80 protein-coding genes and 1 tRNA gene (2 of these 81 running past the window's edge) are annotated in these 115,343 nt (G+C 63.1%); 63 read left to right on the top strand and 18 right to left on the bottom strand.

The window, feature by feature from the left end:
• On the bottom strand, window positions 1-881 hold the 5' portion of the coding sequence (locus AC0MRV_RS18530; protein ID WP_472766002.1) for an aspartate-semialdehyde dehydrogenase. Its footprint begins 187 nt before the window's first position; 881 of the gene's 1,068 nt are visible here — the first part of the coding sequence; the start codon lies at window positions 879-881; its stop codon lies off the left edge, out of view.
• On the opposite strand from AC0MRV_RS18530, the gene AC0MRV_RS18525 reads away from it, so the two are divergent.
• A complete protein-coding gene (locus AC0MRV_RS18525) occupies window positions 880-1,392 on the top strand; it encodes a L,D-transpeptidase family protein (RefSeq protein WP_472766001.1) in 513 nt (170 codons plus the stop codon). The two genes, AC0MRV_RS18530 and AC0MRV_RS18525, sit on opposite strands and share 2 nt — an antisense overlap.
• Window positions 1,393-1,410: 18 nt before the next feature.
• Here AC0MRV_RS18525 and AC0MRV_RS18520 read toward each other — a convergent pair whose 3' ends face one another.
• From AC0MRV_RS18520 to AC0MRV_RS18510, 3 genes are all read right to left on the bottom strand, one after another.
• Window positions 1,411-2,067 carry a hypothetical protein gene (locus AC0MRV_RS18520; RefSeq protein ID WP_472766000.1) on the bottom strand — a complete coding sequence of 219 codons (657 nt, stop codon included), beginning with the start codon at window positions 2,065-2,067 and terminating at the stop codon, window positions 1,411-1,413.
• A 19-nt stretch (window positions 2,068-2,086) separates the two neighbouring features.
• On the bottom strand, window positions 2,087-2,554 hold the full coding sequence (locus AC0MRV_RS18515; protein ID WP_472765999.1) for a hypothetical protein: 468 nt from the start codon (window positions 2,552-2,554) through the stop codon (window positions 2,087-2,089).
• Between the two features lie 93 nt (window positions 2,555-2,647).
• A complete protein-coding gene (locus AC0MRV_RS18510) occupies window positions 2,648-4,915 on the bottom strand; it encodes a heavy metal translocating P-type ATPase (protein WP_472765998.1) in 2,268 nt (755 codons plus the stop codon).
• A gap of 81 nt (window positions 4,916-4,996) precedes the next feature.
• Between AC0MRV_RS18510 and AC0MRV_RS18505 the strand changes: the two genes are divergently transcribed.
• The 4 genes from AC0MRV_RS18505 to AC0MRV_RS18490 all read left to right on the top strand — a co-directional run bounded on the left by AC0MRV_RS18505 (window position 4,997) and on the right by AC0MRV_RS18490 (window position 9,581).
• The gene (locus AC0MRV_RS18505; protein WP_472765997.1) at window positions 4,997-7,090 is read left to right on the top strand and encodes an ATP-dependent DNA helicase; all 2,094 of its coding nucleotides are present in this window, start codon (window positions 4,997-4,999) and stop codon (window positions 7,088-7,090) included.
• A 73-nt stretch (window positions 7,091-7,163) separates the two neighbouring features.
• Entirely contained in the window at window positions 7,164-7,895 is a 732-nt protein-coding gene (locus AC0MRV_RS18500) for a PP2C family protein-serine/threonine phosphatase (protein WP_472765996.1), read from the top strand.
• A gap of 33 nt (window positions 7,896-7,928) precedes the next feature.
• Window positions 7,929-8,249: a tetratricopeptide repeat protein gene (locus AC0MRV_RS18495; RefSeq protein ID WP_472765995.1), complete on the top strand. Its 321-nt coding sequence runs from the start codon at window positions 7,929-7,931 to the stop codon at window positions 8,247-8,249.
• A gap of 57 nt (window positions 8,250-8,306) precedes the next feature.
• Window positions 8,307-9,581: a glycosyltransferase gene (locus AC0MRV_RS18490; RefSeq protein WP_472765994.1), complete on the top strand. Its 1,275-nt coding sequence runs from the start codon at window positions 8,307-8,309 to the stop codon at window positions 9,579-9,581.
• A gap of 18 nt (window positions 9,582-9,599) precedes the next feature.
• Here the strand turns inward: AC0MRV_RS18490 and AC0MRV_RS18485 are convergent.
• From AC0MRV_RS18485 to AC0MRV_RS18465, 5 genes are all read right to left on the bottom strand, one after another.
• Window positions 9,600-9,673 (bottom strand) — tRNA-Gly (locus AC0MRV_RS18485).
• Window positions 9,674-9,738: 65 nt separating this feature from the next.
• Window positions 9,739-10,338, bottom strand: a complete 600-nt coding sequence (gene recR / locus AC0MRV_RS18480; RefSeq protein ID WP_472765993.1) for a recombination mediator RecR — start codon at window positions 10,336-10,338, stop codon at window positions 9,739-9,741.
• Window positions 10,339-10,430: 92 nt separating this feature from the next.
• Window positions 10,431-10,739, bottom strand: a complete 309-nt coding sequence (locus tag AC0MRV_RS18475; RefSeq protein ID WP_472765992.1) for a YbaB/EbfC family nucleoid-associated protein — start codon at window positions 10,737-10,739, stop codon at window positions 10,431-10,433.
• 227 nt (window positions 10,740-10,966) lie between these two features.
• On the bottom strand, window positions 10,967-12,076 hold the full coding sequence (locus tag AC0MRV_RS18470; RefSeq protein ID WP_472765991.1) for an acyltransferase family protein: 1,110 nt from the start codon (window positions 12,074-12,076) through the stop codon (window positions 10,967-10,969).
• Window positions 12,069-12,968 (bottom strand): NAD-dependent epimerase/dehydratase family protein, encoded by a 900-nt coding sequence (locus AC0MRV_RS18465; RefSeq protein WP_472765990.1) that lies wholly within the window; start codon window positions 12,966-12,968, stop codon window positions 12,069-12,071. Before AC0MRV_RS18465 ends, AC0MRV_RS18470 begins: the two co-directional genes overlap by 8 nt.
• Before the next feature lie 19 nt (window positions 12,969-12,987).
• Between AC0MRV_RS18465 and AC0MRV_RS18460 the strand changes: the two genes are divergently transcribed.
• The 21 genes from AC0MRV_RS18460 (at window position 12,988) to AC0MRV_RS18360 (ending at window position 36,451) form a co-directional block, all read left to right on the top strand.
• The gene (locus AC0MRV_RS18460; protein WP_472765989.1) at window positions 12,988-13,542 is read left to right on the top strand and encodes a DJ-1 family glyoxalase III; all 555 of its coding nucleotides are present in this window, start codon (window positions 12,988-12,990) and stop codon (window positions 13,540-13,542) included.
• A 494-nt stretch (window positions 13,543-14,036) separates the two neighbouring features.
• Window positions 14,037-14,795 carry a glycosyltransferase family 4 protein gene (locus AC0MRV_RS18455; protein WP_472765988.1) on the top strand — a complete coding sequence of 253 codons (759 nt, stop codon included), beginning with the start codon at window positions 14,037-14,039 and terminating at the stop codon, window positions 14,793-14,795.
• Window positions 14,792-15,625 (top strand): ABC transporter permease, encoded by an 834-nt coding sequence (locus tag AC0MRV_RS18450; RefSeq protein ID WP_472765987.1) that lies wholly within the window; start codon window positions 14,792-14,794, stop codon window positions 15,623-15,625. The genes AC0MRV_RS18455 and AC0MRV_RS18450 overlap by 4 nt, the downstream gene beginning before the upstream one ends.
• 43 nt (window positions 15,626-15,668) lie before the next feature.
• Window positions 15,669-16,898 carry an ABC transporter ATP-binding protein gene (locus AC0MRV_RS18445; RefSeq protein WP_472765986.1) on the top strand — a complete coding sequence of 410 codons (1,230 nt, stop codon included), beginning with the start codon at window positions 15,669-15,671 and terminating at the stop codon, window positions 16,896-16,898.
• A gap of 29 nt (window positions 16,899-16,927) precedes the next feature.
• Window positions 16,928-17,614, top strand: coding sequence for a class I SAM-dependent methyltransferase (locus AC0MRV_RS18440; protein ID WP_472765985.1), 687 nt, complete (start codon window positions 16,928-16,930; stop codon window positions 17,612-17,614).
• Window positions 17,611-18,636, top strand: coding sequence for a hypothetical protein (locus tag AC0MRV_RS18435; protein ID WP_472765984.1), 1,026 nt, complete (start codon window positions 17,611-17,613; stop codon window positions 18,634-18,636). The genes AC0MRV_RS18440 and AC0MRV_RS18435 overlap by 4 nt, the downstream gene beginning before the upstream one ends.
• A 91-nt stretch (window positions 18,637-18,727) precedes the next feature.
• Window positions 18,728-19,831, top strand: coding sequence for a hypothetical protein (locus AC0MRV_RS18430; protein ID WP_472765983.1), 1,104 nt, complete (start codon window positions 18,728-18,730; stop codon window positions 19,829-19,831).
• A 621-nt stretch (window positions 19,832-20,452) separates the two neighbouring features.
• The gene (locus AC0MRV_RS18425; protein WP_472765982.1) at window positions 20,453-20,884 is read left to right on the top strand and encodes a hypothetical protein; all 432 of its coding nucleotides are present in this window, start codon (window positions 20,453-20,455) and stop codon (window positions 20,882-20,884) included.
• A gap of 30 nt (window positions 20,885-20,914) precedes the next feature.
• On the top strand, window positions 20,915-21,889 hold the full coding sequence (locus AC0MRV_RS18420) for a glycosyltransferase family 2 protein (protein ID WP_472765981.1): 975 nt from the start codon (window positions 20,915-20,917) through the stop codon (window positions 21,887-21,889).
• Window positions 21,862-23,118: a glycosyltransferase gene (locus tag AC0MRV_RS18415; protein ID WP_472765980.1), complete on the top strand. Its 1,257-nt coding sequence runs from the start codon at window positions 21,862-21,864 to the stop codon at window positions 23,116-23,118. Before AC0MRV_RS18420 ends, AC0MRV_RS18415 begins: the two co-directional genes overlap by 28 nt.
• Before the next feature lie 3 nt (window positions 23,119-23,121).
• Window positions 23,122-24,159, top strand: a complete 1,038-nt coding sequence (locus AC0MRV_RS18410) for a glycosyltransferase (RefSeq protein ID WP_472765979.1) — start codon at window positions 23,122-23,124, stop codon at window positions 24,157-24,159.
• 47 nt (window positions 24,160-24,206) lie between these two features.
• Entirely contained in the window at window positions 24,207-25,511 is a 1,305-nt protein-coding gene (locus AC0MRV_RS18405) for a glycosyltransferase family protein (protein ID WP_472765978.1), read from the top strand.
• Window positions 25,496-27,124 carry a hypothetical protein gene (locus AC0MRV_RS18400; protein WP_472765977.1) on the top strand — a complete coding sequence of 543 codons (1,629 nt, stop codon included), beginning with the start codon at window positions 25,496-25,498 and terminating at the stop codon, window positions 27,122-27,124. Before AC0MRV_RS18405 ends, AC0MRV_RS18400 begins: the two co-directional genes overlap by 16 nt.
• A 3-nt stretch (window positions 27,125-27,127) precedes the next feature.
• On the top strand, window positions 27,128-28,279 hold the full coding sequence (locus tag AC0MRV_RS18395; RefSeq protein ID WP_472765976.1) for a glycosyltransferase family 4 protein: 1,152 nt from the start codon (window positions 27,128-27,130) through the stop codon (window positions 28,277-28,279).
• Window positions 28,280-28,370: 91 nt separating this feature from the next.
• Window positions 28,371-29,762, top strand: a complete 1,392-nt coding sequence (locus tag AC0MRV_RS18390; RefSeq protein WP_472765975.1) for an O-antigen ligase family protein — start codon at window positions 28,371-28,373, stop codon at window positions 29,760-29,762.
• 47 nt (window positions 29,763-29,809) lie between these two features.
• On the top strand, window positions 29,810-30,367 hold the full coding sequence (locus tag AC0MRV_RS18385; RefSeq protein ID WP_472765974.1) for an LbetaH domain-containing protein: 558 nt from the start codon (window positions 29,810-29,812) through the stop codon (window positions 30,365-30,367).
• Window positions 30,313-31,488, top strand: coding sequence for a glycosyltransferase (locus tag AC0MRV_RS18380; RefSeq protein ID WP_472765973.1), 1,176 nt, complete (start codon window positions 30,313-30,315; stop codon window positions 31,486-31,488). Before AC0MRV_RS18385 ends, AC0MRV_RS18380 begins: the two co-directional genes overlap by 55 nt.
• A 1-nt stretch (window position 31,489) precedes the next feature.
• On the top strand, window positions 31,490-32,380 hold the full coding sequence (locus AC0MRV_RS18375) for a glycosyltransferase family 2 protein (protein ID WP_472765972.1): 891 nt from the start codon (window positions 31,490-31,492) through the stop codon (window positions 32,378-32,380).
• Window positions 32,377-33,609, top strand: a complete 1,233-nt coding sequence (locus AC0MRV_RS18370) for a glycosyltransferase family 4 protein (protein ID WP_472765971.1) — start codon at window positions 32,377-32,379, stop codon at window positions 33,607-33,609. Before AC0MRV_RS18375 ends, AC0MRV_RS18370 begins: the two co-directional genes overlap by 4 nt.
• Window positions 33,606-35,021: an exopolysaccharide biosynthesis polyprenyl glycosylphosphotransferase gene (locus AC0MRV_RS18365; protein WP_472765970.1), complete on the top strand. Its 1,416-nt coding sequence runs from the start codon at window positions 33,606-33,608 to the stop codon at window positions 35,019-35,021. Before AC0MRV_RS18370 ends, AC0MRV_RS18365 begins: the two co-directional genes overlap by 4 nt.
• 35 nt (window positions 35,022-35,056) lie before the next feature.
• Window positions 35,057-36,451, top strand: a complete 1,395-nt coding sequence (locus AC0MRV_RS18360; protein ID WP_472765969.1) for a dihydrolipoyl dehydrogenase family protein — start codon at window positions 35,057-35,059, stop codon at window positions 36,449-36,451.
• 7 nt (window positions 36,452-36,458) lie between these two features.
• Here AC0MRV_RS18360 and AC0MRV_RS18355 read toward each other — a convergent pair whose 3' ends face one another.
• From AC0MRV_RS18355 to hisA, 3 genes are all read right to left on the bottom strand, one after another.
• Window positions 36,459-37,664, bottom strand: coding sequence for a hypothetical protein (locus AC0MRV_RS18355; RefSeq protein ID WP_472765968.1), 1,206 nt, complete (start codon window positions 37,662-37,664; stop codon window positions 36,459-36,461).
• Window positions 37,665-37,836: 172 nt separating this feature from the next.
• The gene (locus tag AC0MRV_RS18350) at window positions 37,837-39,156 is read right to left on the bottom strand and encodes a hypothetical protein (protein WP_472765967.1); all 1,320 of its coding nucleotides are present in this window, start codon (window positions 39,154-39,156) and stop codon (window positions 37,837-37,839) included.
• Between the two features lie 33 nt (window positions 39,157-39,189).
• Window positions 39,190-39,915, bottom strand: a complete 726-nt coding sequence (gene hisA / locus AC0MRV_RS18345) for a 1-(5-phosphoribosyl)-5-[(5-phosphoribosylamino)methylideneamino]imidazole-4-carboxamide isomerase (RefSeq protein ID WP_472765966.1) — start codon at window positions 39,913-39,915, stop codon at window positions 39,190-39,192.
• A 66-nt stretch (window positions 39,916-39,981) separates the two neighbouring features.
• Between hisA and AC0MRV_RS18340 the strand changes: the two genes are divergently transcribed.
• Window positions 39,982-41,052 (top strand): M42 family metallopeptidase, encoded by a 1,071-nt coding sequence (locus AC0MRV_RS18340; RefSeq protein ID WP_472765965.1) that lies wholly within the window; start codon window positions 39,982-39,984, stop codon window positions 41,050-41,052.
• A 9-nt stretch (window positions 41,053-41,061) separates the two neighbouring features.
• On the opposite strand, the gene AC0MRV_RS18335 is transcribed toward AC0MRV_RS18340, so the two are convergent.
• Genes AC0MRV_RS18335 through AC0MRV_RS18320 form a run of 4 tightly spaced genes read right to left on the bottom strand, consistent with a single transcriptional unit; the run spans window position 41,062 to window position 45,585 of the window.
• Window positions 41,062-41,763, bottom strand: a complete 702-nt coding sequence (locus AC0MRV_RS18335) for an ABC transporter ATP-binding protein (protein ID WP_472765964.1) — start codon at window positions 41,761-41,763, stop codon at window positions 41,062-41,064.
• Window positions 41,760-43,013: an ABC transporter permease gene (locus AC0MRV_RS18330; RefSeq protein WP_472765963.1), complete on the bottom strand. Its 1,254-nt coding sequence runs from the start codon at window positions 43,011-43,013 to the stop codon at window positions 41,760-41,762. Before AC0MRV_RS18330 ends, AC0MRV_RS18335 begins: the two co-directional genes overlap by 4 nt.
• 8 nt (window positions 43,014-43,021) lie before the next feature.
• Window positions 43,022-44,119 carry an efflux RND transporter periplasmic adaptor subunit gene (locus AC0MRV_RS18325; protein ID WP_472765962.1) on the bottom strand — a complete coding sequence of 366 codons (1,098 nt, stop codon included), beginning with the start codon at window positions 44,117-44,119 and terminating at the stop codon, window positions 43,022-43,024.
• Entirely contained in the window at window positions 44,116-45,585 is a 1,470-nt protein-coding gene (locus AC0MRV_RS18320) for a TolC family protein (RefSeq protein ID WP_472765961.1), read from the bottom strand. Before AC0MRV_RS18320 ends, AC0MRV_RS18325 begins: the two co-directional genes overlap by 4 nt.
• Between AC0MRV_RS18320 and AC0MRV_RS18315 the strand changes: the two genes are divergently transcribed.
• From AC0MRV_RS18315 to AC0MRV_RS18220, 20 genes are all read left to right on the top strand, one after another.
• Window positions 45,540-46,502: an ABC transporter permease gene (locus AC0MRV_RS18315; protein WP_472765960.1), complete on the top strand. Its 963-nt coding sequence runs from the start codon at window positions 45,540-45,542 to the stop codon at window positions 46,500-46,502. The two genes, AC0MRV_RS18320 and AC0MRV_RS18315, sit on opposite strands and share 46 nt — an antisense overlap.
• 43 nt (window positions 46,503-46,545) lie before the next feature.
• Window positions 46,546-48,543 carry an NAD(+) synthase gene (locus AC0MRV_RS18310; RefSeq protein ID WP_472765959.1) on the top strand — a complete coding sequence of 666 codons (1,998 nt, stop codon included), beginning with the start codon at window positions 46,546-46,548 and terminating at the stop codon, window positions 48,541-48,543.
• Window positions 48,544-48,578: 35 nt separating this feature from the next.
• Window positions 48,579-49,571: an NAD-dependent epimerase/dehydratase family protein gene (locus tag AC0MRV_RS18305; protein WP_472765958.1), complete on the top strand. Its 993-nt coding sequence runs from the start codon at window positions 48,579-48,581 to the stop codon at window positions 49,569-49,571.
• Window positions 49,572-49,740: 169 nt separating this feature from the next.
• Window positions 49,741-51,162 carry an ABC transporter ATP-binding protein gene (locus AC0MRV_RS18300; RefSeq protein ID WP_472765957.1) on the top strand — a complete coding sequence of 474 codons (1,422 nt, stop codon included), beginning with the start codon at window positions 49,741-49,743 and terminating at the stop codon, window positions 51,160-51,162.
• On the top strand, window positions 51,159-51,923 hold the full coding sequence (locus AC0MRV_RS18295) for a hypothetical protein (protein WP_472765956.1): 765 nt from the start codon (window positions 51,159-51,161) through the stop codon (window positions 51,921-51,923). Before AC0MRV_RS18300 ends, AC0MRV_RS18295 begins: the two co-directional genes overlap by 4 nt.
• A 10-nt stretch (window positions 51,924-51,933) precedes the next feature.
• Window positions 51,934-53,685 carry a glycosyltransferase family 2 protein gene (locus tag AC0MRV_RS18290; RefSeq protein ID WP_472765955.1) on the top strand — a complete coding sequence of 584 codons (1,752 nt, stop codon included), beginning with the start codon at window positions 51,934-51,936 and terminating at the stop codon, window positions 53,683-53,685.
• A 24-nt stretch (window positions 53,686-53,709) separates the two neighbouring features.
• Window positions 53,710-54,963: a glycosyltransferase gene (locus AC0MRV_RS18285; protein ID WP_472765954.1), complete on the top strand. Its 1,254-nt coding sequence runs from the start codon at window positions 53,710-53,712 to the stop codon at window positions 54,961-54,963.
• A 39-nt stretch (window positions 54,964-55,002) separates the two neighbouring features.
• Entirely contained in the window at window positions 55,003-57,861 is a 2,859-nt protein-coding gene (locus AC0MRV_RS18280; protein WP_472765953.1) for a glycosyltransferase family 39 protein, read from the top strand.
• Complete coding sequence (locus AC0MRV_RS18275) at window positions 57,858-58,994, top strand: acyltransferase family protein (RefSeq protein ID WP_472765952.1); 1,137 nt, start codon at window positions 57,858-57,860, stop codon at window positions 58,992-58,994. The genes AC0MRV_RS18280 and AC0MRV_RS18275 overlap by 4 nt, the downstream gene beginning before the upstream one ends.
• Before the next feature lie 111 nt (window positions 58,995-59,105).
• On the top strand, window positions 59,106-60,062 hold the full coding sequence (locus AC0MRV_RS18270) for a glycosyltransferase (RefSeq protein WP_472765951.1): 957 nt from the start codon (window positions 59,106-59,108) through the stop codon (window positions 60,060-60,062).
• 15 nt (window positions 60,063-60,077) lie between these two features.
• On the top strand, window positions 60,078-60,665 hold the full coding sequence (locus AC0MRV_RS18265; RefSeq protein ID WP_472765950.1) for a class I SAM-dependent methyltransferase: 588 nt from the start codon (window positions 60,078-60,080) through the stop codon (window positions 60,663-60,665).
• 57 nt (window positions 60,666-60,722) lie between these two features.
• Window positions 60,723-61,676: a glycosyltransferase family 2 protein gene (locus tag AC0MRV_RS18260; protein WP_472765949.1), complete on the top strand. Its 954-nt coding sequence runs from the start codon at window positions 60,723-60,725 to the stop codon at window positions 61,674-61,676.
• A gap of 88 nt (window positions 61,677-61,764) precedes the next feature.
• Entirely contained in the window at window positions 61,765-62,400 is a 636-nt protein-coding gene (locus AC0MRV_RS18255) for a GNAT family N-acetyltransferase (protein ID WP_472765948.1), read from the top strand.
• A gap of 8 nt (window positions 62,401-62,408) precedes the next feature.
• Window positions 62,409-63,545 carry a dTDP-4-amino-4,6-dideoxygalactose transaminase gene (gene rffA / locus AC0MRV_RS18250; protein ID WP_472765947.1) on the top strand — a complete coding sequence of 379 codons (1,137 nt, stop codon included), beginning with the start codon at window positions 62,409-62,411 and terminating at the stop codon, window positions 63,543-63,545.
• Between the two features lie 134 nt (window positions 63,546-63,679).
• A complete protein-coding gene (locus tag AC0MRV_RS18245) occupies window positions 63,680-64,831 on the top strand; it encodes a glycosyltransferase family 2 protein (protein ID WP_472765946.1) in 1,152 nt (383 codons plus the stop codon).
• Window positions 64,832-64,836: 5 nt separating this feature from the next.
• A complete protein-coding gene (locus tag AC0MRV_RS18240; RefSeq protein ID WP_472765945.1) occupies window positions 64,837-66,003 on the top strand; it encodes a UDP-galactopyranose/dTDP-fucopyranose mutase family protein in 1,167 nt (388 codons plus the stop codon).
• 2 nt (window positions 66,004-66,005) lie between these two features.
• Window positions 66,006-66,707, top strand: a complete 702-nt coding sequence (locus AC0MRV_RS18235; RefSeq protein WP_472765944.1) for a glycosyltransferase family 2 protein — start codon at window positions 66,006-66,008, stop codon at window positions 66,705-66,707.
• A 28-nt stretch (window positions 66,708-66,735) separates the two neighbouring features.
• Window positions 66,736-67,431, top strand: coding sequence for a hypothetical protein (locus AC0MRV_RS18230; protein WP_472765943.1), 696 nt, complete (start codon window positions 66,736-66,738; stop codon window positions 67,429-67,431).
• Complete coding sequence (locus AC0MRV_RS18225; RefSeq protein WP_472765942.1) at window positions 67,428-69,428, top strand: glycosyltransferase; 2,001 nt, start codon at window positions 67,428-67,430, stop codon at window positions 69,426-69,428. Before AC0MRV_RS18230 ends, AC0MRV_RS18225 begins: the two co-directional genes overlap by 4 nt.
• A gap of 6 nt (window positions 69,429-69,434) precedes the next feature.
• On the top strand, window positions 69,435-70,874 hold the full coding sequence (locus tag AC0MRV_RS18220) for a glycosyltransferase (protein ID WP_472765941.1): 1,440 nt from the start codon (window positions 69,435-69,437) through the stop codon (window positions 70,872-70,874).
• A 6-nt stretch (window positions 70,875-70,880) separates the two neighbouring features.
• Here the strand turns inward: AC0MRV_RS18220 and AC0MRV_RS18215 are convergent, their stop codons facing one another.
• Window positions 70,881-72,950, bottom strand: a complete 2,070-nt coding sequence (locus AC0MRV_RS18215) for an ArnT family glycosyltransferase (RefSeq protein WP_472765940.1) — start codon at window positions 72,948-72,950, stop codon at window positions 70,881-70,883.
• Window positions 72,951-72,954: 4 nt separating this feature from the next.
• The gene (locus tag AC0MRV_RS18210; protein ID WP_472765939.1) at window positions 72,955-75,084 is read right to left on the bottom strand and encodes an ArnT family glycosyltransferase; all 2,130 of its coding nucleotides are present in this window, start codon (window positions 75,082-75,084) and stop codon (window positions 72,955-72,957) included.
• 202 nt (window positions 75,085-75,286) lie between these two features.
• Here AC0MRV_RS18210 and AC0MRV_RS18205 point away from each other — a divergent pair, with 202 nt between their 5' ends.
• The 16 genes from AC0MRV_RS18205 to AC0MRV_RS18130 form a co-directional block, all read left to right on the top strand.
• The gene (locus AC0MRV_RS18205; RefSeq protein WP_472765938.1) at window positions 75,287-79,264 is read left to right on the top strand and encodes a glycosyltransferase; all 3,978 of its coding nucleotides are present in this window, start codon (window positions 75,287-75,289) and stop codon (window positions 79,262-79,264) included.
• 33 nt (window positions 79,265-79,297) lie between these two features.
• Window positions 79,298-81,322 (top strand): hypothetical protein, encoded by a 2,025-nt coding sequence (locus AC0MRV_RS18200; RefSeq protein WP_472765937.1) that lies wholly within the window; start codon window positions 79,298-79,300, stop codon window positions 81,320-81,322.
• 48 nt (window positions 81,323-81,370) lie between these two features.
• On the top strand, window positions 81,371-85,417 hold the full coding sequence (locus AC0MRV_RS18195; protein WP_472765936.1) for a glycosyltransferase: 4,047 nt from the start codon (window positions 81,371-81,373) through the stop codon (window positions 85,415-85,417).
• Window positions 85,418-85,471: 54 nt separating this feature from the next.
• On the top strand, window positions 85,472-88,288 hold the full coding sequence (locus AC0MRV_RS18190) for an ArnT family glycosyltransferase (RefSeq protein WP_472765935.1): 2,817 nt from the start codon (window positions 85,472-85,474) through the stop codon (window positions 88,286-88,288).
• On the top strand, window positions 88,285-91,464 hold the full coding sequence (locus AC0MRV_RS18185; RefSeq protein ID WP_472765934.1) for an ArnT family glycosyltransferase: 3,180 nt from the start codon (window positions 88,285-88,287) through the stop codon (window positions 91,462-91,464). Before AC0MRV_RS18190 ends, AC0MRV_RS18185 begins: the two co-directional genes overlap by 4 nt.
• An 89-nt stretch (window positions 91,465-91,553) precedes the next feature.
• A complete protein-coding gene (locus AC0MRV_RS18180; RefSeq protein ID WP_472765933.1) occupies window positions 91,554-93,965 on the top strand; it encodes an ArnT family glycosyltransferase in 2,412 nt (803 codons plus the stop codon).
• Window positions 93,966-93,994: 29 nt separating this feature from the next.
• Window positions 93,995-96,397: a hypothetical protein gene (locus AC0MRV_RS18175; protein WP_472765932.1), complete on the top strand. Its 2,403-nt coding sequence runs from the start codon at window positions 93,995-93,997 to the stop codon at window positions 96,395-96,397.
• Between the two features lie 5 nt (window positions 96,398-96,402).
• On the top strand, window positions 96,403-98,628 hold the full coding sequence (locus tag AC0MRV_RS18170; RefSeq protein WP_472765931.1) for a hypothetical protein: 2,226 nt from the start codon (window positions 96,403-96,405) through the stop codon (window positions 98,626-98,628).
• Window positions 98,625-99,794, top strand: a complete 1,170-nt coding sequence (locus tag AC0MRV_RS18165; RefSeq protein ID WP_472765930.1) for a glycosyltransferase family 2 protein — start codon at window positions 98,625-98,627, stop codon at window positions 99,792-99,794. The genes AC0MRV_RS18170 and AC0MRV_RS18165 overlap by 4 nt, the downstream gene beginning before the upstream one ends.
• Entirely contained in the window at window positions 99,791-101,986 is a 2,196-nt protein-coding gene (locus tag AC0MRV_RS18160; RefSeq protein WP_472765929.1) for a hypothetical protein, read from the top strand. The genes AC0MRV_RS18165 and AC0MRV_RS18160 overlap by 4 nt, the downstream gene beginning before the upstream one ends.
• Window positions 101,983-104,064, top strand: coding sequence for an ArnT family glycosyltransferase (locus tag AC0MRV_RS18155; protein ID WP_472765928.1), 2,082 nt, complete (start codon window positions 101,983-101,985; stop codon window positions 104,062-104,064). The genes AC0MRV_RS18160 and AC0MRV_RS18155 overlap by 4 nt, the downstream gene beginning before the upstream one ends.
• Before the next feature lie 41 nt (window positions 104,065-104,105).
• Complete coding sequence (locus tag AC0MRV_RS18150; RefSeq protein ID WP_472765927.1) at window positions 104,106-107,129, top strand: hypothetical protein; 3,024 nt, start codon at window positions 104,106-104,108, stop codon at window positions 107,127-107,129.
• Between the two features lie 66 nt (window positions 107,130-107,195).
• Window positions 107,196-109,226 carry a glycosyltransferase gene (locus AC0MRV_RS18145; RefSeq protein ID WP_472765926.1) on the top strand — a complete coding sequence of 677 codons (2,031 nt, stop codon included), beginning with the start codon at window positions 107,196-107,198 and terminating at the stop codon, window positions 109,224-109,226.
• Entirely contained in the window at window positions 109,223-110,356 is a 1,134-nt protein-coding gene (locus AC0MRV_RS18140; protein ID WP_472765925.1) for a glycosyltransferase family 4 protein, read from the top strand. The genes AC0MRV_RS18145 and AC0MRV_RS18140 overlap by 4 nt, the downstream gene beginning before the upstream one ends.
• 59 nt (window positions 110,357-110,415) lie before the next feature.
• Window positions 110,416-114,195: a glycosyltransferase gene (locus AC0MRV_RS18135; protein ID WP_472765924.1), complete on the top strand. Its 3,780-nt coding sequence runs from the start codon at window positions 110,416-110,418 to the stop codon at window positions 114,193-114,195.
• Window positions 114,196-114,218: 23 nt separating this feature from the next.
• Window positions 114,219-115,343, top strand: partial view of a hypothetical protein gene (locus tag AC0MRV_RS18130; protein ID WP_472765923.1) — the 5' portion only. Its footprint extends 684 nt past the window's final position; the window shows 1,125 of its 1,809 coding nt (coding positions 1-1,125); the start codon lies at window positions 114,219-114,221; its stop codon lies off the right edge, out of view.

Genomic DNA, 115,343 nt, shown 5'->3' with positions numbered 1-115,343 from the left:
GTCGGAAACTTCCGCTCGCTCGGTTCATCGACAAGTTCCGCGCCCGGGAAGGCGGCAATGGCCGCGCGGGCCTTGGCCAGATCGACCGGACGTTCAAATTCCGCGCATACCGAAATCGAGTGGGCACGCTCCACCGGCACGCGGACGCAGGTGGCTGAAACCTTGAGGTCGGGCAGGCCCATGATTTTGCGGGACTCCTGCGCCATCTTCGTCTCCTCGCCCGTGTAACCGTCCTCGCCAAACGTATCCACTTGGGGGATGCAATTGTAGGCGATCTGGTAAGGCGCGTAGACCTTCTTTTTGACCGGATCGCCATGCACCAGGGCCAGGAGTTGGTTTTCCAACTCCTTCACCGCTTCGGCACCTGAACCGGAAACCGACTGATAGGTCGAAACAATGATCCGCTTCACGCCAAAGGCCTGATGCAGCGGCCAGAGCCCCATCAGCATCACCGCGGTCGAGCAGTTGGGATTGGCAATGATGCCTTGGTGCGAAGTGAGGCCCTCGGGATTGATCTCCGGGATCACCAACGGAACGTCATCGCGCATGCGCAGAGCCGAGCTCTTGTCGATCACGAGGCAACCGGCCGCCACGGCGTCATCCGCCAAGGCACGCGTCACCCCGCCGCCGGCAGCGAAAAAGGCCACATCGACATCGGCGAATACACCGGGTTTGGCCTCCTCGATGACGATCTTCTGTTCCCCGACCTGCAAGGTCTTGCCGGCCGAACGGGCCGAGGCAAAGAGTCGCAAACGCGACAGGGGGAAGTTTCGCTCGTGCATTAGCCGCACCAGCTCTTGACCGACGGCACCTGAGGCACCGACGATTCCGACTACGTAGCTCTGATTATTCAAGATGGAGTCTCCTTGGGAACTAGCCATGCAAAGTGCCGACGCCCTCGGCATCAAGCCCGCAGAACGTTTGCTTCACGTGAGCATTAACGACCAAACGCTGTGCCTCTACCAGGGGCCGGAGCTGGTGAAAACCTACGTCGTTTCGACCAGTCTCCGGCCGCCTTCCAATCAACGGGACTCCCTGGGCACGCCGTGCGGTCTGCATGCGATCGCGGAGCGAATCGGTGCGGGCCAGCCGCCCGGCATGGTGTTCAAGGGCCGCGTTGCCACCGGTCATCATTACCAGGAACTCAGTGCGGCCGAAAACGAGGCCAACCTCATCACGGCGCGCATTTTGTGGCTGCGAGGTCTCGAACCCGGCACCAATCAAGGTGGCAACGTCGATTCCTACGAACGCTACATCTACATCCACGGCACCAATCACGAGGACCGCATCGGACGTCCGGCCAGCGGCGGTTGCGTGCAGCTGCGGAACCTGGAAATGGTCGAGCTCTACGAACGGGTGCGCGCCGGGGATTGGGTGAACATCGTCAAGTAGGAAGCCGCGACCGGCACACTACCGGGAATCGTCCTCACGTCGTTCATACCAAGCGCCCTCACGGCGCACCTCGGATTCAGCCCGTTTGATCGTTTCTTTCTCGGTTTGGTTGGTCAGCGAAACATACGCGCCCCGCTCACCGTGCACGATTTTCACGAAATCGCCTTCCTGGAAATAGCCGTGCTTGGCGTCTTGGGTGACGGTGACGACCTTCCCTTCCTCCAGGCGGATAAGGATCTCCTGCCCCTTCTGTCGGGTCATGATCTCCTCGATTTTCCCGCCAGCCACGGCACCGACAACGGTGGCGCCGGCGGTCTTCACCAGCGCGCCGGTCGTGGCACGTTTCGGCACCGTGGCGGCGGCGCCGACAAGCCCCCCGCCCAAGGCGCCTGCTCCCGTGCGTCGTCCATCTATGATCACCGGGGCTGACTGCACGACTCGACCGAATTCAACTTTCTTGGCCCCCCGGCCATCCCACCCCTCGGCGATGGCGCCCTGCGCGACGGAGTTGGAAACGGGCGCGACCTCGGCCACCAGCGGCGGTGGATTGTGTGCCGAAGGGGACGACGAGGCACCGGTGCTCTCGCAACCGGCGGCGAACAGGATGCTGATGCCCAAACAAACAAACGGCAACCAGTCCGAGCGCGCCTGCGCGACGGTGGAGTAAGGTTTCATGGTCCGATGGACTCGTGTCTTAAAGCGCCAGCCGCACCGACGCTTCGCCGTTGTGACTGTGGTTGACCTGGACCCGATCGCCCTCGCGGTAGAGACCGTCATCAGCTTCCTGAATGATCACGACCGTGCTTCCGCTATCGAGCACGATGGTCAGCTCCTGACCTTGCTTTCGCGTGGCGACTTCCTCGATCGCTTGCCCAGCCACCGCCCCCACGACTGCGGCCGCGGCCTGCACGACGTAATCGCCCGTCCCAGCGCCGCCGCCGGGGAAGGCCGCTGCGCCGCCGACCGCCGCACCACCCGACAAACCGAGCAGCGTCTTTTCTCCATCGATCACCACGGGCCTCACCTGAACGACTCGGCCGAGGTCCACATTGTGCATCACGCCTACCTGAGAGCGGGCAACCGTGCGAGATTTCGAGGGAAACGTGCACCCGGCCGACAGAACAAGGGTCAGGCACGCCAGGCTCACTGCGATCTGTTTCATGGGTTTCCTTTGGGTAAGAAAAGCTATCGGTTGAGTGGCCAGCTCAGCGCTTTTGTTCCGCTTTCAGCCCCCAAAGACAAGACCCGATCGGGCCTAGCCCGAATTTCGACCGAATAGTAGTCGCAGCGAATTGAGGCAAACCACCACGGTGCTGCCCTCGTGGGCGGCGACGCCCACGCCCAGCGGCACGACCCCGATGATCGACGCCAGGGCCATCAACACGACCACGGTCAATGAAATCGCCAGGTTCTGTCGGATCACGGCCTTGGCCCGCCGACTCAAGCGCAGCGCCGAGAGCACGTTTTCAATGCGGTCCTCCATCAGGATCACCTCAGCCTGTTCGAGGGCCGCGTCGCTTCCCCTCGCGCCCATCGCGACGCTCACGTCAGCCGCGGCCAGACTTGGGGCGTCATTCACCCCATCCCCCACCATCGCGACCCGCCGGCCGTTGGCCTTCAACTCGCCAATGGCCGCGACCTTGTCCTCGGGCGAAAGCCCGGCGCGGGTTTCGGTGATACCGAGCTGGGCAGCGACTTGTTCGGCCGTCTGCCGACGGTCTCCCGTCAGCATGACCGACTTCAGCCCGAGGCGATGCAGCTTGGCCAAAACCTCGGCCGACTGCTCCCGAATCTCGTCCCGCAACAACACCCGCCCGACCAGCGTATCGCTGATCACCCACACCTCCGCCAGTTCCGGCGCCGCCGGCGGCAGGTCCCCCGCCCACTTTGCCAGCGGCCCCGTATCCAAAAGTTCGCGACGCCCCAGCAGCACCTTGCTGTCACCCAGCCGCCCCCGCACACCCTGTCCGGTGATCGAACTGAATTCCGCGACCTCGCGCTCCGCGACACCGCGCGCCCGGGCGTCCCGCACGATGGCGCGGGCAATCGGATGCTGGGAATTGGCCTCCAACGCCAACGCCAACTCCATCACCTCCTGCTCCCTGCCAGCCGGCAGACTTTCGTAGCCCACCACCGTAAGTTCACCGGTCGTGAGCGTTCCCGTCTTATCCAGTGCGATCGTCTGCACTTCCGCCAGTTTCTCAATCGCGGCGCCGCCGCGAAACAGCACGCCGTGACGGGCCCCCCACGCGATCGCCGCGAGCACGGCCGACGGAATCGAGAGCACCAGCGCACAAGGGCTCATCACCACGAGCAGGGTCATCGCCCGGTAAAACGCCGAGGTGACGTCCGGGGTATTGACGAAGGCATTGAGCCCGAATCCGAGCCACCACACCAGGAACATCACCGCACAGATGCCGAGGACCAACAAGGTGTAGGTGCCGCCAAATTTGTCGGTGAATCGCTCGCTCGGCGCCCGCAGCTTCTGCGCGGTCTGAATGAGCCGAATGATCTTCTGTAAGGTGCTCTCGGCGGGAAGTCGCTCGACTTCAAACACCACCGCCCCCCACAGGTTCAGGGTGCCGCTGAAGACCGCATCTCCCGTCGACTTGTCGACCGGCACCGATTCACCGGTCAGCGTCGATTCATCGCTCGCGCTCTGGCCCGAAACCACGCGACCGTCGGCGGGATAGGCGCCACCAGGCTTCACCCGCACGCGATCGCCAATCACCAGGGACTCGACCGGAACGTCGGTTTCTTTGCCTTGCGCGTCCACCCGGAGGGCATGCTTCGGCGCACTTTTCAGCAACGCGTCCACCTCACGGTGCGTGCGATCCATCGCAAAGGCTTCCATCGCCCCCGACGCCGAGAAGAGGAACAACAACAGCACCGCTTCCTCCCAAGCGCCGATCGCGACGGCTCCCACTGCGACCGCGAGCATGAGAAAATGGATGTCCAATTTTCGGCGCCGAAGGTTCTCCCACGAGTCCACCGCCGCGTCCCAGCCCCCGGCCACCAGCGCGATTCCTGCCAAGATCAAAACCACCGGCGCCGGTATCGCCCCCGATTGCTCGCTCAACCAAGCCGCCAAGCCGAAGACGCCACAAGCCGCCGCCAAGCCGCCCAACACCCGCCAGTCGTGGTCGTCGTGATCGTGCTCCCCGTGATCATGATCGTGGTCGGGCGCTTCGCTTTCATCCGGCCACGCAAACTCCCGCCAGGTCCAAAACTTGGGCGCCGTCGCGCAAGTGGGCGCCGACATTTCCGTGCGCCCCGCCTCGGTCTGCCAGTGATATGCCGCGGGCAAGGCCGACGCCGACCTACCTTCCCCCCACCGCTGCTCCAGCGCCTCCATCACCGCCCGCAAATTTTCCTGCAGGACCGCCTCGTCGACGCCACCCAGCGTCGCCACCGCGACCTTGCGCGCCTCCCGATCCACTCGCACGGCCTCCACTCCCGGAGTCGATTGCAAAAACGTGACCAGCGCCTGTGCCCATCCCGGTGACTGCTCGTCTTGCTTCATGCTGCACAGCCTCCGGAATTTCCGCGACCGGGCAAATCACAATTGCAGCGCGGCGCCGCGCCGCCGAGCCTCCGCCGGTCCATGATCGGCCTCTCGGAATACGACGATACCCTGCCCCCTCCGCCGCCCCCCTCCAAGGCGCCGGACTTGGTGCCGTATTTGTTCTCCGAGGACGGGGTCCTGACCTCCGCGTTGGAACTCGAACATCGTCCGCAACAGGACGCGATGGCCCGCGCCGTCGCCGCCGCCCAGTCCGCCGACGATTCCCTGCTCTTCGAAGCCGGCACCGGCGTGGGCAAGTCCCTCGCCTACCTCCTGCCCGGCATCATGCAAGCGGTGGACCAACAGCGCCAACTCATCGTCTCCACCCACACCATCGCGCTGCAGGAGCAGCTCGATAAAAAGGACCTGCCCCTCTGCCGCCGAGTGTTTTCAAGTGACGAGAAGCTGGAGCCCTACGCCGACTTCAAATCCGCCGTGCTGGTCGGCAAAGGCAACTACCTGTGCACCACCCGCCTCGCCAGCGCCCTGCGCGACAAACAGGAACTCTTTGCCACGGCCGAACACAGCGAGCTGCAACGTATCGCCGTCTGGGCCGGCTCATCCGAGACCGGCCTCCGCCACGAGCTCACCCCACCGCCTTCCCCCGACGTCTGGGAAATGGTCAACGCGGACTCCTCGTCGTGCTCGCGCAAATACTGCGACCACGAAGCCTGCTTTTACCAACGAGCGCGCGCACGTCTGCGTTCGGCTCACGTCATCATCGTCAACCACTCCCTGCTCTTCACCCACATCGCCGCCGGCGCCGGCGAAAACGGTGGCTCCCGCGGGGTGCTTTTCCCCGACGATTTCGTCGTGCTGGACGAGGCCCACACCGTGCCGGCCGTGGCCACCGATCACTGTGGACTGCACCTGAGCTCCTACGGGACCGACCGGATGCTCAAGCAGCTCTACAACCCTCGGACGCGCAAAGGGGTCCTCGTCAAACATGGTGGTCCCGCCGACCGTCAGCTCGTGGAGGACGCGCTCGAGGCCGCAACCCAGTTCTTCGCGTTCCTGCACGACAAGCTGTTGTTGAAGCAATCCATCGTGCGAGTCCGCGAGGAAGGGTTTGCCGAACCTTGGTTGGAGGGGCCGCTGGGGGCCTTGCACCGCTCCGTGCGAAAGCGAGCCGACGCGCTCGATGACGGTCGCGAACGCGACATCCTGCTCGAGCATGCGCGCCGGATCGGCACCTACCAAACCAGCCTGCGCCGCTTCCTCTCCGTCGCTGACGCCGACCAACATGTTTACTGGATCGAGCGCTCCGGCCGCCGCCGCACCATCATCACGCTCCGCACCGCCCCGATCGACATCGCGCCCTTTCTGCGCGAGGAGCTCTTCGGTTGCGGCACCTCGGTGGTCTGCACCAGCGCGACCCTCGCCCTCGCCGGTCGACTTGACCCGATAAAAAAGCGCATCGGCGCCGATGAGGTTCCCGGCGCGATCGAGCATTCGCCCTTCGACTTTGCCCGCAATTTTCGCGCCTTCGTCGCCACCGACATTCCGCTGCCGACCCGCGACCAGGCCCGACTCGCTCTCGATGTGCTGGCCGATTACATTGCCTACTGCGTGCAACGAGTCGCCGGTGGTTCGCTCGTCCTCTTCACCAGCTACGCCGACCTCCGGCATGTCGCCGAGGTGCTGGAGCCAATCCTCGCACAGGCCGGGCGTCCGCTCCTGTGTCAGGGCGCGGAACTCTCCCGCACCGCCTTAGCCGAACGCATGCGCGAGTCCGGCAAGGCCGTGTTGTTGGGCACTGATAGTTTCTGGACGGGCATCGACATTCCCGGGGCAGCCCTTTCGCAGGTCATCATCACCCGGCTGCCCTTTGAAGTGCCCACCCATCCCGTGCTGGAGGCGCGCACCGAATGGATCCGCGACCGCGGCGGCAATCCCTTCAACGAACTGACCTTGCCGGAGGCGCTCATGAAGTTTCGCCAAGGCGTCGGCCGCCTCATTCGTTCCGCGACCGATCGCGGGGTCGTGACCCTGCTGGATTCGCGCATCGTGCACAAACCCTACGGCCGTTGGTTCATGGAGTGCCTGCCTCAGAAGGACCTCACGCGAATGAATCGCGAAAACCGGGATCACCAGTTCCTGCCCTTTGCACCGGACCCCGACAACATTCGGTAAAAACGGTCTTCAAGTCCGGTCGCCCCGCTAACTCGACTTGCCCCACTGCGGCAAACATCCACGATGCGCCTCCGTGTCGGACAAGCCCTCCATCACCCTGCGCACCGCCGCCATCACTGATATCGGGCGGGTTCGCCGCCAAAACGAAGACCGCTTTCTCCGCCGGGATGACGTTGGATTCTACGCTGTCGCCGACGGCATCGGCGGCCTCCCCGGTGGAGCGGCAGCCGCCCAAGCCTGCATCGAAGCGCTCGACGAACAAACCCCCGCGGTCGCGGAGGTGAACGAGTCGAGCGACCTGATTCCCCTCATTCACGCGGCCAATCGCCGGGTCGTAAAACTCGCCCAGCGCGTGAGCCCGCAACTGGGCATGGGCACAACGCTCATTTGCACCGTCGTTCGCGGCGACCAACTGCACCTCGCGCACGTGGGCGATTCGCGTTGTTACCTGATTCGCGACGGCGCCACCCAGCTCCTGACGACGGATCATTCCCTCGCCAACGACCTGGCTCGATCGGGGGCGTCCACCCCAGCCGGTTACGACGACTACCAACTCGGCGCGCTCACCCGCTGCATTGGCCAACCCGACGATCCCGAAATCGATGTTGCCGAGCAAACCCTGCGCCCCGGCGACCTCGTGTTGCTCGCCTCCGACGGAATTTCCCGGGTGATCCCCGACGCAGAACTCCCGGAGCTACTCGGCGGCGAGGCCGCTCTCGCCGAACGACTGGCTGGGCTGATTGAGCTCGTGCACGAGCGCGGCGCGCCCGACAACGCCACCGCCGTGCTGCTGGTCGTCGATTGACTCCTCGGCGCGTCGCGGCCCAGCTTCCCGTGCATGTCCGCCGCCGACCGCATTGCCCGCTTTCAAACGCTCGTGGCGCAGCAGCCACACAACGTGATGTTCCGCTTCAGCCTCGCGCAGGCGATCGAGTCCGGTGACAGCCCGGCCGACGCCATTCCGCACTACCGCGCCTGCGCCGACGCCAAAGCGGATTGGATGATGCCCCGTATCCAACTCGGCAAACTGCTCCTCCAAACCGGTGACACTGCGGCCGCGCGTCCCGTCCTCCAAGCGGCACTCGAATTGGCCATCGCGCAGGATCACGAAGACCCGGCAATGGAACTGCAGCGGATCCTCGCAAAACTCGGCACGTAACCAAAAAGTAACGACGCCCGACTCGCGCCGGCCGTTCGCTTCCGCCAACCGTGGCCCATGCGGGTCATCCTTACCTCACACGGATCGACGGGAGACATCTACCCGGTCATCGCGCTGGCGGTCGCTTTGCAGCATGCGGGGCATCACGTTCGCTTCGCGACGATTCCCCACTACCAAACCGACGTGGAAGCGGCCGGCATCACCTTCCTCCCACTCTGCCCGGACTGGGAACAGGCAGACCTCAGTTATTGGATGGGACGCCTGCAGAAGATCCGCACCCCCATCTACCAGTTGCGCGAGCTCTACGTCGGCGCCCACAAATACATTCCGGAGATGATTCGGCGCATGGATGCGGCGATGGGAGACACTGACCTGCTCGTTTCATCCTACCTGTTCCCGATGAACAAAGGCATCGCCGATCGACACGGGGTGCCCTTCGCCACGCTCGCTTTTGCGCCCCACGTGATTCCGTCGCCCGATTACCCCCCGGAGAACATTCCGTCCCCCCACTGGCTCGGCCGCCGACTGCGACGCGCCTGGAACGCCTGGTTGTGGAAATCGGCCAACGCGATTGTCGATCGTGTCATCAACCGCACCGTCGCACCGTCGCTGCGCGCGGCCGGTCTGCCCAAAGTGCGTAACTTCTTTTCCAAGCCGGCGGATCGCGTGCTCGTCACCCTGCCGGACGCGCTCTTCCGCCCTGCCGGCGCAAAGATCGACCCACGGTTTCGGTTCACGGGCTATTGCCGTTGGCAGGCGCCCGAAGATCCGGCGCTCGACGCGGAAATTCGCGCGTTCACCGGCGGGGAGCCCGTGCCCATCCTGACCTTTGGCAGCATGGTTTACGAACATGCCGGCGCGTTCATGGAACGCTTCGTGCGACATTGGCCGGCGGACCGAAAAATCATCGTGCAACGCGGCTGGGCGCAGTTCCCGCGACTCGGTGATGAGTCGCATATCAAGGTCATCGGCAAAGTGTCGCACGACCAACTCTTCCGCCACGCCAGCGCCATCATCCACCATGGCGGCGCCGGCACGACTGCGAGTGTCTTGCACGCCGGCAAACCGCAGCTCGTCGTGCCTCACATCGGCGACCAGACCTTCTTCGGCCTGGAAATGGAACGCCTCGGGGTCGGCCAGCGCCTCGGCAAAACCTGGTGGCCGGAGAACCTGCACCATGCGCTGGACAAATTGCTGGCAGATCCCAATCGACGCGCTCGCGCGGAATCGCTGGCCGAACAACTGCGCGCCGAGGACGGGCCAGCGCAGGCCATCGCCGAAATGGAACAGTTCGTCGCCGATCACCACCACGCCGCGGTGTCATCCCGCTGAGCCATTTCACGTGCCGCGTGGTGCGCCGAGAGGGAATCGAACCCTCCTCTCAAGCTTGGGAAGCTCGCATTCTACCGATGAACTACCGGCGCAATGCACGTGAAGCTGAGGCGAACTTGTAGTGCCTGACAGTGCGCCCGCAATCCCGAACTCACGCTCAGGAGTAGGAACGTCGACCTTCCAGCGCGCTCTTTAACGTAACCGAATCCGCATACAAAACGCCGCCCCCACTGGGCAGGCCAAAACCGATGCGGCTGACCGCGATTTCACGATCTTCCGGGATTAATTCGTCGGTGAGGTAATGACAGGTCGCCTCGCCTTCGACGTCGTTGGACAAGGCGAGAATGAGCTCCCGGACTTCACCCGCCTCCATGCGTTGTCTCAACCCGGCGATGTTCAACTGCTCCGGGCCGACCCCATGAATTGGGGACAGTTTGCCGTGCAACACATGGTAGCCACCGCGATAGGCGCCACTGCGCTCCAGCGCGATGAGGTCAGGCACCTGCTCGACCACACAAAGAACGCCGTGGTCACGCGAATCGTCGGCACAAACCTCGCAGCACTCGCTCTCGGCGAGGTTGCCGCAACGCTCGCAGCGTCGAACCGCGCCGGCCGCCGCCTGCAATGCTTCCACCAATTCCGGTAAACGCTCGGGTTTTTCCAACAGCAGGTGCAAGGCCACCCGCTCGGCGGAACGGTAGCCCAAACCGGGCAGCTTCTTCAGCAACTGCTGCAGGTTCTCGAGCGCGGGAGTCATGGGATTTTCGAATTCTGATTTCGGATTTTCGATTCTTCACGCCGGCGGCAAACCGCCCCAATCCAAAATCGAGACTCCAAAATCGAAAATCCTTACATGAACCCGGGCATCTGGAAGCCGGCGGTCGCCGCCTGCATCTGCTCCTCGTTGTAGGTCTTGGCCTGCGCCGCCGCATCCTGCACCGCGGCGAGCACCGTCTCATTCACCAGCGAGGCTTCTTCCTTCAGCAACTCCGGGTCGATTTCCAGCGCGAGGAACTTGCCCATGCCATTGATCTTGATCTTCACGGCACCGCCACCACTGGTGACGTCGAGTTCCTTGGCTTCAAGCGCGGCCTGGGTGGCCTCGACCTGACGCTGCATTTTCTGGGCTTGTTTGAGAAGTTTACCGACACCGGCCATGTTTGGAGAGGGGTTTGGGTTGAAAGTTGAAGGTTAAGTCAAAGTGAACCGCTATGCCTCGGGATCGCGCAGCGTTCTTCAAGCCTCAAGTCGAGCATTGGGTCTCGCCTCGCAAGAATTCAACACCGCGAACCTCCAGAATTCGTCCGTCGTGAGACGACCGGTCGAAGAAACGACCCTGGTTCGGGGATGCTCGCCAAGTCTCAATTCAAAGCGACCACCGCCGCTCACTCATCCACACCTCGACGCGCTCCCGACGGTTGAGACTCAACGCGCTTCGAGAGGTTAAATGTCCGGGCATATCGATGGGACGGAATCTCCAACCATCGGTAACAAAACCAAGCAATCAAGGTCGAAAGGCCCATCGCCAGAATCATTGCCAAGGCGTAGTGCCAACTTTTATGAGCGAATCGTTCTGCAAGATTCATCACCCGTCCACCGATCGCGGTGTGCACGAGGTAGAGTGAAAATGAAACATTCCCCACCCACACGATCGGTCGCGCCCATTTTCGATCACCTGGGACCCACATCAGAATCACCAACGTGAGAAGCGCTGTCGCCGCCGAAAGGACCGGTAATGTGTGCCAGAATTCAACCGAACCACTCGTTTGTAGCCAACCGAGTGTAGACTGGACCAAAAGGCCGAGCAAAACGAATGAACTGAACCCGCGTTGAGAAATCAATGCGTGAAAGCGGGCATACCACGCGAGCCCGAAGCCAAAGATCACGCCCTGACTCAGCAGAAAATCTGGCGAACGAGAAAGCAACGGCGCGACAAACCACAGCACCAAAACGACCATGCGCCACACTACCTTTCGGTGGATCAGGAGCGGCATCGACAACGCGACCGCGAGATAATACTGGGCTTCCAATGCAAGGGTCCACGCCACGAGGTTGAGCCAAGGCTCGTCAAACACGTCGGCGGTCAGCGTCAGGTTCGCCCAAATCACTCCCCAGGAAAACGTCGGTTCGGTGCCTTTGAAACCAGGTGCCATCGCCGATAAATACCACAATGCCACCACGCCCAAGGTTGTCACCAAATAGGTCGGATAGAGCCGAAAAAACCGCCGCTGACCGAACCGAAGCAAATTGCGTCCGGTAAACGCCACGCGTTGAAGGGACAGCGGAATAGCGAACCCGGAGACGACGAAAAAAGCGTAGACGCCCAGGTAACCCATTTTGAACGCCTCGTTTACGATCTCGGGTGCCAAACCATTGTCTCGACGAAAATGATACACGCAGACAGCCGTGGCCGCGAGACCGCGCAGAACATCCAGAATCTCAAGCCGCACGTGATCGCCGGCGGCCTGCACGGTGGTGGGCGACTTCTCAATCATTTAGAATCCGGGCATAGCCGTCCCTGAAAGTGGGGAATGCCGGGCGCCACCCCAACTCGGCTTTCAGTTTCCAATTGGAGATGACTCGGTCTGGGGTCTGCGCCCGTCTGCCGGGGGCGCTTACACCGCTGAACTCCGGCATCGCGCATCCGAGTTGCTGAGCGAGAAAGGTCACCACCTCTGCTTTCAAAGCTCGTCCATCATCAGCGACATTAAACACCTTGCCGGCCGCATTCGCCCGAAAGCGCCACGTTAGCAGCACGGCCTGCACGATGTCGTCGAGATGCACGAGATTGAGGTGGAAATCGCCGCGGCCCGCGACCACGGCGGCGCCGTCGCGAAGTTGATCCAACAGGTAGTGTCGCCCCGGTCCGTAGATTCCCGCCAGGCGCAGCACGGTCGATGCCGCTGGCCAGTCCGCCACCATCGCTTCCGCCGCCCGCAAAACCTCCGTCCGCTCGTCCGTGGCCACCGTCGCCATGGACTCATCCACCACCGCGCCTCCATCCGCATCGTAAACGGAGGTGCTGCTGGTGTAGACCAAATGCGCGGTGACGGCTCGAGTGAACGCCCATGCTCGTAGCGAGGCCATCCCGGCTTCGTAGCTGTGCCGGTAACCCTCCACCCCGCCGCCACCGGAACTAATGGAAAATAGAATGCCGTCGTAGTCGGTCGAAATCTGGCCGTGCCAGTCGCGCCCGGCGATATCCGCTGCCCATCCGCGCCCTCCCATCGCCTCAAACGCGCGCAATCGAGCCTCGGATCGCGTGAGCACATCCACACTGGCGCCAAGCTTAAGCAAAGCTTGCACCACGGCGCCGCCCACGTAGCCCGGTCCGCAGACTAGAAAACGTTTCGCGGCGAAAAAACCATCGGCAAGATCAGGCGACATGGCTTAGCTGATCCGCACCATGGCCACCGTTCTCACCATTTTGCCAGAGGGTTTTGAAGAGATTGAAGCGATCACCCCGATCGACCTTTGGCGCCGGGCCGGGCTGAGCGTAAAAACGGCTGCGCTCGGCTCGCATGCCAAGGTAACCGGTCGCAGCGGCATCACGGTTGTTGCAGACATGATCCTCGGTGCCGTGCCGCCGGAGCGCACCTTCGACCTGCTCTTTTTGCCGGGCGGCCCGGGCGTGTGCCGGCTGCGAGCTTCACCGGAGGTGCGCGATCTCGTCGGCCGTCAAGTCGCCGCCGATCGCCGGATCGCGGCCATCTGCGCGGCTCCGCTCGTGCTGCACGACTGTGGACTGCTGGGAGGTCGGCGCTACACCGCCCACCCCAGCACCGAGACGGAGTTGACGGCCATTATTGCCGAGAAGGACGTCGTGGTGGACGGGCGGATCACCACGTCGCGCGGCGCAGGCACGGCCCTCACCTTTGGGTTGAACCTCATCCAACAACTGGTCGGCGAGGCGAAGGCGGAGGAAATCAGGTTAAGTATTTGTGCAAAAAGTCTTTCTTAAGGTTCGCGCATCGGGTCCGAACGTTTCAACAATCCGGCTCTATCGTCTAGGGGATTTCCCCCTATACGCCACGGGTCTGACGCATGGTCCGCTCCACCACATCGTTTGATTCTGTCACCCCGCCGGGAAGTGACCGGGCGAAGCCGTCGTTGGAGACCAGGCAGTTTCACCCGAGTCGTTGGGTTGTGCTGGCACCGGAGATCTTTCGGCACCAAGGCGGAATCTCCCGGGTGTCGCGACACTACCTGCAGGTTGTCAGCGAGCTATCCGATCCGGTGCCCTTGGACCTGATCGTGTTGAACGACGCGGAGGCTCCTGCGAACGAATTGGCCAGGTATGCCGCGACCCACGCCCGACTCCACCTGTGCAATCGCTCCAAGTGGGCGTGCTGGAAAGCGGTTTGGCGAGCCACGCAGACCCCTGGAGCACACGTGGTTTGCACTCAGGTCTACCTCTCACCTCTCCTCTGGATCGCCCGCAAGCTGGGGCGCTCGTTGAGCTACGAAATCCTGCTGCACGGCGTCGAGGTATGGAAGCCGCTTTCGTGGTCCCTGCAGATGGCACTGCAAGGAGCGCGTCACGTCTTCAGCGTCAGTCGGTATACCAAGGACTACGTCGGCTCTCGCTACCCGAAAATCGGCGCCAAGATCATCGTCCTCCCCAACGCCCTCGACCCGCAGTTCGCCGCCACGTTGCTTGAGCAGAACAACGAGCCCAACCAATCGCCCACGATACTCGCGGTGTCGCGCATGGCGGCGCACGACGTGACCAAAGGCATCGACCACCTCATTGAGGCCATGCCGGCCATTCGCCGCGCCATCCCGGACGCTACTTTGCGAATCGTCGGCGATGGAGCCGATCGGGCGCGGCTGGAATCGCTTGCCCGGCTAAACGAAGCTTCGGCCAGCATCTCGTTTCTGGGTGCGGTCGACGACACACGTTTACAGGAGGATATCCAGGAGTGTCGGGTCTTTGCATTGCCCAGCGCCAAGGAAGGGTTCGGTCTGGTTTATCTCGAAGCCATGGCCTCAGGTCGCCCCTGCATCGTCGCGCAGGCTGGCGGTGCCCCGGAGGTGATTGACGAACACTCAGGTATCGCCGTGCCATACGGGGACGTTGCTGAATTGGCGAACGCCACGATCAGAGCACTGACCACGATTTGGAACCCCGCTCGCATCAAAGCGCGCGCGCAACATTTCTCCTACGCCGCGTTCGCCGAACGCTGGCGCAAACTCGTTTTGAATTCCGCGTGAGCTCCCCCGACCCAACCGCAACCATTGTCATCGAGGCCGGCCGATCCGAGCGCCACTACTGGAAAGACTTGTGGCGCTACCGTGAGCTGCTCGGCTTCCTCGCGTGGCGCGACATCAAAGTCCGCTACAAACAAGCCGTATTGGGAGCTGCGTGGGCCCTCATTCAACCCGCCATCACTACCGCAATTTTCACCCTGGTCTTTGGGCGCTTGGCGGGCATGCCCTCCGGCGGCGTGCCCTACCCCATTCTCGTGCTTTCGGGCCTGATCGCATGGCAATTGTTCTCCGCAGCGCTGACGGGCTCCAGTGGAAGTCTGGTATCCAACTCGAACTTGATTTCGAAAATCTACTTCCCCCGCATAATCGTGCCGTTGTCGACTCTCGGGGTCGCCCTGATCGACTTCTGTATCGTGTTGGGATTGTTTGTAGTCGTAGGGGCTTGGTTCGGAATTTACCCGTCGTGGCATTGGTTGGCGCTGCCTGTTTTTGTTGCTTTGGCTTTGGCCACAGCATTCGGAGCCGGATTGTGGCTTACGGCACTAACGGTCAAATTCCGGGACTTTCGCTTCATCGTTCCGTTCCTCGTGCAGATTGGGTTGTTTCTCTCACCAGTCGGGTTCCGGACCGACTATTTCCCGACTTGGCAACCACTGCTGAGCTTTAATCCGATGACTGGAATCATCGGAGGATTTCGCTGGTGCCTTTTGAACGGCAACCAATCGCTCGACGCCATGAGTCTGGTAAACGGACTGATGGTCATCGTTTTCCTCAATTTGCTGGGGCTTTGGTATTTTCGTAAAACCGAAAAGAGCTTTGCGGACATCATTTGACGTTCGCCCGGTTTCGGCGCCCCCACTTGCGCTTCGTTCCTAGATGCCTGCCCATTCCGCCATCATCGTCGAAAATCTAAGTAAGCGATACGTGATCGCTCACCAAAGGCCATCCGACACGCTTCGTGACGCTTTGTCTGCCGGCGTCCGCGGACTCTGGAAATCGTGGCGCGGGGGCAAGACGGCGAAGGAGGACTTCTGGGCTTTACGTGGGGTGAATTTCGAAGTTAACCGAGGGGAAGTGGTCGGCATCATTGGACGCAATGGCGCAGGTAAATCCACCTTGCTCAAAGTGCTTTCACGCATCACCGACCCCACCTTGGGTCGGATTACACTCAACGGCCGGATTGCCTCGCTGCTTGAGGTAGGAACCGGGTTTCATCCCGAGTTAAGCGGCCGAGAAAACATCTTTCTCAACGGCGCCATACTCGGCATGGGCAAGTTGGAAATTCAGCGGAAATTTGACGAGATCGTGTCGTTCGCGGAAGTGGAGCGTTTCCTCGACACGCCAGTAAAACGCTACTCGAGCGGAATGTATGTGCGCCTGGCTTTTGCCGTGGCGGCCCATCTTGAACCGGAAATTCTGATCATCGACGAAGTCCTGGCGGTGGGTGACGCCGTGTTTCAAAAGAAGTGCCTGAACAAGATTCGTGACATTGTTCGCTCCACCGACCGTTCAGTTTTGTTCGTCAGCCACAACCTGCAAACCGTGCAAAAGCTCTGCACTCACGGAGTGGTTTTGAACGCCGGACAATCGGCCGGGAAACGGCCTATTCGCGAGGCTCTTGCGACCTACCTTGAGCTGCAGCGTGCAGCCAACATTGAGCTGAATCAACCTGGCGCCACCCAGCGACTGACAATCAGTGGCGCGCGCATGCTGGCGGCCGATGAGTCTCGATTGGAGACGGGCGCAACGCAGGAACTGGAACTGAGCGTCGTGTCCCCGGACCAATTGAGCTTCATCCGGCTGACCATTGCCTTCAATAATTCCGACGGAGTCCGGGTATTTGCGCTGGACTCCGCGTCCCGCGGTGAGCTCTTGGAACTCAAGCCCGGACTCAATCGCGTCCGCGTTTCCTTCACCTGCCCGCATCTTTTTCGAGACACCTATTCGCTTGATGTCGGCTGCTACTCTCGCGACGGAGGCACCTTGCAGGAGGCCTTCGCCGTCAACTATTTCGGCGCGGTCGACACCTCCGGCAACGAGCATACACCGTCACGTGGTTTTGGTATTGTCCGCGTCGACTCAACTTGGACCGGAGCGCCCGGGTAGCCGCCAGACTTGTTCCTCAACTCACCACCATGAACGACACGCCGCTTAAAGGATACGAACATAAGGAGCAGGACTATTTTGAAAACGAACGCCGCGAACTTTTCCCGTTCCTGCCCGCGCAATTTGAACACGTTCTTGATGTGGGCTGCGGCGGCGGTCGCTTCGGTCAACTGCTCAAGGAACAACAAGCTTGCCAAGTCTGGGGGGTCGAGCCGGATGAACGGGCGGCCCGTTTGGCGCAAAGCAGACTAGATCGGGTTATGGTCGATCTGTTCTCCCGCGAGTTGGAGCTCCCCCAAGCCACCTTCGACCTGATCTGCTTCAATGACGTGCTCGAGCACATGGCGATCCCCGAAGATGCCCTCAACTACGCCGGCACCCTGTTGAAACCGGGCGGGAGCATCCTCTCCTCGGTTCCCAATTTTCGCCAATTTAACAACCTTTGGGAGCTAATTGTGCACGGCCAGGCCACTTATAAAAAATCTGGTATTATGGACAAAACGCACCTGCGCATCTTCACCTTCAAATCCTTCCGCGCGCTGTTTGAAGAAAACGGTTTCGAGGTACAGCAAATCGGCGGCGTAACCACCCGTTACACCCGCCGCCTCTTTCACGTCTTCAACCTCCTCGCGCTCGGTCAGATTTCGGACATGCGCTGGTTGCAGGTCGTGGTGCGGGCACAGCGTCCCGCCTGCGCTCTTCGCTCTCACCCATGATCGCCGCTTTCACCGTCTGCACCAACAGCTACCTTCCTCAGGCCGCAGTTTTGGCTGAGTCTGTAGCCCGACATGCGCCGGATTGGACGTTTTATGTCGGCTTGGTCGATACACCGGATCCCGATCAAGTGCGGAGCCTGCCTGACAACCTTCGGCTTCTGCCGGCAAAGGATCTCGGGCTTCCAAATCTCGAGCCTCTGGCGCTGCGCTACAACGTCATAGAGCTTTGCACCGCGTTGAAACCGGCGTTCTGCCGAACACTCTTCGAGCATCACCCAGAGGTGGAACAACTTCACTACCTCGATCCCGACACCTGCCTATATTCCAATCCCACAGTCTTGGAGCAAGGCCTTCGAGAAGCGGCTGTGTTGCTCACGCCGCACCACCTCACGCCGATTCCATTGGACGGGAAGATGCCGGGCGAAAACTTGGCCCTTAACCACGGCATCTACAATCTCGGCTACCTGGGATTGTGTCGAGGCGACACGGCTTCGCAACTGTTGCGATGGTGGGAAGAGCGGATGCAGGAGCACTGCCGCATCGACCTCCTGCAGGGATTCTTCGTGGATCAACTTTGGTTCAACTACGTTCCGCTGTATTTTGAGGGCACGCATATCCTCCGCCACCCGGGCGTGAATGTCGCATTCTGGAACCTGCACGAACGCACACTACTGCCGGGGAATCCCCCCGTGATTCGAACAGCAAACGCGGAGGTTCCCCTGATCATGTTTCATTTTAGCGGCTTCTCTCCTGCCAAGCCGGATCAAATCACCCGCGTGGCGACGCGAAACGGAGTGCATGACCAACGAGCCTTGGGCCCCCTTCTCGAAACCTATTCCCGGCAGGTCCTGGCCAACGGTTACGCCGAACGAAGAGGAATCGAGTCCACCTACTGCAAAATGCGGCGGGAGGATCAAGCAACCCGCCAGAAGGCGTATCGCCGCAGTCACCCTTTCCGCACGATCTTCCGAAAACTGAAGTCGCTGATTCCGCCAGCGATTCGAGACGTTCTGCGCGGCTAAGTCCATGCAGTCACCAAGACCGCTTGTTGTTCTGGTTTCGGAGATTCCGCCCGTCGACACCCAGGCCAGCTCGGTAGTCCTTTTCCGCCACTTGCTCGCCTTGGAACTGGCTGGCTTCGATATCGGTGTCGTCTGCCCGGAAAACCGAATTGACCCCGCCCAAGTACCGGCGACCTGGGAGCTGATCCCGATCCCTCCGCGCCGCTGGTATTATCCACCTTATCGTCCGGCGGAACCGTTTCGCCGGATGCGCTGGCTCTTGCTGGACCGCGAGGTCAGGCCCCGGTTGAAGATGCGACCTCCGCACGCCATCATTGGGTTGCTTGTCTCGGAGTATCTCGTGGGTTACGCGGCCTGGCTCAGTGATCGCTGTAACTGTCCGCTGTTCTATTTCTACCATGACCGCGGCGAGCTTCTGCACCATTACTGCAACCCCGCCGGAGCCGCACGACTGCGACGTCAAAACCTTCGCGCCCTGCACTCCCGCAACCTTCGGCGCGTCTGGACCGTGACGCCGGAATTGATCTACGATGAACCTGCTCTGCGCGAAAAGTTCAGGACGGTCTACCCCCTGCCGCAACGGATCCCGCAGGCTGCCCCCCCGGCCTGGCGGCCGGAATTTTCGGCCCATCCAGTTATTGGATACGCAGGCTCCCTCTACAACGAGGTGCTGGCGCCCATTCGCGTTGTGGCCCACGAGCTCGAAGCAACCGGAGGTCGACTGCACATTTTCACCCACCAGACGGACAACGCCCACAGCTTGGAGAAAGAGTTTCCGGGAGTCGTCCTCTACCGCGGCACTGTGAAAGGCACCGTCGAGTTAGCGGAATGCCTGCGCGATGAAGCCTCAGCGTTTCTGGTGGCATTTCCGGACAAGGTGGAGGACATGCCGTGGAGCGTCGGCTGCTTCCCCAGCAAATTCACCCAACTCGTCCAAATCGGACTGCCGGGAATGGTGCTGGCACCGGCGAAAAGCACTATTGGTCGGTGGTGCGAATCCCGCGACTGGCGGCTCTACGCCACCGTGTCTACGAGGGAAAACGTGGCCGAGCTGTTGGCTCGCCTACGGGAACCGGCTCAATGGACTCAGGCCGCACAGCAATCGCAACGATACGCCCAGGAGGACTTCAATCCCTCCGCCCTCGAATCTCTAGTTAACGACGATGTCAAAATGCTCGGCCGGACACCGCAGTGATCGAATTTTCGATTACGCCTTGTCGACTAACTCCAACAAATTCTTACCGAGACTGAGCCCGACGCGATCCGTTATATTCGTATGAAAAATTCCGGCTCTATCCCCACCGTAGCGTCTTGGCGTTTGCGCCTGAGCGCGGTAAAATCCGTGCTTTACCGCAGACCCCAGAGAGAGCTGTTGCGGCTCTTGCGATGGGGACCTCAGGCTTACTTCCGACTCCCGGCATGGCAGCAAAGTATGGCGGCGGCAGTTTTTACCCTGCCCGCGCCAAAGGTTGATCCGAAGGCGGCACCAGTTGAACTCTGGTTTCTCACTGGCGGAAAATTTTGGTATCAGACCGCGTTTTGCGCATGGACCTTTTCGCACTGCTCCCAGCGACGGATTACTCTCCAATTAGTCGATGATGGCACGCTCAGCTCCTCCAACGAGTCCGAGCTCCGAAGGCTGTTCCCCGCGGGATCTACTGTCCGCAAGTCCGACATTACCCGCACTTTGGCGCAACAGCTGCCCCCGAAAAGATTCCCGGTATTGCACCAACGCTGGGACGATTATATTAACATCCGTAAGCTTACGGACATCCACTTGGCGACGAAGGGTCGGAAGTTGGTGCTAGACTCAGACATGTTATTCTTCGCTCGTCCCGATGCCTTACTAGACTGGATTGATAGCGATAATCCGCTCCCTCTGTTGATGACCGATTACGAAGAGAACTACGGCTATTCCCGGCCGCTATTGCGCGAACTTTGTGGAGAGGAGCCTCCCCGGCAACTGAATGTCGGCTTATGCGGTTTGCGCAGTGAGGATCTCGATTGGCCGGAGCTTGAACATTGGTGCCGAGAGCTGTTCGCGCGCGAAGGCACAAGCTATTACCTAGAGCAGGCTCTCGTCGCCATGCTTGCCGCCCGCAAAGGCGCCGAAGTGTTGCCGGCGACTGACTACATCACCTACCCCACCCGATCGCAGACTTTAAATCGGGTGGGCGTGATGCAGCACTACGTGGCCGACAGCAAACCGTGGTATTTTCAGACTGCATGGCGTCTGGCCATTACTTGAACGAGGTATCGTCGTGCTACTCTTCAACAGGTGAGTAACTCACCAAAAGTCACCGTCTGTATCCCTTGCTACAATGCCGCCGCCTATGTTGGCGCGGCGTTGGACTCTGTTCTCGCACAGACCTGGCCCAATCTGGAGATCATCGTTGTCAACGACGGCTCCACCGACGACAGCGATGCCGTGCTGGCACCTTACGCGGCACGCGGCGTCAAGGTCCTCCCGGAAACACTCGGCAGTGCCACCCGTGCTCGCAACCGGGCTGCGGCGGCCGCCACCGGGGACTTCATCAAATTCTTCGATGCCGATGATCTTATGTCACCGGAAATGATCGCCAGCCAAGTGAAGCGACTGGGCGCATCAACCGACAGGGTGGCCAGCGCGCAGTGGGGGCGATTCCAAGGTTCCCGACCGGAAACGCTACAACTCAACCCTGAGTCGGTGTGGCGAGACATGGCCGGGACCGATTGGTTGGTGGAGGCTTGGCACCACGGCGAACCGATGATGCAACCAGGAATCTTTCTGCTTCCCCGCGCTCTGTGGGAGACCGTCGGTCCATGGAACGAAGAGCTGACCCTGATTGACGATTTTGAATTTTTCTCCCGGGTGCTCGCCAACGCGGAGCAAGTGCTTTTCTGCCCCGAGGCCACCCTGCTCTATCGATCTGGCATCCATGGCAGTCTCTCCGGCCGCCGCTCTCGCACCGCCGTTGAATCCGCCTTCAACGCGCTGCAACAGGGAACCCATTCTTTGCTTGCGCGCCGCGACGATGCGGCGAGTCGGCGGTCCGCGGCCAATATTTTGCAGGGCTTCATTTATACCTACTACCCGGAGCACCCCGACCTGTGCCGCGAAATGGAGCGGCAAATTGAAAAACTCGGCGGCAGCGATCTGCCCCCATCCGGCCCACCCCGCTTCAAGAAACTGGCCAAATTCACCGGGTGGAGGATCGCGCGCCGAATCCAGCGGCTGACGGATCGATGGCGCCATCCCGCGGCCGTCGCCTAGTTTATTCGCCCATGGCCCGCGTTGCCATCTACATTGCCCGCCATCTTTGCACCGCACCCCGAGCGCGGAAGGAGGCAGACGCGCTCGCGGCGGCCGGTCATGACGTGACGGTGAATGGGCAATGGTGGGATCCGCACCTGATCGAACGCGATAGCGCGTTGATGCAGAATCGCTCCTGGTGCTTCCGCCCCTTCGCCGATCATCGGCCGGGCTCCGGGATGCGAGCTCTCCGGTGGTGGTTCTATCGACTGCAGTGCCGTGCGGCGCGCGAACTGTTTCTTCGCACCCGCGCGAAGTTTTCCCCACTGTTGGGCTACGGCGTGCCCGCGCTCCTTCGCCACGCGCGAAAAGAGCGCGCGGATCTCACGATTGCTCATGCCGAAGGATCGCTCTGGGCCATCAACAAACTGCGGGCGGAGGGCCACCGGGTCGGGGTGGATTTTGAGGATTGGTTCTCGCAGGACCTTCCCGCAGACAAACGTCGCCATCGTCCCGTCGCGTGGCTGGAAGAATTGGAGGCCGCCGCCTTGCGAACGTGCGTCTATCTGACCGCGCCCTCCCACGCGGTCGCGAACGCCATGCAACGCGCCTATGGTGGTTCAGCTCCATCGGTGATCTACAACACGATCAGCTCCGAACCCCGCGTGACGTCACCTCGCGAAACAGGACCGGCGCGCCTGCACTGGTTTTCCCAGACCATCGGTCCCGGACGTGGTCTGGAGAATCTGTTTTCGGCCCTGCCGGACGTATCCGGTGGTTGGACACTGCACCTTCGCGGGGAAGATCCTCAGCGCCATGGTCAGCACCTGCTTTCGACTCTCCCCGAGGGCCTTCGCGATCGCGTTGAGTTTCTGCCCACCGTCAGCTCAGGTGAATTGACCGAGTCCACCGCCAGATTCGATGTCGGTCTTGCGCTCGAACCATCCACTTCGCGCAACAACGACCTGACCGTTTCCAACAAGCTGTTCCAATATCTGCACTCCGGCCTGGCCATCATCGCCAGTGCCACCACCGGTCACCGTGAGATTCTGGAGCAAGTGCCCGAGGCCGGATTAGTTGTGCCAATCAATGACCCGTCTGCACTGGCCACCGCAATCAACCGTCTCATCAGCGACGCGACTCAACTTGAAAATGCGCGTTCCGCCGCGCTTGCCGCCGCCAAAGACTTCGATCAATCCCGTCAACTCGAGCGCTACGCCGCGCTCGCCGCTCGGGCTCTCGCTGCATAGCTGATGCGTATCTTGCTCACAGCCGATGCCGAACTGCCGGTTCCTCCCCGGCTTTATGGTGGCATCGAACGAATCATCGCTTCGCTGGTGAAGGAATTCCGCCGCCGCGGCCACCAAGTGGCCCTCGTCGCCCATCGCGAATCCACCGTGCCGAACGATGCCTTTTTCCCTTGGCCGACCCTTTCCAGCACTCGAGCAGTGGACCATTGGAGGAATGGTCTGGCACTGCGGAAAGCCGTCAGCGCATTCCAACCCGACGTCGTGCACAGTTTCTCCCGTTTGCTGTGGCTGCTGCCCCTACTCCCCAGTTCCGTGCCTCGCATCATGAGTTACCAAAGAGCCCCGACCGGACGCACGGTTGCGTGGTCGGATCGTCTGCACGGACGGCGGTTGCATTTCACCGGCTGCAGCGAACACATCGCCGCACAAGGACGCAGGAGTCGCGGCGAATGGAGCGCCATCCCGAACTTCATTGACCCAGAAAAATTCACGTTCGAGCCCACGGTCGCTGCCGATGCGCCGTTCGTGTTCTTAAGTCGCATTGAGCGCATTAAAGGCACGCACAATGCAATTGCCATTGCCCGCGCATCTGGCCGGCGATTGCTGATCGCAGGCAATCGCGTAACATCCCCCGAGGGGGAGAAATATTGGTGCGAGCAAGTCGCCCCGCATCTCGACTCTTCGGATATTGAATACGTCGGGCCGGTCGACGACGCCCAGAAAAACTCCCTGCTGGGTCAGGCCGCGGCAATGGTCGTTCCGATTGAATGGGACGAACCTTTTGGCATCGTCTTCGCCGAGTCACTGGCCTGCGGCACCCCGGTGATCAGCACCCGACGAGGCTCCGTGCCAGAGATCGTGCGCGACGGCGTCACGGGGTTGATACTCGACGATGTTTCGCAAGCCGCGGACCTTTCGCCACACCTACCGCGACTCGATCGGGCCGCCTGCAGAAATGATGCGGAGTCGCGTTTTGGCCTCGAAGTTTGCGCCGATCGCTACCTCGAGCTGTATGAGTCAATGCTGCGCGGCGAAGAGTAGGCCGACCACTGTGTGATGTTCCATCCGACACCAGACGCGAACCGACCATGCATCGATTGATCATCGTATCACCGCACTTCCCGCCGACAAATGCGCCCGACCATCAACGAGTGCGTTTGTCTCTACCCTACCTGCGTGAAGCGGATTGGGATCCATTGGTCATTGCGGTCGAACCCGACCAGGTGGCGGCGCCCCAGGATCCATTTCTCACCGCGGCGCTGCCGCCGGACATTCCGGTTCGGCGGGTGAAAGCGATGGGACTGGCTTTGAGCCGTGTGCCCGGACTCGGCACCTTGGGGTATCGCTGCCGTGGAGCCATACGCCGGGCCTTGTCCGAGAGCATTGTTGGTTCCGGCCAGGGCACTACCGTTTACTTCAGTTCCACCCAGTTTCCTGTCCATGCCCTCATCCCAGAGCTGCGTCGCCGACATCCCCGACTCTGCATCGCGATGGATTACCAGGATCCTTGGGTAAACCCCTACTACCGCGAGCATCCTGAAATCACGCCTCCGGGCGGCCGGCTGAAGTTCAGATTGGTGCAATCCATTGCCCGACGCACCGAACCCCGCGTGCTGGCGAACGTCGATGGAATCACCACGGTTTCTCCGGCGTATCGAACTCAATTGCTGGAGCGATACCCATGGTTCGAGTCCACCCCTTGGCTGGAACTCCCGTTTGGCGGCGCGGCAGCGGATTTCGATGCCTTGGCGCAACATGGTCCCAGCCAGTCCCACTTTGATCCCAACGATGGCCTGATTCACTGGGTCTATGTTGGCCGTGGAGGACGCGACTTGGCCTTGTCCGCTCGCGGGCTGTTCAGGGCGGTGGGCGAAGCCCGCAAAACGTCGGAAACCATGCGCCGCGTAAGGCTGCATTTCCTCGGCACCGACTATGCCCCACCGGCGCGGGCGCGATGCACGCTGAAGCCTTTGGCAGACGCCGAAGGCGTCGGTGAATGGGTGCACGAACACCCGCAACGCCTACCCTACGGCGAAGCTTTGCGATGTTTGACCGATGCGCACGCAATTGTGGTGCCAGGTTCAACCGACCCGGCCTACTCTGCCTCGAAATTGTATCCGTGCATTCTGGCGAAGAAACCGTTGCTGGCGCTCTTCCACACCCACAGTCCGGCGCATAACGTGTTGCGCCACTGCAAATGTGGCTTCGCAATCGGCTTTGATCAGGAAACTCCCGTCTCCGCGATCGCGGCCTCCGTGCGTGATCGATGGATCGACTCTGGCGGCTACGCTACCACTCCCCTTACCGACTGGGAGGCCTTCGCGGACTACACCGATCGCAACATGGCCCGACGGCTATCACGTTTTCTCTCCGATTCATGCGCCCGCAACTGACGCCCACTCACTCCCCGCCGGGCTCCAACATCGCAAACCTCAGCGGAGGGGACATCGGCCGCGGATTTCAACGCTATGCCATCCAATCGCGTTCGGTTCTTCTGACCCTCGTCTTTCTCACCGTATGTTGGGTACTCTACCAACACGGGCACAATGCGATGGCCTTGCTGAAAATCATCACCGGCGGACTCGCGATCGCATTGGTATGGATGCGAGGCCGCCGCCCCGGAATTCCCATCGTCCTGGTGCTGTCACTACAACTGGTGATCGTCTATGCGCTGCCGATCATGTCGGAAAACGAAGCGATCCGCGAGGCGAGTCCGGCACAAATATCAAGTGCGGCCACGGAAATCCTGGTTTATGGATTGATGGTCGCCGTAGGCTGGTCCGTGGGTATCAACCGTCCGGATACGCGCCATCATGAAGCTTGGAATTTCCGGATGATCGAGGGCCGTGACTCGTCCAAGGTGGTCCGCCTCAGTTTCACGCTGCTGCTCGGTTCGATTACCTACGAATCCATGTTGTCGGCCGGAGCGCTGGATTGGTTGTTCCAAGCGCTGCCCACCGGCGTGAGCTCCGTCACCAACATGGCCTCAAAGGCCCTCACCTTGGGAGGTGGCTTGCTGGGGGGATTTACGGTCAGTAGCGGCACCATGCATGTTTCTCAACGGGTCGGGTTCTGGATTCTGTTTTGGTTGCAGTTCGCGCTCCTAATCTCCGGTTTCCTGCTCTCATCCGCCACGGGGTTGATGTGTGCGACATGCTTGGGCTGCCTGATCGGACGTCAGCGCCCACCCGTCCGACTCATCGTGGCGCTTGGGTTGGTTTGTTCGTTCTTCAATCTCACGAAGTTCGAGATGCGCGAAGCTTACTGGGATCCGACTACGAATGTAGCTCAGCAATCACTGAACGACCTGCCCGATCGTTTCCTAGAATGGAGCACGCGCAGTTATCAGGCGATCCTCTTCCCGGAAGAGCATCGACGCGAGCGTGAAAAGGAAGGTCAGCAGCTCTCCGATCGTGTAAACAACCTGTCTATTCTCATGTTCGTGGACGATGCGGTGCAAAATCGCGGCTTCAGGTTATTGGGCGGTGAAACGTATTCGATGGTGCCCAAGTTGCTGATCCCCCGCCTCTTTTGGCCCAACAAGCCCCGCGCGCACGCCGGGCAGGAACTGCTTAATGTGCATTTCGCCCGTCAGACGCTGGAGCAAACCTTCAAAACTTACATTGCGTGGGGTTTGCTGGCAGAGGCCTACGGGAACTTTGGTCCCATCTGGGGAGCGGTGCTGCTGGGGATCGTTTCGGGTTATCTCCTTGGACGCGTTGAGGCAGCCTCCCGCGTTTACGCGCTGAAAACCCTCCAAGCCTTCCTCATCCTAGCCTTCACGGTTCAAGTCGGCACTTCGTTCGAAATGGTCGCGAGTGTCTTCGTTACCTCCACCTTCCAGTTGTTGTTCGCTGTCACTGTCGCGTCCTATTTGCTCATTGACCGCCGAACCGTGGTGACCGGTGAACCGGCGGCAATCGGCAGCCACGATATCGAAGCCCCCCAGAATGTGCCTTCGGATGAGCCGACGTATCCGGATCCCCCCCCTCCCCGGAGTCGATAAACCATGCGCCTCGCGATCGTTTCGTCGCATCCCACGCAGTATTACGCGCCTTGGTTTTCCCACCTCACGCAGCGAGCTGGCTTGTCGCTGCGCGTGTTCTACCTCTGGGACTTCGGCATCATGGAGCAAACCGACCCCAAATTTGCACGCAAGGTGCAGTGGGATATCGATATATTGGCAGGCTATGAAAGCGAGTTTGTTCCCAATGTTGCTAAGGACCCCGGCACCCATCGCTTCAGCGGTCTGCGCAACCCCACTCTGACAAGCCGGCTGCGCGCCTGGTCACCCGATGCCGTGCTGGTTTTTGGCTACGGCTGGCGCTCCCTCATGGAGCTCGCCTGGCGCTGGAAAGGCGCGCCGCTGATTCTGCGCGGTGACACCCATTTGCTGGGACGCCAGCGCCCCGGTCACATGCGGGCGCTGGTGCTGCGGCTGCTGTTCAACCGCTTTCGCGCCTTTGCCTGCGTCGGTGTCGCCAATCGTGCGTTCTACCGGGCACACGGGGTGCCCGCGAATCGACTCTTTGCGGTGCCTCATTGCATCGACAACGCCCGCTTTGCCGCGGCCACGGCTGAGGACGCCGCAGCCTGGCGTGAACATCACAACTTTGACCCGAATCGTCCGCTGTTTCTCTTTGTCGGGAAATTCGAGGCGAAGAAGCGACCCGACCTCCTCGTCGACGCGTTCCGACGCGCCGAACTGACCGACGCGCAACTGGGCTTTCTCGGCGATGGTGCAATAAAGCCGGCGCTGGAGGCCGCGGCGGCTCAATCGCAGGGACAAGTCAAGGTCCTGCCGTTTCACAATCAAAGTGAAATGCCGGGAGCCCTGCGCGCAGCCGACTGTGTTGTGCTTCCAAGTCAGGGCCCCGGTGAAACGTGGGGTTTGATCGTGAACGAGGCCATGGCCTGTGGAACCCCCGCCCTGGTGAGTGACCATGTCGGATGTGCCGCCGACCTGATTATCCCGGATCAAACCGGCTGGCAGTTTAGCGCCGGCGACGTCGCTGCGCTGACTCAGACGCTACGCCAAGCTCACGCCACGTTGGCGGTTCGTCGCGCCGAAATTCGCCGGCGTACCGCCGAGCACATTCAGGCCTATAGTTACGACGTGGCCGGCGCCGCGCTCACCACGATGCTGGCCAAATTGGTCTGACCTGCCATGCGCTCCCGGGCATGACCTCTCGTTCTCCTGTTTCTGTTTCTTGAGCCCGGAAATCCACTCCCCGCCAACGCCCCAAATCGGAATGCTGGAACGTCTCACGTTTTGGCAACTGGCGATCTTTCATGTGGTGGTCGCCTGGGTGTTGGGTGGCGCCACCAACCAACTGTGGCTGCCGATGGTGCTTTGGGGATTGGTGGGCGGAGGTGCGCTTACGATTTGGGGCGTGGTTCGCCGGCGTAATCTCGGCCGCCCGTTGCAGTGGCCTTTGTGGTGGGCGCTGCCGGCGGTTCTTTTGGCAACCTGGGTTTTGGTGAGCAGCTTCAATCCCAGTTTCACCGTTATCAATTTCTACGAGCAACTGGTCTACCGCCCCACCGAACCGATTGCCTGGCTGCCCAGTTCAGCCGTGCCGACGGAAACCCGCCACGAGCTACTGCTCATGTTCGCGATCTTTCTCTCCGCGTTCAATCTGGCCCTCAACCTGGAACGCCGCGAACCGATCAAGACGTTGTTCATGGTCATCGGGCTGAATGCCATGTTAATTGCCGTCGTCGGAACGCTGCAGAAGCTGAGCAACGCTGAGGGAATTCTCTGGTTCTTCGACTCCCCCAACCCTCAGTTCTTCGGCACCTTCATTTATCACAATCATTGGGGCGCCTATGCTTTGATGATCACCGCGGTGCTGGTTGGCCTTTCCCTTTGGTTCCTCGAGGAAAGAGCCCCACGCGGTTTCACCCACTCGCCCGGAATGCTCACCTTCGTCGGCGCGGTGTTGGTCCTCGTGGCCATTCCAGTGAGCTCTTCGCGCTCCTGCACCGCGCTGGCGGTGATGTTCCTGCTATTCGCCGCAGCGCATTTCGCCTGGCGCCTGCGCCGCCAAAAACGACTCACCTGGCAAGCCTCCATGTCACTGGTGACCCTGACGACCGCGGTGCTCTTCGCCGGCTTCTTTGTAGCCGAGCGCGTCATTCTGCAGCGCTTGCGTGCTACGCATGAACAGTTCGTTCTGGCCCCTCCTGACAAGCGTTACCTTAAAGGACGCGAGATCGTCTATTCCGACACCTTGCGCATGATCGCGGATAAACCGATCGCCGGTTGGGGACTGCAGAGTTTCTACCTGGTGCACAAACGATACTCCACCGTGCCGCGCGGCGACGACGGCAAGGCGCAAGTCTACGAAGCCACTCACTCCGATTGGCTGCAGACGGCCGCGGAGACCGGCCTGTTCGGCCTGGCGCTGGCACTCGCATCGTTCCTGACCCCTCAGGTTTGGGTTCGTCGCCGGCTGCACTCCGATCAAGTTGCGGTCTTCGCTCGCGTCGGGTGCGTGCTCGTGCTCGGCTTGGCGTTGGTCGAGTTTCCCCTGCAGAATCCGGCCGTGTGTTTGTTGTTCGCCACGTGTCTCTTCGGTGGTTCCCGCATCGCTCTCCTCAGTCCCGTCCACCGGCGCCGCCGCAGTAGTTCAACTGCCTAAAGCCGTTATTCCCCAACCCACACTGCCCGGTCTGCTACCGCGCCATCATGAAGCTCCTCGGTCAACATAGCCCTTCCCCGTGGTCGACTCGTGAAAAAATCCGGCGCGCGTTGTGGGTGGTGGTATCCCGCACGGTTTGGCGGTGGTCCCCGGTTTCGTGGAACTGGTGGCGCAATGGCTGGCTGCGTTTGTTTGGCGCCACCATCGCTGACCGCCCGGATGCACCGGCCTGCGTATGGCCCGACGTTGATATCTATCACCCATGGAAGCTTACGCTCGGGGCGGCCTCGCTGATCGGGACTGGCTGCCGCATTTACAACCTTGCGCCGGTCATCCTTGAGGACGGCGCAAACCTGAGCCGCCATGTTCACGCCTGCGCGGGTGGGCATGATCTGACGCAATGGCAGATGCCCTTGGTCACCGCCCCCATCGTGATTCGGCGCAATGCTTGGGTCGGCACCGATTGTTATCTCGCCGCCGGCGTGACGATTGGTGAGCTCGCCGTTATCGGTGCGCGGTCGGTTGTCACCAAAGACCAGCCCGCGGAAATGTGCTGTTGGGGAAATCCCTGCCGCCCGATCAAACCACGACCGCCACTCGCTTGAGAGTCTGTCACACGATCACGAGTATCGAATCGCGCTTCGGCGGACCCGCGCGATCGGTGCCGAGCTTGGCAGTCGCCCAACAATCACTCGGCGTCGAGGTCGGGGTTTTCACCCTCGGGTATGATGCCACCGGCACCAACGCCGCAGGAGTCAAACCAGCGCCAATCGAGGTGTTCGACCGCGGTTGGCCTATGCTCACGGGACGCGGATCGGGACTGCGACGGGCACTCAACGCCACGGCCGTCGACGCCGTTCACCATCACGGGCTGTGGCATCGCACCCTGCATTACGCTCATCGAAAGGCGCGACGCGACCGGGTCCCGCTGATCGTATCGCCCCGCGGCATGTTGATGCCTTGGGCGCTTGCCCACCACGGCGGGCGCAAGCGTCTGGCCGCCGCGCTTTTTCATCCCGGCGCCTTGGCCAGCGCTTCTGGCTGGCACGCGACGAGTGAGGCGGAGGCCGAGGCGATTCGAGCCGCCGGTTACCCCCAGCCGATCTGCATCGCGCCCAATGGCGTCACCCTTCCGTCGCTCGAAGATCTGGCGCGCGCTCACGGCCACTGGGAACGGTCGGTTCCCGCGACGGAAGGTCGTCGAGTGGCGCTGTTCTATTCGCGCTTTCATCGTAAAAAACGCGTCCTGGAACTCATCGACCTTTGGATGCAAATCGGACCGCCCGACTGGGCCTTGATCCTGGTCGGGATTCCGGAGGAGTATTCGGTCGCGGAGCTTGAGCAACGTATTCGCGAACGGGGCGCCGCCGCGCAGATTTCGGTTCGCGACGGCACCCACGCTCCGGCGCCCTACGCGATGGCTGAGCTTTTTCTGCTGCCAACCCACTCCGAAAATTTCGGCATGGTGGTTGCCGAGGCGCTCGCTCACGGCGTGCCGGCATTGGTCACGGATCAAATGCCCTGGTCTGACCTCGCTGAGCGCGGCGCCGGCTGGAGTGAGCCCTGGGGGGCTCCGTTCCGATCGCGCCTGGAGGAATGCCTGCGGCTGCCACCAGATCAACTGCGAGCGATGGGCCAGCGGGGCGCGCATTGGATGAACGAATCCTTTTCGTGGTCGGCTGCGGCTCGCAAACTGATCGACTTTTACCACTCGCTCATTCGCTGACATGGCCACGCCCGTCGACTCTCCCCTGCCCCTTTCGGTGCTGATTCCGGCCCGCAACGAAAAAGCCAATCTCCGCGACTGCATCACATCCTGCGCGGCGGCCGACGAAATCATCGTCGTCGACAGTGGCTCGACCGATGGCACGCCCGACATCGCCCGCGAACTCGGCGCCAAAGTGATCGACTTCGCATGGAACGGTCGGCTGCCGAAAAAGAAAAATTGGGCCTTGGCCAACATCACCTGGAAGCACGAGTGGGTTTTCATCCTCGATGCCGACGAACGCTTCACGTCGGAGTTGGTGGAGGAACTGCGGGCCTTGCTGGCGGCGCCTTCAACCGAAGTCGCAGGCTACTACGTCAATCGTCGTTTCTGGTTTCTCGACGGGTGGCTCAAGCACTGCGGCTACTACCCGAGTTGGAACCTGCGTTTTTTCCGGCATGCGCTTGGTCGCTATGAGCAGTTCACCGGCGTGGAGGATACCGGCTCAGGTGACAACGAGGTCCACGAACACGTGCAACTGCAAGGTAAGGCTGGCTACCTGAAGGGAGAACTCGATCACTACGCGTTCCCGACCATCGACATCTGGGTCGAGAAGCACAACCGCTACTCCAGCTGGGAGGCGCAGCTCGATCTTTCCGCCGCCGCCCGCGCGGAGAGCACCACGGGCAGGCTCAAGTCCGATATCGCGCTGAAACGGGTCTTGCGTCGCATCAGCCGCCGCCTGCCGTTTCGCCCGACGTTGCGTTTTGTCTACCACTACCTGTTACGACGCGGATTTCTCGACGGCTATCGGGGCTGGGTCTTTTGCCGCCTGCTCGCGTTCTACGAATTCCTCGGTGTGGCCAAGGCGGCCGAATATCGTCGAACGCACAACGCTTCACCGCAGCCGTGAGCCGCTTGCTTTTTATCAATCGCTTTTACCGGCCCAGCAGCACCGCCACTTCGCAGCTGCTGACCGACATGGCGGAATACCTCGCTGCGCAAGGTCAGTCGGTGAGCGTGCTCACGTCGCGCCTCAGCGATGATACGCCACCGGAAAGCGTTGAGAACGGGGTTCGGCTGCTGCGAGTTCGCGGCACGCATCTCGGCAACTCCGGCAGTGTGGTGGCGCACGCGGTGGATCTGCTGACCTTCGCCATCGTGGCCGTATGGAAAGCCCTGCGCACCGCCCAACGGGGCGACGCCGTCATCATCATGACCGATCCGCCCTTGCTGGGCATTCTTCTGCAACCCGTGCTCCGACTTCGCGGTGCCAGCGTGATTCATTGGATTCAGGACATCTACCCCGAAGTGATTCAGCGCGTGAGCGGCAGCCGCGCCGCACAATGGTTGGCCTGGCCGCGCGATCTTATGTGGCGCAACGCCGACGCGTGCATCACACTCGGCGAAGACATGGCGAACCTGGTTCGAGCTGCCGCCGTGCCGCCCTCCCGTATTCATTTGCTGCCCAATTGGGCGCCCGACGGTGTGGAATGTCGTTCGGCCGCGGAAGCCGCAGCACTCCGTCAGGAGTGGAATCTCGAGGACAAATTCGTGCTGCTCTATTTTGGCAACTTCGGGCGAGTCCACGCACTGCATCAGATTCTCGGTCTGGCTGAAACGCTGCGCGACGACTCGCGCGTTGCGTTTTGTCTCGTCGGCCCGGGCCCCCAAAAGGCGGCGATGGAGGCGGAGGCAAAGCGACGCGGGCTGACCCACCTGCGCTTCTTTCCGGCCCAACCACGCGAACGCCGCAGCGATGTGCTCGCACTCGGCGATGCTCACTTGGTGACCCTCAAAGCCGGGTGTGAGGATGTTGTCTTCCCGAGCAAGCTCTACGGGATTTGTGCCGCGGGTCGGCCCGTCGTTTTCATCGGTCCGGCGCAATGCGAATTCGCCAAGCTCATCCGCGCGCGGGAACTTGGTCTGACCGGCCACGAAGCCCAGCTGGATGCGCTGGCCACTGAAATTTGTGAGTGGGTTGAATCGCCTGACCTCGCCACTCGGCACGCCGAAGCGGCGGCTGCGTTCTACCGGACCGAGGGAAATGCCCGCACGGCCGCCGGACGAATGTTGCAAATTCTACGCGAGATCGGCGCAATTCCTGTTTCGGCGGAAGAGACTCCCGCATCTTCGAAATGACAATCCATCGCGGCCACCTCGCCCTTCTGCTCGCGCTCGACACCTTTGTGGTGTTCGCGACCTTCAACGTGCTGGGCCAGTTGCGCGGTATCTTGGGCAACGGCGACTGGCTGTTCTCACCTTTGCTGACTCCGTGGCTGTTCACGCTCATCGGATTGTTTCTCATCGACGGGTATCGTTCGCGAACCGAGATGATGAGCGCCGACTACACGTCGCAGCATTTTGTCGCGGTGGGCTTCGCACTTTTGGCCACCTTGCTCGTGTCCTACGTGGTCATCACCGCGGGTTCACGCCTCGAGGACTCCCGCTTGGTCATCGCGCTCGGCTTTTTTTGCGTCGCCTTTCTAACCCTGAGTTACCGTCGCTCGATCCATCGATTGCTCAAAAATGAGCGATCGGACCGGGCCGTGCTTTTTCTCGGCGATCAGGTATCCTGCGAAACCTTCCGCGCCGCCTGTGAGGAGAATGACTTCGCTCAAAAAGTCATCTATGCTTACACCAGCGACGCCACGCCCCCGCCCTTTCGCAGCTCAGCTTCCGCCGACACGTCCACACTGCGAATGTATCGCGCCGTGATCGATGAGATTCGATCCGGACAGATTAATGTGGAGGCCGTCGTGCTCAAGGAAACCACGAGTTCCATCCCTCCTGGCTTGGCCGACGAGCTCACCGAGCTGTATTTCACCGGCGTTCCGACCTTCACGCTGGAGCTCTTTTACGAAACCTATTGGCGGAAGATTCCGCTTTATCGCATCAACTACGTTTGGCTTTTCCAGAAGGGTTTCGAAATTGCCCGAAACCCGGTCTTCGAGCGTTTGAAGCGGATGGCGGATGTCTCCTCATCCTTGCTGGGGCTCACCCTCGCCGCGCCCCTGCTCCTCGTTGCCGCGATTGCCATCAAGCTATCTGATCGAGGGCCGGTTTTCTTCCGCCAAAATCGAATCGGCCGAAATAGAGTTCCGTTTCCGATGCTCAAGCTTCGGACCATGCGTGTTTCGTCACCACCCAACTCTGCGCCCCGGGAATCGACTCCCTCCGATTCCCGCTACACCCAGAAGAACGACCCTCGCATCACCGCGGTCGGCCGTTTCCTGCGCAAGACCCGGATCGACGAAATCCCCCAGTTGTGGAACGTGCTTTGCGGCGAGATGAGCCTCATCGGTCCCCGCGCGGAATGGGACGAGCTGGTGGCGGACTACGAAACCCAGATCCCTTGCTACCATTTTCGCCACTTGGTGCGCCCGGGCATCACCGGCTGGGCCCAGATCAACTATTCTTACGGAGCAAGCATCGACGATACGCTGCGCAAACTCGAATACGACCTCTACTACATCCGGCACTTTTCGTTCGTGATGGACGCCGCCATCGTCCTGCGGACGATTCACCTCATGGTGTTCGGCAAAGGGCGCTGATTTGCGAATAACGTTTTCTCCGTCCCCTTAACTTTATGGCTCGTCCACTGAATTTTGATTTCATCGCCATCGGCGGTGGTTCCGCCGGTTTTAACGCCGCCCGCGTCGCGGCGGATCAGGGGAAAAAAGTCGCCATCGTCGACGGGGCGCCCGAACTCGGCGGACTTTGCATCCTACGCGGCTGCATGCCGTCGAAGACCCTGCTCTATTCGACCGAAGTGCTGCATCTCGCGCAGCATGGAAAATCCTTTGGACTCAAGATCCCTTCGGCCACCGTCGACATGCGTAAGCTCCACGCTCGCAAGCGCTCCATCATCGGGGAGTTCGCCGAGTATCGGCAAAAGGCGATGAGCAAACCTCGCTACCGGGTCTTCCGCTCCCACGCCAAATTCGTCGATCCCCATACGGTCGCACTGACCGATGGCACGGTCCTCAAAGGCAAGCACTTCATCATCGGGACGGGTTCAAAGGTCGCCGTGCCCCCGGTTCCCGGACTCGCTGATACTCCATTTTGGACCAGTGACGACGTGCTCGAACTCGACCACGTTCCACCCAGCGTCATCGTGCTCGGCGGTGGCATCGTGGCGTGCGAACTCAGTCAGTTCCTTCGCCGCATCGGTTCGCGAGTGGTGCTCATTCAACGCAGTGCCAATATTCTCAAAGACCACTCGCCCGCCGCGTCCGACGTGGTGCAACAAGCCTTCCGCGACGAAGGCATCGATTTACACACCGACACCAAGATCGAGTTGATCAAGCCCACCAACGACGGTGTCAGCGTGACGTTCCTCAGCAGCGGCAAGCGTATCACCCGCAAGGCTAAGCACCTCTTCAACGCACTCGGTCGCAGCCCAAACACGGTCGGACTCGACCTGGATCGAGCCGGGGTAAAGTTGACCAAAGCCGGGCGAATTCAGACCAACCGCTGGCAGCAAACCACCCAGCCGCATATCTATGCCGGTGGCGATGTTTGTGGACCGCACGACATTGTGCACTTGGCCGTAGCGCAGGGTGAACTCGCCGCGCGTCACGCCAACGGTCAGAAGGGGCTGAAACCCATCAACCACGACCTCTTGCTCAATGTCGTGTTCACCGATCCGCCCATCGCGTCGATCGGGTTACAGGAATCGCAACTCCAGGAATCCGGCACACCGTATTTGGTCGCCGACTACCCCTTTGATGATCACGGCAAGTCGATCCTCATGGAGGCCAAGCGCGGCTACGTTAAGGTTATCGCCGAACCGAAAAAGGGCCGCATTCTCGGCGCGGAAATTGTTGGTCCGCAAGCGGGCGAACTCATCCACTGCTTTAGCGGTCCGCTCGCCATGAATGCCACGGTTTTTGATCTGCTCAAAGCACCGTGGTATCATCCGACCTTGGCGGAAATCTTGACGTATCCGCTGGAAGAGATCGCTGATCAATTCGCTCCCTGAGCAACCATCAATAGTGGTAGGACAGTAACGCCGCGAACCCGAGTCCGGCCCCTGCCAGCATTCGCAGGGCTAGGCTTACTCCTGCCTGTATGTGCGAACGAACGAATAAGATTAAGAACGGCGTCGCCATACCAACGTATCGACTCGAGAACAGGTGGACAACTGCAGCGCATGCGCCGCAAAGAAGCAATAACCCGAGCGCAGCACAAGAAGACTGAGTAGCCGGTTTTTCAGCAATTCCGCCTAAAAGGACGCTGACACAACCACCACCAATAAATACGAATACAATGTTTACCACCATTGCCACATATTCCGCCGTGCGCCCTTCCAACAGGACAGACTGGACTGACTTCATTGGAAGAAACTGCTCGTGAAACAAAATACCGTTTAATACGATACTTCCGACGCCAAAAACGAAGGTTCGAAGAGGCGCTTTGAGAAACATACCAGGGGCCAATATTAGAATAAATATCCCAAGATAACAGAAGGCGGAAAAAGCATGACCAAACTCCAAGCCACCGCCGACGTAACCAAGAAGAGGCGGAACGACCCCGCCCCATATATAGAATAACACCATTAAGGGGGCAACCCCTAGGAGGCAGCTCCACCCAACCCACATCCAATTTCGCCTAGTGATAGCGCGCCAAGCAAGCGCCGGAAGTGCTGCAAGGTATGTTTGGCGACCCAATAGCATAACTATGATTCCTATTACCAAAACACCAGAAGCTATGCAGATAGGTCGGATATTCTCCTCCTGGCGCAGGCGCTCCGTTGCCCAAATACCAAGAACAAGCCCCACCATCGCCGGTATTTCGGTGAGAGCCATTCCTGCCACTACCCAAGTAACAGGCAAACCCATTAAACACCAAGCTTTCCAATCCGGCTCCCCGTTTATTCTAAATAGATCCCCGATTAAGTATACAATGCCTAGTAACAAAAGTGGATTAACAATCCTAAACCATGGAGCAGGCAGATGCCCTTGCCCGAGCGATATCGTATTATGAAGATAGGCATGAAGTGGGCCAGTTGGACCAAGTTGATTTCCCAAATACCACTCTAACATAGTGGCCCTTTTCGCCAACTGGTCGGCAAGCCCAATATACGCCGGCTCATCATAGACCAAATCCCGCCTACTGGTAAGGACAACGACAACCAGTGTTGCAAAAGCGCACCACCCAAAAAACTGAGGGGTCAACAACCGATATTTACCCATAGCAATAATCCTTTCTTGAGCCCACTAAAGACTCCATTAGGGTCGGCAACGTAATTGCAACAAATTCTGCCCGCCCGAGCGTTTTGGAACTATTGCCGAGACACAGCACAACCAAAACAATTACGCAATATTAGTTAATAGCAATATTATTTAACAATTCTTAATAAACCACTCAAATCGACCCACTACTAATAACGGACTTCGCCCGCGCCGAGCTGCGCCACCACCAAACGAGCAAGGTTGGAAACATGATCGGCACCACGTGCCGCTCGTAGGCAAAGCCGACTACGTGAAAGCCGGAGTAAAGAAAAAGGAAACCGAGGTAAAAGCCCGCCACCCCCACGAGTTGCGGCGCGCTGCGCCAACGCCACAGGTCAACCATTGATCGAACGATGGTCCACCACAGCAACAGGCGGAACGCCACCATCCAGACCTGCTGCAGGTTTTTCATCGCTCCCCGTTCGCCGCTACCGTCACGGGACGCTCCGTTCGGCCGCACATCGGCATAAAAAACCCAAGCCTTCGTCAGACAGAGCTGCGCAAACTCAAGTTTGTTTTCCCGAATAAAGTCCTTGGCTCGTTCTTTGAAATACCGGTCGTGGTCCCACTCGTCGACCAGCGGTCGATCCGCCGCCACCGCGCCTTCGTAGTCCAAGACATCGAGACTGTATTGTGGGTATAGTTCAGCCGTCTGAGGATTGTTGCCTTTGAAGAGATTCCAACCAGCCCACGAGGAACCGATCGTAAATTTGCCAGAGTGGATTTGGTTGAACGCAGCCAATCCGGCCATCCCGGCCAAAACCAATATCAGTGAAACCGCCATGGCCTTACCATTGCGGTGGATGATCCAAATCAACACTGGTGCCGCCATCGCCCAAAAGGGCATCGAATTTTTGAGGAAAAGGAGCGTCACCAAAATAAACCCGGTCGCGATGCCTGCTCGAATGGTGGACCACCAAACTCGATCCAAAAACAATACCATGGAAAACAGCAGTCCGAGCGGAACCGCCAAGTAAGCCTCTTCCACCGACAGCTCGAAAAATACCACGGCCCACCTGGGCATTGCGAGAAGCAGCACGGTCCCCGCGAACCAACGCGTCCAAGGCACCGTTCCTCGATGCGCCGTCAGAAATAACAATAGGAACAACATTCCGCCCAAGGGGATGCTTTTGACCCAAAGCACTCTGCCCTGATCATCACCGCAGAGCATTCCGCCCATTTTGAGGCTGTAGGGAATGAGCGGCAGTCGATGGGCAGAGAAACAGAGCCCGGGATAGTGAACATCACAAACGCGGTAAGCCCCATCCTCGTCCAGCGCCTGCAATAATACGCCGTAGCCAAAGCCCAATCGATGAAGCGATGCCCCATTCCGACCATAAGCCCGATTGAACAAGCTCGTGCCGATCACCACGTAGGCCAGCACCGCCAGCGCGATCACCCAGCCGAAGCGAGGCTTACCCCATCCAAGATGCTCACGCAGCTTTTCCATCACGGTGATCAGGTGGCAGCTTCAGGATCATTCCGGCTAACCGACAATTGCGAGTAGATCGCCCAACTCCACCCGCTTTTCATAAAGGGCTTTGCCCACGATGACGCCGCCCAGATTCGGGCGGCGTTTTTCGATTTCAGTCAAACCGATCACATCATCACGGCGGCTGACGCCGCCGCTGGCGATGATGGTCGCCGACACGGCGTTGGCCATTTCCTCCTGCGCCGCGAAATTCGGGCCGGTTAGCATGCCATCGGTGCCGATGTCGGTGTAGATGATCGTCCGCACACCGATCTGGTCCATTTGCTGAGCCAGTTCAATCGCCCCGGTGCCGGTGGTATCCACCCATCCCTTGACCGCGACCTTGCCGTCCTTCGCGTCGATGCCGACCGCGATCTTTTCACCGAAGGCCTGCACCATCTCGGCCACAAACTCCGGACTCTCGGCCGCCTTGGTTCCGATCACCACGCGGCTTACGCCAATCGCCAGGGCCCGCTCGATGGTTTCTCGATCGCGCATACCTCCCCCAAGCTGCACCCGCATGCCTGTCTCCACCACGGCCTGCACCCGCGCCAAGTTCTGGGGGGATCCCGCGAACGCTCCATCCAGGTCGACGACGTGCACCCAGGGGCTGCCCGTGGCTTGGAACTCCTTGGCCACATCGGCCGGGTTGGCTGCGTAAACCGTTTCCTGGTCGGCGCGTCCTTGCAGCAACCGCACCGCGCGGCCGCCTTTGATGTCGATGGCTGGATAAATGATCATCGGGATTTTTGATTTTGGATTTTCGATTTTCGATTTCAGGCTCGGCCAAAAGCAACCGTTCGTTTCATGCCAAAATCATACTCTCCCCCTGCGTTTCTCACCGAACTCCTCGCGGCCCGCGCGCCCTCCGGTGACGAATTCGAAACCCAAGCGGTATTCGATCGCCATGTGCAGCCCGCCGCCGACGTCTATGAGAAAGACGCCCTGGGCAACCGCGTGGCCACGCTCAACCCGAAAGGCGACCCGACGCTCATGCTGGCCGGCCACCTCGACGAGCTGGGCCTGCTGATCACCTACATCAACAACGACGGCTTCCTCTACTTCAGCACCATCGGTGGCCACGACCGCATCATGATTCCGGGTCGCCGCGTGATCATCCGCACCGCCAACGGTCCGGTCCGCGGTGTCACCGGCAAGCGCGCCATCCATCTGATGAATCCGGAGGATCGCAAGAAGGTGCCAGAGATTCACGAAATGTGGATCGATATCGGCGCCAAGAACAAGAAGGAGGCGATGAAGCGCGTCAGCGTCGGCGATAGCGCCACCTACGACCACGAATTCGAACTGCTGAACGGCACCATCGGCACCGCGCGCGCCTTTGACAATAAGGTGGGCGCCTACGTCGTCGGCGAGACCCTCATTCGGCTCGCCAAAGCCAAGAAGTCACCCGCCGCCCGCGTCGTCGCCGTCGGCACCTCGCAGGAGGAGATCGGGGTGCGCGGGGCCACGACCTCCAGCTACGCGGTCAACCCGCACATCGCGATCGCGGTCGATGTCGGTCACGCCACCGATCATCCCGACTGTGACAACCGCAAATTTGGTGAAATCAAACTCGGCGGCGGCCCGATGCTCTGCCGCGGACCGAACATCAACCCATTGGTGTTTCAACGCCTCGTCGACGCCGCCAAGAAGGCGAAGATCGACTATCAACTCGAGGCCGACCCGCGCCCCACTGGCACCGATGCCCGCGCAATCCAAATGGCACGCGGCGGCGTGGCCACGGGCCTCGTTTCGATCCCGCTGCGCTACATGCACACCCCCAGCGAAATGGTGGACCTCGCCGACGTGGAGGCCTGCGTGAAGCTGCTCGTCGCGTTCGCCCAAGCGCTCAAGCCGGGCGACTACCTGCATTGGTAGGCTGACAGATCAGCTGGCGACGAATTCTCCGTCCCGCATCGGACGGATGAAGTCGCAGCGCTGCGCGATCTCCGGATTGTGCGTCACCAGCACGATCGCCTGACCGTTCTCTTTCGCGAGACGGGTCAGAAGATTGAAAACAAGGTCCGAGTTCTTCTGGTCCAGGTTGCCGGTCGGCTCGTCGGCCAGGATGACGGAGGGTTCGTTGGCCAGTGCCCGCGCGACCGCGACCCGCTGCTGTTCGCCACCGGATAGCTGCGTGCCCAGACGATGCGTCTTGTCCCCCAGGCCAACGGACTCCAGGAGCGACCTGGCCTTCGCCTCCATCTCGGGCTGACTGAGGCGGCCCTGCTTGCGCATGGGCATCATGACGTTCTCCAAGGCGGAGAACTCGAGCATCAGAAAATGAAACTGGAACACGAAACCGAGGTGGCGATTACGGGCGGCCGTGCGCGACTCGTCGCTGCTGTTCGACATGAGCTCGCCCGCCAGCCAAATCTTGCCCCCGTCAGGTTGGTCCAACAGGCCGAGCTGATAGAGCAGCGTCGATTTGCCGCAACCTGAAGGTCCAACGATCGCGTAGACGTGACCGCGCTTGGCCTCGAAGGACACGCCTTTCAACACGTGCACCCGCCCCTCGTCCTCGCCGAGGTAGCGGTGCAAACCTTCGCAACGAATCACAACGTCGTCGGTCACGGTATTGTCGCTCATTGCGCGGTCCCCCGAATGACATCGCCCGGCTCAAGCCGCGCGGCGCGGCGAGCCGGAATCAAACTGGCGACCATCACCATCACAACCGCGGTCACCACGGCGTAGAGGTAGTGCCACCACGACCAAGCGACGATGAAGGTATCCGTTGCGAAAATACCTGTGATGCGCACACGCACATTGGAAATCGCATACGTGCCGCCCGCCCCCAAGGCGCAGCCCAGAATGGTGCCGATCACGAGCACGATGACCGCCTGCCAGATGAAGATTTGCAGGACGTCCTCCCGCGTGTAGCCCATGGAACGCAGAATCGCGATGTCCTTGGTCTTCTCCATCACGATCATCGCGAGGGTATTGAACATCGCCAACCCGGCGATGAGGGTGAATACCGAAACCGTGATGCCGGAGGAAATGCGCAGCGCGCGAAACACCTCCAGCCAGGTCTTCTCCCGCTCCTGCCAACTTGTCGCACTGTGCTTGAGCGTTTCCTGCATCAACAGCGCGTCGGCCGGTGCCCGGTTGGGCTCGATCAGCCCGACCTGCAGGAAGGAAGCGCCGTTGGTTTTTTTGAGCAGCGACCGCGCCTCGGAGAGGTGCATGTAGATGCGTTCCTTGTCGATGTCGGCGACACCGGTTTCGTAGATCGCACACACGGTGTAGCGACGATTCTGCTCCCGGGTTTGCAGGGACACGGAGTCCCCAATCTCAAGCCGAAGACGCGTGGCCAATACGCTGCCAATCATGATGCCCAGCGGCGAAACCCGGTAGACCCCCACGTCGCCGCGCACGATCTGGTGCTCGAGGTCGGAAACGGCGATGTGATCGTCCAGCTCGATGCCGTAAACCTTGGCACTCTCATCCTTGAAAGAGCTCTCCGCCGTGATCGAGCCGGTCACGACCTGAGAAATCGCGGCCACGTTGCCGAAGGGGCGCAGCGCTTTGATCAGCAAATCCGGCTCATCGATGCCTTCGATGTATTTCCGGTTCTTCTCGTTGGAGATGAGCATGCTCGACTCGCCGCTCTCAGTGCCGCCGGCGAACATGACGCCCATGGTGTCCTGCATCTTGTCGGCGATGCGAATGGCGCCGTTGGTGCCGAGAATCGTGCGGATAAAGAATTTCTCGAAGCCACTCGTGGTCGCCTGCGTGATGACGAACAATCCGACGCCCAACACGATGCAGGCGAGGCTCATCAGCATGGCCCGCTTTTTGGCGGTCAGGAACCGAAGCGCGATGCGGAAATTGGGCGACATGATCGCGATTAACCGCGCTCTTCCACGTTCACTCGATCGCCATCGCGATAGAGGTCGATTTCCTCGGTGATGACCAAGTCCCCCGGCTCCAAGCCGGAAAGGATTTCCACTTCGTTGAGACTCTCGTAGCCGGGTTCAACTTGGCGCACCTCCACCACTCCATTGTTCACCACCATCACTTTGTCGCCGATCAACGCGCGGCGCGGGATGAGCGTGGTGTTGTTACGCTCCGCGGTGACGATACTCACCTCACCGGTCAGGCCCGGCACGAGACGTTCCAACTCGATGTCCACGTCGAGGTGAACGATGTAGCGCTGGGTCTCGGCGTCGGCGGCCGGCAGAACCTTCGAAACCGTCGCGCTGAACTGCTGGCTGCCGTAACCCAACAAGCGAACAGAGGCCCGCTGCCCCAGCGCGATGTTGGAAAAGTTTTCCTCACTGATGCGGGCCTCCACCGTGCGGCTCTTCGATATGAGCAGCGCGATCGGCGAACTGGAACCGATGAGATCACCCGGTCGGGCATACACCTCGGACACCACACACTCGAATGGGGCCGTGATGCGCATCTTGGCCAATTCGCGCCGGCGTTGGGCGAGGTTGTTGCGGTAGTTGGCCAGCTGCAGCTCGTTGTTCACCTCCTCGAGTTTAAGCTTCTGCTCGATCTGCTGCACGCCGCGCTCCTGTTTGCGATACTCAGACTCGGACATGTTTCCGCTGCGCCGTAGGCGCTCGGATTGGGCCAGGTTCTCCTTGGCCGTTTCCAACTCCAGCGCGATCGATGAGCCCACCTCAATCTTGGCCTTGGCCGCCTCGTATTCGCCCTGAATGCGCTCAATCTCCAGTTCGAGATCGCTGGGATCGATCTGCACCAGAAAGTCGCCTTCGGCAAAAGCCTTGCCGGGATCCAGTTCGGATTCCACCACGCGACCGCCGACCTCGGACTTCAAGTCCATGTCGAACTCGGCCAGCACCGTCACGCTGCCAGGCACGGATTGCAGTGCCCGCCCCTGCCAAGCGGCGCGAACGATCGCGGTCGGGCGATTGAGAAAGATCGCCGCGGCAACAGCCGCCGCCACGATCAGGACGAGCGCAAGAAGCTTCTTCATAGGCGATGGGACGGGATCAGGTCGACCGCCGGATCTGCCTCGATGATCCCTAAAAAGTTAAACAAGGCCTCCCAATAAACGTAGCGGGCCAACATCGCCGAACGCTCCCGATCGGCCATGCCGAGCTTGGCCTGCGCCAGATCGTTTTCGGACGCTTCGCCGCGATCGAACTGACCTTGCATGTATTTGAAGTGGTTTTGGGCATTGACCAGTTCCTGGTCGCCGACCTCTGCCTCGATCGCGCGATACTTAAGCTGACGGGCAAAACTTTCCGCGTCGGCGATGATGTTTTCGCGTCGCATTTCAAACGCCTTCTCACCGGCCCGCAGCCGGTTAAGACCAGCCCGCACCCAACCGCGCTTCGCAAAGCCATCGAACAGGGTCCAGGAAACGCTCAGACCACCGAAGATGGATTGATACTCGTAACGCTGGGCGATGTTGGCGGTGTAGCTCTGTTCGTCTTGGGAGATGCCCGCCATGAGCCCAAATTTTGGCCGCAGGCTCACCTTGCTGTTCTGCAGGTCGTTTCGTTTGGTCTTCAGGTCGAGTTCGAGAATATTGAGCTCCGAGTTCCAAGCCCCCGGATCCTCGCTGAACCGAGCCAGCAACGACGCCAAAAAGCGCGCGTCGCTTTCCGGAGTGACTTTGGGGAACTCGTCGGCGATTTCATCATCGGATATCGACTCGACCCCGACCATCCGGGCAAACACGCCCTTGGTGTAGAGCAACTGCTCTTCGTGGTAGGCCGTGCCTGCCAAATTGCGCTTATACTTCAGACGCACGTCCTGCAGGGTCGCCTCGGAGATTGTGTTCAGCTCCCGCTTCTCGATTGCCTGCTCGAGCTCCTCTTCCATCAGGGTCATGCTGAAACGATGACGGACGGCCATCTGCTTGAGCAGAATCAGCTCCAGATACTTTTTCCGGACCTCAATGGCCATGGTGACGAAAGCCTGCTTGGTGCGGCCGTCTTCCATTTCCCGGCGCAGTTTGGCGTTCTCAATATTGCGTGAGATGATGCCCCACTGGAACAAGGGTTGGGTCATTTGCGCACGGTAGTAGATCTTGTTCGCGGACTGCGGAGCAGCGAAGTCCGCCCGGTCTTCCCGTGCCTTCAAAATGTCACCAAACATGCCCAAATTCGGCAGGCGAGCGGCCTTGGCGGCGATAAGTTCGCCATCGGAAGCGGCTTCATCGAAGCTGCGCAAGATCATCCGCGGTGAACGATCTGCTGCGATTTCGATGAATCGTTTCAGGTCCGGAAGCGTATCCTCCGGCAGATTGAGTTCCGACTGGGCCTGCAGGCCGGTTACAATCAGGACCGCGCCCCACAGGACACGGGAGAAAAAGCGCCGGGCAAAACGGCTGGGTGTGAACAACATTGAAATGGGTCTGGGTTTCAAACGATCGCCTCGAGAGCACGGTGAATCCGAACTGGCACAACGCCATACCAGCAACTCGTCACGCAAGCTCATTCTCCGGTATGACAAGCCCCCGCCGTCCACCAACCATCGGCAAATTGAGCTTTACTCACCATGGCGCCTGCTGGTTCGTCTTCGAGTCGATGTCTGCCACGCCGCTCGCGCCAACTAAACAGGTTTCCCGCCTCTGGGCTTCCCGCGATTTGCTGTGGCAGTTCACCCAGCGTTCGATCGAGCTGCGACATCGTGGCAGCCACCTGGGGCTCGCCTGGTCCTTCATCCAGCCCTTGCTGATGCTCGGGCTCTACGTGGTGGTCTTTGGCTTCATCTTCGACGGCAGCTTCGGCGTGCTGCCGGACGAAACCGCGGTGGATTACGCGTTGGGTATCTTTCTTGGGCTCACCCTCTTTCATTTTGTCGCCGAAAACTTCGCCCTGGCCCCCAACATCATCGTGGGAAACCCCAATTTTGTGAAAAAGGTGGTCTTCCCGCTGGGTGTGCTTCCCGCCGCTTCCGTCGCCACCGCCGCATTCCACATGATGATCAGCCTCGGACTGGTCCTGGCAGGCGTGCTGATTTTTGGTCACGGCCTGGCCTGGAGCGGACTCTGGCTGCCGATCATTCTTATTCCGTTAGGGTTCATGACGCTTGGAGTGACCTACGCCATCGCCGCGATCGGGGTCTTTTGGCGCGACCTGCAGCAACTGACCCAGTTCGCGATGCTGGCCCTCATGTATGCCAGCGCGATTTTTTTCCCCGCCTCAAAGGTCCCGCCATCAATCTGGATTTTCCTGCGTTTCAATCCCCTTCTGCTGGCGATCGAACTGTCCCGTGACGCCTTGCTGTGGCACCGGCCGATCAACCTCCATCACTTGATCTACCTTTGGGTCTCAGGTGTGCTGGTCTTCCTGCTTGGCCGTTGGATTTTCGCCCGCTTGCGCCCAGCCTTCGCTGACGTTCTATAAAGCTGTCTTCCGCGTCCCCCCCGCCCGCAGAACTTCTTCGCATTTGAACGCCCCCGAACAGCACGGCTTCCTTCGTCTCGCCACCATCGCGCCTGAGCTGCGTGTCGGTGACACGACGTTCAACACCGCCGAACACCTGCGCTGCCTCACCCAGGCGGTCCGTTCCGGCGCCCGCGTCGCCCTGTTTCCCGAACTCAGCCTCACCGGCTACACCTGTGGCGACCTCTTCGCCCAAGACATCCTGCTCTCCGCCGCCAAGGAGGCCCTCCAGCACTTGGCCGCGGCGACCGCCGATCTTCCCATCCACGCGCTCGTCGGCCTTCCCCTGGTCATTGACGACCGGCTCTACAACTGCGCCGCCCTGATCGGCGAAGGGGCCGTTCTCGGCATCGTGCCGAAATCTTTCCTCCCCACGACGCACGAATATTACGAGGAGCGGTGGTTCACGAGCGCAACCAGGCTCACTGCCGTGGCGGTCGAACTCGAGGGCGGCCTTGTCCCGGTCGGCACCGATCTGTTGTTCAACGACGCCGGGCACCGGCTGACTCTCGGAGTCGAAATCTGCGAAGACCTTTGGACCGCCAACCCGCCCAGCGGCAACCTGTGCCTGGCCGGCGCCAACCTGATTCTCAACCCCTCCGCGAGCGATGAACTGTTGGGCAAGGCGCCCTACCGCCGCGACTTGGTCAGACAACAATCGGCCCGCTGCCTCGCCGCCTACGCCTACGCCAGCTCAGGCCCCGGCGAATCATCGACCGATGTCGTCTTCTCCGGCCACTGCCTCATCGCCGAAAACGGCGCCCTCCTGGCCGAGAGCGCGCGCTTCCGCTTCGCCGCGCAGATCACCTGCGCCGACATCGACCTGCAACGCCTCGGCCATGAGCGCCTAACCAACAGCAGCTACTCGGCCGGCGCTCCGTCCGAACCGACCGAACGTGTGCCCATCGCGCTCTCGACCAAGGCTCCGCCCAAGTCGGCGGCGCCGCTGGGTTCCCTGCGTCCGAACCCGGCCCACCCCTTTGTTCCGAGCGACCCCGCCATCCGGGCGGCGACCTGCCACGAGATTTTCTCCATTCAATCCACCGGCTTGGCCAAACGCCTGCGCCACACCGGATCCAAGAAGGTCGTGATCGGCATCTCCGGCGGCCTCGATTCGACCCTCGCGCTGCTGGTCACCGTGCATGCGTTCGATCTACTGGGTCTGGACCGATCCGGCATCATCGCGCCGACCATGCCCGGTTTCGGCACCACCAAGCGCACCCGCGGCAACGCCGAGCAGCTGGTCGCGCAACTTGGCGCCACCCTGCGCGTCATCCCCATCGGTCCCGCCGTCAAACAACACTTCGCCGACATCGGCCATGACCCCGCGCGCCACGACGTCACCTACGAAAACGCCCAGGCCCGTGAGCGCACTCAGATCCTGATGGACGTCGCCAATCAAGTCGGCGGTTTCGTGGTTGGCACCGGTGACTTGTCGGAGTCGGCCCTCGGCTGGTGCACCTTCAATGGCGATCACATGTCGATGTATCACGTGAACGCCGGCGTCCCCAAGACCCTCGTGCGCTACCTCATCGACTGGGCGGCCGACGAACAATTTTCCGGCGCCACCACCGCGGTGCTGCACGACATCGCCGCGACGCCGATCAGCCCTGAACTGCTGCCCAAGGGCGCCAACGATGAGATTCTCCAGCAAACCGAAGACGTCGTGGGGCCTTACGAGCTGCATGACTTCTTCCTCTTCCACATCGTGCGACACGGCTGCCGGCCGGCAAAGATCGCCCATCTGGCCGCGCTTGCATTCGGCGACCAATACCCACGCACGACCATCCTCAAGTGGCTCGAGGTGTTCGTGCGTCGCTTCTTCGCCCAGCAGTTCAAACGCTCGGCCATGCCCGACGGCCCCAAAGTCGGTTCGGTCGCGCTCTCCCCGCGGGGCGATTGGCGCATGCCCAGCGACGCCTCGAGTGCGACATGGCTGGCCGAAATCGCCGCGCTGCGGCCTCCCCATGCTAAAACTCCGCGCCGGAAGCCGCGCCGTTGACGTATCCCAGGAAGCACCCGTCAACTCCCTACCCGATGAAGGATGATCTGATCGTAGTATGCGGCGCCGGCGGATTCATCGGCGGGCACCTGGTCGGCGATCTCGTGCGGCGCGGACACACCCGTATCCGAGCGGTGGATATAAAACCGCTCGACCAGTGGTTTCAGGTCTTCGAAGAAGCCGAGAACCAGGTCTTTGACCTGCGCAAACCCGAGCCCTGCCTGCAGGCCTTGGCCGGCGCCAAGTGGGTCTACAACCTGGCATCCGACATGGGCGGCATGGGGTATATCGAACACCACAAGGGCCTCTGCATGCTCTCCGTCTTGATCAACACCCATCTGTTGATGGCTGCCCGCGAACAAGGCGTGGAGCGCTTTTTCTACGCCTCGTCCGCCTGCGTGTATGCCGAGGGCAAACAACATGACCCCGCGCTCACCGGCCTCAAGGAAGACGACGCCTACCCCGCCATGCCGGAGGACGGATACGGTTGGGAGAAACTGTTCTCCGAGCGACTTTGCCGACATTTCAGGGAAGACTTTGGTCTCACGACGCGAGTCGCCCGCTTTCACAATGTCTACGGTCCGCACGGCGCCTTCACCGGTGGCCGCGAAAAAGCCCCGGCCGCCATCTGCCGCAAGGTCGTGGAAGCCAAGCTGTCGGGCCGGCACGAGATCGAGATCTGGGGCACCGGCGAGCAGACTCGCTCCTTCATGTATATCGACGACTGCCTGCACGGCACCCAAGCCATCATGCGCAGCGACGACATCACGTTCCCCATTAACCTGGGCAGCGAGGAGAAGGTCTCGATCAACCAACTCGTGGACATCGTCGAGGAAATCGCCGGCATCACCCTGCGTCGTCGCTACAACCGCGATGCGCCGCAAGGCGTGAACGGCCGTAATTCTGACAACACCCTCATTCGCAAGATGCTCGGTTGGGAACCCTCCACGGCGCTCAAGACCGGCATGGCGCACACCTATGCCTGGATTCACGATCAGGTGGTCGCCGGTTCCTCCCCGCGCGAATGACCTCGGGCGCGCCCCAACCTGGCAAGCTGCCTGGCTCCCAATCGGGTGGTCAGCCCGAGCCTAAAAAAGCTTTACTCTCCCGGGCAGCTCCAAGTTGTTGCTCCGTTCCGCATGTCACGCCTCCATCTCATCGTCCGACCACCTGCCGCGGGTGCCTGAGCTGATCGCCATGGAGAAAACATCCGTCATCGAAGCCATCGACGTTTCCAAACGTTACCGGATCTGGGAGACGCCGGCGGCGCGTCTGAAATGGTCGGCCCTCCAGACGCTGCGCAAGACCGCGCCGACCGACAGTTGGTGGGACCAACGGCTGTCCAAGACCTGCGCGAGCTACTACCGCGATTTTTATGCCCTGCAGAATGTTTCCCTCACCGTAAAACCAGGCGAAAGCGTGGGGATCATGGGGCGCAACGGGTCCGGGAAATCCACCCTCCTGCAGATCATCGCCGGCACCCTTCGTCCCACCGAGGGGCACGCCCAAACCCGCGGCCGCATCGGCGCGCTCCTCGAGCTGGGCAGCGGGTTCAACCCCGAGTTCACCGGCCGGGAAAACGTCTACCTGAACGCCGCCCTGCTCGGCCTCTCCCGGGAGGAAACCCACGAAAAATTCGCGCAAATCGAAAGCTTCGCCGACATCGGCGACTTCATCGACCAACCCGTCAAAACCTACAGCAGCGGCATGGTGGTTCGACTCGGGTTTTCGGTGCAAACCGTGATCGAACCCGAGGTGCTCATCGTCGATGAGGCCCTCGCCGTGGGTGACGAGTCCTTCCAACGCAAGTGCTTCCGCCGCTTGTTGGATCTTAAGGACCGTGGCATGAGCTTGCTCTTTGTTTCCCACGCCGCGCCCCAGGTCATCGAACTTTGCGATCGGGCGCTGCTGCTCGTGAATGGCAAGGTTTCGTGCGAGGGCGAACCCAAGCAGGTCGTCAACGAGTATCACCGCCAAATTTATGGTGCCGAAGCCGCCGACGGCCGTCGGCCTTCGAAGATTCCGAGCCGTCAGAAGAGCGCCCCCGCCACCGGCAACTGGCAAGCGACCGTCTTGAACCGCGAGGCGCGATCGGATGAATCGCATGAGGCCGCGTTCCCCAAGAACTCCGCCATTCATTCCTACCCGGCTGTCGGCGCGCGTTTGTCGCTGCCTTGGATCGAGAACAGCGCGGGCGAGGTGGTGAATCACCTGACCCGCGGACAAACCTACCACTACAACTACGTGGCGGAGTTTGAGACCGACCTCAGCGGCGTCCGCTTTGGCGCAATGATCAAGACGACCACGGGTTTGGAGCTCGCCGGCATGACTTCCCATCGTGCCACCGAGCGCATCGCCCAGGTCGCCGCCGGCACCCGCTGCCGGGTCCGCTTCACCTTCGAGTGCCAACTCCTGCCCGGCGCCTATTTCATCAACGCGGGTTTGCTCGCGGTCGATGGCGAGGGAAAGGAATACTTCGCCCACCGCCTGGTCGATGCCTGTATGTTCCGCGTGATCTACGAACCCGACCTGCCGGTCAACGGCACCATCGACCTGCTCAACCGGGTCGAGATCGACTTTAATCCGGCGGACACCACCCCGCCTCCAGTTTTCCCGTGAAAATTTCGGTCTACTACTGCTTCCCCCGATCCGGCGGGACGCTGCTCAATCAGTGTTTGTTATGCCACCCGGACAACCTCGTGCTCAGCGAGGTAAATCCGGCCGGTTCGGTCATGGCCCCGCTCCGCCAAGCCACCGAGTGGTTTGGGCTGCCTTTGGCCGATGCGTCCGAAGAGGACAATCCCTCCGACTACGCGGAAGCAGTCACGCAGATACACCAAACCGCGCTCGAAACAGGTCGCCGGCTCATCATTCGCGACTGGACCGGTGCCAACTTCCTCGACGGCCTCTCCCCTTGGCTGGGTCGCGCGAGTGGCCAGCTGGAGCAACGACTCTATCTCGAACGCCTCGGCTTCACTCTGCGGGAATGTGCCTTCGTCCGCCGCAGCCACGCGACCTACCGCTCGCTGGTGAAACATATTCCCGAGTGCGCCGAACTCAGCGTGGAGCAATTTGTCGACGTCTATCGGGCCTTCCTGGCGCAGATCCAAACCATGCCGCGATTCACCCTCGAAAACTTCACCGCCAACCCAGCCAAAGAGCTGGCCGCGATCTGTGAAAAACTCGACGCCGCCCAACCCGGGCCGGATTTCGCCACGAATTTCGCCCAGGTGAAGGAAGTAAACGGCAACAACACCCTCGCCCGCCCCCCGGAATCCGCCAGCTGGCAGCAGATCGAAAAAATCGCCTCCACGCCGCCCGCCGAGGCCCCCGCGCCATTCGCCGAGCTCGACGAGCTGGCTGGCTTTACCCGTAGTTAAGGTTCCGTTGATGACACCTGTTCCCTCGCAAGAAGATCCCCTTTGGTCGGTGGTGCGCGCCCGCGACTCCGCGCTGCGCCAAACCCGCGCGACCTACCACGCCCGTTGTCAGGAACTGGAAGCCGCTCTGGCCCAGACCAAAAAATTCCTCCGCGAGGTCGAGGCCGACCGCGACGAGGCGGCGAACCAGCTCAAAGAGTTCTGCGTCAAAATGGAGACCTACCAGAAGACCTTGGACTCCAACCAGGATCGAATCGAGGAGGTCTGGAGCTTGGTGCACGAAGCCCGCGCCGAGTCCGCCAAACTGCGCGACCGGCTCGCGACCGAGGTCACCGACCAACTCGAGGCCATGACCCGGGGCGATGTCGCCGCCTATGCTTCTCATCTGCATCGGGTCCTGGTGCCGGTCTATCGCCCCAGCCTGCTCCGCACGATCGTGCAACTGACCCTGCAGGGCACCGTTGTTCACGTCTTTGATGCCCCAGAACAACTGGCCAATGGCAGCGATGCTTCCGTGCGCTTTCACACCACCTCGGCGTGGAGCCACCTCTCCGGCCTCGAATCCTGGTTTAACGAAGCGGCCTACTTGGAGCGCTTTCCCGATGTCGCCGGGGTCGTGCGCGACGGCGGCCTGCGCAGCGGTTGGGACCACTACCTGCAATTTGGTCGCGCCGAGCACCGCCACCTCGGCGATCGCTTCGACGCCGGCATCGCGGACTACGACGCGGTCGTCCTCGATCACGCGGATGCCGACGAAGTCCTGCGTCTGCTGCGCGGCCGCCTGCAACCCTACCACCAGATCCTTGTCCGCAATGCCCCACCGGACGATGAGCGCTGGCAACAGGCTGAGTGCCGCCCGCGTGCTCTCAGCCAGGGTGAGAGCCTGCTGCTGCATCGTCCCGCCACGGCCTGGACCGATGTGCCGCGCCCGACCTACCGCCGACGCACCTTCGACAACTGGCCGCGGCGCCGCCACGACGACCTCTACCCCGCCACCATGCCCGGCGGCGGCGAATGGCCCAAGATTTCCATCATCACCGTCAGCTTCAACCAGGAGCCCTACCTCGAGGCGACGCTGCGTTCGGTGCTGGATCAGGGGTATCCCAATCTCGAATACATCGTCGTGGATGGTGGCTCCACCGACGGCTCCGTTGACCTCATCAGGCGCTACGAGGACCGCCTGGCCTGGTGGGTGAGCGAAAAAGACCGGGGCCAGTCGCACGCCCTCAACAAGGGTTTCGCCCGCGCCACTGGCGAAATCGTCACGTGGTTGAACAGTGACGACCGGCTCGCCCCCGGCAGCCTGTTCACCGTCGCGCTTTCATTCCGTCACCACAATACCGACATGGTGATCGGTCGCTGCGCCCGTTTGCGCGATCATGAGCTGCTCGCCGAACACATTCACCAGTGTTCCCTGCCTTGCGGCAAGATCGTCGAACTGCCGCTCGCCCAATTGCTCGACCTCGACGGCGCGTGGATGAAGGGCAAGTTCTTCCACCAACCGGAGGTGTTCTACACCCGCGAACTCTTCGATCGCGCCGGTGGCGAGCTGAAGGAAGACCTCTACTTCAGCATGGACTACGACCTGTGGGTGCGCATGGCCCGGGTCGGCGCCAAAGCGCTGAGTATCCCGGAGATCACCACCCTCTTTCGTTTGCACGCCGCCCAAAAAACCGGCGGCGATGATTTCCCCTTTCTTCCTGAACTTCGTCAGGTTCACGCTCGCCACCGCGAGGAGTGCCTCGACCTGCGCTTGATCTGAGCGCCGCCGTATCACGATCAATCCATGGCCGATCACTCCGCCACTTCCGCTTCGTCCTCAACCCGCCGCCGGGTTCTTTTTCTCAACGACCTGGGTTTCCACTACGGCGCCGGCATCGCGCAGGCGCGCCAGATCCAATCCCTGTTGGAACTGGGCTGGGAAGTTGGCGCCCTTGCCTGGGAGCCCGGCCATCTCGGCCTCGACCAGATGCTCACCCGTCCCAGTGAGGCGGATACCTGGCTCGGCATGCTGCGGGCCAGCCGTCCGCACCACCCGGGGCGGCGTGACCCGGAGACCGTGATCGCGGGTCTGCTGACCGACATCGGTCGCTTCAACCCCGATGTGGTCATCGCCGGCAATCTCCATTCCGCCCGCTGGCCACTGCAACTGCTGGTGGCAATCCGCCAACTTGGTATTCGCGTGGTCGCCTACATGCACGACGGCTATCTTTTCACCGGCCGCTGCCCCTATCCCGGCGATTGTGAACTCTTTCTCACCGGCTGCGACCACCGCTGCCCCACCGCCACCGAATACCCCAGTCTGGAACCGGAACAAATCGCCCCGGAATGGCGCCTGCGCCGCGACATTTTCGCGCCGGCCGCCGGCATCGAGGTGGCCGCCAACAGCCATTGGACCCGTGATCAATTTCGTCGCGCCATCCCGCGCCACCATTCCTGCGAAACGGTCTACCTCGGCGCCGATGAACGCGTGTTCTGTCCCGGTGACAAAGCCGCCGCGCGCGCCGCCCTGCAGATTCCCGATGACCGCCCGGTCGTGCTGTGCGCCGCCGTCAACTTTCAGGAGAAACGCAAAGGCACCGCCCATCTCGAGCGCGTCATCCAGGCCCTCAAGGAGGACGTGCGCTTCATCGCGATCGGCCATAATACCAACCGTTTCCCGGATCTCCTGGGCATGGGCTACCACACCGACCAAAGCCACTTGGCGCGGATCTACCAGGCCGCCGATCTCTACCTCGGCACCGCCCGCGAGGAGGCCTTTGGGCAGACCATCCTGGAAGCGCAATTATGCGCCCGACCGGTCGTCGCGTTCGATGTCGGGGGAGTGCGCGAAATCGTCGAACATCAAAGAACAGGTCGCCTGATTCCGCTCGATGACGACACCACCATGATTCAACAGGTGCGTGAGCTGCTCGCCGATCAGTCCGCCCTCACTGAACTCGGCGCGGCGGGACGCGAATTGAACGCCAGTCGATTCAGCATCGCAGCCCAAGCCGCCGGTTGGGAACAATACCTGCAGCGCGTTCCCGCCTCTCCCTAACCCTGTCCTCCGCTTTTCTCGCCCTCGTTTCAGCCCACCATGGCGGCCCTCGTTGTCCACTTTCTCCTCCTGGCCTTCCTGAGCCACCAAAGTGCGCAGCGATTTACGCGGGGGCGCGGCGACGCGCTCGTGGTGGCCATTGTGCTGGCATGGTCCAACATCGTGCTGACCTCGCTGCTCCTCTCCACGGTGGAGCTGCTGGGGCAACCGGGATGGTTCTTCCGCACCTCGGTGCTTATTGGCTTGGTCGGATGGTGGTGCGCCAATCGGTGGGTGAACCCGCCGGTTGAACCAACGGCCCCCACCGCGGCGGATAAGATCAATAAGCCCCTCCTCGTTTTCGTGCTCACCACGCTGGGTGTCATCCTCGGCGCGAGCGTATGGATCTCCGTCGTCTATCCGCCGAACAATTACGACTCACTCACCTATCACCTGCCCCGGGTCCTCTACTACATCGGGCAGGACTCCCTCCAGCACTTCGATACGGGCAACCCGCGCCAAACGTATTTTCCGTTCAACTACAATCTGCTCCAATTGGCCTGTCTGGTCTACGGCTCGGGCTGGAAAGTCGTCACGCTGGTCAACGTGCTCAGCTGGATCTCGGCCGGCCTCATGGTGCACCGCATCAGCCGTCATTGTGGGCTGAACTTCAACACCTCGCTGGTCGCCGCGTGGGTCGCGCTGATCTCCACGCAGGTGCTGGCTCAGGCCTCGTCGACCACCAATGACCTGCCCACCGCGACCGCCTTGCTCGCCACCATTCTGTGTGGCCAACGTTGGCTGAAAACCCGTGCCGGCACCGACGCGCTGCTCGCCGGCATCGCCGGCGGGCTGACCATCGGCACCAAGCTGACGGTCGTCTTCTTCGGGCCCGCCGCCGTCGTCCTGATCGCGCTGGGCTTGTTTAGGCAGGCACAAGCGGAGCGCGGCATGCGCGGCTTCGGGCCTTTGCTGGTCCAATGGATCCTGCCGGTCGCATGCGCCCTCGTGCTGGCGCTGCCCTTCGTCGTCTTCAATCTCACCGCCACGGGCGAATGGATGACGACCCGCTACGACTTCACCTTGAACCGCCCCTTTTCCTGGGGAGCCGCGTGGCAAACCGGCGAGGCCTACACCCTCCAGTTTTTCCTCGAGCCGCTGCATCGCTTCACCTGGAACCCGGAGGTCACCGGCCGCCTCAACGATTGGGCGTCCAGTCACCTGTTCGCGAATTGGAACAGCACCTTCGCGTTTTCCCCGCTTTACGTTTTTCCGCCGGACCTGAACGAGGACCACGTCTGGTTTGGCTACACCGGTCCGCTCATTGTGCTTTGCGCCCTGTGGGTCTTCCTGCGCGACTGGCGTCTGCGCCAACCGGTCTCGTGGCTGGCGCTTCTTGGGCTGGGGTGGTTCATCGCCTATTTCCTGCTCAACAAGTGGTCGCTCTACATCCAGCGCTACTTCGTTCCGCCCGTGCTGGTGATGGCGCCGTGTGTGGCCGCCGCCCTAGCGGCGGCGGGTCGCGGTGGATTCATCCAACGGTGGGCGGTGCGCACGCCGTTCATCCTTACCATCCTGTGCACCCTCTGGTTCGGCGGGCACTACTTGGTGAAGAACACCAACCGCCCCCTCGAACCCTTGTTGGCCGGCGACAACCCGAAGCCGCCCTATCCGGCCCTGCCCATCGAACTGGTCCGCGCGCTCCGCGACCAGACCGACGTCAACATCGACACCTACGGCGGTAATGAGCGGATCTTCCTGCTGATGAACATCGGCCACCGTGCCCGCTTCACCGCTCATGAGGAGATCGACCCCGCCAAATACAACGTGCTCTCCCATTGGGGTTTCGTGCGCTACAACCTCTACGCGAACATCGCCTCGTTCTCGTCCTATCAAATCATCGATTTTCCCAATAAACCGACTGCTGGGGTCGCCCCGCTCGGCACCTTTGGCCACGGCACCGAAGCCTGGGACTACTGGGGATTGCCTCCGCATGCCAACGAGACCCCGGCGGACGACCGCAACCGGAAGGTCCAGTTCACCATTTTCCATTCCGCGACCGAACCGGATCGCTACGCCGAGTCCCGCCTGAAAGTCGTCGGCCTGAACCCCGCCGATCACGCCCGGCTCGACGTCTTCATTCGACGCCCCGACGACTCGCGGGAATTCCTCCAATCCTTCACCGCCACCGGCTTCAAACCCGGCTCGATTACCGGTGAATTCACCGGCCTGGTGCTCGAGCTTCGCGACGAAGCCTCCAACGAGTTGATTTCCTCCGCCGTGCTGCCCTACGGCACCTTGCAAGCGATGCCGGACACCCGTCCCCTGCCCTCGGCCAACGCCTTGTTTGTTTCGGACTGCATTCAGCCCGGCAAACGCCTGCCGGTCGAGGTCGACGGACTCGCGTCTCTCGAGGGTCCCTACGATGAATGGAGCCTGCCCCAGTTCCGCTGGGCCAAGAAACCGGTCGTGCGCTTGGAGATTCCGCCCACGCGGGACCTCAAGACCCTGCGCGTCACGCTGGGCATTCGCCTGCAGGTGCGTCTGGATGCCGCGCTTGGCGTGTATCACAACGGCACGCTGGTCGACCGGGTGGTGCTCCACGGCCACCACGAGTGGTTTGATCGGGTGGTCGACATCCCGGCCGCCGACGGCACCAATGTGATCGAGTTGCGGGACATCCCGCCCTTCGAGGTTGTGGATACCGACGCCTACCTCGCGCAACACCCGGAGGTCGCGGACGAGCTGCGCGGCCGCGAAGGCTCACTGGAAGACGCCGTGAAGGAGCATTTCGAAACGGTGGGCCGGGCCCAGGGCTGGGAACTGCCCATGAAGGTCGGACCTTTCCAACCCGACCCGCCCGTGGAGTCGCTCTACTTCATTTTCCGCACGCTGCAAATCGAAGGGCTGACCGAATGACCGCCCCGCTTCCCGCTGCCCCCAAACCGCGTAACAGCTACGTCGATACATGGCGCGGGCTGGCCATCCTCGGCGTGGTCTGTGTGCACTTCGGTGGCAGTTTTGCCAACGGCAGCCACGCTTGGAACCCGGTATTCTACACCGGCCTGGCGCTCAACCAGGTGTTTAGCTTTGCGGTGCCCTTGTTCGTGTTTCTCGCCGGTTTGCTGGCCGGCTGGAGCCGCCGCCAGACCAGCCTTGCCCGCTACTATGGCGGGCGCGCGAAACGGATCGTGGTGCCCTACCTCTTCGCCAGTGTGGTGGCCTTCTTCGCGATGAACCATTACCAAGCCTGGCAGAGGCTGTCGCCCGAGGACTCGCCGGTGGAATGGATTCTCGTTCGCGTCCTGTGGTTCGGCATCGAGCCCACCTTCTACTTTATCCCGCTGATCCTGCAGCTCTACCTCCTGCAACCGCTCCTCAAAGCGCTGCCGACCGCGGCTGCGCGGCTCCCGGGGGGCAAATTCTCGGCCCCTCAAGTCACGGTCGCGCTCCTGTTCGCGTTCCTCGCGCTTCACCTCTACCTCGGGATCCAGTGCTACCGTGGCGCGCTGAATTACTACGTTTGGGGCCGCCCCTTCAGCGCCTTCTGGCTCTTCTACTTTTTCGCCGGACTCCACTTTCAAACCATCACCGCAACGCTGAGCCGCGCCTTCTGGCGGCGTTGCCTGATCGGCGCCACCGTGATCGCTGCGCTGAGCATCGCCCTCTCCTACGCCCGATTGATCGATCCGGCGGTGGTCGGCGAAGCCTTCAATCGCAGCGATGTGGACCTGGCCTACGCGCGACCGATCATTCTCCTCTATGATCTCGCTGCGGTGACCGCGGTCGCGGCCGGAGTCGCGCTGGGCTTCCAGTCCTCGGCCCGACTGCTCCCGCGGTTCGGCCAGGCGTCCCTCTCGATCTACCTGTGGCACATCATGCTGCTGTATTGGGGCGCTTGGCGTTTTCCCGATGTCATGCGCTCCTGTCGCGAAGTGCCCGAACTTCTGGTCCTGTTCCCCCTCGCCGCCTGCCTCATCATCTCCACGGCCGCCGGGGGAGGGACTCGTCTAATCGGCTTGGTTTTTCGACGGAACGCCCCGACTCCCTGAAGGCTCCCTTCCTGACGACCGGGCAACCAAGTCTGGACACGGGAATCCTCGGCGATACTTCGTTTCCCTTTGCGAATTTACGTTCCCGGTCCGCGGGGACGACCGCGATCCATGACCGATTCATCCTCCAAACCCAAACCCCGCGTCGCGGTTACCATTCCCTGCTATCAGGAAGAGCGGACCATTGCGCAGGTGGTGTCGGCCTTTCGGCACGAGCTTCCGGACGCCGAAATCCTCGTCTTCGACAACAACTGCACCGACCGCACCGCCGAGGTTGCCCGCGAGGCTGGAGCCCGCGTCATCCGCGAGCACAAGCAAGGCAAGGGGCACGTGGTCGCGACGATTTTCGAGCAGGTCGACGCCGACATCATCGTGATGATCGACGGCGACGGCACCTACGACGCCACCGCCGTCCACGCCCTTCTGCAACCGATCTTCGACGGCGACGCCGACATGACCGTCGCCGCGCGTCTCGAGACCTATGGCGACAAGGCCTTTCGCAAGTTTCACGTCGCGGGCAATCAGCTCGTCTGCTGGATCATCAACAAGATTTTCGAGGCCGAAATCTCCGATATTTTTTCCGGCTACCGCGCTTTCACCCGCGAATGCGCGCGCACCATCCCGATCACTTCGCGCGGCTTCGATGTGGAAACCGAGCTCACGGTCCAGACCCTCTACCGCGGCCTCGTGGTCAAAGAGATCAGCGCTCCCTACGGCGAACGCCCCTCCGGTAGTTTTTCCAAGCTGAACACCATCCCCGACGGCATTCGCGTGATGCTTCGCCTGTTCCTCTTGTTGCGGTCCTACAAGCCCCTGACCTTGTTTGGCGGTCTTGCCGTGATCCTCGGGGTGATCGCGGTCGCTTTTGGCATCCTGCCCGTGGTCGATTTGGTCTCGGAGCGGCCCTTCGACCGCATTGGCGCCGCGCTCATTTCTTCCTCCGCGTTCGTGTTGGCCTTTGGCAGCCTGTCCTTGGGACTGATCCTGAGCTCGGTGAACCAACGCTTGCTGGAACTGGAGCGGGTCACGGTCAAACGCATGAAGGCCGCGCGCGCGTCCTCCAACTGACCTTGGCGGGATACCATGGCCGGAACCAAGGATTTCAATCTGCTGGACCTTGTCATCTGCCGATGGCGGTCCCGCATCGTCGCCCGTCACATCGACGCCGGTAGCAAGCTACTCGACTTCGGCTGCGGCCATCAGGCCCTCTTTCTGCGCTCGGTCGCCGATCGCCTCACGCAGGGCGTCGGTCTGGACTACGACGCCGAGCCCCAGCAGATCGGCGCAAACCTGGAGATTCGCAACGAGCGTTTCGTCGACCGGCTGCAGTTTGAAACCGCTTCGCTCGATTGCGTGACCATGCTCGCAGTCCTGGAGCACATCCCGCTCGACGAAATCGACGTCCTGATCGCCGAGATTCGTCGCGTGCTGAAACCCGGCGGCCGCTTGCTGCTCACCACGCCAACGCCCCGGTCTCAACCCGTGTTGGAGTTCTTGGCGTTCAAACTCCATATCATCTCCGAGCCGGAGATCGCCGATCACAAACACTACTACTCCCAAGCCGACATCGCTGCCCTGGCCGAGCGCAATCAGCTTCGATTTGGCGTGTTCCAGACCTTTCAGGCCGGTCTCAATTGCTTCGCGCTGCTGGAGAAACCCCGTGACGCGTAGCGCGCCTTCTGGTTAAGAACCCACCGCGCCCGTCGCCATCTCTCAGCCCGACTTTCCATGTCCTCAATCTCTCCCGAGCTTTCCCCCGGAATCTCCGTTGTGATCCCGGTCTATCGAAGCGCGCGGATTTTACCGGACCTGATCGCGCAGCTTGTTCCCGTGATCTCCACCAACGGACGGTCGTTTGAGGTCATCCTCGTGAACGACGGAAGTCCGGATGACAGCTGGGCCGTGATTTCCGACCTCACGGCCAAGCATCCTGGTGTCCGCGGCATCAACCTCATGCGTAACTATGGCCAACACAACGCCCTGTTGGCGGGTGTGCGCGCCGCGCGCTACGACCTTACACTCACCATGGACGACGACCTCCAGCACCCGCCGGAGGAAATCCCCCACCTGCTAGCCGCCCTGCAGGGAGACTTGGACGTGGTCTACGGCTATCCTCAAAAACAAACGCACGGCATCATCCGCGATCTGGCCTCCCTGGTCACCAAGCTCACCCTGCAGAAGGCCATGGGCGCCGACACCGCTTCGATGATCAGTGCCTTCCGCCTTTTTCGCACCCGCGTGCGCGAGGGCTTCGCCGACTACAACCACCCGTTTGTGAACCTCGATGTGCTGCTCACCTGGGGCACAGCCCGCTTCAAGGCCATTCAGGTCCGTCACGCGCCCCGCGCGGAAGGCACCTCGACCTACACCCTGGGCAAACTGCTCAACCACACCTCCAATATGCTGACGGGCTTCTCGGTGCTGCCGCTCCAAGCTGCCAGCGTCATCGGGTTCACCTTCACCCTGTTCGGTTTGGCCGTGTTGGCCTTCGTCGTCGGTCGTTACCTGATCTCCGGCACCAGTGTGCCCGGCTTCCCCTTTCTCGCCTCTGTTATCGCGATCTTCTCCGGCGCCCAACTCTTCGCCCTCGGCGTGATGGGAGAATACTTGGCCCGCATGCATTTCCGTAGCATGAACAAACCGGCCTACACCGTCCGCGAGGACTCCGTCACAGATGCCTGACCACCAACCAACCGCCAAGAGATGGTCGACCCTGGCGTGGGACTCGGAGTTTTTTGGTTTTGGTATTGGTCGCATTCAAGCCACGGACGTGTCCTCGGCGGCCCTCGCGGAGATTTGCGATGAGGCCCGGGCCGCCGGTCTGCGATGCCTTTATTGGCTGGTCCCCGGAGCCGCCACTTCTCAGCAGCGACTCGCGACGGCACAGGGTTTTGAATTTGTCGATTTACGGCTCGAGCTCGCTCGCGATTTGGCGGTGCCCCCCCATCGCACGTCGACCGAGGTCCGAACCGCCGACACCACCGACAGCCCCGCGCTTCGCGAGCTTTTTGCCGCAACGTCGTTCGATACCCGCTTTTCCCGCGATACCCGTTTCCCGGCGGAGAAAGCCACCGAGCTCTACCAACGGTGGATCGCACGCGACCTAGCGGAACACACGGTGTTGGTCGCGACCGGGCCGACCTCAACGGTCCTCCTCGGCGCGATCAGCCTGCAGTGCGACGAGGACCGCACGGGCCACATCGGTTTGTTGGCCGTAGCCCCCACCGCCGCCGGACGCGGTGTGGGCCAAGACTTGGTTTCGGCGGCCTTGCACCATTTCGCCGAACAATCCTGCCCGCAGGCGCGAGTCGTGACGCAAGGCACGAACGTCGCGGCTCAGCGCGTGTATCAAAAAGCTGGATTCCGCACCGCGTCTGCCGACCTTTGGTTTCACCATTGGCTCTGAGCCCTACCATGGAAGACCGCATTCCCTTTAATCGCTGCGCGCCCCTCGGTCGCGAACTTGAATACACCTCCGCCGCCTTGGCCAGCGGACAGGTCGCCGGCGACCAGACCTATTCCCGTCGCTGCGAAGCCTGGTTGCAGTCGGCCCTGGGCGTCCCCCGTGCGCTCGTCACCACGTCCTGCACGCACGCGCTCGAAATGGCCGCGTTGCTGTTGGAAATCCAGCCCGGTGACGAAGTCATTGTGCCGAGTTTCACCTTTGTCTCGACCGCCAACGCCTTCGTGCTGCGTGGAGCCAAACCGGTGTTTGCCGACATCCGCCCTGATACGCTCAATCTCGACGAGTCCCAGTTGCCCGCTCTGGTCACCGCGCGCACCAGGGCCATCGTGCCGGTGCACTACGCGGGCGTTGCCTGCGAAATGGACACCATCAACGACCTCGCCCGGCAACACGGCATCGCGGTGGTCGAAGACAATGCCCACGGCCTGTTCGGCCGCTACCGCGGACGCTGGCTTGGCACCTTGGGCGCTCTCGCCACGCAGAGTTTCCATGAGACCAAGAACTATTCGTGCGGCGAAGGCGGCGCCTTGCTCATCAACGACCTCCGCCTGAGCGAGCGCGCCGAGGTCCTGCGCGAAAAGGGCACCGACCGGTCGAAATTCTTTCGCGGACAGGTCGATAAATATTCGTGGGTCGACCTGGGCAGTAGCTACGTGATGAGCGACTTGTTGGGGGCGTTTCTTTTCGGCCAACTGGAATGTCGGGAGCAGATTCAGCAGCGCCGACGCCACATCTGGGAGCGTTACCATCGGGAACTGGCCGACTGGTGCGCCCGGCTCGGTGCGACCCGCCCGACGGTGCCAGCTCACTGCGACCCCGCCTGGCACATGTATCACGTGCTCATGCCCGATCTGGAAACGCGCACCCGCCTCATCGCATTCTTGAAAGAGCGCGGGGTCCTGGCCGTGTTTCATTACCTGCCCCTGCACCTGTCCACCTACGCCCGTGAACGTTGGGGTGGCCGCGCGGGCGATTGCCCGGTCACCGAGAATGTCAGCGACCGACTCATTCGCTTTCCAATGTTCAACACCCTCGACGATGCGACCCAGGACCGGGTTATCGCGGCGATTCTGGATTTTGCCTAAGCCAGCTCCGGAGATTGACTGCGCCCGACCACAGTTCGCCGGTTCAACACCACCTCGATGCCCCCACTTCGTGGCAGGGCTTGCCGCGACGAACCTCCATCCGCGGCTGGGCCTTCCTGCGGGATGGACGTCCTTTGCAAGCAATCCGCGCCTGGATCGGCGATGCCACCGTGTCGGGGAACCTTGGATACCATCGTCCGGATGTAACCGCCGCCTTCCCGCAGGCTCCGGGGAAGAACTGCGGCTTTCAAATCGACATCGCACCTCCACGCGGCCGTTTCACGCTACGACTTGAGGCCCAATCGCCCGACGGCATTTGGCATGCCTTCTTCGCAACGACAGCAGACGGCAAGTGGTGGCGACGTCCCTACCTCCTGGGGGCGGACTCACCCGCGGAACTGCTCGCCGGCCAATTGGCCCTGCAGCCCCAACACCCGCCCCGGCCACTGCAACCCGAGTCGTTTCCAAGCCTCGGCGACAGATCCAACCTGCCGGAACTCGATCTGGTCACGCCCAGCTTCAATCAATCCACTTTTCTTCCCGCCACCCTTGCCAGTGTCCGCACTTCATCCCCCGCCGGAGTGCGCCATCACGTGCGCGACGGTGCGTCGACCGACGGCAGCGTCGCCGTGCTGGAACAACACGGCGCGGACCTCCACCACTGGGTCAGTGAGCCGGACGAAGGTCAGGCCGACGCCATCGCCAAGGGCTTTGCTCAGACCTCGGGGCGACCCGACGATCTGATGGCGTGGCTCAACGCCGATGACGTCCTTCTCCCCGGGTCGTTGGACTTCGTCCGCGGTTACTTCGCCAGCCACCCGAACGTCGACGTCATCTATGGCAATCGCGTTTTGATTGATCGCGATGGCCAGGAAGTCGGCCGTTGGCACCTGCCGCCTCACGACCCCGAGGTTCTGCAACTCTACGATTTTGTGCCGCAAGAGACGCTCTTTTGGCGCCGACGAATCTGGGATACGGTTGGCGGCATCGACCGTTCCCTTCAGTTCGCGATCGATTGGGACCTGCTGCTGCGCTTCCAGGCCGCCGGCGCCCGGATGGTGCATCTTCCCCGTTTCCTTGGCGGCTTTCGGCTGCACTCCACGCAAAAATCAGCCTCCCTGATTGGCACGACCGGTCAGGCGGAACTGGATCATCTGCGCCGACGAACCTTCGGACGTGACTTGTCGCCCGATGAGCTGATCCAATCGCCGGTTCTCAACCGTTATCTTCGCCGCAGCGCCCGCCGCACCCTCGCCGCCCGCTTCGGCTTTCGTCCGTCGATCTAGTGCTCATGTCCCAACCTCGTTTCCTCATCGTTGGTGCCGGCTTCTCCGGTGCGGTCATCGCCCGTGAGCTGGCCGCGCGCGCGAATGCGCAGGTGGATGTCATCGACAGCCGCGAGCACCTCGGCGGCAACTGCCATACGGCCCGCGACGACGCAACCGGGGTCATGGTGCATGTCTACGGTCCCCACATTTTCAATACCCGCCGGCAGGACGTGTGGGACTACGTCAACCAGTTCGCCTCTTTCGGTCCCTACGTGAATCGGGTCAAGGCCCACACCCCGCGCGGCGTGTATTCGCTGCCGATCAATCTCCTCACCATCAACCAGTTCTTCGGTCGCAGCTTCAGCCCCGCCGAAGCCCGCGCCCATCTCGCCTCGCTGGGCGACCACTCCATCACCGAGCCACGCAACTTCGAGGAGCAGGCCCTCAAGTTTCTCGGCCGCGAACTCTACGAAAACTTCTTCCACGGCTACACCGTCAAACAATGGGGTTGCGACCCGAAGGAGTTGCCCGCGTCGATTCTCAAACGCCTCCCGGTCCGTTTTAACTACGACGACGGCTACTTCGACTGCTTGTATCAAGGGATTCCCTACGACGGCTACACCGCGCTCATCGAACGCATCTTCGACGCCCCCGGGATCACCCTGCGTCTCGGCGAGACCTTTGAGCCGACCATGGCCACCGGCTACGACCACGTCTTCTACACCGGCCCCCTCGATGCCTACTTCGGCCACCGTCATGGCCGGCTCGGCTACCGCACCGTCACCTTTGAGCGCTTCGAAGCCGAAGGGGATTATCAGGGCAACGCCGTCATCAACTACACCTCCGCCGAGGTGCCCTTCTCCCGCATCCACGAGCACAAACACTTCACGCCGTGGGAGAGCCACGAGCGGACCGTCGCCTTCCGCGAATACTCCAAAGAGACCGAGCCGACCGACATCCCCTACTATCCGAAACGCCTTGCGCCGGACCTCGCCCTCCTGCGGACCTACGTCGACCTGGCCGACGCGGAGACCCGCGTTTCCTTCGCCGGACGCCTCGGCACCTACCGCTACCTCAACATGGACCAGGTCATCGGTGAATCCCTTGACTTTGCCGGTCGCTGCGTCGCCGCCCTCGCCGCCCGCCAAGCGCTGCCCCGGTTCTCCGCGGCCCCTTTGCCCCCCAGCTGATCATGCCCGAACTCGCCCTCGTCATTCCCATTTACAACGAGTCCGCCAACATCGGCGCACTGCTGGCCGAGTGGGAGAACGCTTTGTCAGCCGCCGGTGTCGACTACCGCTTCATTGCCCTCAATGACGGCTCAACGGACAACACCGCCGAGGTGCTCGCCACCGCCGCCCGCGCACTCGGCGATCGCATCGAGGTCATCAACAAGACCAACAGCGGCCATGGTCGCACCTGTCGTTTTGGCTATGATCACGCCATTGCCGCCGGCTACCCGTGGATTCTCCAGATCGATTCCGACGGCCAGTGCGACCCGGTCTATTTCGCCGCCATGTGGAACGCCCGCCACGACGCCGACTGCGTCTTCGGTCTGCGCGTGACCCGCGACGACGGTCTGGCCCGCGCCCTCATTTCGCGCGGCGTGCGCCTCTCCACCTTCCTGCTCACCGGCCGCGACCTGCGCGACGCCAACGTGCCCTACCGACTCATGCGCCGCGAAGTGCTTGAGCGCGCTCTGCGCCGCGTGCCGCCGGACTTCGATATCCACAACGTCGCCCTCACCCTCGCCCTCAAACGCGATCCCGCGGTGCGCTGGCACTACGAACCCATCCGTTTCCGGGATCGCCAAGGCGGGACCAACAGCATCAATGTTCCCAAGATCTTCAAGATGGGTTGGAACATGCTGCGCGCCCTGCGCGGGGTGAGCTGACCCCGCCCCGCCGACCGCTCGATCGACCATGGCTGAACCCACTTCCTCGCAGACCGATCTCGAAACCCTGCGCCGCGAAATCGTCGCCGCAGAGCTGCAAATCCTCGAGCTCAACGATCGCCTCGCAGCCAAGGACACCGATCGCGCCGACGCCGTTGCGCTGCTCGGTCAGGCCGAGTTGGTGCTGGAGGAGAAGATCGGCTACATCATGACTCTCGATCAGGCGCTCAATACCCGCATCCGCGAACTTGAGCAGGAGTGTGATCGCAAATCCGCCGAAATCGACCGCCGCGGCGAGGCCATCCAATCCGCCCAAGCCACCGACGAACGCAACCGCACCGAGCGTGACGCCATCATCAAAGACCTCAGCGAACGCCTTGAGGCGGCCAATCAGGAGATCAATCGCGCCCACGAACTCGCGCGTGGCTTTGCGGAAAAGGCCAATCTGCACGAGCAGTCCCTCGGCACCACCACGCAGGAACTGGCAACAACCCGGAGTCGCCTGACCGACACGGAGTCGCAACTGGCCACGCGCGACGCCGAACTGGCTGATGCGCGCCAACGCATCGAGACCCTTTCCACCGACCTCAACGCCACCACGGCCCGCCTTTCCTCCGCCGAGGAAACCCTCGCCGCCGAACGCGGTCGCCTGCACGCCATCTTTCACTCCACCCTCTGGCGCTGGGGTCGTCCTTGGCGCGCCCTCTTCGGCCCCAAGGTATGAACGCCGCCGCGCCCGAGATCGCCCACGGGCTGGAGACGCCCTACCCGCTGCAGCCCTGCCAAAACTACTTCCGCCTCGAGGGATGGGCCTTGCTGCGCGGTGGCTCGGTCCCCACCCGCGTCCGTGTGCGCTGCAACGGCGCAACCCATGCCCCGACCGCGACCCCGCCACGCGCCGACGTGGCCGCGCTGTATCCGGAAGATGAATTCGCCGGTCAAAGCGGCTTCCAGTTCGTGATTTACCTGCCCTTCGGCAATCACCCCGCCGTGCTCGAGGCCGCCTTCACCGACAGCGACACCTGGCATCCGGTGCGCCGCGTGATGGTTCCGGTGAGCTCACACCCCTTGATGGGCGCGTTCGAACCGGCCGGCACGGACGGCCTCATCACGGAAACCCTGCGGCCGTCCGGCTGGGTTTGGCATCCCGAATTCAAACTCGACCGGGTTGAACTGTTGTTTGGCGACATGGCCTTACCCGTTGAGTTCGGGCTCGAACGTCCTGACGTGGCGAGCCGCTTCCCCGATCAACCCGCCGCCCTCCGCTCGGGTTTCATCCTCGCGGAGAACCTGCCTCGCGGCCGCGGTCCGATTCGCCTGCAGGTGAAGACCGCCTGTGGCCGCACCTACTTCCTCGACCCCGAACTCGAAGCCAAACTCCCGACCGGCACCTACGCGCCGCCGCGTCCACCGCGCGACATGTGGGAACTGCCACCGACCGCGCGACCGGCCGATTTCACCCCGCCGCCGATCCCGGCAAACCCGGCGCCGACCGGCCCGCACAACATTCTCTTCGTCCTCTACGGGGACTTCACCTCCAACAGTGCGGCCCATGTCGCCGCCTTTGCCAATGGGCTCATCGGTCGCGGCTACGACTGCATTGTGGCCGTGCCGGAACACGCCGAAACCATCGGCGCCCTGACGCAGGCCCGGTTTCTGGCCGTCGAGTATGCCGATCTGGGCGATCTCGCCGGATACTACCGCGATGGTCGCGGCCCCGCCGTCGTGCATGCCTGGACGACCCGGGAACGCGTGCGCCATTTTTGCGAAGAGGCCCGCCGCCGTTTTCAGACTGAACTCGTGTTTCACCTGGAGGACAACGAACGTGAGCTGCTCGCGAACCATTTGCAGGTCCCCTACGACTCGCTCGACGAGATTCCCTCCGAAGACCTGGACGCCCGGGTGCCCCTGGACCTGACCCACCCGCGCCGGGCGAGCGAAGTGCTGCAATCCGCCCGCGGGGTCACGGTCATCATTGATCGCCTCGCCGAGTTTGTGCCGGCCGGCATCCCTACCATCGAGCTGTGGCCGGCGGCAGACACGCCCTTTCAGCCGCTGCCCCGCAACCTCTCGCTGCGGCGGCAGCTCGGCATCGCCGATGACGAGCTCGCCGTCTTCTACCATGGCAACGCCCATGCCTCCAACGCCGCCGAAATGGTGGAGCTCTACGCAGCCGTGCTGCGGCTGAACCAGACTGGAGTCAAAACCTGGCTGGTGCGCGCCGGCCGTGACGAACCTGCGTTCGCCAAACGGGTTTCGCCGGAAATGGACGCACATCTGATCAAGCTGGGTTTCATCAAACACCGCCGCGTGCCCCACTTCATGAGCCTGGCCGATGCGTTCGTGCAGCCCGGCGCCGCGGGCGCCTTCAACGACTACCGTTTCCCTTCCAAACTGCCGGAGTTCTTCGCCATCGGGCGGCCGGTGATTCTGCCTCGCACCAACCTCGGTCACCACCTGGTCGACGACCGCGACGCGCTGGTTCTCGACCAAGCCGACGCCTCGTCCATCGCTGCCGCCCTGCGTCGCTTGCACGATAATCCGGCCCAGGCCGCGACTCTCGGTCAGGGTGCCGTCACGTATTCAGAAAATCATTTCGATTGGTCGGCGACGGTCGCGCGACTCGAAACTTTCCTCCTGGCTCAAACCCAACTTCAGCCGCCTGGTGATGCGCGCCTCCAAGCCGCGCGCAACGTCACGGCAGCGCTGACTTCGCCCTGACCCCCCATGCCGCGGCACGACTCCGAACCCGCTTCCAACCACCCCTTCGGGGCCAAAGCCCAACCGCTTTCCCGGCACGCCCGGGCCTACCGAAAGCTGCTGGCTCGCTACCTTGGCCTGATTATTCCAGAGGACAGCAGTGTGCTCGAAATCGGCTGCGGGTCCGGCGAACTGCTCAAACACATCCACTGCCGCCGCAAACTTGGCGTCGATTCCTCGCCCCGTCAGATCGAACTCGCCCGCGAGAACACCAGTGACGTCGAGTTTCAGGTCGCCGACGGTAACGAGCTCACCCTCAGCGAGAATTTCGACTACATTATTCTTTCCGACACGCTGAACTACGTGACGGATGTCCAATCGCTGTTGTCGCGTATCCGGGAGAACAGCACACCCGCGACCCGCCTGGTCATCACCCTGCCCAACACGCTCTGGCGGCCGCTCTTCGGCCTCGCCAGCAAACTGGGTTGGCGCGCCCCCCATCCCGCCAGCAGCTGGCTCTCCGACCGCGATGTCCACAACCTGCTTACCCTCGCCGATTGGGACCCGGTCAAAACGCAATCGCGGGTGCTGTTCCCCTACGCCGGGGGGGGCGTGGAGCGATGGATCAACCGCTGGCTCGCCCCCTTGGCCCCGTGGTTTTGTCTGACCCAATTCATTCTGGCTCGCCCGGTCCACCACCATGCGCTGGCCGGCCAAGCGGTGCAGTCGCCGGTCGATCAACCCGAGGAAACGACCGTTTCCATCGTCGTGCCCGCGCGCAACGAAGCCGGCAACATTGAGGCGGCCATCACGCGCACCCCCCCGATGGGCAAATGGACCGAGTTCATTTTTGTCGAGGGCGGTTCGTCCGATCACACCTGGGAGGAGATCCAACGGGTGCAGGCCGCCTACCCCCTCGTTCGCATCAAGGCGCTGCAGCAAAGCGGCAAAGGCAAGGGCAACGCCGTGCGCGAAGGTTTCGCCCAGGCGGAGGGCGACCTGCTCATGATTCTCGACACCGACCTGACCATGCCGCCGGAGGAACTGCCGAAGTATTTCCGCGCGATCACCCAGGGACATTGCGAATTCGCCAACGGTTGCCGCCTGGTGTATCCAATGGACAAGCACGCCATGCAGTTCTTGAACATGATCGCGAACAAAACCTTCGGCGTGCTGTTCTCGTGGCTGCTCGGCCAATCCGTCAAAGACACGCTGTGCGGCACCAAGGTTTTGCGGCGCACGGCCTACGCGCGCATCGCCGCCAACCGCTCCTACTTCGGTGACTTCGATCCCTTCGGCGACTTTGACCTGTTGTTCGGCGCCGACCGACTGGGGCTGAAGATCCGGGACATTCCCATCCGCTACCGCGATCGCACCTACGGCTCGACCAACATCAGCCGTTGGCGACACGGCTGGTTACTGCTGCGCATGGTGTGGTTTGCCGCGCGTAAGCTGAAGTTCGTCTGAGGCGTCTCATTCGAACTCGAACGAACTCAGCCACAGCTGGTCATACGCCTTGTTGTCGCCAGGCCCGGCCAGCAGGCGAAATACAATCGTGTCCGGGCAGTCCTCCGGCAGGGTGAGCTTCACGTTGCGCCAAGCCTGATCGCCCTGCGGGGAGAACCACTCGAAATGCAGTGAGTCGACGATGCGGTTTGCCTTCACCGTTTCAACCAGCGCGCAGACCCCGTCGAAGTCGCGTTGCTGGTAGGAGTCGGGGTTCACCCGTATGCCAAATGAGAGCGTGCGTGCCCCGGCCGGAACCTTGAAAAACAGCTCCGAGACCGAGTGAACCAGCAGGTTGTCTTTTCCTTCGTAACCAACGGTGTGGTAACCGAACGGGAAAACGCCGTAGGCCGCGTCGATGCCCAGCAACGCCTTCACCCGTTCGCCGTCCTCCGTGCCCGCGATCGGGCGTCGTTGATCCGCCGGGATCAACCGAAACGATTTGTCGAGACCGGCACCATTGATGTCGAGCAAGCGCACGCGCTTGCGCAAAGCTTCAAACTGATCGATGCGCGCGTAGATGTGCGCGTCCGCCCCCCACAGAAACAGCGGGATCGGCCACAGGTTGAGCTGGTCGATCCGCTCCGTGGTCCATTGCCCTTGCACCCGGGATTCGCCCATCACCACCAACAGCGGCACGTTCTCGTCGCTCAGCAGCTCGACGCTCGCTCTAACGCGGTCGGGGTGGAAAAACATCTCCGAGTCCGGGATCGTGAGCATCCGCCGTTTCGCGAAGAACGGCATCGACGAGCCCCAGCTCGGCGAATGCACCACGATCACGTCATCGGGGGCCGTCAGCTCCCGCAGCATCCGCGTCAAGCCGTAGTCACCGGTGGCGACGGCGGTCTGCGTTTCCAGCAAGCCGGACCGATAGCTTTGGTGCTGGGCGAAACCCACTCCGGCCAGGAGCACCGTCGCCGGCAATACGGAGGTCCACAACGACGATCGCCGGTCCCAAACTTCCGCCGCGACCACGCCCAGCAGTCCGCCGGCGAACGCCCCATTGGCGTAAAAGTAGTAGTCGTGGAAGTAATACAGGTTGAAGAACACCAAGGGTCCGCCCACCAGCGCCAACAGACCAAGTCCAGCCATCCGCCGGGTCCGGCCGGTAAACAGCGATCCGAGCACCCCGATCCCGAGTATCCACAGCGGAAAGACCCCTGACGCGAGATGACCAGCCAGCTGCTTCCACTGGGTCCAGTCACCGCGTGCCTGCCAGGTGCCGAAGTTGAACTCCCGCAATTCGCGCGAAATGAGAAAGTTCGCGACCGGGTTCTGTTCCTTGAGGGAGTCCGCAAACGCGACCCAGGCAAAACCCAGGACCAGCAACGGCACACCGACGCCGAGCGCCTGCACCAACAAGCGCCGCCAATCACCACGACGGTGGCGCAGCCAGCCCCAGGCATCCATCAGGAACAACGCCGCCCACGGCAGGCAAAAGACCGCCCAAGTGGTGCCTTTCACCAACACCGCCAAAGCACCGAAGACCAGGGCTCCCAGCAGCGACATAGCGTCGCCCAACCGACGGTAGCGCAGGACAGACCAAAGGAACCAAGCTCCCAGCGCCCAGGCGGTCGACTCGATCATCACCGTGCGGGAATAAAAAACGTAAACCGGGGCCAAAAGGATCGGCACCAACAGCACCGCACTCGCCGAACGCGAGTAACCGGCCGAACGCGCGAGTAACCACCAGGCCGGCAACCCCAACAGGAATCCGAGCATGGCGGTGAAACGTCCGGCCTCGATGATCTCCGTCCCGGTCAGGTTGGCCATTTTGGCGACCAGCCACTGGTAAAAGGGAAACTCCATGGGAATCGACCACGGTTTGCCCAGGACCGGGGTTTCGTAGGCCAACTTGAATCCTTGGTCCTGCATCACCTGCGCGGTGAGCGCGGTTTGGCTCTGGCGAAACTCGTGTCCCAACATCGCCGGACTACTCCAGTTCACCCCTGCCCAGTAGAGCATCCATGCGAGCGCGAGTATGAGCACCGCCCACCCCGCTCCTCGTTTCACCTTTTGCTGCTGTTCGGAATTCATCGTGTTAGTTTTGGAGCGTGACCCGACATTCCGTGAGGTAGGCCCAGTCAAACGACAAGGTGGGGCCCGGGCGCGTCGAGAGCACCAGGTGTTCGTCCTCCGCCAAAGCGAAGGTCTGACTGGTGTGCTGCTGACCGCGGTCAGCCGGATTTGCGCGCGGATCCAGAAAACGGGACCACACCAGACGACGATCAGCCTCGTTCCCGTTCCGTTCCGCCCAGAGCGCAAACTCCACGCCGTCCGTTTTGTCCGCGTGGGAGACGTCCCGATTCCACGAGGGATCGGTAAGGCCGAAACTCAACTCGACGGTTCCGTGGCTTCCCCCGGGCACGTTCAGCCAGAGGTCTCCTTCCGGATGCAGGCTCACCGCCCGCGCGCCGTCGACCGGGTAGCCGTTGTAACCGAACTTGATGCGGTATTGCCGCACGCCCGGTGTCACCATCGGGAATGCCACCCGCGACGCTCCCGGCGACAGGCGATAGGTGCGCAGGTGTTGTTCGGCGACAGAATCGTATTTCTCCGTGAGCACCACGTCGTTGTAGCTCGAAACCGCCAACGCCGCCCGCACCCGCTCGTAGTGCCGCGGCGGCAGGTAAACGTCGGCATCGCGGTGACGAAATGCCGGCGTCTCGATCAGTCCCAACCGTTCGATCAAGAAGTCGCGGGTGAACGGGTTTTCCCGTGCGCGGCCGGATATCACCACGGCCGCAAGGTCATCGTCCGCCAAGTCGCCGATTGCCCCGTCCAGATAGTCGTAGTCGGCATCCAGGCCGTTGCGCACCATCAGCGCGCGGTGCTTGGAGTAGTAGGCCAGTGAGGCATCCCAATCATGCCCCAGCACCATGATCACGCTCTCCGCCGGCAGCTGATCGCGCAGCGCTTCCGCCAAACCGGATCCACCGTTGCTCTGCACCTGCTGCATGGGGAAATACGTCTTGGTGTAGGCCCGCGCCATGCCGACACAGGGCACCAGCGCGACCAACGCGCGCACCACCAGCGGCCCACGCCCGTGCTCCCAGACGCCAACGACCACAAATCCAAAGGCGAAGGTCAGGAACGCGACCCCGGCATAAAAATAATAGTCCTGGAACGCGTAGGCGTAGGGAAAAGCAAGTTGACCAAACATCCAGACACCTGCCGCCAACAGGATGAGGCCCTGATCTCGGCGGCGGCGGCAAAATACCAACCCCAGCGCCAGGGTGCCGATCACGACCGCCGGCGAAGCGATCGACTCGGACCAGCGCGCGAACAACTCCCGCCAGGTTTCCGGCTCGAAGCGAGAGCCCAGTGTGAAGGTCCCAAAATTCCCCACCGACAGATTCTTGGAGGTAAAAATGTAACCGGAACGGTGGGCCTCCTTGATCGCATCCGTGAACCCGATCCACCACTTCAACGCGCCCAGTGGCACCACCGCCGCCGTGAGTCCCCAGGCGATGGTCGCCCCCACCTCCCGTCCCAGCCCGTGCGCCCGCCAGCTGCGCCACAGGCACCACGCACCGTAGAGGGCGGCCGGAAAAAGCCACACCGCGAAGACCAGGCTCTTGATCAACGCCCCGAGGGTTCCCGTCACCAGCACCACGCCAAGCCAGGTGAACTTGCGCGTATCCATCATGCGCACAAAGGCCGCCAGGAACCACGCCGAGAAGGACATCGCCATCGGATCGATCAGAAACGATCGGGAGTAGAAAATCAGCGCCGGACAGAACAAGGTGACCGCCAGCAGCACCCACCGCCGCGCCGCACTGACGCCGAAGGACCCGAGCAGCAGCCAGAAGGCGGGCAAGGCCAGATAGAAGCTGGCCAAAGACACACCTCGCGCCGCCTCAAACAACTTCAGATCCAGGGTCCGCTTCACCAGCACGACCACCCATTGGTAGAACGGGTATTCGAGCGGAAAGGCCCACGGTTTACCCAAAACCGGCGTCTCATAGTAGATGCCGAAGTTGTTCTGCTTATCGATGTATTCGGAAATCAACGCCGTCTGCGCCTGGCGAAACTCGTGTCCGATCAGAAAGCCCCACTCGAAATTGTGGGTCGCGAAACCAAAGTGCGCGGCCAGCACCAGGACAAAAAGGGCGAAGGTCCAACGGGAAGAGAGTGACGACGTGGGTGCGGGCGATTCGTTGGCAGCCATGGGGCGAGGCGCTCTAGAGCAAGGAAACCGCGCGGCCTGTCAACAGAGGCGTCCGACGGGACCGGGCAATCGCACTCGCGCCACGCCGCGACCACCCGCATTTCGATTTCCGCCATTCACTGGCAAAAGAATTCCATCGACCGGCCCGGACGCAAAACCGCGCTTGTCTGCCTTCCCTACGGGCGCTTCATTCGACGGTTTCATGTTCGAGAACGACTTCTGCCGATACTTCATCGATGAGCCGATTGATTGGAATCTGTCCCAAGAGATCGTCGATATCCGCGGATGGGTATTGGCCAAGAGCGGTGAGGAAATCGTCGACCTGCGCGCCTGCCTCGACGGGGTGTTTTTTTACGGCATCATCGGCCTGCATCGTCCCGATATTCGCGATACCTTTGACGCCGGCGGGCCGGGCCTGAAATCCGGGTTCCGCTGCAACGTGCGCCCTTGGCTTGGCGCCAAAGTGCTCACCCTCGAGGGCATGCTCCGCGACGGCAGTTGGGTGGAGTTCTGCCGGCGCGATGTGACCATCACCGGCGACAAGGTGCCGGCCGCCCAACCCAAGCCCTACGTCCGTTCCGAGGTCCTCGACGAATCCCTCTACTACCTCTACCGGCATTTCCACTCCGAATCCGGCGCCACCCTCCGCACCGAAGCCCGCCGCGTGCTCGCCGAGATCTCGATCAACCAGACCGAGATGCTCCCGGAGAACGATCTCATCGGTTACCTCGATCTGCCCGATTTTTGGGTCAACGCCCACTACGAGAAATTCCGGGTCTCCGGCTGGGCTTTCTCCAAGGATCAGACCATCTCCAAGCTCCACGCCACCATCGGTAACGTCGATGAGAACCGGCTCGTCTGGGGCAAGGAGCGCGAGGATGTGCTCCACCACAACCCAACCTTCCCGCAGGCCCTCAAGTCCGCCTACTACGGCCTGGTCGACATTCGCCCCGACGCCTTCAGTCCGGCCTGCCTGAAGATCTGGGTCGACTACCCCGACCAGCCCCGCCAGCTGCTCCGCTCCAAGCGCCTCTTCGTCAACAAACTCGACGAGAATTCGGGCCCCATCCCCTACTACAGTCACTTCCAGTTCGTCCGCGTGATGACCGCCTTTGTGCGCGAGGTCTTTCGCGGCGGCTACGAACTCGAGAGCTGGGCCGACCTCTGGGGCTCCGTGCGCCGCACCCGCGCCAAACTGGCCGACAAGATGGTCCGCGGCGGCAAGAAGGCCAACACCCCGCCGCCCCCCACGCCGTGGGAGCGCAAGGAACCCTACGACCTGTGGTTTCATCACAACCGCCTCACCCCGCGCCTGCTCAAGTTCCTCGGCGAGACCGCCAAGCCCATTTCCGAACGCGGGCCCAAAATCTCCATCGTCGTCCCCACCTACAACACGCCGGCCAAGTTCCTCGATGAGCTCATCGCCTGCGTGAAGGCACAGGTCTACACCAATTGGGAACTCTGCCTCGCCGACGACAAATCGCCGCAGCCCCACGTCGTTAAAAAACTCGCCGCTGCCGCCGCCAGCGACCCGCGTATCAAATACACCGTCCGCGCCCAAAACGGCCACATCTCCGCCGCCACCAACAGCGCGCTGGAGCTCGCCACCGGCGACTACGTCTCCTTCCTCGACCACGACGACCTGCTGCCCGCCGATGCGCTCCTGCATGTCGCCGAAGCCATCCTCGCCCACCCGGCCGCCGATTTCCTCTACACCGACGAGGACAAGATCGATGCCTCCGGCCGCCACTACGACCCGCAGTTCAAGGGCGAGTGGAATCCCGAGATGGCGATCACCCACAACTACACCCATCACCTGCGCACCATTCGCCGCCACATTGTGGAAAAGGTCGGTGGCCTGCGCGTGGGCTACGAGGGTGCTCAGGACATCGACCTCATCCTGCGCTGCGTCGAACACATCGACCACGCCAACATCATCCACGTTCCCTTCGTTTGTTACCACTGGCGCGCCCACGAGGAATCCACCGCCCAACGCGGTGACCAAAAAGGTTACCTCTTCGACGCCGCCCGCCGCGCCATCGCCGACGCCGTCGAACGCCGCGGCCTGCACGCCGAGGTCTTTATCCCGCGCCACCTCGAGGAAAACGCCCTCTGCCTCCACCAACTCAAGTGGAGCCCCGAGCTCATTGCGCAGAACCCGGTCACCATCGTCATCCCGACTCGCAACCAGGCCAAGATCCTCGCCGCCTGCCTCGACTCCCTCGACCGCACCGTCAACTGGGCGCACACCAAACTCATCCTCGTCGACGACGGCTCCGACGAAGCCGACGCCCAGACCTTGCTCGCCAAAGTCGAGACCCGCGAAGACCGCCCTTGGAGCGTGCTCCGCCCCATCCGCGGCTCCGATGGCGAATTCAACTACTCCCGCCTCGTCAACCTCGGCACCGCCGCCGCCGACACCCCCCTTGTCCTCCATCTCAACAACGACATCGAGGCGCTCGAACCGGGTTGGCTCGAAGACATGGTTGGCTGGATGTCGGTCGAGGGCGTCGGCGTCGTCGGCGCGCGCCTCATCCACCACGACGAGACCCTCAACCACGCCGGGATCTGGGTCGGCCCCAACGGCGGACTCGCCCACGGCATCTTTGTCGGTCTGCCCAAGGACGACTTCGGTTACCTCTTTCTCCCCCACGCCGCCCGCGACACCACCGCTGTCACCGGCGCCTGCCTGCTCACCAGCAAGGCCCTTTACGAGCAACTCGGCGGCTTTGACGAAAAGGACTTCCGCGTCGCCTACAACGACGTCGACTATTGCATGCGTGCCCTGCAGGCCGGCCAGCGCACCGTTTACACGCCGCAGGCCACGCTCGTGCACCTCGGGTCGGCCACCCGCGGCATCAGCTACACCGAAACCGAACACCTCGCCTTCGTGCAGAAGTATCCAGGTTTTCGTGACCCGCACTTCAGCGAGTCGGTCGAATACGCCAACCCGTCCTTTCGCATCAACGCCTACGACCACCGCCACGCGTCGCGCCCGCTCAAGCTCCGCGTCGCCGTCGTGTCGCACAACCTCAACCTGGAGGGCGCGCCGCTCTTCATCGTTGAATACGCCCGCCACCTCAAGCACGTCGCCGGTTGGGACGTGAAGGTGATCGCGCCCATGGAGGGACCGCTGCGCGAAAACTTCACCGCCATCGGCCTGCCGCCCGAGATCATCGACATCGAGGGCGCGACCAAAGCCGCGACCGCCGCCGACTTCGCCCAGGGCATCGACCGACTCGCCAAGTTGAACATCTGGAAGGACGTCGACCTCATCGTGGGCAACACGATGTTGTCCTACTGGGTCGTGCCGCTCGCGCAGAAACTCGGCCTACCCAACTCGCTCTACATCCACGAGAGCAACCTGCCGCGCCGCTTCTTCTCGGAACATCGTCTCGCGACCGACGAGGTCATTCCGCTCATCGACAAGGCCATGAGCGAGGCCACCCGCGTCGTTTTCATCGCCGAGGCCACCCGCCGCATCTACGCCGAGCTCAACCGCTACGACAATTTCCGCCTCATCAACAGTTGGATCGATATCGAGCGCATCGAGAACTACATCGCTCGGACCGACCGCGCCGCCTTGCGCCGAAAACTCAATATCCCGGCCAACGCCACCGTCGTCGTGAACGTCGGTTCGGTCTGCCAGCGCAAGGGTCAGCACATTTTCATTCGCGCGATCGATCACCTGCACAAACAGCACGGCGCCGAAATCGAAAAACACGGCCCCCTGCTCTACGTCATGGTCGGTGCCCGCGAGGGCCTCTACCTCGAAACCATCGAGAACGACATCGAATTGATGGGCCTGCAGAACACCCGGCTCATCTACGAGACGCAGGACGTCTACGAATGGTATCGCGTCGCCGACATGTTCTGCTGCACGTCCTTTGAGGAGAGCTTCCCGCGCGTGCTCCTCGAGGCGGCGTCGTTCAAGATGCCCATCGTCTCCACCGATGTGAACGGCATTCCCGAGATGCTCACCGGCAACGACGAGGCCTACCTCATCAAAGCCGGCGACTACCACGTGCTGGCCGCCACCTTGAAGAAGGCCCTCGACCGCCACTTCGCCGGCGACACCAAAATGGTTTCCATGGCCTTCGCGCGCATCTCGCGCTTCTACGACTCCCGCATCTCGCTCCCCCACCACGTCGAACTCGCCCGGGAAACCTACTTCGGCTGAAGGCCCCGCCAGCGCCGCGCCGTTCCTCGCCCGATGCCCGTCCGCCTGTTTCCCGATCGATCCACGCGCCTCCTGTTTTGGGCGGCGGTGGCGGTGTGCCTCGGGTTTGCCTGCCTCACGCAGCACGTCTGGGAGGACTACTGGATCACCTTCAAATCGAGCCGCAACCTCGCCACCGGGCAAGGGCTCGTCTACACGCCCGGCGAGCGCCTCCACACCTTCACCTCACCGCTGGGCGTGCTGCTTCCGGCCCTCTGCAGCCTCGTGACCGGCAACGCCTCCGACGCGGCCGCGCTCTGGCTGTTTCGGGCCATGAGCAGCGCCGCCTTCGCCGCCGGAGTCGTCCTCCTCGTGCTGACCGCCCGCCGACTGCAATGGCCCGCCTTCGCCGCGGCCGCGCTCGCGCTCGCTCTGCTGCTCGATGTGAAGAGCGTCGATTTCACCATCAACGGCATGGAGACCGGGCTGTTGATCGGGTTTCTAGCCCTCATGCTCCACGCCGCCGTATCCACCGACTCGCGACGCTGGTGGCGGCTCGGACTGGCCTGGGCCGGACTGATGTGGACGCGTCCCGACTCCTTTTTGACCGTTGGCCTGTTCGGCGTGGCCTTGCTGCTCTTCAGCGAGGATCGGCGGGCTTGGTGGCGGGACAGCCTGCGGGCCGGCCTGCTGTGCACGGTCCTTTACCTCCCTTGGTTGATCTTCGCCCACTTGTATTACGGCAGCGCGGTGCCACACACGATCACCGCCAAAGGCGGCGTCTCCGACGGTCGCTTTGAGTCCTGGTCGGCGGCAATCGAAACCCTCCGCGCGTTGCCCGGCCGCATCTGGACCGGCGACACCTCGCTCGACGGTGCCCTGCTGCCGTCCTACGTGCAACTCGGGGGCTGGCCGGAGAGCCTGGTGCTGGGCGGCCGCTTGGTCGCGCTCGTCGCCGCGCTGTTGTGGATGTTGCCGGTCCGACTCGGGGCTTGGGTGCGCGCCGCATCCTTCACCTTTTTCGGCCTGCACGTCTACCTGAGCACGGCGCCGTCGTATTTTTTCCCCTGGTATCAGCCCGGGCCGCTGGTCTTCGCCTGCTTCGCGCTCGCCGGAGCCGGCGCTCGCCTCCACACGGCCACCCAGGCGTATCCGCGGCTGAAGCGGATCCTCATCGCACTCGTCGCCGTGGTCTTCGGCGCGCAGGCCTGGCTGGCCGCCCAAGCCACCCGGCAGATCTACCACGAACAGCGCGTGGTCGCCGATGTGACCCGGCGCGGACTGGGCGAATGGTTGCGCGGCGAGGCGCAGCCAGACGACACCGTCTTCATGGAGCCGCTTGGCCACATCGGCTATTTTTCCGGTCTCAAGACCTACGACTATCCCGGGCTTTCCTCGCGCGAGGTAACCGACGCGATCGCCACCGTGGGCGGCGATTGGTCGACGCTGATCGACTATCTAGCGCCCGACTGGGTGGTGCTACGCCCGTTCGAGATCGAACGGATCAATCGCCTGCATCCCACCTTGCTGCACGACCGCTACCTCGCGGTTCGCGAATTTGACCAATCCGCCGCCGTCGCCGCCCTGCCCAATCTTCGGGGGCGACCCTACCTGGAGCATGATGCCCGGTTCACCGTTTTCCGGCATCGCTTCGGGGAGACGGTGCCCGTCACCCGCGAAATCGACGCCCTCAAGGTTGAATTCCCGTTGCCCGTCGTCGACATCGAAGGTCAGCACACCTTCATGCTGCAACCGCCCGGCACGGCGGTCTTCCCCATTCCGCCGCGGGCAAATTTCGCCACCATCGGTTTTGGTGTGCCCGAGGAAGCCTGGAACAGTCCGGTGCGCACCACGGGCATGGAGTTTGAGCTGCGGTGGCGTCACGGCCCGGAATCCGGTCGCCTGTTCCTGATGATGTTGCGTCCTGCCGAAGTGGAGGCGGACCGGGGCGTTCGCTGGTTCAAGGCCGGTTTGCCCGTCTTCGAGGACGGCGACGCCGAACTGGTCCTCATCACTCGCGCGGGTTTCGACCAAACCATGGACTGGGCCTGCTGGACCGAACCTCAATTCACCCCATGATCAGCCCCCGTAACCTCCGATTGCCCCCGCGGGGAATAGCTTTGCCGCGTGGCCGCGGTCTCCTTTGATCGGCTGCCCTTCTGGATGAACGAAAACGAATCCTATCTCTTTCACGTCGAACAACCGACGGACTGGAATCTCAAGCCGGACCACTTCTGGATCTACGGCTGGTTTGTTTCCAAGAATGGCGTCACCTACACCGACGTCCGCGCCTTCATCGACGACGTGCCGTTCACCGGCCTGCTGGGCATGCCGCGCGACGACATCGAAGCCGCCTACCCGGGTTGGACCAAAGGTCGCCCGCCGGGTTTTGCCTTCCGCCTCGAGCCGTGGGCTGGCGCCAAGCTCATCCGCCTGGAGATCCTCAACGAGCACAACGAGTGGGCCGAGTTCTGGCGCGTTTCCATCAACGTCACCGGCACCGGTGAATGCTCGCGCAAGAAACCCAAACTCCGCCCCGAGCTGCTGGAGTTGCTTTACCTGCGCCTGCTCAAACACCCCTTTCTCCACCCGAAAATCCCGCTCGCCAAACAGGCCCGTCGCCTCGTGCGCGACTTTTCCATCGAGTGCGTCGACGTCCTGCCGGTGCCCCCCTTCCGCGGCCAGTTTGAGCAGCCCAAACTTTTCGCGCACACCCAATACAACAAGCTCTCCATCCTCGGCTGGCTCTTTCATGAGCAGCGTCCGGTCGCGCGCCTGCTCGCCACCACCGACGGCGTAAACTTCAACGAGCTCACCCACGGCATCGATCGCGAGGACGTCGGGGCCAAATACCCCGCCTTCCCGCAGGCCGCAAAGTCCCGCTTCCAGGGCATCATCGACCTCAACCAATGGGCCGGCGATCCCGTGCCGCTGAAGATTTTCGCCGAATTTGAGGACGGCACCCGCGAACTCGTTTTCGCCAAGCGCCTTTACCAATGGTCCTGTATCGAAAAGGAGTGCCGCCTGCCGCCCTACGACGTGCCGCACTTCAACAACGTGAAGCAGGCCATCACCGATGCCTGCCGCGAGCTGAAGGTTGCGACGGGAGGTTTCCGCTTTTGGCGCGAGACCAAGCGCATGGAGAAGCTCTACGAGGAAGAGTCGCAGGACCCGCTCCCGTGGTATGACTGGCAGCAGCGCTCGCCCTACCAAGCGTGGCTTGAGCACAACCAGCTGCGCCCGCGCCTGCGGGCCGAGTTTGAGCAGGCCGCCGCCGCCCTCGCGGCCACCGCCGACGCGCCCCGTTTTTCGCTCTTGGTCGACACCCGTGAGGTCACCTTCGGTCGCCTGTGCCGACTCGCCGCCTCCGTGCGCGCCCAGATCTACCCGCATTGGGAACTGCTCTTCGTCATCCGCGCCGACGCCGACCCCGCGCTCACCGCGCACATCGAGACGATCGTCGCGACCGATCCGCAGCGCATCCGCTTCTGCCACGGGCAACCTGAGGAGAACTTCTGCATTTCCATGAACCACGCGGTCGGCGCCGCCAAGGGCGACTGGCTCATGTTCCCCCAGGCCGGCGCCCGTCTCGCACCCGAAGGGCTGCTCCTCCTCGCCGAGCCCGCCGCCGCCTCCGACTACGACGTCGTGTTCGCCGATGAGGACCACATGACCGACGGCGGCGAACGCCGTGATCCGGTTTTTAAACCCGCCTGGAGTCCCGAGCTCATTTTTTCCGGCACCCACCCGGGTGAATGCGTCGCCATGCGTCGTCCGACCTTCGAGGCCAGCCTTGGTTTCCAGATCGAATACGACCAATTGCTCGGCCCGGCCCTCGCCCTGCGCCTGCAGGCTGTCGTCGATCCGCGTCGCACCAAACACGTTGCCGCGATCGCCTACCACCGCAGTTGGCCGCAGCCGACCTACGAGGCCGGTTCGGCCGTCGTCGAGCAGATGAAGTCCGCGGTCTCCACCGCGCTCAATCGCCGCGAGTTGCCCGGCCAGGGTTTCCAACCCGGCTTCGCCACCAACGCCGGTCTGCCGGTTCACCAAATTTACTGGAAGGCCGACTTCCTCGCGCAGCACAATGTCACGATCGTGATCCCCACGCGCGATCACATTGACCTGTTGGAACGTTGCATCGAGGCCCTGCTCCTCACGGTCAACTGGCAGCACGTGAAGCTCATCATCGTCGATGACTTCACCCGCGAGGAGAAAGCCGTGCGCTTCCTCAAATGCCTCGCCGCCCGCCGCGACATCAACTGCCGCGTCATTCAGCCCGACGTCGACCCGCAGAAGCCGTTCAATTATTCGAGACTGGTCAACGCCGCGCTGCCCTACATCGACACGCCGCTGATCCTTCACCTCAACAACGACGTCGATGCGTTGAAGCCGGGGTGGATCGAGGAGATGGCCGGCTGGTTCTCCATCCCCGATGTCGGCGTGGTCGGTGCCCGACTGCTTTACGCCGACAACCACATCAATCACGCCGGTGTCATCGTCGGCCCGCAGCACGGCCTGGCCGATGTTCCGCTCGCCGGCCTGAGCCCGGAAGAGGACGCGCCCTTCGAGCTGCACAAAATCGCGCGCAACTGCTCCGCCGTCACCGGCGCGTGCCTCATGACACGCACCGAGCTCTACAAAAAATACCACGGCTTCGACGTCGACACGCTCGGCGTCGCCTACAACGACATCGACTATTGCCTGCGGCTCAACGCCGACGGTATCCGCACCGTGTATACGCCGCAGGCCGAACTCTGGCACTGGGGCAGCGCTTCCCGCGGCACCGGCTACCATCCCGAGGAGCACATCGCCTTCGCCAAACGTTACCCGGGCATCAAAGACCCGTTCTGGTCACCCTTCCTCAAACCGGCCAATCGCAACGTCACCATCGACGACCGGCGCTACGCGCACACCGGCCGCCTCGGCCAACTCCACCTCCTCGCGGTCACCCACAACCTCAACTTCGAGGGCGCGCCGCTCTTCCTCTTCGAATACATCAAGTTCCTTATCCACGAGCTCGGCTTCAAGGTCGACATCGTGTCCGCCGAAGAAGGCCCGCTGCGCAAGCACTACGAGGCCATGGGGTCGGACATCATCCTGCTCGACCGCCATCCCCTGCACGGCGCGCGCAACGACGCCGAGTTTGCCGAGCAACTCGAGGTCATGCGCCACAACCTGCAGCAACAGATCGACCTCGGTCCGGTCGACGCCGTCATCTGCAACACCATCGCCACCTGGTGGGGCGTGCACCTCGCCGCCGCGGTCAACAAGCCTTCGCTGTTCTACATCCACGAAAGCACCTCGCTGAAGCGTTTCTTCAGCAAGGCCCTGCCCAAGGGCCGTCTGCACGTTGCCCGCCAGGCTTTTCGCCAGGCGACCCGCGTGTGTTTCCTCTGCCAGGCCACCCGCGCCTACTACGAGGAACTCAACGACTACGACAACTTCTGCTTCGTCTCGTCCTGGATCGACCTGCCGCGCATCGAGCAACTCAAGGCCGCCACCCCGCGCCATGCCGCGCGCGAACACCTCGGTTACGGCGCCGACGAACAGATCATCGCCAACATCGGCACCGTCTGCGAACGCAAGGGTCAGCACGTCTTCCTGCGCACGGTCGACTACTTCCTCAAGCACTACGGCGCCGGCGGCAACTACCGCTTCCTGCTCGTGGGCGGCCGGCCGGGTGAGTTCCAGGATTCGCTCATCAAGGACATCAAACGCCTCGGCTTGGAGGACCGCATTGAGATCGTCGGCGAGACCGATCGCGTCTACGAATACTTCCGCGCCGCCAACCTCTTCGTCTGCACCTCCTTCGAGGAAAGCTTCCCGCGCGTGCTGCTCGAAGCCATGGCCTTCGAAACCCCGATCGTCAGCACCGACGTGCACGGCATCCCGGAGATGGTCGACGACAAGAACGAGGCCTACCTCGTGCCGCCCGGCGACCCGATACGTTTCGCCAAGGTGATGAAGACCTGCCTCGACAAACTCCTGCACGGCACCTCCACGGTGCCGGTCGCCTACAGCAAGGTGGTGCGCGCCTACGACCCCGCCCGCGTGCTGCCCAAGCACGCCGACCTCGCCCGCGAAGCCGTCCTCGACTACGACGGCAACCACCGCCGCACCGAACCCCGCCGTCTCTCTGGCCGAGGCGACCGCGTGGAATCGAGCTGGTAAACCCACCCGAGTTGACCACCGCATGATTCCAACCGCCGTCCCACTCGCCCCCTGATGTTGTCTCGCCGCCAATCGCTGGGACTGGGTTTGGGCCTTGTTCTGGTCATCGCCATGGTCGGTCTGCGCTGGCCGGGCTTCGGCCAGCCGCACTGGGGCATCGACGAAGGCGTCACCTTCACGATCGCTCAGCAGCTTGCCGAAGGCGATGTGCTCTATCGCGACGCCGTGGATCACCGCACCCCGCTGGTGCCCTATCTCAAGGCGATCATCTTTCTCGTCGCGGGTGATTGGAACACCTGGGCCGTCCGTTGCGTCGTCGCTGCGATGCTCGGATTGACCGCGGTGCTGCTATGGCGAATCGGCCGCCGGCTCGGCGACGAAGCCACCGGCGTCGCATCCGCGCTCATCAGCATCCCGGCCATGCATCTGCTGATCGGCCTGCCCGACGGTCCCGCCGCCAACACCGCGTGGTTTGTGATCTTCTTTTCCAGCATCGGCTTTTGGTGCTTCGCTCGCGCGATCGGCCGTCCGGGCTTCGCGGTCGGCCTGCCAGTGGGATTCGCCTTCGGCCTCTCCGCCCTGTGCAAACAACCCGCCCTGCTCGATTTCGGCGTGACCTGGGTGATCATCACCCTGGCCGCGCTGCGCCAACCGGAGGATCGCCGGGCGCTCGCCCGCCTGTTCGGCGGTCAACTGCTCGGCGCTGCTCTTCCAGTCGTGGGCTTCGCCGCCACCTATGCGGCGCAAGGGGCTTGGTCCAATTTCGTCTACTACGCCTTCACCTACAACACCGCGGTCTACATCCCGGCTGGCGGCGACATCGACTACCTGCAGGCGATGGCCGAGCCGTTCCGCCTGGCGCGGCAGCACGTGCCGACGATCAATGTCCTCGCCTTGGCCGGCGGGCTCGGACTCTTGGCGACCGCGGTGAGCCGACTGTTTCGGCGAGGCCCACTGGATGTATTGCCGTGGCTGATCCTGGGTTGGACCGCCACCGGCATCCTTTCAACCGGTCTAAGTGGCCGCACCTTCGCCCACTATTCGGTGCAGGTGCTCCCGGGCCTGAGCCTCGCCGCCGGTTGGACCGTGGCCCAATTCTACCAAATCGCCCGCCGCTCGGACTGGCCCCGCTGGCTCGGACGCCTTTCGCTCGCCGCAACCACCGTCGCCATCGTGGTCTCCGCGACGCCGCGTGCGGTCACGCAGTTCAAGCTCACCCAGACTTGGGAGAGTCAGAACGTGCCCACCGGCGAACTCCTCGCGCGTTTCAGTGCGCCGACCGAACGCATCTTTGTGTGGGGCTACTTCCCGGAATACCACCTCATGGCGCAGCGGCTGCCGGCCACCCGTTTTGTCTACAGCAACTTCCTGACCGGACTCGTGCCGTGGTCGGAGATGGACGCCTTCATTTCGACGGACCGCTGGATCTCCCCCGGCGCCTGGGATCAGTTCCGCACCGACTTTGCCGACCATCCACCGGCCTTGATCGCCGATCAGGAACAGGATCGAGCTCAGGCCAAGTATCCACTTTCTGACCACGACTGGGTGTGGCATCAGATCACCCGGCATTACGCCGAGGTTGCCTGCACCGCGCTGCCGGGCATGACCCGGTTCTACCGTCGTCTCGACGCCACGCCCGTGCCTTTGGATAACCCGTCGAGTCTGGCGGTCGACCCCACCCTGCAACTCGCCGTTGGCGTGACCTTGCGGCGACACGAACCGGATTCCCTCCAACTTCGCGCCGGCGCGGGTTGGCGCCACTTCAGCGTGTGGGTCGGCGAAAACGTGGTCATGTCTTTGCCTCATTCCGCGGGCGACGAGGTCGCGGTCAATCTGTGGAACACCAGCCAGGTCTTCAGCGACAGCGAAGCCGTGCGCGTGGTGGGCCAGCGCACCGACGGCACCCTGGCCACTTCCGCGCCCTTGGCTTACCGCTCCGCGCTGGCCGAGGCCCAGCGCCAGCGAGGGCCCTTGCCGCTGCTGCAACTCAACGGCGTGCCCACCGCTCCGATCGAAGCGTCGATGGCCACCGCCGACCTGCCCATCAACCATGAGCAGGTTCCGGGCACCGTCACCTGGGCGGCGCCCGGTCGTTTGGTCTACCCCTGCGCGCCTTCGGTCCGACGCCTCAACCTCGTCCACGGCCTGCATCCGCATCTCTACAACCTGAGCGATGGCTACGACCTGCTGCTGAACTGGCTGCCCGACGACGGCGGCGCGCCCATCGAATTGTGGCGCAAACGCGTCGCCGTCTTGGAGGAGGGACGGTTTCGCTCCACCCAACACGATGTCGTGGACTTGCCCGCGCGTGGTCCGGGAAAGTTGGAGGTCCTGTTCCTCACCGGCCGCCGCAGCAACCGCCAGTTGGACTTTCTGTTCTTCGGCGACGATTCGCCCACCCAGCCCATGCCGCGAATCTACGTCGACGATCAACCCGTCGCGGCCGCCCGCGATCTGCTCGACGACGACGTCACGCGGTGGATGCGCAACGCGGTCAATGGTTGGCTGCTCCACGCTCCCGGCCAGATCGAATGGGACCTGCCGTCGCACCTGCTTTTGCGCGACGTGACCTTTTCCTACGGCATCGAGGACGGCGCGTGGCAGCCCGGCGGCGGTGAAACCGACGGAGTGACCTTCACCGTAAACTTTCGTGCCGACGAAAACGCCGAACCGATCGAGCTGTTTTCTCGGCACGTGGCCCCCCGGAACAACGAGGCGGATCGGGGCCAACAAACCTCAACCTTCACGCTTCCAGCCCAAGTCGGCGGGCTGCTGAGCATCGAGACCACCGAGGGCCCCCATGGCAACGGCGCCTGGGATTGGTCGTGGATCTCCGACCTCACAGCCACCCGTGCCGCAACGCAGCCATGACCGCGCCACAGTTCAACTCACGCTGGAGCATCGCCGTGATCGCGGTCGGCCTTGTCCTGGCCGGCTGGGGTCTGCGCGCCGGATTTACGGACCGCGTGTTTTGGAACCTCGACGAGGGTGTCACCTTCACCATCGCCCAACAGATTCTGGATGGCGACGTGCTCTATCGCGACGCGGTCGACCACCGCGGCCCGTTGGTGCCCTACCTCAAAGCCGCGGTTCTGGCAGTTGTCGGCGATTGGAACTTCGCTGCCGTGCACCAATTGCTCGGACTCGGACTGGGGCTCTTCGCCTTCGGTTTGTATCGACTGGGCGCGCGACTCGGCGACGCCACCACCGGCCTGTGCGCCGCTGTCGTATTCACCGTGCTGGCTTTTGTGATCCAAGGTGCGCCGGAAGCGATGGCGCTGCACACCGAATGGTTCATGGAGGCCTTCTCCCTGCTCGGCTTCCTGGTCTTCGCTCGCCATTGGCGAAATCCCGGCGTCGGCGCCGGGATCGTCACCGGGCTTTGCTTCGGTCTCGCCGCGTTAAACAAACAGCCCGGTCTGCTTGATTACGGCGTGGTGCTCGTCCTGACGGTGCTTCTCGCCGTCACCACTCCGGACCGCAAAGCATGGCTGCGCTTCCTCGCGGGCAGCGCCCTCGGCATCCTATTGCCCACGCTCCTCGCCTTCGCCTACTTCGCCAGCCAGGGCGCCGCGGCGGAATTCCGTTGGTATGCCTGGACCTACAACACGACCATCTACGTCCCCGAGGTCCCGTTACCTGAACGTCTGAGCGTCTGGACCCTACCACTCGACCTGATGCGGGAGCACGCGCCGTTCATTCTCCTAGTGACCTTGGCGGGGCTTGGTGGACTGCTCTTCACGGCCTTCCGCCGCATCGGCGCCGTTTGCCGCCGCGAGGTCGACCTGCCGGTATTGGTTTGGCTCACCCTCGGCTGGGGGGCCGTCGGCTGGTTGTCCTGCCTGCTCAGCGGTCGAACCTTTGCCCACTACGCCTTGCACATCCTGCCGGGCGCGAGCCTGGCCGCCGGCTGGTTGCTCGCCCGGATCGGCACGGCCACTTGGCCGCGGCGAGTTTTGATCGGCGCGTGCGGGTTCGCCGTGGTTTGGCCGGCGGTCGAAGTGCGTCGCAACATTCAAGACCGCCCCGATCCCGCCGCCGGCCCTCTGCGGGAATTCGCGGGTTCGTATTCAGATTCCCACGACCGCTGGTTCGTCTGGGGCTACTATCCGGAGGTTTACGGCTGGGCCCAACGTTTGCCGGCGACCCGCTTCAGCTACGCCAATTTTCTCACCGGGCTGATCCCGTGGACCAACGTCGATCCGAAGAACGACACGAGCTACGCTGTCGCGCCGCACGCCTGGGAGCAGCTCGCGGCGGATTTCGCTCAGCACGATCCCAAGGTGATCGTCAGCTCCAACGCGCGGCACTACGCCAAATATCCGCTGCTGGCCCAACCGTGGATGCGAAACTGGTTACCCTCGCGCTACGCGGAGGTTTCGGTGCCCTCTCTCGGCGCCAATGGCTTCAAAGCCTTCCTCCGTTTGCAGCCTGTGATGGACGCTTCAATCGACCGTTCGGGTATCGACACGATTGCATCCCCCCACGTTCGTCTTGAGGACAACGACCTCGTTCATGCGCTGATCCGGGTGGAATCCGCTTCGCCGATCCGCACGCCGGCCACCGTCGTCCTGATTTCCGGAGACGAGGTGCTGCGATCGATTCAGCTCCCCGCGTCCGGAGAGGTCGGCGTGGCGTTTCTGCTTCCCTACTCCGACCTTGAGTCCCGCGGACGCGATACGGTCAGCCTTGCGATCAACGACGCCGAGGGCACCCGTCGCAGTCCGGAGGTGGCCGTGGCCGAACGTCTTGATCTCGATCGCACCGCCTTTCTGCAAGAGCCGCAGATTCGCACGCCACGCGGCTGGGAACGCGCGCCGTTCACCTATGGATCATGGACGCTTGAACCACGTGGGGAGACGTGGGGCTGGAGCAACCCCGGCGGCGGTGCGGTGGTCTTGGTGCTGAATCCCACCGCGCAACGAATTGAGTTCCGCTGGCAGTCGGCTGAACCGCCGGTCATCTCGGTGGTCCCGACGCTTCCCGCGGAAGAGGGCACGGCCCCGACCGATTTCGACCTCAAGACCTACGCCGATAACCTGGTGTCGCTCACCTTCGCCCCGGCGAATCTGCCCCGCAGCGTGAGCATCGGCTCTGCTTCCGACGCTGGCCCGACATGGATCGGTGACCTCGTCGCCGACGCGGTGGGCCCGGTGCTGCTTCTCGGCGAGCAAACGATTCGTCCCTTGCGCACCGAAATCGGCGTTGGCGGCGTGCCGATCTCCGATGATCACGACCGCTGGTTTATGCACGCGCCGGCGCGGGCGGTCTATCCGCTGCGACCTGGCTTCACGGGCATCGTGATGCGCTACGGGTTCATCGACGACACCTGGCAGCGTCCGCCGGAACACCCAACCACGGGCGCCGAATTTCGCCTCGAGCACCATCACGCCAACGGTGAAACCGAAGTGCTTTTCCGCCGCTACATGAACCCGTTCGTGCACCCGCATGATCGCGGCGAGCAACAGGTGGAGTTTCCGCTCATCCGCCGCAACGACGGCGAGTTGCACCTGGTGATCGACGAGGGCGAGTTCGACGAACGCTCCGGTGACTGGACCTTTCTCGCCAACGGCCGGCTGCTCGGCCCCGGCCCCGACATCACCACGCCGGACCAACAACTCCGGCTCACCCCGCGCAGCGGCACCTTTGGCGAGGGCGAGATCATCGACACCCGCACACCGGAGGGCTGGTGGGACGCCCACGCGCCGTCGCGCCTCACCTACGACTTTCCGCCCGCGCTTGGCGCCGTCACGGTGCAGTTTGCCTTCAAAGAAGGAGCGTGGCGCGACCGAGTGGAGCCCCACGTCACCGACGGCATCGAACTCATCGTGGAACGCCTCGCCCCCGACGGCAGCGTGACCGAGCTCCACCGCTCGGACTGGAATCCGGCCACCAACCCCAGCCACCGCGGCCCCTTGGCCATCGAGGTGCCCCTGCCCGCTCCCGTCCCCGGCGATCGCCTCATCATCCGCACCACCACCGGCCCCGCCAACGACGAGGAATACGATTGGACGCTCTGGGGGCCTTTCACGGGCACGCCCCGTTAATCCGCCTCGTCACCCAGCGCTTCCGGAAACCGAGCCCATCTTTGTCATTCACAACGGCCGCCGCCGTCTTTGATCTGCCTAGCACCCACATGTCGTCCCTCCTCCCGTTTCTTCGCAAAAACTGGCCCGCCCTGCTGATCGGGTTGTTCGTGGTCGGCTGGATCTTCTGGCTGCGCGCGCCCAGTTGGCCGGTGAAGATCTGGAACGTCGATGAGACCATCCACGCTTCGGTCGCCGACATTCTGCTCGACGGCGGAGTCATCTACCGCGACGCCATCGATCAACGCACACCGCTCACCTACTACGTCGTCGCCGCGATCTTTGCGGTCACCGGCATCGACCTGCCGGCCGTGCGTATTGTCATCACTGGCATGATTGCCCTCACCGCCCTGCTGCTCGGGCTCACGGTGCGGCGGCAACACGGCGGTCTCACCGCCATGTTGGCGATGATCGGATTTGGGGCCACGACCAGCTACCTGCTCTTTGAAGGCGACATGTTCTCCGCCAACACGGAGTGGTTCGTCGTGCTCTTCACCACCGCGGCCGCCGCGGTATTTTGGACCGGTCGCGACGCCGCGTTGTCGATTCGCCGCTGCGTGGGCATCGGCGTGTTGCTGAGCTTGGCGGTGCTGAGCAAACAATCCGCCCTGCTCGAGCTCGGCGCGCCCCTGGTCACGCTGGCCGTGCTGGGCCTCACCGGCACCCAATCCCTCGCCAAGACCGCGCGCCAAGGGCTCGCCCTGCTGGCCGGATTCGCCGCGCCGCTGCTCCTCACCGGAGCCCTGCTCGCCGCCGCGGGGGCCTGGGATGACTTCTGGCTCTACGCCTGGACCTACAACGTGAAGTATTACGGGCCGGAGATCCCTTTCGCGGAGAAACTCACCTCCATGTCGCCGTGGATTCTGCGACTGTGGACTCACTACCCGGTTTTCCTCATCGCCGGGCTCGCCGCTGGGCTCGTCCTGCTGTGGCGCGTGCTGCAATGGCAACCCAGCGACGCCATGCGCCGAGCCCGCCCGGTGGAAGTCTACCTGCTCACCTGGTGCGCCATGTCGCTGGGCTCCGCGCTTTCCGGCGGTCGCGGCTACGATCATTACCTCATTGTATGCCTGGCGCCGTTCGCGTGGATCGCCGCGTTGGCGGCAACAGGATTCGCCCGCGCACTCGCCCGCGCCCTGCGCCTGCCGCGAGCGATTCCGACCGCGGTGCTCGCCGCAGTCTTCGCTTTGCCCGCACTCTGGGTCTCCCGCGAAGCGCGGAATTTCTCAGCGCTGCCGGAGGATCCGGCCGTCCGCATCGTCGACATCGTGCAGGCCAACGCGCCCGCCGAAGCACCGATTTTCGTGTGGGGCTACAACCCCGACATCTACACCTTGGCCGAGCGCCGACCGGCCTCGCGCTTCATTTACTGCTCTTTCCAAACGGGTCTCATTCCCTGGACCAACATCGGCCCCGGCATCGACACGAGTTACGCCATCCTGCCCAACGCCATGGACGACCTCATGGCCGACCTCGAGCAATCCAAGCCCCCGGTCTTTATCGACGCTTCGCTGCTCACGCACCGCGGATTCTCCAAGTATCCGCTGTCCAAGTTCCCCCGCCTGCAGGATTGGGTGAAAGCGCACTACGTCGAAATCGAAGCCTCCCAATACAACCCGATTGGCTTCCGTCTCTACCTGCGCCGTGAGGAAGCGCCGGCGCTCGACCCCAGCCAGCGCACCGCGATCGATCGCACCGGCAACGCCACCGTGCACTTCCCGCAAAACCTGTCCCCCGGCTCACGCCGCTTTGGCCTCTCCAGTTGGGGATCGGCCGAACAACCGGTAACCGGCCTCGCCCTCACCGCCGGCAACGAACTCATCGCCGCGGTCCCCCTCAACACCACCGCCGCGGTGCACCTGACGATCCCCTACGAGATCGAAGCCGCCAATGATGGCGTCGAACTCACGCCTTGGGTGCGCCTCGGTGCCGGGCCCTGGCAACCCGGCGCCAGCCAGGCCCTGCAGGTCAGCACCACCGACGTGACCCCGGAGCAGGCCGATCTTTTTGCCATTCCCATCGTGTCCGCCGCCGAGCCCGCCCACGGGGTGTTGGCCTTGCTGGGAGCGCGCGCCGAAACCATCGACGGCACCCGCCGCTTCGCGATGCACGCGCCTTCCCTGCTGCGCTACCAGATTCCAGCGGAGGCCGAACGGCTCCGTGGTTTCTATACCCTGCCGCCGGCGGCCTACGCGGCCGACAACCCCGCGCCCAGCGACGGCGCCGAGTTCATTGTTCGCACGCTTCTGCCCGACGGCAGCACCCAGGTGCTCCTCCAACAACTCCTCCTGCCGACCACGGACGCCTATGAACAGCGCCCGCGCTTCATGAACCTCGCGCTGCCTGCCGCCGACGGACCACGCATCCTCGAGCTGGAAATCAACCCCGGCCCCGCTGGCATCCCGTCCAGTGACTGGACCCAGTGGGTCGACCTCGCCTTCATAACTTCCGATGGACGCTGATCGGAAACGCCCTCAATCCTTCGCCTGACATGTCCGTCGCGGCCACGCCTTCTTCTTCCACGCCAATCCCCGGCCAGACCCAGCCCAAGCCCTACCTGCTGGGCGAAACCCTGCTGTGGCTGTTGCTCACCTTGCTGGCGCTCTCGCTGCCGCAGAAGCCGCTGCTTGAACTCGATTCGTCCTGGCGTCAGGCGCTCGCCTACTTCCTGCACCGCGACTACCAATTTGGCACCGAAGTCGTCTTCACCTACGGTCCGCTCGGCTTCCTTTTGGGCAACACTTACGTCGGTCTCTACTTCTGGGCCTACATCGTTTTCCAGGTTTCGTTCTCCGCCATCGCGGCCGCAATGATTGTGCGCATGGGCCGGCCGCTCACCGGCCTTTCGCGCTTCGCCTACTTCACCTTCTTCATCCTGTGGGGCGTCGGCTACGGCGATGCCCTGCACATGATCGTGATCGCTTTTTGCGGGTGGAGCAGTGTCAAGGCGCTGGCTGAATCGCGCAACCCGCGCCCCCTGCTCGTCGGCCTCTTCCTCGCCTTTCTGGCTGTCGTCAAATTCACCAACCTCCTTTTCGCCGGTTTTGTCGTCGTGGTCGCGGTCGCGTTTGGCTGGATCCGCGGCGAGCGGCGCCCCGCCCTGTGGCTGCTCGGCTCCTTCGCGCTCGGTTTTCTCGTTCTCTGGGCCGCCTGCGGACAATCCCTGCTCAACCTGCCGGCCTACGTTTTCAATTCGCTCGACGTCAGCTCCGGCTACCAAGCCGCCATGGGCTTGCCGACGCCGCGCGGCGAGACGGGTTACGCCAGCCAACTCACGCTCGCCATGCTCACCTTCGCCGGACTGGGCGGTTATCTCGTGTGGCACGCCTTCACCCAGCCCGACCGCCTGCGTTCGGCCGCTTTGGTGCTCATCCTCGCCGCCTTTCTTTTCCTGAACTGGAAGCACGGTTTCGTCCGCGCCGACGGCCACATGCTTGGTTTCTTTTACTGCGCGCTCGTGCCGGCCATCGGCTTTCCCGCGCTCTTTGGCGAGACCCTGGCCCGCTCCCGGTGGATTCCGCGCCTGCTGCTCGTCGCGACCGCCTTCTTCTGCCTCTCGGGCATGCGCGGCACCTTTACGTCCAACATCGACTACGCGCCCAACATCACCAACGAGAAGCTCCAGCGAAACCTCCGGGACGTCTTCGACTGGCAACGTTTCCGCGGCGACCTCAACGGTTCGGTCGATCACTGGCGCCGCGAAGCCAAGCTCGACAAAACCCAGCTCGTCGTCGGCGACGCCTCGCTCGATGTGCTCGGCTACGAGCAGGCCATCGCGCTCTTCAACGGCTTCAACTACACCCCGCGCCCGGTCTTCCAAAGCTACTCGGTCTACACGCCCAAACTCGCCGAATTGAACGCCGCCTTCATCGCGTCCGACGCCGCGCCCGAATACCTGCTGCTCAAACTTCAGTCCATCGATGAGCGCCCGCTGCTGATGGACGACTCGCAGCTCATGGCGCTCTTCCCGCACCTCTACACCTTCCGCCTGCTCGAGAAGGATTTTTACCTGTTCAAGCGTCGCGACAGCCACCCACCCATCGCCGACCTGCAACCACGTCGCCTGCGCACCCTCGACTTGCCGGTGGGCGAAAACCTCAACCTCGGCGAATTCGGCGCGCGCCATCTCTGGATCGAGATCGACCTGCCCTTCAGCCTCGTGGGCAAGGCCCGCAGCTTCCTCTACAAACCGCCGCTCGTGCACCTCGAGGTCACGGCCTCGGACGGCGAGATCATCCCCTATCGCCTGCCCCTCACCTCCGCTCGCGCCGGATTCCAGATCAACCCGATCATCACCGACTTCGAGACCTACCTCGAAGCCCACGGTGGCGAGGCGCCCCGCACCGTTCAATCCGTCCGTATCGTTGTCGATCCGGAGCACGAACACTTCTTCGCCCGCAGCGCGCTGGTCTCGCTGTCCGCGCTCGAACCCACCGCGCTCAAACAGGAATACGCCAAGCAGATTGAACGCGAAAAGTTCTCCATGTTCTCCGAGCTGCCGGCCGACTTTGTCGCCGCCACGCCGCCCTCCAAACTCGAGATCGACGGCCGCGAGGCGATCGTGATGCACGCGCCCAGCATGATGGAGTTCCCCTTCGCGGCCGGCACCCGCCACGTGCGCGGCGCCCACGGTTATCCCACCGGCGCCTACAGCAACGGCGGCGAAACCGACGGCGCGCTCTTCCGCATCATCTGGACCCGCGCCGACGGCTCCGAGGAACGCGAACTCTATGCCCGCGAACTGCAACCGCTCTCCAACGAGGACGATCGCGGCCTCAAGGACTTCGACATCGACACCAGCGACCTGCCCGCCGGACGCCTGCGCTTTGAGATCAGCATCCGCAACCACCCGGCTTGGGACTGGACCACGTGGTCCGACATCGTGATCGAATAAACGCAGTGTCCGACCGCCCCCCAGTCCCCCTTGGTTTGTGGTTCTGTGCCCTCGGCGGCGCCTTGCTCACCCTCGCGGCCCACCTCGATCTGATCGCGATCTTCGGCACCGTGTTGCCTTACCGCGATCAGTGGCAACTCACCGGTGTTGAACTCATCGGTCCCTGGCTCGACGGCACCTTCTCGTTCCGCACATTCTTTCAGCCGCTCAACGACCACTGGCCGGTGCTCACGCGCATGCTGTCGTTCGCCTTGCTCCGGCTCAACGGCCAGTGGAACAACCTGGTCGAGACGACCTTCAACGCCTTCATCCTCGCCAGCGCCGTGTTGGTTTTCCTGCGCGGCGTGCTGCCAGGTTTCGGCGGACGCCTGCGGGTCATCTACGCGTTCTTCGCCGGCGCCATCATGGCCTTGCCCATCGGTTGGGAAAACACCCTCTGGGGCATCCAGTCGCTGCCCTACCTGCAAATCCTGCTCTCGGTCGGCTACCTGCACCTGCTCAGCTCCCGCACCACCCGCGACGCCGGCTGGTGGTTGGCGCAGGTGCTCGGCGTGCTCGTGCTCTTCACCCAACACTCGGCCATCCTCGTCCACCTCGCGTTGTTGCCGCTCTGCGTCTGGCGCTGGTGGCGGACCGACGGTTCGCGCAGCTACCATGCGGTCAACGCCGCGCTCGCACTCCTCACCATCGTCGCGTTTTTCACGTTCTTCCCGTCGCTCGAAACCACCGCGCACTACCGGGCCGACTCCGTGCCACTCGCGGTTGAAGTTACGCTCCGCCAACTTGCGTGGCCAACCGACCATCCCGCCTGGGCCTTCCTGCTGTGGGCGCCTTGGTTGCTGCTCGCCATCGACGCCTTTGGCCGTCGCCGCCTGGGACCCGCCACCGCGTTCGTGCTGGTCGCCGGGCTGTGGGTGGGCGGACAAGCCGCCGCCATCGGCTATGGCCGCGCCGCCGAAACCTATACCTTCGCCTCGCGCTATTGCGACTTTCTCGCCCTCGGTTTTCTGGCCAATGCCGCCGCCCTCGGCCTGCTCTGGCGCGTTTGGGGCTCGCGCTGGATTCGCACCCTGCTGCTGCTCCTCGCCGCCGCCTGGCTGGTGACACCGATCAACGGCTTCTGGTGGGAATCCACCGAAAGCCACGCCGGTTTTAACCTCTCCAACCGCTTCCGCGAAAACCCCGCCAACCTTAAACGCGTCCACGACTACATCGCCACCCGTGACCCGGCGATCCTGTCACTCGACCGCGGCGGCGCCTTGCTCTTTACGTATCCACCCTCGGTGCAGGCGCTGCTCGATCGCGATGGTTTCCGCGCGCTGTTGCCGCCCGAAACCGGCGCGCCTGAGGCCCGCGCTGACCACGGTCGTCTCGGGGGCCTCACCGCGCTCATCCTCGACGGTCGGATCGCCTTCGCTCTGCTCGGTTTCACCGCCCTCGGCGCCGGTCTGCTCCTCGGTCGCGGAACAACGGTAACCGGGGTCGTCGACCCCGGTCCCTCCACCTGGACTCCCCTGAAACTTTGGCTCGCCAGCGCCAGCGCCGGAGTCGCGTTCGCCGCACTATGGTCTCGTTGGGAATTGCCTTTGGAGTTCGATCCGACCGAACGCATCCGCCAACTCATGGCGCCGGCCGACCCCACGCTCTCGTTCGCCGACCTGCGCTTCAATCGCGAAAGCCAGGGCGACGTCGATCCCTCGCGCACCCCGGGCGCGGTCCTGTTCGAACCCGAAACCTGGCGTCCCTTTACCCACGGCACCGCCATCGACGGTCCGAGCGGTTTTCAAGGCACCTTGGCCAGCGACCCGATTCCGGTGACCGCCAATCATCTCTCCCTGCTCTTCACCGGCTTCCCTTGCGCCCACGGCAACGGCCTGCGCTGGAAATTTGTCCCGCCCCACGGCGGCGAGCCCCAGTGGGCCGGTTACGATGGGCCCAACCCCGAGACCGGATGGTATACCTGGACCGTCGACGTGCGCGCCTGGCAGGGCTGGTCCGCCGTGCTCTACCTCTTCGACGGACGCCCCGATCGCGAGGGTTGGCTCGGCGTCACGCGTCCGGTCTTCACCAACGATCCGACCTGGGCCAGCGGCTGGCGCGCCCGCCTGCGCGCGGAACGCGCCGCGCCCGCTCACCGCACTGTGGCCGGTGCCACCCTCATCTCGGGCAGCCTGTGGTTGCTCAGTGGCGCCGCCTTGTGGTTGAGTCGCCGTTTTCGCTCTCAGACATGACCGACTCCGCCGACATCGAGCTCACCCTGCTCATGCCCTGCCTCGACGAGGCCCTCACGCTGCCCGGCTGCCTGGCTGAATGCCGGGACATCATCGCCCGCCTGGGCGTCGCGGCCGAAATCCTCATCGCGGACAACGGCAGCACCGACGGTTCCCAAGCCATCGCCGAAGCCGGCGGCGCGCGCGTCGTGCCGGTCGCCCAACGCGGCTACGGTCACGCCCTCAACACCGGAATCCAGGCCGCGCGCGGTCGCTACGTGATCATGGCCGATGCCGACGGTTCCTACGACTTTCGCGAGTGTGGCCCGATGTTGGACGCCTTGCGCAACGGCGCCGACATCGTGATGGGCAACCGCTTCGCCGGCGGCATCCAACCCGGCGCCATGCCGTGGAAGAACCGCTACATCGGCAACCCCGTATTGAGTTTTCTGGGACGCCTTTTCTTCCACATCCCCACCCGCGATTTTCACTGCGGCCTCCGTGGCGGCAGCAAGGCCGCGCTCACCGGCCTCGACCTGCGCACCGGCGGCATGGAGTTCGCCTCCGAGATGGTGATCAAGGCCTCGCTCTCCGGTCTCAAGATGGTCGAAACCCCGGTATCCCTGCGTCCCGACGGCCGGGACCGGCCGCCTCACCTGCGCCCGTGGCGCGATGGCTGGCGCCACCTGCGGTTCATGCTGCTCTTCAGTCCGCGCTGGTTGTTCTTCCTGCCCGGCCTCTTCCTGCTCGGCGCCGGCGTGTTCGGCTTCGGCGCGCTGCTGCGCGGTCCCCTGCCGGTCGGCGGCATCGTGCTCGACGTGCACACCCTGCTCTACGCCGCCGCCGCCATTCTGTGCGGGTTCCAAGCCGTCGCCTTCGCGGTCATCTCGAAGGTCTTCGTGCACGAAGCCGGCCTCGCGCCCGGCGGCCCCGGGGCCAAGTCCCAACCGCCGTTTGCCGGCTTCACCCTTGAGCGCGGCATCGTCGGCGCAGTCGCCCTCGCCGCGCTGGGCCTGGGTCTCTCCATCGAAGCGGTGCTGCAATGGCAGCAGGTGTCCTTTGGCGAACTTTCGCCCTCCCGCATTTTGCGCTGGGTCGTGCCCGGCGTGACCTGCCTGATTCTTTCGCTGCAGCTCGCCCTGGCCGGCTTCTTCGTCGACATGGTGCGACTGCGACTGCGCCGATGAGCGGACGTAAACTCAGCCTGGCGATCGCAACGATCCTGCTGGTGGTGGCCGCGGTGCTGGCCGGCGTGCGTCGCACGCAGATGCACGTGGTTTTGGCCCCGGCCGAAATCGCCTTCACCGAGCTGCACAACCTTTCCTGGGACCCCGTCACGCGGGAACTCAACATCATCAACGGCGACCCTTACGGTTATCTGATCCTGCCGGGCGGCAGTCGGCCGCTCACCCGCCTCACCATCACCTTTGACGGTGAACCCCGCGGCGACGGCTGGTATGTCTACCCGGCGCCCGCCGAGCTGCCGGTCGTCACCATCAACCAGGACTGGGTCGTCACCGCGGTCATGCAGCCGACCGACGACGCCGGCTTCACCGCCACCTGGGACCTGCGCCCGAGCCGGGCCGTGCGCATCGATCTGCCGGATGATTCGACGCTCACCTTCTTCGTGCGTCACATCACGCTGGATACACCCTTCGCCGCCAGCGGCAGCGCGGTGTTTGTGTGGCTGGCTATCTGCGCCGCGCTGGGCGCCGTGCTCGCGCTGGGCGCCCTGTTGTGGCCGGTCGCGCATCGGACCTCCCTGCAGGTGGTGATCGCCGCCCTGGCGATCGCGGCCAAGCTGTGGCTCGTTTCCGACTTCGAACAGACGATCTTTTCGCACGCCATGCACGACGATCAGCTGTTCCTGAATCAGGCGATCTCGGTGCGTGACGGCGACTGGCTGGGACCGTTCTGGCAACTGACCCTCGCCAAGGGACCGGCCTACTCGGTGTTCGTGGCTTTGTCCTCGGCCACCGGCCAGTCGCTGCAGTTCAACACCGTGCTTTTCGATGCGCTGGCCGCGCTGGTGTTCATCGCTGCGTTGGCGCCGTGGGTGCGACATCCCACGGTGCGGGGCGCCTTGTTGCTGGTGCTGGTGTTTCAGCCTCACTCGTTCTCGGCCGAATTGATCGGCCGGGTGTTGCGCGCCGGGATTCAACCGGCGCTCACCTTGCTCGCCGTCGGGGGCCTCATCGGCCTGCTCACGCGGGTGCGCCTGCCGTGGTGGCGCTCTCTGCCTTGGGCTCTGCTCGCGGGTCTGGCGGGCGGCGCCTTTTGGTATTCGCGCGAAGAGGGGATCTGGCTTGTGCCCACGGCCTTGCTGCTGCTCGGCACCACGGTGGTGGCGGGGTGGCGGGCGCAAACGGACGGACGCTGGCGGTGGTTGCTCGTTTTGCTCGTGCCCTTGCTCGGTTTCGTCGGCGTGCGCACCACCCTCCGGGCCGTGAATGAGGCCCATTACGGCGTGTGGATCGGCGTCGATGTGAGCGACGGCAGTTTTCCGGCGGCCTATGGCGCCATGTTGCGCGTCACCCAACCGGACCCGATTCCCGGCGTTCCCGTCACCGCCGCGACCCGCGAACTGATTTACCCGCACAGTCCGGCCTTCGCCGAGCTGCGCGCGCAGATGGAAGGTGAGATGACCCGCGTCTGGTCGCGTCCCGGTTGGGAGGAGAATCCGGACCACCCGCGCGCGCTCAAGGAGATCCGCGGCGGTTGGTATCAATGGGCCCTGCGCCAAGCCGCCTCCCGCGCCGGTCACTATCCCAACGCCGCTGCCGCCGAGGCGTATTGGCAACAGGTCGCCGATGAGATCAACGCGGCGGTTGATCGTGGTGACCTCGCCGGCGGCGCCCCGCGTCACGGGTTCTTCCCCGTGTGGCACGAGGATTACAACGACCGCATGCTGCGCGCGTGGGGCCGGGCCATCGATTTGTTGGTGCGCTTCACCGACTTCAAAGCCCGCGCCGTGCTCTCGCGCGGCGATCCCGAAAAGATCGTCGACTACGCCGCCTTCCTCCACGCCGAACCGGCGCTGGAACAAAAAGTGCCCGAACTGCCAACGCATGCGCGGATCATCATCTATCGACTGTTTGCGCTCATCGGCTGGCCACTGAGCGTGTTCGCCCTCGTGGCGACCGGCGTCGTCGGTTGGCGCGCCCGCCGGGAGGTTGCGTCACGCTCGCGCCTCGCGTTGCTGCTCTCGCTGTGGGGCGGCACCCTCGCGCTGTCACTTGTGTGCGCGCTGGTCGACGCCACCTCGTTCACCGCGGTCATCGGCGCCTATCTTGGCCCGGCCGTGCCGCTGATTCTTTCCTGCTGGGTGCTCGCGCCATGGTTCGCCTGGGGCCAGCGCTCCGCCACCAGCGAAACATGAAACGCCTCCTCGCAGCACTGCGCTCGCTCCATCCGCTCGCGTTGATTGCGCTGATACTCGGCTTGGCGTGGTTTGGCTGGGGCGTCAGTCGGGGCTGGAGCCTGCCGCTCACCGATTCGCACAGCTCCCGCCAAGCGCAGACCGCCATCACGGCCCGGCTGCTGCATGAAAACGGCATCACTCCGCTCACGCCCTTCAACGGGCTGGGACCGCCATGGAATGTGCCAATGGAGTTTCCGTCCTACCAGCTCGTTACGGCCGGCGTCGCGTTCATCACGGGCGGAGACATCGTCGCGGCGGGCCGTCTCGTGTCCGCACTCGGCGCACTCAGTCTTCTGCCAGCGGTTTGGTTGCTCCTAAGCCGACTGCAACTCGGACGCGAACAGCGCGTCGTGGTCTTGCTCGGTCTCTGTTTCTCCGCGCTCTGGGTGCACTACTCGCGCGCCGTCCTGATCGAAACCTGGGCCACCAGTCTCGCCTTCTGGTGGTTGGCGGCGTGGGTCGAAGCCCTGCATCGGGGCGAGCTCGAACGACCGTGGTTGTTCACTGCGACACTGCTGGGCGTGCTCACCGCCCTCACCAAAGTCACCACCTTTGCCGTCGTTTTGCCCGTCGCCTTCCTGCTCACGGTCGCGCGCTGGCGGCGTATCGGTGGCGTGGCGTGGTATCGCTCGGGGTTCTGCACCCTGCCCGGCATCGTGGCCGCGGTGGTTTGGACGCATTGGAGTGACGCCGTGAAGGCCGCGCACCCCTACGCGGACTTCCTCACCTCCAGCGCGCTGGCCGAGTGGAACTGGGGCACGCTGGCGCAGCGCTTGGATCCCGCGTGGTGGGTCCGCTGGTGGGAACATCTGGACAAGATTTTGCCGCACTGGACGCTCCTGTTTGTGGCGGCCGGTTTGGTCTGGGGCCGCCGTCCGTTGCGCGTCGCGATCGGACTGTGCCTGGTGATTGTCGCCAGCGGACCGATCGCTTTCGCCAACCTGTATTACGTGCACGACTACTACCACGTCGCGGTCGCGCCGGCTTTGATTTTGGCGGTCGGACTTGGTCTCGTTGCTTTGAGCCAACGTTTCCCCCACCCGCGTCTAGGCTGGTTGGCCACCGGCCTCGCCGGCATCGCGATTTGGGCCCACGCCGGTTACGCCTATCTCGACGGCCTCGGGCGCAGTCAGGCGCGCGACCGGCCGGTGCCGGAATTGGCCGGTTTGATCCAAACCCTCAGCCAACCGGACGACGTGGTGCTGGTTTACGGGCGCGAATGGGATCCCTTGGTGACCTTCTATGCGGAGCGGCGCATGACCGCGATCCGCGGCACGCACGAGACCGACGAAACCGCCTGGCAAGCCTCGCTCGCCGCACTCGCGCCGGATCACTACACGGTGCTGGTGGCGCTCGATTCCGTCGCCGGCGACACCGCCTTTGTGCACTACCGCTGCCGCGAGCTCGGTCTCTCCACCGTGCCGGTGCTTTCCACGGCGCATGCGGATATCTTTGTGAGTGAAGCGCGCCGCGCCGAGTTGCAGCCGATGGCCGCGGCCCTGCAGGGAACCGGAAGCGTGCGTCCCCAACGACCGGATCGCATGGGCCCGGGCGAATCCCGCTTGGAATTCATCACCGCCGATTGGAAGCCCGTGGCCGCGGATGAAATGGCGACCATGTTTCATCAGACCCAACCCGTGCCCGACGCGGTGTTCGCCAAATACAATCCCGCGCAAATGCAGGCCGGCGACGTCAGTGTGTTGCACATCCACCCGCCCGGCGGCCTGCGCTACGAACCTCTCTCCCGCGACCGCCGCGCCGAACTGGTCTATGGCATCATGCCCGAAATTTGGGAGAAAGAACGCGACACCGACGGTGTGCGCTTTCGCGCCTACCTGCAGGGCCCCGACGGACGTGACCGCTTGATCTGGGAGGACTTTGTGCAACCGCGCTCACGCGTAGAAGACCAAGGTCCGCAGACCGCACACTTCAACATCCCTGCCGATCACCGCTTTGAGCTCCGCCTCGACGCCGGCCCCGACCACAACCCCGGCTACGACTGGTCCTACATCGCCCGCCTGACGCTTTCGCCGTAGATCGCATAGCGGTTTCACTGCGTTCACCTGTCTAAAGTGGCATGCGAAATACATGGCTCGTGTGCACAGCCCTCGCCGCATCGCTGGCCGTTTCCTCCGTCCACGCGCAGAACCTGAAATGGGAAGCGATCAATCCGACGCTGAACGCGTCGGGACTCGAGCGAATTGAGGTGATCGACGGACGGTTCGTCGTCTACGGAAAGCACGGCCGTTTCCTGACTTCGGCCAACGGCCTGACTTGGACCGCCACCAACCTGCCCTCCAACTCTCAAATCAGGAGCCTGGCCTACGGCGACGGGCTGTGGGTCGCGCTCGGCAAACGCGGTGAAGTCTATCGACGCGCCGGCTCCGGGCCCTGGACCTTGAACTCTCCGGTCGACTCCGCTCCCGCCAGCGGTTCCACCGTCATCTCCGACCTCGCCTTCGGCAACGGCGTGTTCGTCCGCACCGGCGAGTGGACCAGCGGGTTCGACGACGGTCGATCGGTTTCAACCGATGGGCTGGACTGGAGTGCGACTGGCTTGCCGCCGGAGGTGACCGCGCTGCACTTCACCGGCTCAAGGTTCCTCGCCGCACGACACGACTATCGCGGGGTCGAGCTTTATACCTCGGTCGACGGCCGCGACTGGACGCGGATCCTGCAAACGGACGACCTGGGCTCGCACAGCGACGATTTTGTGCAACGGGGCGACACTCTGCTCCTGCCTGGCGACGATGGTTTCATTACCTCCGTTGACGGCGGCGAAACCTGGTCGCTTGACACCAGCCGCAGCCTCAAGCGGGTCACCGCTCTCGACAATGTGTTCTACGCCGAAGACGAAGCGAACGGTGCTTACCTCACGTCGGACGACGGGAGCACCTGGACCACGCTCGCGGAGGCCGTGCCCGATCGCAGCCTGCTCGGCGCCGCGCGAATGGGCGCGACAACCGTAACCCTGACCGATGGCGATCGCCCCATGCTGGCCGTCTCCACCGATGGCCTGAATTGGATCGACCTGCATGACACCATTCTCCCCCTCGATCGCCCCGCCGGATTGGTCGCGGGCAATGGTCTCTTCAACGCCGCCGGCGGCTATCTTTCGATCGATGGTTTGCAGTGGTTCGACGACGGATTCTGGCCCGAGGATCGCGGCAACACCATTGAGCTCCAGTTTTGCCACGACCGCTTTTTCTATTTGGAGCGGCGGACCACCTCAGCAGAGCTGCCGAGCTCGCCCTTGCGCGTCTACACCTCGATCGACGGCCGCGTCGGGGAACTGATTTTGACCGCCGAAACCACCGCCGACAGATTCGGCCATCCGGCCTACTTGAACGGCACCTTCTTCCTCCCTTGGAATGGCGGAGTGCTGACCTCCACCAACGGCACCCACTGGGAGAACCAATCCGATCAGACCGCTCCGCCTGCGCTCGCCGGCAACGGCGAGGTCCTCGCTCGGGTGGGCACCACCACCACCATTTACGGCAAGGAGGAGCCACTCATCGAGGTCTCGACCGACGGGGCGTCATGGCAGCGCGGATACACGTTCCAACCGGACAGCGATCCCTCGGGCCGACGTCTGGCTCACCGGGTGATCAACGTCATCTCAGGAGGCGACCGGATGGTGGCTGCCGTGACCACCTCCGACTGGCACAGCAATCGTTGGAGCAGCGTCGTGCAGTCCCCCGACGGCCTGCATTGGTTCGAGACCAACCAGGATCTGAAAGGCAACCACGCGCTCGGCTTTAACGATGGCTGGTTCACCTGTGTCACTCGCGACGGCGACACCTTCGTGCGCTTCGTCACCGTCATTTACGAGGGCAACCGCTTCAACTACTCCCGTGACGGCGCGGAGTGGCAGACGGTGCCGATGCATGAAGCGGAGCCGGACTATGTAGTCAGCAACGGCAATGTCTTCCTCGCTGCGTCCGCCTCCGGCGAGATCTGGCGTGCCGCGCTTGGTCCGCGCACGCCTCCTGTTATCACGGAAAGCAATCTGCATTCGGCCATCCTGCACCGCGCGGAGCGGGCGATGCTGTCCGTCACTGTCACCGGCTCGGGGCCCTTCACCTACCAGTGGCGGCGCAACGGCCACCCGCTCGTCGGCGAAAACGCGCCGTCGTTGCTGGTGCCGGCCGATCCGGATCGCGCAAGCGGACGCTACGACGTCCTCGTGAGCAACGAACTTGGCACCACACAAAGCACGACCGCGGAGATCACCCTCCGCGACAGTTGGTTGTCGAACCTGTCGAGCCTCGCGTTTGCGGGCACGGACGACGCGCAGGCGGTGCAGGGCTTCGTGCTGAAGAAGGACGCCGCCGCTGGTTCCGCACGATATTGGGTGCCCATCCTCCTGCGCGCGGTCGGCCCCACGCTCGCCGACTTCGGCGTCAACCAGCCTCTGCCTGACCCTCGTTTTTCCCTGCTATCACTCACCCCCGACGCACGACCACAAAGCAACGATGACTGGTTCACCGGCAATCCCTGGCTGGGCGGTTCGCAGTTTTACCTGTCCCAGATCTTCGCCGAAGCCGGCGCCTTCGCCCTGCCGGAAGACTCAAAAGACGCCGCCTTGGATACCAGCCTCTTGGAGGGCCGATACACCTTCAACGTCAGTGAAGCGACCGGCCGAACCGGCCCCGTGCTCACCGAGCTCTACGACTACCGGGGAGCTTCTTCGCCGGTGCGACTGGTCAACCTTTCCACCCGCGCGCTCACTGGCCCGGGCGATCGCACCCTCATCATGGGCTTTGTGGTGGTGGGCACCGAACCGCTGCGCGTTCTGCTTCGCGGCGTCGGTCCCGGTCTCCAACCCTATATCGGGGCAACACCGCTGCCAAACCCGCGCATCACCCTGCACGACGCCACCGGACGCGAGATTCACAACAACGACACCTGGTCGCAGGCGCGTAACGCCGACGAGCTCCCCGCCGCCATGGCGGCGGTCGGCGCATTCGCCCTGCCTGCCGACAGCAACGACGCCGCGATGCTCGAGTGGCTGGAACCCGGCCTCTACAAGCTGATGGTCCACTCGCAGGACGATTCCGAGGGTATCGCTCTCGGCGAAATCTACGCCATGCCGCGCTGAGACCGATCCTGCAAAAGGCGTTGCCCGGCTGCGGTCAGGCAGCTTGGCTGCACGGCTCCTCGATTCGTGCAGGTCTCGTTTATCATCCCGGTCTACAATCAGTTGGCGTTTACCCAGGCCTGCCTGGATTCGTTGCGCGAACACGTGCCCGCCGATATCGCGCATGAGATCATCCTCGTGGATGACGGCAGCGACCAGGCCACGAAGGACTTTCTCGCCTCGCTGACTGCCCCTCACCGCGTGGTCTCCCTGCCCGGCAACCACGGCTTCGCACGCGCGACCAACGCTGGCGCCGAACTCGCCACCGGTCAGTGGCTTTGTTTGCTCAACAATGACGTCGAGCTCACCGCAGGAGCGCTCCCAGCCATGTTGGCGGTGCGCGACGCGCATGCCGACGCCGGCATCATCGGCAACATCCAGGTCACCACCCGCACCGGGGAGGTGGACCACGCCGGCATCGAATTCCGCGACGGTGGCTATCCGCGCCACATCCGCGGTGACCTCGCCACGCGGCAAGCCGCCGGCGCGATCGTGCCCGCCCTCGCCGTCACCGCTGCCTGTTGCCTGGTCGATCGTGCTTGGTTTCTCGCCGTCGGCGGGCTCGACGCGCGCTACACCAACGGCTTTGAAGACGTCGACCTCTGCCTGCGCGCCCGCGAGAACGGCTGGCGCATCTACGTTGCCACCGGCAGCGTGGTGAAACACGCCGTATCCACCAGCCAAGGACGCGGCGACCACGAGTTCCGCAACGCCCGCAGCTTTCTCGAACGCTGGGGCCCGCGCACCGCCGCCCTCGAAGCAGCCGCCCTTCGCGAGGCCGCCCGCCGCCATCAAGCCGCCCGCGCCCGCGCCACCGCCGGCCAAACCGCGCCCCGCGCCGTGCAATCAGCCCGCCTCGCCGCGCTCGCGGCCGAAGCCCAGGCCGCCGAACAAGCCCGCACTCCCGTCACCGTCTGGGTCGACCTGTTGCGCATGGAACCCGGCGGAGCCAACGGCGGCATCAAGCCACTCGTCTACGCCATGCTCGCCGAGCTGACGCGCCTGTCGTGGGAACCACAGCGCTACGTGGTGCTTGCTCGCGAGTCGCTGTTGCCCGAACTGACTTTCCTGCGCGCCAGCGACGCGATCGCCACGCAGGATGCCGGCGGCTGGCGTGTCCGCTCGGGTGATCGAGCTGCCCCCGCCTCCACGACGCCCAACGCCCTCGCTCAAAGCCACCCGCCCGACGTGCTCTATTGCCCCTTCGGCACCTCGGCCTTCGCCCGGCCGGATTTGCCCAGCGTCGCCCTGCTGGTCGACTCCTTGCATCGCGACCTGCCCGCCGCCCTGCCGATCGAGGAAGTCAATTTTCGCGAGGACAACTTCAAGCGCGTGATCGGCTCCGCCACCTGGTTGCAGACGCTTGCCCACCACGGCATCGCGCGCCTGCAGGCGCATTGGGACGTCCATCCGTCCCGCTGTTTTCACACTTACGCTCCGGTGCAAAAGCGCCTCGTCGCGCCGGATCCACTGCCGCCGCCGCCATCCGGTCTGCCGGAGAAGAACTACTTCCTCTACCCGGCCAACTATTGGGCGCACAAGAACCATGAAACCCTCCTCACGGCCTACCGGCTCTATCGGCATAAAGTGGGCACGGATGCGGCCTGGTCCCTGGTGCTCACCGGCCACGCCGACTCCCGCCAACAGACCCTGCGCGAAATGAGTGCGGCCCTCGGTCTCGACGGCGCCGTGCATTTCGCCGGCCACCTGCCCGACGACGCCTTTGCCGCACTGTGGCGGCGGGCCAGCGCGCTGGTTTTTCCGTCCCTGCACGAAGGTTTTGGCATTCCCTTGCTGGAGGCCTTCGAGCTTAGCTTGCCCGTGCTCGCCTCCGACGCCTCTGTGCTGCCCGAAGTCGGTGGCGACGCCTGCCATTGGTTCGACGCCTCCGATCCGCGTGCCATTGCCGACGCCCTCGCCACGGTCGCCGGCGACTCGGAACTGCGCGCCCAACTCACCGCCGCCGGCACCCGCCGTCTGCGTCACTTCTCGCTCCACACCGAGACCTGCCGCCTGAATCACTTCCTTCACGCCGCCGCGCGCGGCCTGGTGCCATGAAGATCGGTCTCGATGTCGCCCAGACTTCCGCCCAGCGCGCCGGTTGCGCCTGGTATGCCGACGCCTTGGCCCGCGCCCTCGTGGCGATCGGCCGACCGCAGGGACACGAGTTCATCCTGTATCACCAATTTGGTGACTGGATCAACGGCGAGCCCGGTCACGGCACCTACCTCACCGGCCAGGGCATCGAGATGCCGCTGTTGCACACCCTGCCCGTGCCGGCCCGCACCCTGTGGCGCGCCATCGAGGCCGGCACCGCCGAACTCCCCGGCGCGCCCGATGTCGTGATCGCCGCGAGTTTCCACGCGCCGCGCACGCCCGGAGCGAAACTGATCTATGTTGTGCACGACCTCGTGTTCTGGACCCACCCGCAGTTCGCCACCGATGCCACCCGCCTCGTGTGCCAGCGCGAGCTGGGACAGGCGCTCGGCCGCGCGGCGGCGTTCTTGTTTGTGAGTGAGTCCACTCGCGCCGACTTCGAAACGCTGTTTCCCGGATGGCTGGAATCGAGCGGCACCCCGCATGCGATTGCCTCCGGCGCCAGTCGCTGGACCAACGTCGAAGACCCCGCCCCGCGCGACGCCGACGCGCCATGGCTGATGGTGGGCTCAATCGAACCGCGCAAAAACCACCTCGCCGCACTCGACGCCTACGAGCTGTATCATGCCGCCGGCGCCCAGCCGCGACCGCTCCACCTCGTCGGCGGGCATGGGTGGAAATCCGCCGACGTGCACGCGCGCATCGCCGCCCTCGCCGCGCGCGGGATGCCAGTCGAGTATCGGGGTTACTTGGACGACCGAGCGCTGCGCGATGCCTACCGCACCGCCTTTGCCCTGCTGCAACCCAGCTGGCACGAGGGCTTCGGCCTGCCGGTGCTGGAGGCCTTCAGCCAAGGCCTGCCCGTCGTCGCGTCCGACGCCGCCAGCCTGCCCGAAGTCGCCGGCGGCGCCGCCATGCTGTGTCCCCCGGAAAACCCACCCGCCTGGGCGCAGGCGATGCTCAAACTCGACGCCGATCCCGCCCTCCACCAGGAACGCGCCACCGCCGGCCTGAAGCGTGCCGCCGCCTACAGTTGGACCCAAACCGCGCAAACCATCCTCGACCTCATCACCGCGCTCCCGCGCGCCTGACACTTTTTCGTGTATTTAGTGTGTTTCGTGGTTTCTAAATCACTTCCTTCTACCGCCTCGTGAACATCCTCTTCGTCAACTACGGCGATTGCACGTCGAACAGCCTCAACCACATCGGAGCCTTCGCCAACGAGCTCACGCGGTTGGGGCATGCCTGCGTGGTCGCGGTGCCGGAGAAACCGGAAACGGTCGCCGTGCTCGATGCGCCGCTTTTCCCGGTGCGTTTGTTTGCTCAACTGCTGGAGGACGCCCCGCACTTTCCCAACCGACATGCGGCCGACGTCGTGCACGCTTGGACTCCGCGCGAAAACGTGCGCGACTTCACCATGCGTTACCTGGCGCATCATCCGGCGGCCCGCCTCTTCATCCATCTCGAGGACAACGAGGATCACCTTACGGCGGCCTTTGCGCGCACGCCGATCGCCGATCTCGCCGAACTGCCAGACCCAGAGCTCGCCGCCAAACTCGCGCCCAACCTGTCGCACCCGGTCCGCTCGCGCCACTTTCTGCGCCTCGCTCATGGGGTGACCTGCATCACGGAACGGCTCACCGAGTTCGTGCCCGCCGGCACGTCGCACCATCTGCTCCTGCCAGGCCTGCGCGCCGCCCCCGAGCCAACCGCCGCGGAGGTCGCCGCCGAACGCGCCGCCTTGCAGCACACCCCGGATGAGAAGCTCATCGTCTACACCGGCAGCGTCACCTTCGCCAACCTCGCCGACATTCGCTGCCTCACGCTAGCCGTGCGTCAGCTCAACGAAGCCGGCCAAGCCACGCGCCTGGTGCGCACCGGCATCACCCCAGCCGAATACGAGGAAACCCTGCACGATCTCGGCGGCGACCACGTGACCACCCTCGGTTTCGTGACCAAGTCGCGCCTGCCGTGTCTGCTCGCCGCCGCCGACGCGCTCGTCCAGCCCGGTGCCGCCGACGACTTCAACGCCTACCGCCTGCCGTCCAAGATTCCTGAATACCTGTGGGCAGGTCGCCCCCTCGCCATCCCGGCCACCAACATCGGCGCCCAACTCAAGGACGGCGCAGACGCCCTGCTGCTGGCCGACTCCAGCCCCGACGCGATCGTGACCGCCTGCCAGCGCATTTTTAGCGACCACGACCTCGCGGATAAACTCGGCCAAAACGCCGCCGCGTTTGCCCGCCGTCATTTTGAGCTCAGTGCCAATACCGCCGGACTCCTGAAGTTCTACGAGCAGCACAGCAAATCCGGCGGTATCTTCCGCGACGGCACCGCCACCACCCACGAAACCGCCGTCCTGATCGACCGCGCCGATCCGGAGCTTGGTCGCCGCGTCCGGGCCCTGGCGACCGAAGCAGACGCGCTGCGTGATGCCCTCGCGGCGGCCCGCGCCGAAGCGCATCGCCACGCCGCCAATGCGCGTTACACCGCGTCGCAACTGGCCGCGCAGAAACACGTCGCCGAAAACCTCCGCGCCGACCTCGAGCGCGAACGCGCCGACCTCAGCGCCCTCATCCGCCGTCAACAGGAGGACGCCGCCGCCCTGCGCGAAGTTCGCGAACTCCTGGCGCACAACGAACGCGTGCAGCGCGATACGGTTCGCCAGCTCGAGGGCCGCGTCCAACGGATCACCGAATCCGGCTCCTGGGTCTTCACCGCGCCGTTCCGTGCGCTCCGCCGCAGCCTGCTTGATCCGTTGCTGAAGAGGGAGGCCGCCCATACCGACACTCCGGGGGCATCGACGACGCCTACAGCAGAAGAAACGTCCGTCAACGGCCACATGCCGATCGATCCCGGCTTGCCGTATTGCCTCGACGAGCCGGCCGACTGGGCAGCGATCCCGGCGCGCGGGCTCATGCGCGGTTGGGTCGTCGCGGCCGACCAGCAGGAGATCGTGCAAATGCGCATCAAGGCCGGCGAAGCCACCTTCGCGGTCGACCTCGGCGTGCCTCGTCCCGATGTGGCGGGTCTGCATCCCGGGCACCCTTTCGCCGAACACGCGGGGTTCACCGCCGACTACGAACTGCCCGCCGGTTGGGAAGGCGAAACGGTGTTCGAAGCGCTCACGGCCGATGGCCAATGGCGCCGCTTCGCCGCCCGCGCCACGCGGGTGATGAGCGACGATCCGGCCAACCTGCGCCGCGACTACCGCTCGTGGGTGCAGCGCTACGACACGCTCAAGCTCGCCGACGTCATCAACCACCGTGCGCGCATCGAGGCGCTGCCCGTCACCGCGCGCCCCCTGATTTCGATTCTGGTCCCGGTTTACAATACGCCCAAGCCGTGGCTCGTCCGCGCCATCGAAAGCGTGCGTGACCAGATCTATCCGAACTGGGAACTGTGTCTGGCCGACGACGCCAGCACCGCGCCACACGTGGCGGAAATCCTGCGCGACTACGCCCAACGCGACGCGCGCATCAAGGTCGTCACCCGCGAAACCAACGGCCACATCTCCGCCGCCTCGAACTCCGCGCTTGAGCTCGCGACCGGCGACTTCTGCGCCCTGCTCGATCATGACGACGAGCTGCCGCAACATGCGCTCGCCGAGATCGTTTACGCCCTCGCAGCCGATCCGGAGCTCGAGTTCATCTACACCGACGAAGACAAGATCGACGAGAGCGGCCACCGCAGTGACCCGTATTTCAAACCCGATTGGAATCCGGACCTGCTGCTCGGCCAAAACTACACCTGTCACTTCTCCGTTTTCCGCACCCAACGCCTCCGCGCCATCGGCGGGTTCCGCGAGGGCCTCGAGGGCAGCCAGGATTGGGACCTCACCCTGCGCGCGACCGCCGACCTCGATCCGACCAGGATCCGCCACATCGCCAAGGTGCTTTACCACTGGCGCGCGATCCCCGGCTCGACCGCGTTCGTGATCGACGAGAAAGCCGACTACCCCTTCCTCGCGGCCCAGCGCGCGCTCACCGACCATCTCGCCGCGACCAACGTATCCGCGGAATTGTTGCCGGTGGAGGGTCGCCACTGGCGGATCAAATATCCGCTGCCCGCCACCCCGCCCAAGGTCAGTCTCATCATCCCGACGCACAACGGTTACGAGCTGCTCAAGACCTGCCTCGATTCCCTCCGCGGCCGCACCGACTACCCGGATCTCGAGATCATCGTCGTGAACCACGAGTCCGACGACCCCACCATCCTGAAATACTTCACGACCCTCGCCGCCGAAGGCGTGCGCATCATCGACTACCCGGGGCCGTTCAACTTCTCCGCCATCAACAACCACGCGGCGCAGCACGCCCGCGGCAGCGTGCTGGGATTTCTCAACAACGACCTCGAGGTCATCGACGCCGACTGGCTCAAGGAAATGGTCGCGCAGGTCAATCGCCCGGAGATCGGCGCGGTCGGCGCCATGCTGTATTATCCCGATGACACGGTGCAGCACGCCGGCGTCATCCTCGGCATCGGCGGCCTCAACGGCTCCACCTCCGTCGCCGGTCACGCGTTCAAGGGTTACCGTCGCGGCGAGGAGGGCCAGCGCAACCGCCTGCGCCTCGTGCAAAACTACTCCGCCGTCACCGCCGCCTGTTTGGTCATTCGCCGCGAGGTGTTCGAGGACGTCGGCGGTTTCGATGAGCGCAAACTCGCCGTCGCCTTCAACGACATCGACTTTTGCCTGCGCGTGCGCGCCGCCGGCTACCGCAACCTGTGGACGCCCTTCGCCGAGCTCTATCATCACGAATCGGCCAGCCGTGGCATCGAGGACAATCCGGAGAAGCTTGAGCGCTTTGCCGCCGAAATCGCGACCATGCGCCAACGTTGGGCGCGTGAACTGGACCGCGATCCGGCCTACAACCCGAATCTGACAGGCCTCTACGAGGACTTCACCCTCGCCACGCCCCCGCGCGCCTGACCGGCGCCGCTTCGCTCCCCTCCATGGCTCGACTCGAAACCATCCGGCGCTGGGTGATTTGGACCGGACTCGTGCTGCTCGTGATCGGCGCGAAGCTGTGGGTGATCGACTACGCCGGCAGCAGCGTGCCGCGCTGGGACCAAATCGACGGTGAGGGTGAATTTGTGCTGCGCCCTTGGCTGAACGGCGAGCTGCAGGCGACCGACTTGTGGAAGGCGCACAACGAGCACCGCATCGTGTTCACCAAACTCGAGGCGCTCGCGCTGGTGAAGCTCAACGGCCAATGGGACGCCTACGTGCAGATGTTTGCCAACGCCGTGCTGCACGCGCTGCTGCTGCCCGTCTTGCTCATGTGGATACACCGGCGGGTCCGGGGTTGGAGTTTCGGCGCGCTCGCGGTGGTGATCACCTCGACCTGGCTCCTGCCGCTGACGTGGGAGAACACACTGCAAGGCTTCCAGTCCCAATTCTACATCCTCATCTGGCTGAGCTTTCTGCAACTGCACTGGGTGCTCGGCGCCGACCGCTGTGACTGGCGCTGGTGGGCCGGGCAAGCGTGCGGCCTGCTGGTGCTCGGCGCGATGGGATCGGGTCTGCTGTCCTCGGCGGCCGTGCTCACCATCGTCGTCGCCGAAATGATTCGCACTCGCGAATTCACCCGCTTCCGCCTCACCACGGCCGCCGTATCCCTCGTTTGGCTCGTGCTCGGCTGGCTCAGCCGCACCCCTTTTCCCGGCCACGATCCGCTCCGCGTGAAGTCCCTCGGCGAAGCGGCCGACGGACTCAGCCAAACCCTCAGCTGGCCGCTGCAAGCCTGGGCGCCGTGGTCGCTGGTCGCGGCCCTGCCACTGGCGACCTTGGCGTTCTGTTGGTGGCGCAAACCGCGCCGCGACGGCTTCGAACGCAGCTTCCTTGGCCTCGGCGTGTGGTTTGCCCTCATCGCCATCGCGACCGTCTGGCTGCGCTACCACGGCGCACTCCTTTCCTCGCGCTACCTGGACCAGTTTATCATCGGCCTCAGTCTGCAAGGCGTCGCGCTCACCCTGCTGCCGCTGCCTCGCCTCGTCCGGGGTGGATTGCTCGTCGCATGGGTGACGGCGGTCGCGTTCGCCTTCAGTGCCGACGTTGATCACATCACGGACAAGACC

The organism is Actomonas spartinae, assembly GCF_051209155.1.
Taxonomy (GTDB): domain Bacteria; phylum Verrucomicrobiota; class Verrucomicrobiia; order Opitutales; family Opitutaceae; genus Actomonas.
The sequence above is the reverse complement of the archived record's forward strand: the minus strand, read 5'-3'. Positions and strand labels throughout refer to the sequence as shown.

What these genes read in the sequence shown, in the direction of transcription:
- AC0MRV_RS18525 (WP_472766001.1), top strand. Translation starts at nt 880, where the DNA reads ATGCAAAGTGCCGACGCCCTCGGCATCAAGCCCGCAGAACGTTTGCTT.
- AC0MRV_RS18520 (WP_472766000.1), bottom strand. Translation starts at nt 2,067, where the DNA reads ATGAAACCTTACTCCACCGTCGCGCAGGCGCGCTCGGACTGGTTGCCG.
- AC0MRV_RS18515 (WP_472765999.1), bottom strand. Translation starts at nt 2,554, where the DNA reads ATGAAACAGATCGCAGTGAGCCTGGCGTGCCTGACCCTTGTTCTGTCG.
- AC0MRV_RS18510 (WP_472765998.1), bottom strand. Translation starts at nt 4,915, where the DNA reads ATGAAGCAAGACGAGCAGTCACCGGGATGGGCACAGGCGCTGGTCACG.
- AC0MRV_RS18505 (WP_472765997.1), top strand. Translation starts at nt 4,997, where the DNA reads ATGATCGGCCTCTCGGAATACGACGATACCCTGCCCCCTCCGCCGCCC.
- AC0MRV_RS18495 (WP_472765995.1), top strand. Translation starts at nt 7,929, where the DNA reads ATGTCCGCCGCCGACCGCATTGCCCGCTTTCAAACGCTCGTGGCGCAG.
- AC0MRV_RS18490 (WP_472765994.1), top strand. Translation starts at nt 8,307, where the DNA reads ATGCGGGTCATCCTTACCTCACACGGATCGACGGGAGACATCTACCCG.
- recR (WP_472765993.1), bottom strand. Translation starts at nt 10,338, where the DNA reads ATGACTCCCGCGCTCGAGAACCTGCAGCAGTTGCTGAAGAAGCTGCCC.
- AC0MRV_RS18475 (WP_472765992.1), bottom strand. Translation starts at nt 10,739, where the DNA reads ATGGCCGGTGTCGGTAAACTTCTCAAACAAGCCCAGAAAATGCAGCGT.
- AC0MRV_RS18470 (WP_472765991.1), bottom strand. Translation starts at nt 12,076, where the DNA reads ATGATTGAGAAGTCGCCCACCACCGTGCAGGCCGCCGGCGATCACGTG.
- AC0MRV_RS18465 (WP_472765990.1), bottom strand. Translation starts at nt 12,968, where the DNA reads ATGTCGCCTGATCTTGCCGATGGTTTTTTCGCCGCGAAACGTTTTCTA.
- AC0MRV_RS18460 (WP_472765989.1), top strand. Translation starts at nt 12,988, where the DNA reads ATGGCCACCGTTCTCACCATTTTGCCAGAGGGTTTTGAAGAGATTGAA.
- AC0MRV_RS18445 (WP_472765986.1), top strand. Translation starts at nt 15,669, where the DNA reads ATGCCTGCCCATTCCGCCATCATCGTCGAAAATCTAAGTAAGCGATAC.
- AC0MRV_RS18440 (WP_472765985.1), top strand. Translation starts at nt 16,928, where the DNA reads ATGAACGACACGCCGCTTAAAGGATACGAACATAAGGAGCAGGACTAT.
- AC0MRV_RS18435 (WP_472765984.1), top strand. Translation starts at nt 17,611, where the DNA reads ATGATCGCCGCTTTCACCGTCTGCACCAACAGCTACCTTCCTCAGGCC.
- AC0MRV_RS18425 (WP_472765982.1), top strand. Translation starts at nt 20,453, where the DNA reads ATGTTATTCTTCGCTCGTCCCGATGCCTTACTAGACTGGATTGATAGC.
- AC0MRV_RS18415 (WP_472765980.1), top strand. Translation starts at nt 21,862, where the DNA reads ATGGCGCCATCCCGCGGCCGTCGCCTAGTTTATTCGCCCATGGCCCGC.
- AC0MRV_RS18410 (WP_472765979.1), top strand. Translation starts at nt 23,122, where the DNA reads ATGCGTATCTTGCTCACAGCCGATGCCGAACTGCCGGTTCCTCCCCGG.
- AC0MRV_RS18405 (WP_472765978.1), top strand. Translation starts at nt 24,207, where the DNA reads ATGCATCGATTGATCATCGTATCACCGCACTTCCCGCCGACAAATGCG.
- AC0MRV_RS18400 (WP_472765977.1), top strand. Translation starts at nt 25,496, where the DNA reads ATGCGCCCGCAACTGACGCCCACTCACTCCCCGCCGGGCTCCAACATC.
- AC0MRV_RS18395 (WP_472765976.1), top strand. Translation starts at nt 27,128, where the DNA reads ATGCGCCTCGCGATCGTTTCGTCGCATCCCACGCAGTATTACGCGCCT.
- AC0MRV_RS18390 (WP_472765975.1), top strand. Translation starts at nt 28,371, where the DNA reads ATGCTGGAACGTCTCACGTTTTGGCAACTGGCGATCTTTCATGTGGTG.
- AC0MRV_RS18385 (WP_472765974.1), top strand. Translation starts at nt 29,810, where the DNA reads ATGAAGCTCCTCGGTCAACATAGCCCTTCCCCGTGGTCGACTCGTGAA.
- AC0MRV_RS18375 (WP_472765972.1), top strand. Translation starts at nt 31,490, where the DNA reads ATGGCCACGCCCGTCGACTCTCCCCTGCCCCTTTCGGTGCTGATTCCG.
- AC0MRV_RS18365 (WP_472765970.1), top strand. Translation starts at nt 33,606, where the DNA reads ATGACAATCCATCGCGGCCACCTCGCCCTTCTGCTCGCGCTCGACACC.
- AC0MRV_RS18360 (WP_472765969.1), top strand. Translation starts at nt 35,057, where the DNA reads ATGGCTCGTCCACTGAATTTTGATTTCATCGCCATCGGCGGTGGTTCC.
- AC0MRV_RS18355 (WP_472765968.1), bottom strand. Translation starts at nt 37,664, where the DNA reads ATGGGTAAATATCGGTTGTTGACCCCTCAGTTTTTTGGGTGGTGCGCT.
- hisA (WP_472765966.1), bottom strand. Translation starts at nt 39,915, where the DNA reads ATGATCATTTATCCAGCCATCGACATCAAAGGCGGCCGCGCGGTGCGG.
- AC0MRV_RS18340 (WP_472765965.1), top strand. Translation starts at nt 39,982, where the DNA reads ATGCCAAAATCATACTCTCCCCCTGCGTTTCTCACCGAACTCCTCGCG.
- AC0MRV_RS18335 (WP_472765964.1), bottom strand. Translation starts at nt 41,763, where the DNA reads ATGAGCGACAATACCGTGACCGACGACGTTGTGATTCGTTGCGAAGGT.
- AC0MRV_RS18330 (WP_472765963.1), bottom strand. Translation starts at nt 43,013, where the DNA reads ATGTCGCCCAATTTCCGCATCGCGCTTCGGTTCCTGACCGCCAAAAAG.
- AC0MRV_RS18325 (WP_472765962.1), bottom strand. Translation starts at nt 44,119, where the DNA reads ATGAAGAAGCTTCTTGCGCTCGTCCTGATCGTGGCGGCGGCTGTTGCC.
- AC0MRV_RS18305 (WP_472765958.1), top strand. Translation starts at nt 48,579, where the DNA reads ATGAAGGATGATCTGATCGTAGTATGCGGCGCCGGCGGATTCATCGGC.
- AC0MRV_RS18300 (WP_472765957.1), top strand. Translation starts at nt 49,741, where the DNA reads ATGGAGAAAACATCCGTCATCGAAGCCATCGACGTTTCCAAACGTTAC.
- AC0MRV_RS18290 (WP_472765955.1), top strand. Translation starts at nt 51,934, where the DNA reads ATGACACCTGTTCCCTCGCAAGAAGATCCCCTTTGGTCGGTGGTGCGC.
- AC0MRV_RS18285 (WP_472765954.1), top strand. Translation starts at nt 53,710, where the DNA reads ATGGCCGATCACTCCGCCACTTCCGCTTCGTCCTCAACCCGCCGCCGG.
- AC0MRV_RS18280 (WP_472765953.1), top strand. Translation starts at nt 55,003, where the DNA reads ATGGCGGCCCTCGTTGTCCACTTTCTCCTCCTGGCCTTCCTGAGCCAC.
- AC0MRV_RS18275 (WP_472765952.1), top strand. Translation starts at nt 57,858, where the DNA reads ATGACCGCCCCGCTTCCCGCTGCCCCCAAACCGCGTAACAGCTACGTC.
- AC0MRV_RS18270 (WP_472765951.1), top strand. Translation starts at nt 59,106, where the DNA reads ATGACCGATTCATCCTCCAAACCCAAACCCCGCGTCGCGGTTACCATT.
- AC0MRV_RS18265 (WP_472765950.1), top strand. Translation starts at nt 60,078, where the DNA reads ATGGCCGGAACCAAGGATTTCAATCTGCTGGACCTTGTCATCTGCCGA.
- AC0MRV_RS18260 (WP_472765949.1), top strand. Translation starts at nt 60,723, where the DNA reads ATGTCCTCAATCTCTCCCGAGCTTTCCCCCGGAATCTCCGTTGTGATC.
- rffA (WP_472765947.1), top strand. Translation starts at nt 62,409, where the DNA reads ATGGAAGACCGCATTCCCTTTAATCGCTGCGCGCCCCTCGGTCGCGAA.
- AC0MRV_RS18240 (WP_472765945.1), top strand. Translation starts at nt 64,837, where the DNA reads ATGTCCCAACCTCGTTTCCTCATCGTTGGTGCCGGCTTCTCCGGTGCG.
- AC0MRV_RS18235 (WP_472765944.1), top strand. Translation starts at nt 66,006, where the DNA reads ATGCCCGAACTCGCCCTCGTCATTCCCATTTACAACGAGTCCGCCAAC.
- AC0MRV_RS18230 (WP_472765943.1), top strand. Translation starts at nt 66,736, where the DNA reads ATGGCTGAACCCACTTCCTCGCAGACCGATCTCGAAACCCTGCGCCGC.
- AC0MRV_RS18225 (WP_472765942.1), top strand. Translation starts at nt 67,428, where the DNA reads ATGAACGCCGCCGCGCCCGAGATCGCCCACGGGCTGGAGACGCCCTAC.
- AC0MRV_RS18220 (WP_472765941.1), top strand. Translation starts at nt 69,435, where the DNA reads ATGCCGCGGCACGACTCCGAACCCGCTTCCAACCACCCCTTCGGGGCC.
- AC0MRV_RS18215 (WP_472765940.1), bottom strand. Translation starts at nt 72,950, where the DNA reads ATGAATTCCGAACAGCAGCAAAAGGTGAAACGAGGAGCGGGGTGGGCG.
- AC0MRV_RS18210 (WP_472765939.1), bottom strand. Translation starts at nt 75,084, where the DNA reads ATGGCTGCCAACGAATCGCCCGCACCCACGTCGTCACTCTCTTCCCGT.
- AC0MRV_RS18205 (WP_472765938.1), top strand. Translation starts at nt 75,287, where the DNA reads ATGTTCGAGAACGACTTCTGCCGATACTTCATCGATGAGCCGATTGAT.
- AC0MRV_RS18200 (WP_472765937.1), top strand. Translation starts at nt 79,298, where the DNA reads ATGCCCGTCCGCCTGTTTCCCGATCGATCCACGCGCCTCCTGTTTTGG.
- AC0MRV_RS18190 (WP_472765935.1), top strand. Translation starts at nt 85,472, where the DNA reads ATGTTGTCTCGCCGCCAATCGCTGGGACTGGGTTTGGGCCTTGTTCTG.
- AC0MRV_RS18185 (WP_472765934.1), top strand. Translation starts at nt 88,285, where the DNA reads ATGACCGCGCCACAGTTCAACTCACGCTGGAGCATCGCCGTGATCGCG.
- AC0MRV_RS18180 (WP_472765933.1), top strand. Translation starts at nt 91,554, where the DNA reads ATGTCGTCCCTCCTCCCGTTTCTTCGCAAAAACTGGCCCGCCCTGCTG.
- AC0MRV_RS18175 (WP_472765932.1), top strand. Translation starts at nt 93,995, where the DNA reads ATGTCCGTCGCGGCCACGCCTTCTTCTTCCACGCCAATCCCCGGCCAG.
- AC0MRV_RS18165 (WP_472765930.1), top strand. Translation starts at nt 98,625, where the DNA reads ATGACCGACTCCGCCGACATCGAGCTCACCCTGCTCATGCCCTGCCTC.
- AC0MRV_RS18160 (WP_472765929.1), top strand. Translation starts at nt 99,791, where the DNA reads ATGAGCGGACGTAAACTCAGCCTGGCGATCGCAACGATCCTGCTGGTG.
- AC0MRV_RS18155 (WP_472765928.1), top strand. Translation starts at nt 101,983, where the DNA reads ATGAAACGCCTCCTCGCAGCACTGCGCTCGCTCCATCCGCTCGCGTTG.
- AC0MRV_RS18150 (WP_472765927.1), top strand. Translation starts at nt 104,106, where the DNA reads ATGCGAAATACATGGCTCGTGTGCACAGCCCTCGCCGCATCGCTGGCC.
- AC0MRV_RS18140 (WP_472765925.1), top strand. Translation starts at nt 109,223, where the DNA reads ATGAAGATCGGTCTCGATGTCGCCCAGACTTCCGCCCAGCGCGCCGGT.